Origin of the sequence: Bacillus sp. HMA207, from assembly GCF_003402455.1 — a bacterium.
Taxonomy (GTDB): Bacteria; Bacillota; Bacilli; order Bacillales; family Bacillaceae_G; genus Bacillus_A; species Bacillus_A cereus.
In genome coordinates, this window is record NZ_BEZT01000002.1 from 346,029 (window position 1) to 461,371 (window position 115,343).

Consider the following 115,343-nt stretch of genomic DNA (forward strand, 5'->3'; position numbering starts at 1 on the left):
ACGAAATTGTTGGCGCATGCTGAGGACAATAGAGGATATAAAGAATTTGATTTTATTTTTATAGATGAAGTAAAGAGGAAGAGAAGTTGGAAACGACAACTTCTCTTTTTGATGGGATTATATGTAGATTACAATGCTGTATATTGTTTTGTAAAAAGTAGAGAATAGTAAAATAGAGCGGTAATATGGTAAAGATTTATATAGAACTTTTCTAATTTTCCTTTTAAAAAGGATGCTTTATAGAAGTTTTTTAAGTTGTTCACAGAATTGAAACAACTTATGAAAGCTTTATTTTATCAAGGTTCTCACTGTATTTTTGAGGAATATGAAATACACCTTAGTTTTTCTATATAAAGATAATGCTTATAATGAAAATGAGTGTGTTAGGAATAAAAAGAATATCAACAATGGGGAGCGATAGAAGTGAAAAAGAAATTGTTGGCTATTGCGCTAGGGACATCGGTTGTTTTTGCTTTAGGAGCATGCGGAAATAAAGAAGAGAGTAAGTCTTCGAAACAGTCTGCAAGTACAGACAGCGCAGAACAAATTTTCCAAAGAAGTTGTGCGGGATGTCACGCAACAGATTTATCAGGGGCAACTGGACCTGATTTAAGAAAAGTAGGCGGTAAGTACGACGCTGCAGATATCGAAGAGATTATTAAAAAAGGCCGCGGTTCAATGTCACCAGGACTTATTCAAGGTGAAGATGCGAAAAAAGTGTCTGAATGGTTAGCTGAACATAAATAAAAAAGGTGAAATGGACGAGTTGATAATATAGTCAACTCGTTTTCCTTTTTTCTGGTATGTAACATAACTGTAACAAAAATGTATCCAAATTGGAAACCGTTTGATGTTACAATGGGGTTTGTAGAATTTTGCTGAAATATATTACATAGAGTGGTATTGCTTATGAGAAAGCATAAGTAAACTATCTTCAACAAGGATGACTAAATGAAAATGAAGGATGTCTTTTGTTTTCAGATGTACAGAAAAGTATTTCGAAAAAAATCATTAAGTATTGGGTGATAAATAATGATAAAAATGACGAATGTTTATAAGGAGTACCCGAATGGTATGAAAGCCATTGCTGGTCTTACAGTTAACATTAAACAAGGTGAATTCGTATACGTAGTTGGACCGAGTGGAGCCGGAAAATCTACATTTATTAAAATGATGTATCGTGAAGAGAAACCATCTACAGGATCTATTAATGTAAATGGACTTACTATCGAAACATTGGCAGAAAGAGACGTTCCGTATTTTCGTCGTCAATTAGGCGTGATTTTCCAAGATTTCAAATTGCTACCTAAGTTAACGGTATATGAGAATGTTTCGTTTGCTTTAGAAGTAATTGAAGAAGAACCGGATGCAATTCGTGAGCGTGTAACAGAAGTTCTAGGTCTTGTAGGCCTTGAAGATCGTGCAGACGCACTTCCAAGTGAGCTTTCGGGCGGGGAGCAACAACGTGTGGCTATTGCAAGAGCAATTGTAAATAGACCAAAGGTTGTAATTGCCGATGAGCCAACAGGTAACTTAGATATTGAAACAGCTCTTGATATTATGAATATTTTTACTCGCATTAATGAGCGCGGCACAACGATTGTTATGGCGACGCATAATGCAGATATCGTAAATACAATCCGTCATCGTGTAATCGCGATTGAAGGCGGAAAAATTGTTCGAGATGAGATTGAGGGAGGATACGGATATGAAGGCTAAGACCCTTAGTCGACATTTGCGAGAAGGTGTAAAGAATCTATCACGTAACGGATGGATGACATTTGCTTCTGTTAGTGCAGTAACAGTTACATTATTACTTGTAGGTGTCTTTTTAACAGCGATTATGAATATGAACCATTTTGCGACGAAAGTAGAGCAAGATGTAGAGATTCGTGTACACATTGATCCAGCTGCAAAAGAAGCGGATCAAAAGAAATTAGAAGAAGATATGAGTAAGATTGCAAAAGTAGATTCTATTAAATATTCTTCTAAAGAAGAAGAGTTAAAACGTTTAATTAAAAGCTTAGGTGATAGTGGAAAAACGTTTGAGTTATTTGAACAAGATAACCCACTTAAAAACGTATTCGTTGTAAAAGCAAAAGAACCAACCGATACAGCGACAATCGCGAAGAAGGTTGAAAAAATGCAGTTTGTTAGTAATGTTCAGTACGGAAAAGGACAAGTTGAACGATTATTTGATACTGTAAAAACTGGTCGTAACATTGGGATTGCGTTAATTGCTGGTCTTTTATTCACAGCGATGTTCTTAATCTCTAATACAATTAAAATTACAATTTATGCTCGTAGTACAGAAATTGAAATTATGAAACTTGTTGGTGCAACAAACTGGTTTATTCGTTGGCCATTCTTGCTAGAGGGATTATTCTTAGGAGTATTAGGATCAATTATTCCAATTGGCCTAATTCTAATTACGTATAATTCGTTGCAAGGTGTGTTTAATGAAAAACTTGGCGGAACAATTTTCGAGCTTCTACCATACAGTCCGTTCGTATTCCAATTAGCTGGTTTACTAGTGTTAATCGGTGCTTTAATCGGTATGTGGGGAAGTGTAATGTCAATTCGTCGCTTCTTAAAAGTATAAAAAGTTGCAAACATAATTCGTACAAGCTTATCATATAGTAGAAATAGGTAAAGGCATCACACACTGTGTGATGCCTTTTGCTACACCACCTGTGTGTTTTGGAAAGGGGAATTCCGCATTGAAACGTAGAGTTGCAATTATTGGAATGGTTGTTGCATTTTTAATTGGTGCTGGCGGAATGTTTGCAGGCATGTCTGTATTTGGGGTTAACCCATCAGAAGTAACGCAAACAATTTCGAGTGGGAATGCTAGCACTGCGCAAGGGAATTTGGCAAAAATTAATGAGGCGTATGCACTAATTGATTCACGTTATGTGGAAGACGTGAAAGATGAAAAGTTAGTTGAAGGTGCAATACAAGGTATGTTGTCTACGCTGAAGGACCCTTATTCCACGTATATGGATAAAGAAACAGCCCAACAGTTTAGTGAATCGCTTGATCCCGAATTAGAGGGGATTGGGGCTGAGGTGAACAAGACGGACGGTAAGCTTATTATCGTATCGCCAATTAAAGGTTCACCAGCAGAAAAGATAGGAATTAAACCGAATGACCAAATTTTATCTGTAGATGGAAACAGTGTGAAAGACTTATCACGTGAAGAAGCAGTATTAAAAATTCGTGGTAAAAAGGGAACGACTGTCGCAATTGAAATTAAACGTGCGGGAGTAACTGATCCGATTGTATTTAAAATTAAGCGTGAAAAGATTCCGATCTTTACAGTGTTTAGTTCTGTGAAGCAAGAGAGCGGAAAAGATATCGGTTATATGCAAATCACTTCTTTTGCTGAAAATACAGCGAAAGAATTTAAGGATCAGTTAAAAGAGTTAGAGAAGAAAAATATAAAAGGCTTAGTTATTGACGTGCGTGGTAATCCTGGTGGCTACTTAAATAGTGTAGAAGATATACTAGGGGAAATTATGACGAATAAAAAGCCGATGCTACAAGTAGAGCAGCGAAATGGTGAGAAGAAGAAATTCTCTACGGAACTGAAAGAGAGAAAACCATATCCAATTTCAGTATTAATTGATAATGGAAGTGCTTCTGCTTCAGAGATTTTAGCGGGTGCGCTAAAAGAAGGAGAAGGATACGATTTAATTGGTGAAAAGACATTTGGTAAAGGTACTGTCCAGCAAGCTGTTCCATTTAAAGACGGCAGCAACATTAAATTAACGATGTTTAAATGGTTAACGCCGGATGGGAACTGGATTCATAAAAAAGGAATCGCGCCAACAGTAGAAGTGAAGCAACCAAATTATTATCATGCGACACCAATTCAAATTGAAAAAACACTTTCATACAATTCAAATGATGTACAAGTAAAACATGCTCAGGAAATGCTTAAGAGCTTAGGTTATGTACCAGGTCGTGAAGATGGATACTTTAGTAAAGAGACAGAATCGGCTTTGAAAGCATTCCAAAATGCAAATGAAATGGAAGCGACAGGACAGCTTGATAAAAAGACAGCTGAAGCGATTCAAACTAAAATTATTGAAAAAATCCGTTCTGGAGAAAATGATTTACAATTACAGTCAGCATTAAAATTAATGGCAAAATAAGAAGAAATACAGGCAGTTTGCTGCCTGTATTTTTTTGTGTTAAACAAACGTTTGTTTAGTTATGATAATATAAAAAGAAAGAATGATATAAATGGTGGTGAATGAGTTCGTGGAGGCGTGGATTTTTGAAATAATGCGGGCAGTTGGACGTTTTTTCTTACACCCTGCTGTCTATATATTTGTAATAAGTAGTATCTTCGTTGGATACTTACGTATGTTAAGAGAACGAAAAGATTTTTCTTTTAAAGTTTATGATATTTGGTTTGAACTGCGAACCTCTCTATTTGCAGGGATTGGATACGGATTAGTAGTATCTATTATTACGATTGGGCTTGGACTTGTTGTTTCTAAAGCAAGCTTATGGGCCATTTTAATTTGGACGTTACTATTTGGATTAACGGCTATGTATCGATATTTATCGGCGGCTTATACATTTAGCATTGCGATTGTATGTGTTCTATTATCTTCTAAGCTACCAGTTTCCTTTTTACAGCTTCGAGAAGGTGAAGAGAGTACCATTGTATCCCTTGTTATTTTACTAGGCGTTATGCTTATTGTAGAAGGCTTATTGATTTCGAAAAACGCAGTAGGATATTCGACGCCGAGGCTTAGGCAGGGGAAGCGTGGATTAAAGATTGGTTTACACGAATCAAAGCGTTTATGGATCGTTCCTATTTTTATTCTTGTACCGGGTGATGTGGTAACGCAGTTTATTTCATGGTGGCCTGTCGTTTCAATAGGTTCAAATACATATTCTCTATTCCTCGTTCCATTTTTAATTGGATTTATGAGAAGGATTAGAAGTTATGAGCCGACGGAAGCTTTATTATTTACAGGAAGACGTGTGTACGGATTAGCAGGACTTGTGCTCGTTTTAGGAATCGCAAGTTACTGGTGGCACGTACTTGCAATTATCGCGATGGGAGTCGCTATGCTTGGGCGTTTCACAATTTCGATGCAAGAAAAAATTGCCGATGAAACAAGACCAGCGTATTTTGCTGCACGCAATGATGGGCTCGTTGTACTAGATACAATTCCAAATACAATTGGAGCAGAGCTGAAATTACTGCCTGGAGAAATTATTACGAAAGTAAATGGAGTCATCCCAAAAAGCGCCGAGGAATTTTATGATGCGCTTCAAACGAAGACGACAGGAGCATTTTGTAAATTAGAAGTATTAGATACAAATGGTGAGCTTCGTCTTGCACAAACTGCATTATATGCTGGTGGACATCACGAATTAGGTATTGTATTCGTTGAACAGGAGCATGAGTGGGATTCGGAAGCGATGTAATAGAAGGAATGGTATCACCTTGTGGTGGTACCTTTTTTGTTTTTGGGAGATGGGAGAGTAGTTAGTAAATGAAATTTATATCGGCGATTTTCCGAATATATCAGCGCAACTTGAAATATATCGGCGATTTTGCAAATATATCAGCGCAACTCGAAATATATCGGGGATTATTCGAATATATCGACTTTCCAGCAAAAAACGACAACTATCGCAAAGCTTATTTTCAGTTTCATAGACGGATAACTTGAATAATTATTTGATAATGGTTATCATTTAGGGAGTCTTTTTAATTTTGGAAAATGGAGGTAAGATATGCTGCGTAAATTTTTCTCGTACTATAAACCGTATAAAGGTTTATTTATACTCGACTTTTCTTGTGCGGTTGTCGCAGGATTATTAGAACTCGGCTTCCCGCTTATCGTAAATCAATTTATTGATAAGTTATTGCCAGGGCAAAACTGGACGCTTATTTTATGGGCTTGTTTCGGTTTACTCGCAGTTTATATGTTAAATGCAGGCTTACAATATGTCGTTACATATTGGGGACATATGCTTGGTGTTAACATTGAAACAGATATGAGGCAGAAATTATTTGATCATATTCAAAAGCTATCATTCAGATTTTTTGATAATAATAAAACAGGTCATTTAATTTCACGCCTTACAAACGATTTAATGGAAATTGGGGAAATTGCTCACCATGGACCAGAAGATTTATTTATCGCCGTAATGACTTTAGTTGGGGCATTCTCATTTATGATGATGATCAACTGGAAGTTAGCGTTATTAACGTTCTTCGTCATTCCATTCCTATTATGGTTAGCACTTTACTTTAATAAAAAAATGACAGGTACATTTAGACGTTTATTCTCAGACGTTGCTGATTTTAATGCATGCATTGAGAACAATGTTGGTGGTATTCGCGTTGTACAAGCATTCGGAAATGAAAAGTTTGAGAAAGAGCAATTTGCTGTTAACAACGCTCGTTTCCGTACAACAAAATTAATGGCGTATAAAATTATGGCGTTAAATTCGTCGATTAGTTATATGCTCATGCGTCTCGTAACGCTCTTCGTCTTAATATGCGGTACATGGTTTGTGCTGCAAGGAGAATTAACGTACGGTGGATTTATCGGATTCGTTCTATTAACGAATATTTTCTTCCGCCCAATTGAAAAAATTAACGCGGTAATCGAAAGCTATCCGAAAGGAATCGCCGGTTTTAAAAGATATGTAGAGCTTCTTGAAACAGAGCCTGACATTGTAGACTCTAAAGATGCAATGGAAGTGAAGCATGTACACGGTGATATTCAATATAACAACATTACGTTTGGATATGAAAACAAAGAACCGATTTTAAATGACATTAGTTTGAAAATACATGCAGGTGAAACAGTTGCGTTCGTTGGACCATCAGGAGCTGGGAAAACGACGTTATGTAGCCTATTACCACGTTTTTATGAACAATCATCTGGATCGATTCAAATTGATGGAATTGATACGAAAGATATGACATTATCTTCACTTCGTAAGCAAATTGGAATTGTGCAGCAAGACGTGTTCTTATTCTCAGGAACAATTCGTGAAAATATCGCTTACGGAAATTTAAAAGCATCAGAAGCTGAAATTTGGCAGGCAGTAAAACGTGCGCAATTAGAAGATTTAATTTACTCACAGCCGGACGGTTTAGATACTGTTATCGGTGAGCGCGGCGTGAAACTTTCAGGTGGACAAAAGCAGCGTCTAGCTATTGCTCGTATGTTCTTGAAAAACCCTCCAATTTTAATATTGGATGAAGCAACTTCTGCATTAGATACAGAGACAGAACTTGCGATTCAAAAATCGCTTGCGGAGCTATCTGTTGGCCGTACAACATTAGTTATCGCTCACAGACTTGCAACGATTAAAAATGCAGATCGCATCGTCGTTGTAAATAAAGATGGTATTGCAGAACAAGGTTCACATAATGAATTAATTGAGCAAGGTGGAGGATACAGTAGGTTATACGAAGCTCAGTTTAGTTCGTAAATATAATTTGTACAGAATTAGTGCACCATAAGTAGGTAAAAATCTCATATGGGAGGCTATAAAGTATGATTGTAACAACAACGTCTACAATTCAAGGAAAAGAAATTATTGAGTACATCGATATTGTCAATGGAGAAGCGATTATGGGCGCGAATATCGTTCGTGACCTTTTCGCCTCCGTCCGTGACGTTGTCGGCGGTCGTGCGGGTGCTTATGAAAGTAAATTAAAAGAAGCACGCGACATCGCAATGGAAGAGATGAAAACTTTTGCAAGACAAAAAAATGCAAATGCAATTGTTGGTATCGACGTGGATTACGAGGTAGTTCGCGAAGGAATGCTAATGGTTGCTGTGAGCGGGACTGCTGTCCGTATCTAAAATGAAAAGCCGTGCTGATGCACGGCTTTTTGTATTCTATGTCGAAGATTCAATATTTCTTGGGAAATGTGGAATGCCCCGTCGATATATAGGGAAGACATTAGAGTGCTTCTTTACATTTTTGAATTTGAGTTAATAATTTTGCGTATTCTTGTTCGAGAGATGTGATGTCATCGTGATGATTTGGAATGGAAATCCGGCCGATGACTTCTGTTAATTTTGTTTGTAATCGTAACATTTCTTGCTCAGTAACGTTTACAGAATCTCCGGTGGTTTTTTTTGTGTATTGCTCGTAATTACCGTGGAAGATTCTTGGTTCATTCTCATCTACTTGTAGAATATGGTCTGCAACAGAGCGAATAAAGGCACGGTCATGGCTAATGAAAAGTATTGTGCCAGGATATTCTTGTAACATGGTTTCTAATTCTTCTTGCGTCGCTAAGTCTAAATAGTTTGTCGGTTCATCTAGCAGAAGCATATTATAGTTTCCTAAAAATACTTTTGCGAGTGCAACCTTCATTCGTTCACCCCCGCTTAGAACGTGCACAGGTTTATGAACATCCTCACGGCGGAATAGAAGTCGTGCAAGTATTGTGCGAACGAATGCTTCTGTATAGTTTGTTTCTTCTAGAACATTTTCTAAAATGGTTTTATCTGTTTTTAAAATAGATAATGTTTGTTCGAAGTATCCAATTTTACAACTTTTCGATAGCTGCATGCCACGCTCGTTTGTGAGAAGCATGTTGAACAAAGTGGTTTTGCCGCTTCCATTTGCCCCTAAAACGGCAAGCTTTGCACCAGGGGCAATAGTTCCATTCATATTTTTAAATAGTATACGGTCGCCTATTTTCTTTGTTGCTTTATTGAATTGTACTGCCACCTTACTATGAATGGGTGTATGGTATTGCACGTCAAATTGAGCTTGAGAAAGATCCTTTGGCTTTTCCTTCTTTTCTAGTTTTTCGAGACGTGTCTCTAATGCTTTCGCTGCTTTACTAACCTGTTCTTGGCCATGAGCCCCACTTAACCTATAAAGTCTAGATTCAGATGAACTGAACCGTGTTGGGATTTTTTTCATGTTAGAAGCACGTTGCTTTCTTTGTAGAACGGACTGTTCTAAACGATTTTTTTCTTGTATATATTGCTCATATTCTGCTTGTTTTTGTATTCGTTCACGTTCTTTTTGTTTTCGATAGTTTGAATAATTACCTTTGTACTCTTGAATAATACCGTCTTCAATTTCAATAATTTTGGTACATATATTATCTAGAAATTCACGGTCATGCGATATTAAAACAAGTGCCCCTTTATAAGATGAAAGTGCCTTTTCTAATTGCTCTGTACCGACCATATCTAAGTGGCTTGTTGGTTCATCAGCGAATAAAATGCCTGCATTTTGTTCGAGAGCATGCGCAATCTTTAGTCGCATTCGTTCACCGCCGCTCATTGCGTCGGTAACGTTTGAAATACTCCATTTTCCTTTTGCGAGAGAAGAAGCGGTTTCCGGTAGTTCTTCGCTGAGCTGAGGAATGATGGCGATAGAACTATGATGAGTTACTATGCCTCTGTCAGCTTCTATTTCTTTACTTAATATTTGCAATAACGTAGATTTACCAGCTCCGTTGACTCCGACAATTCCTATGCGATCCTGTGCTTGAATTTCCAGTGATGGTAATGTAAATAGTGTGCGATCACCAAAGCTCTTTTCAATATTACGTGCGAATAAAATAGTCATAAAAAAACCTCCCTAGTTTCACTAGAGAGGATAAACGTCGCCCTTGTATGTAAAAAATCGTACATAAATAAACGATTTTTTACATGATCGTTTCGAAAGAAAGTATCGACAAATGGACAGACTAATCCCCTGCTAGTTTTCATCATTTTTGTTCACTATTTGTGATGGATGAAATAAATAAGAGAATTAGAACTTCATTGGTCAAAGTACCTTCCTTTCATAATATTACTTTTATTGTATGCGCATACAATAGGGTTTGTCAAACTTATTTCTGTTCGCTATTTTTGAATTTATTATTATACAATTGTGCTTTTGCCAGCGCCTCAGCATCGTTTTTAATTTCATCCAGTCCATTCGCATCTCCAATAACATAACCTTCAAATGAAGAACCAACAAAATCAAAGATATATTGGAATTGAGCAATAAGCGGTAATGCTTTTAGCTTTGGATTATCCCCGCCAACGATGACAACATACATTTTTTTGCCTTTCATTTTTTCTTTGAAATGAAGAGATGTATCGCGCAAGCTTTGTGACCAGCGATCAACAAAGTTTTTCATATGTCCACTCATTCCGTACCAATATAATGGTGTAGCAAAGATAATCGTGTCGTGCTCTAGCATGCGTTTGGTTAACTGCTCATAGTCATCATTTACGGATTGGAATCCTTCTGCATCATGACGTTGGTCTGTAATAGGATAGACGGTATGATCACGCAAATAAATTTGTTCTGTTTCAATGTCCTCTATCATCATATGTGTTAAAGCTTCTGTATTTCCGTTTTGTCTTGAACTGCCATGTATAACAAACATGTAATCACTCCTTTTCTTTTGCATGTTTTAGGAGTGAAACGTGTTTTTGCAAATTCGTTTGGATGTTGGAAAGTAATGTGATTTGCTTTGTTACTTCATTGAGTTTATCTTCGTAAAGTGTAAGGATACTGCTGCACGGATTGTCGTACAGGTGCGGTTCAATTTCAAGGCAGCGCAGCATCCTTGCCGTCTCTTCTAAATTTAAGCCAATTTGTAAGTACATTTGAATAAGCTCCACTTTTTCGATGGCACTTTCATCAAAATCACGGTAGCCATTTGCAAGGCGCTTAGAAGGGAGTAAGCCCTTTTCTTCGTAATGTCTTAGTGATCTTTCACTAACGCCAGTTTCTTTTGATAATTCTCCAATTCGCAATGTATTTCACTCCTTTTACATGTATTGTAAACCTTCACACTAATGTGAAGGTCAACTCTGTTTTTTCGCAAAAGAATCTACATGATTTAAGAACACTTGAATGGCTTTAGATGGAATGAAATATTTACCGCGCACGATGGAAAACGGACGGATTAGTTGTTCATTTGGAACTTCGACGTGGAATAGTTCTTTTGCTAATAGCTCTTTCCGTACAGTCCAATCAGAAAGGATAGCGATGCCAAGCCCGGCACTAACAGCTTCCTTTACGCTTTGGATACTACTGAATGTAAAGAATCGTTTCATTTTTAAATGGTGTTGATGAATAAAGCGGTCACTATAAGCGCGTGTACCAGAACCACTTTCTCTTAATACCCATACTTGATCTTGGAGTGTACTTTCATTTATTTCATTTGTGTGGAGTAATGGATGATTTGGCGGGACGACGAGCTTCATTTCATCTTGCATAAATGTTTCAACATCTACGTCGGCGTATACGACTTGTCCTTCCACTAGGCCGATATCAATTTGATTAGAGCGAAGGCTTTGCAAAACGTCTTCTGTATTTGAGATGAAAGTATGAACTTCGACGTGTGGATTTTCATTCGCATAGTTAGCCAGTATTTTTGGAAGTAAGTATTCGCCAATTGTAAAACTAGCACCAATGCGAAGTGTTCCTGTTACAACGTTATGTAGTTCATTAATTTCTTGTTTAGCATCTTCGTAAAGAGAGAGCATTTGCTTTGCATGTATATATAATATGTTTCCAGCTTCAGTAACTTGGACGTGCTTCGGGGAGCGTTGAATAAGCGTAGTGCCAAATTCGTTTTCTAAGTTGCGTATATGCATACTTACTCCAGGCTGTGAAAGGTTTAATAATTCTGCTGCACGGGAGAAGTGTTTCTGTTCAACGACAGTAACAAAAATTTTTAAAATGTCTACGTTCATATAATGGGCTCCTTTCTTTTTCTATCATCTTATCATAAGTATTTCTGATGATAGAGATTTGGTATTGGTATTAAACTTATTATAGAAACTCTCTTATAATGTAAGTAGAAAGAACATGCATGTTCCAATACGATTATTGGAGTGGTTCAAAATGGAACAAACACTTGTTATACAAAAGAAGAAGCGTTTTGGATTTTCGCAAGGAATTGGGATTACATTATTAATCGCAATTGCCGCGAAATATTTAGCAGAGCTTCCATTTTTAAATATTATGGGACAATTAGTAATTGCTATTCTAATTGGGATGGTTTGGCGCGCTGCAATTGGAGTTCCTCACGAGGCGATAGCAGGAACGAACTTTGCGAGTAAGAAGTTGCTGCGCTTTGGGATCATCTTACTTGGAATGCGATTAAATCTTGTTGATATTGCGAAGGCGGGACCGAAAGTATTGGTCATCGCGGCGGTTGTTATTACATTTACTATTTTTGTTGTATACGGACTAACGAAAGTATTTAAAGTAGAAAAGAAACTTGGGATTTTAACAGCATGCGGTACGGCAATTTGCGGCGCAGCCGCGGTCGTGGCAATTGCACCGCAAGTGAAAGCGAAGGACGATGAAACAGCAGTTGGGGCAGCAATCATCGCGATTTTAGGTACCATATTTACGCTTATTTATACGTTATTATATCCAGTGCTTGGTTTATCTCCGTACGGTTATGGTGTATTCTCAGGTGCGACGCTTCATGAAATCGCTCATGTCATCGCAGCTGCGGCGCCAGGAGGAAGTACTGCTGTAGACATCGCAGTTATTGTGAAGTTAACGCGCGTAGCAATGCTTGTGCCAGTAGCGATTTTAATTGGTCTATGGTTTGGTAAGAGTGAAGGTAGCAAAGAAAAGAAATCGTGGCGCGAACTTCCAATACCATGGTTCATTTTCGGGTTCTTAGCGATGAGTGCAGTGCATTCGCTCGGGATTATTCCAGAAGTTGTTGCGGGATACATTGTTGTTTTTGCTTACATGCTTATCGCAATGGCGATGGCAGGGCTCGGTTTAAATGTAGAGTTTAAAACGTTCCGTAAATTAGGAAGTAAAGCATTCGTAGCAGGGCTGATTGGCTCGGTTTGCTTATCGGTTCTTGGATACGTTCTTGTATATGCGTTAGGATTTATGTAGTAGAGGAGAAAGCTGTTCCCGAAGGTATTTGGGGACAGCTTTTTCTTATGATTATAGTAGCGCTACGGATGTCGATATATTTGAAAAATCGCTGATATAAATGGAGTTGCGCTGATATATTTGGGAAATCGCCGATATAATTTAAGTTGCGCTGATATATTTAAAAAATCGCTGATATAAATTGAATTACTCTTGTACTTTGTTAGAGTAGATGTTCAATGAAATATTTTTCTAAAATTTGTAAAGATATCTTTACTTGTAACTGGAAAATATTTATAATTCAAGTAAAGATATCTTTACTTTTGAAGGTGGATCCTATGGGTGTAAAAAATAAAATTAAAGAATTAAGAAAGCAACATCATATAACGCAAGTTGAAATGGCAAAGGCGATGCAAGTGACGCGGCAGACAATCGTAGCGATTGAAAACCACCATTACAACCCGAGTCTAGAGTTATCTTTAAAAATCGCCAAATATTTTGGAGTGAAGGTGGAGGAAATCTTTACGCTGGAGTAAGGGGAGAGAAAATAAATGATAAGCTTGAGAGATTTCAATTAGATTAAACGTTTAAATATATAAGGATTGGTTTTGGTTTATTAATAAGTATCGCATCAACGAGCGTGTTAGCAACAAAGAATAATAGATAGAAAAAGGGGAACTGGGATGGGATTACCGGTGTTATGTGTCGCTACAGCTATATTTTCGCTTCTTTGGGGAATGCAAAACTTTTCTCGTAATCCAGTGCCGAGCATTTGTATTATGATTGGTACTGTAGGTTTATCGTATTATTTATTATTATTAGCCCATTATCATAAAACGGCAACGAGTGTTGTTGTTGGAGCACTTATTTTATTTTGTGGGCGCGCCATACAAAAGGGGTTATTTCCATAAAAGCTGTTTATACACTTTGTATAAACAGCTTTTTGTATTTTTTTTACAAAATGCTTGAAAGTTACGTAACGTCATCTTTTATAATGAAAGGGAAGAGGTGATGGTAGTGATTTCAATACAACAATTGACGAGAGAAACAGGGGTTACAGTACGTACACTACGTTATTATGATCAAATAGATTTATTAAAGCCGAGCGGAAAAACAGAGGGTGGACATCGGTTATATAGTGAAAATGACGTTATTCGTTTGCAACAAATTTTATTTTTGAAAGAAATGGGATTTTCATTAAAAGAAGTTGCGAATATGTTAGTAAAAGGTGAGCTGGATTTAAAAAATTCGCTTAAAAAACAACTTCGCTTTGTACAGGAAGAACAAAAGAAATTTAATCGAATGGAGCGTGTTTTACAAGCGGTTGTTTATTCGGTAGATGTAGAGGGAGAACTTGATTGGAAAGTTATGTTTGAACTTATTCAGCTTTCGAAACAGTCTCCTCGTATACGTGAAATATTTCAAAATGAAGTATTTTCAAAGGAAGAACAAAAGTTGCTTCATAATTTGCCGAATATGAGTGAAGAAGATCCGAATGTTTTAGAATGGGTAGATTTATTAAAGCAATTACGTAATTTTATGAAGGAGGGTAAAGAAGCTGCAAGTGATGAGGTACAACGGGCAACGAAGAAATTAATGCAGAAGTGTTTAGAAATGGCTAATGGTGACGAAGCGTTTTTAGATAAGTTATGGGAAGTTAGAAAATCGAAGGAAGATTCACAGAAAATGAGCATGTATCCAATTGAAGAAGAACTTTTAGTATATATGGATGAGGCTTTTCGTATTTATGATGAAAGGGAGAAGGATAAATGAGTATACTCGCAGAATATCGTTGGTATTTTTTAATTGGGGCAGAAATTGTATTTTGGTTATCAGCTATCGGTTTCTTTTTACTTCGCTACGGATTCCGTTTGAAAAAGGCGAGTTTTATTATCGGGATTGTACTCCTCGTAAATGAAGTGTTTATTTTAACTTTAGGAGTAGTGGACTATTATCAAACAGGAAAGTTCTCTAACTTTCAAATCATTACTGTAATCATTTTATTATATGCAGTTTTCTACGGGAAAAAGGATTTAAAGAAGCTTGATATATTTGTACAAAAATCAGTTGCGAAATGGCGTAATGAACCGGCGCCTATTATTGAAGAACAGGTAGAATTAACAGGCATGGCCTATGCAAAGCAGGAAATAAAAAATTGGATATTACATCTTGTTTTATTCGTTGGTGTGCACATATTCTTTTTCTTCGCGTATGGATTTATTCCATTTGAACAATGGGGTAATTGGTTAGAATCGGGAATCGTTTTAAATAAAGCTGCAAGTCGCGTAAGCCAAGTGTGGGCGATTGTAATTTTAGTTGATACAGCAATTTTATTTTCATATGTGATTTTTCCGAAGAAGGAGAAAGGAAAAGAAAAGCTATTTTCATAGTTGAAAGTAGCTTTTCTGGTATACAAATAAATTTTATAGGAGAGGATGACAATAGAAAAAAGAACCAGCTGTATATGTCTATTTCTCTTTAGTTTAGTAGCATGTTCACCATCTAGCACTACAATTGATAAGAAGAATGATGTCATTGTAAAGGGAGCAGGAACTTCCAATCTAGATAAATTCGAACAGTTCGTTATGAACGTTGATCAAGGGAAAGTTGATAAAATAAGAATTGTACAGTATACCGATGAAGGTGACCCGGTTTTTCAAATGTTAGAGCATAGTGGGAAAGATATCCTTTATGTGTTAGATAGTAGACAAGACAAGTTTGCTGGTGACCATAAAGGATTACATAAAGATAGTTGTAAAAGTATTGTTAAAGAGCTGCGCGAATCAGAAAGTACTTATCGGTTAACAGATTGTATGAATGAAGCTGGGCGCAATGGATATGACTTAGTATATGTATCTAAAAAATAGAATTAGTAGAGGAAGGAAGTATTTACTCCTTCCTTTTTCTATGTGTATATTGTCGAAAACTTTACCGAATATCTGTTCGTTTTTTTAGGTTTTTTATAGGTATTCGTGGTAAAATAATAATACAGATTTTTATGAGGAGGTCGGATTTTCTTGGAACGTCAATTTGAAATTGTCTCAGCGTATTCCCCGCAAGGTGATCAGCCGGTAGCTATAGAGAAGCTTGTAGAGGGAATTAATAGTGGAAAGAAAAAGCAAGTGTTGCTTGGAGCAACAGGAACGGGTAAGACATTTACGATTTCAAATGTCATTAAAGAAGTGCAAAAGCCAACACTTGTTATGGCTCATAATAAAACGTTAGCAGGGCAGTTATATAGTGAGTTGAAAGACTTTTTCCCGAATAATGCAGTTGAATATTTTGTTAGTTACTACGATTATTATCAGCCAGAAGCGTATGTACCACAAACAGATACGTTTATTGAAAAAGATGCGCAGATTAATGATGAAATTGATAAATTGCGTCACTCGGCAACGTCTGCATTATTTGAACGGGACGATGTAATTATCGTTGCGAGTGTTTCGTGTATATATGGCTTAGGTTCTCCAGAAGAATACCGCGAGCTAGTTGTTTCGCTTCGAGTTGGTATGGAAAAAGACCGTAATCAATTGCTTCGTGAACTTGTTGATGTACAGTATGGACGTAATGATATTGATTTCAAGCGTGGTACATTCCGTGTGCGAGGAGATGTAGTTGAAATCTTCCCGGCATCACTTGATGAGCATTGTATTCGAATCGAATTTTTCGGTGATGAAATCGATCGTATTCGTGAAGTAAATGCGTTAACAGGTGAAGTATTAGCAGAACGTGATCATGTAGCAATCTTCCCAGCATCTCACTTCGTTACACGTGAAGAAAAGATGAAGGTCGCTATTGAAAATATCGAAAAAGAATTAGAAGAGCGTTTAAAGGAATTAAATGATAACGGCAAGTTGTTAGAAGCGCAGCGTATAGAACAGCGTACACGTTATGATTTAGAAATGATGCGCGAGATGGGATTTTGTTCAGGTATTGAAAATTACTCCCGTCATTTAACACTTCGTCCAGCGGGGGCAACGCCGTATACGCTATTAGACTATTTCCCGAAAGATTTCTTAATCGTTATGGATGAATCGCACGTATCAGTACCGCAAGTAAGAGCGATGTATAACGGGGACCAAGCGCGTAAGCAAGTGCTTGTGGATCATGGATTCCGTCTGCCGTCAGCTTTAGATAATAGACCGCTCACATTCGATGAGTTTGAAGAGAAAACGAATCAAGTTATTTATGTTTCAGCAACGCCAGGACCGTATGAGTTAGAGCAGTCGCCAGAAGTAATAGAACAAATTATTCGTCCAACAGGGCTTTTAGATCCACCAATTGATATACGACCAATTGAAGGGCAAATTGACGATTTATTAGGAGAGATTCAAGATCGTATTGCAAAAAATGAACGTGTATTAATTACGACTTTAACGAAGAAAATGTCAGAGGATTTAACGGATTACTTAAAAGATGTAGGAATTAAAGTTAACTATCTTCACTCTGAAATTAAAACGTTAGAACGTATTGAAATTATCCGCGATCTTCGCCTCGGTAAATTTGATGTACTTGTCGGCATTAACTTATTGCGAGAAGGATTAGATATTCCGGAAGTATCACTTGTAGCTATTTTAGATGCTGATAAGGAAGGGTTCTTGCGTTCAGAACGTTCATTAATTCAAACAATCGGTCGTGCCGCGCGTAATGAAAACGGCCGCGTTATTATGTATGCAGATCGTATAACAAAATCTATGGGAATTGCGATTGAAGAAACGAAGCGTCGTCGTAGTATACAAGAAGCTTACAATGAAGAGCATGGTATTACGCCGAAAACGATTCAAAAAGGCGTTCGTGATGTTATCCGTGCAACGACAGCTGCTGAAGAGACAGAAACATACGAAGCAACTCCTGCTAAGAAAATGACGAAAAAAGAGCGCGAAAAGACAATTGCGAAGATGGAAGCAGAGATGAAAGAAGCAGCAAAAGCGTTAGACTTCGAGCGTGCAGCTGAACTAAGAGATTTACTATTAGAATTAAAAGCGGAAGGGTGAAAAAAGTGAGTAAGAGCAAGGATTTTATCGTTGTAAAAGGTGCTAGAGCACATAACTTAAAAAATATTGATGTAACCATTCCGAGAAATCAGCTTGTCGTTGTAACGGGATTGTCTGGTTCGGGGAAATCATCATTAGCATTTGATACGATTTATGCAGAAGGGCAGCGCAGATACGTAGAATCATTATCTGCGTATGCGCGCCAGTTTTTAGGACAAATGGATAAGCCGGATGTGGACACGATTGAAGGATTGTCACCAGCAATTTCAATCGATCAAAAAACGACGAGTCGTAACCCACGTTCAACTGTTGGAACGGTAACGGAGATTTATGATTACTTACGTTTATTATTTGCACGAATTGGTACGCCAATTTGTCCGAATCATGGCATTGAAATTACGTCACAAACAGTAGAGCAGATGGTAGACCGTGTTCTTGAATATCCTGAACGTACGAAATTACAAGTGTTAGCGCCTATCGTTTCTGGGCGTAAAGGTGCGCATGTAAAAGTACTTGAAGATATTAAGAAGCAAGGATATGTTCGTGTTCGCGTTGACGGTGAAATGCTTGATGTATCTGAAGATATTGCGTTAGATAAAAACAAGAAGCATTCCATTGAAGTTGTAATTGACCGTATTGTTGTAAAAGAAGGGATCGCAAGCCGTCTTGCTGATTCACTTGAAAGTGCATTAAAGCTTGGCGGGGGACGAGTGTTAATCGATGTTATGGGAGAAGAGGAACTTCTGTTTAGTGAACATCACGCTTGTCCGCATTGTGGTTTTTCAATTGGAGAATTAGAGCCGCGTATGTTCTCATTCAATAGTCCGTTCGGAGCATGTCCTTCTTGTGATGGACTTGGTTCAAAGCTAGAGGTAGATTTAGAGCTTGTTATCCCGAACTGGGATTTATCATTAAATGAACATGCGATTGCACCTTGGGAACCGACAAGTTCACAATACTATCCACAACTTTTACAATCTGTATGTAATCACTACGGCGTTGATATGGATATGCCTGTAAAAGATATACCGAAAGATTTATTTGATAAAGTGTTGTACGGAAGCGGGGAAGAGAAAGTTTATTTCCGCTATGTAAATGAATTTGGTCAAGTAAAGGAAAATGAGATTTTATTTGAAGGTGTTATTCCAAACATTGAACGTCGTTATCGTGAAACGAGTTCTGATTACATTCGTGAGCAAATGGAAAAGTATATGGCAGAACAAGCTTGTCCAAAGTGTAAAGGTGGACGCTTAAAGCCTGAGAGTTTAGCTGTATTTGTTGGCAATAAAACGATTGCTGACGTAACGAAGTATTCAGTTCAAGAAGTACAAGAATTCTTCTCGAATGTAGAGCTAACGGAGAAGCAACAAAAAATAGCTCATTTAATTTTAAGAGAAATTCAGGAGCGCGTTGGGTTCTTAGTGAACGTTGGTTTAGATTATTTAACGTTAAGTCGTGCCGCAGGAACTTTATCAGGTGGTGAGGCGCAGCGTATTCGTTTAGCGACGCAAATTGGTTCTCGTCTAACTGGCGTACTTTATATTCTTGATGAGCCTTCAATTGGTTTACACCAGCGTGATAACGATCGTCTTATTCGTACATTGCAAGAAATGCGCGATTTAGGTAATACGTTAATCGTTGTTGAACATGATGAAGATACGATGATGGCTGCTGACTATTTACTTGATATAGGGCCTGGTGCAGGTATTCATGGTGGACAGGTCGTTTCAGCGGGGACGCCGGCTGAAGTTATGCAAGATGAGAATTCATTAACAGGGAAGTATTTAAGTGGTAAAGAGTTTATTCCAGTGCCACTTGAAAGACGTAAAGGTGACGGACGTAAAGTGGAGATTGTCGGCGCAAAAGAGAATAACTTAAAGAATGCAAAAATGTCATTCCCACTCGGTACGTTTGTAGCGGTAACAGGTGTATCTGGATCAGGTAAAAGTACGATGATTAATGAAGTACTATATAAATCGTTAGCGCAAAAGTTATATAAAGCGAAAGCGAAGCCAGGTACGCATAAAGAGATTAAAGGTCTTGAACATTTAGATAAAGTAATTGATATTGATCAATCGCCAATTGGTCGTACACCACGTTCTAATCCAGCGACGTACACAGGTGTATTCGATGATATTCGTGATGTGTTTGCACAAACGAACGAAGCGAAAGTGCGCGGATATCAAAAAGGACGTTTCAGCTTTAACGTAAAAGGTGGCCGTTGTGAAGCGTGCCGTGGCGATGGAATTATTAAAATCGAAATGCATTTCTTACCAGATGTGTATGTTCCGTGTGAAGTTTGTCACGGTAAACGATATAATCGTGAAACGTTAGAAGTGAAATATAAAGATAAGAATATTTCTGAAGTGTTAGGGATGACAATTGAAGATGGAGTAGAATTCTTTGCCAATATTCCTAAAATTAAGCGTAAACTTCAAACGCTTGTAGATGTTGGGCTTGGTTATATGAAATTAGGTCAACCAGCAACAACATTATCTGGTGGGGAAGCACAGCGTGTGAAATTAGCTTCTGAATTACACCGTCGTTCTACAGGTCGTACATTATACATTTTAGATGAGCCAACGACTGGTTTGCATGCGCATGATATTGCACGTCTTCTAGAAGTGCTGCAACGTCTTGTTGAGAGCGGTGAGACGGTACTTGTAATTGAACATAATTTAGATGTGATAAAAACAGCTGATTATATCGTTGACCTTGGACCAGAGGGCGGAGATAAAGGTGGGCAAATCGTTGCTTCCGGAACGCCAGAGCAAGTAGTGAAAGAAGAGCGCTCATACACAGGTAAGTATTTAAAAGAGATTTTAAATCGTGATAAAGCAAGAATGAAAGAGAAAATAAAAGAAGTAGAGTTATCGCAATAAGTTTATTGATGAAAACCGAGTGGAAATGACGCTCGGTTTTTATTGTATAGGGGGAGAAGATGGAGTTTTTAGAGGTGTTAAGGAAGAAACATATGAAGGTAAGAGAGTTTCAAAGTTGGGGTGTATATTTTCGCAAGCGCTGGGAGGATCACTTTGCAAATCATTTAAGTGATAAAGAAAAAGAAGATATTTTTCTTTATGGAGATAAGTATGGGTGTGGGTATCTATGGCACATATTTAGTTATGAGAAAAAGAAGTGTTTAGAGGGAGAAGAAGCGGAGAACGCGTTTCATAATGAAGTGAAAAAGGATTGCTATATATTCTATCAACATTGTGAAGATGTACTGCTAATAAAAGATGGGAGTTTATTACATATGGATGATATATTACGGGAGACGGACGATATGTATAAAGGCGATATCTATATTGTAGATAAAGATTTCACTTGGACTTTTGTAAAAACACATGAGCATAGATGGTGTGGTCCTTATTTTGCGAGGAAGTGTTAGTAGGTATACAAGCATGAAAGATAGAATAAGTTGATATAAGTGTTCGTATCATACTTGCGTTTATTATCTATTAGCGTATGATGAAATATATATGTTTAAAAGGATGTGTAAAGAAATGAGATGGATTGTATCACTTCTTGTAAATAGCGTTGTGTTAATCGCTGTATCGGGACTTTTAAAAGGGATTGCACCAGATGCATTTTACGTAGCAAATATACAAACTGCAATTATTGCTAGTATTATATTGGCGGTTTTAAATGTGTTCGTAAAGCCGTTTTTAATTTTAATTACGCTACCAATTACTGTTGTAACTTTCGGCTTCTTCTTAATTGTTATTAATGCGATTACGTTAAAAATAGCAGATTCATTATTAGGAGATGCTTTTAATATATCAGGATTTGGTGTAGCGATTGTTGCGGCAATTTGTATTTCAATTTTTAATATGATAATTGAAAAGGCAATTGTTGAACCTCTATATGAAAAAAAGAGAAAGTGACAAAAAGAAAAACATTTCATTATTCGTATGAAATGTTTTTTTCTATTTATTAGAAACCGTATTTCTTGTTTCCAGAAAAAAATGGTACAATATCCGATAGAATGGAATTTTACATCAAACGAGACTGAACCCGCAGCGGAGTGGAGGTTTATACATATGCCGAAAGTAAGGACAAAAGATTTAATTGAACAATTTCAATTGGAGTTAATCAGTGGTGAAGAAGGCATTCATCGTCCGATTGATACAAGTGATTTATCACGACCTGGAATTGAAATGGCAGGATTTTTTACATATTATCCAGCAGATCGTGTGCAGCTTCTTGGAAAGACGGAGCTTACGTTCTTTGACACGTTAACGTCAGAGCAAAAACAAGAGAGAATGAAAGCGCTTTGTACTGAGGAGACGCCATGTATTATTGTAACTCGTAATCAAGATGTACCAGATGAGTTATTACAAGCATCACGTGAATCAGGTATGCCTTTATTACGTTCTTCTCAAACGACAACTAGATTATCAAGTCGTTTAACAAACTATTTAGAAGGTAAGTTAGCACCAACAACTGCTGTTCATGGTGTGTTAGTAGATATTTACGGCGTTGGTGTTTTAATTACAGGTCAAAGTGGTGTTGGTAAAAGTGAGACAGCTCTTGAGCTTGTAAAGCGTGGTCACCGCCTTGTTGCGGATGATAGTGTAGAAATTCGTCAAGAAGATGAAGACATGTTAGTCGGAAGTTCACCAGATTTAATTGAGCATTTATTAGAAATTCGTGGTCTAGGTATTATTAACGTTATGACGTTATTCGGTGCAGGGGCAGTGCGAAATTATAAGCGTATTACACTTGTTATTAATCTTGAAATTTGGGATCAAAAGAAAAATTACGATCGCTTAGGTCTTGATGAAGAGAAGATGAAGATTATTGATACAGAACTTACGAAGATTACACTTCCAGTTCGTCCTGGTCGAAACTTGGCTGTTATTATTGAAGTAGCAGCGATGAACTTCCGTTTAAAACGTATGGGAGTCAATGCAGCACAGCAGTTCTCTGAACGATTAATGAGTGCAATTGAGTTAGGAAATCAGGAGTAAACTTTGGAGAGGGAGGTCATATACATATGCTGTTAGCTTCTGTACCACAGCTTGACCGTGTAGCTATCCAACTTGGGCCGTTTCCTGTGTATTGGTATGGGATTATTATCGGTACAGGTGTGCTATTAGGTCTTTGGCTGGCAACTCGTGAGGGAGAAAGGCTAGGTATTCCAAAAGATACATTTGTTGACCTTGTATTAATTGCAGTGCCGATCGCTATTCTTTTTGCGAGAATGTACTATGTTATTTTTGAATGGGAGTATTACGCACAAAATCCGAGTCAAATTATTAATATTCGTCAAGGTGGTTTGGCGATTCATGGTGGTTTGATCGGGGCTGTTATTACCGGTGTTCTTTTTGCGAAGCGACGCGGGGTTTCTTTCTGGAAGTTGGCAGATATTGCTGCACCAAGTATTTTACTAGGACAAGCAATTGGCCGATGGGGAAACTTTATGAACCAAGAGGCGCATGGTGATGAAGTAACGAGACAGTTTTTAGAAGGTCTTCATTTACCAGATTTCATTATTAATCAAATGTATATTGAGGGTGTGTACTATCATCCGACGTTTTTATATGAATCATTATGGAATTTTGCAGGCGTAATTTTACTACTTGCATTAAGGAAAGTGAATTTACGTCGCGGGGAGTTATTCTTCACATATTTAATTTGGTATTCAGTAGGACGCTTCTTCGTAGAAGGCTTACGTACAGATAGTTTAATGCTAGGACCACTTCGTATTGCACAAGTAATGTCAATTGGACTTGTTGTTATTTCTATTATTTTCATTATTGTGAGACGAAAAATGGGGCAAGCTGATAAAAGATATTTAGAAAATTAGAGACAAGTAGCATCTTATTATAAGATGCTGCTTCTTTCATATTCAGGAAGGTGAAAGGACTAAGGCGATGAGAATAAATACAGTGTTATTTGATTTAGATGGAACTTTAATTAATACAAACGAACTTATTATTTCTTCTTTTTTACATACTTTAAATACATATTATCCAAATCAATATAAGCGTGAAGATGTGTTGCCATTTATCGGCCCATCTTTGCATGATACTTTCAGTAAGATTGATGAAAATAAGGTTGAAGAGATGATTACAAGCTATCGCAAATTTAACCATGATCATCATGATGAATTAGTAGAAGAATATGAAACTGTATATGAAACAGTTCGAGAGTTGAAGAAGCAAGGTTATAAAGTGGGTATTGTTACAACGAAAGCGAGACAAACCGTTGAGATGGGATTACAGTTGTCAAAGCTTGATGAATTTTTTGATGTTGTCGTGACAATTGATGATGTAGAGCATGTGAAACCACATCCAGAGCCACTTCAAAAAGCGCTTGAATTATTAGATGCAAAACCAGAAGAAGCATTGATGGTTGGGGATAATCATCATGATATTGTCGGTGGTCAAAATGCGGGGACGAAAACAGCTGCGGTTTCATGGACGTTGAAAGGTAGAGCTTATTTAGAAGCTTACAAGCCAGACTTTATGCTAGATAAAATGAGTGATTTGCTACCGATTTTGTCTAATATGAACCGTTCATAAAGGTCCAAGTAAGTTAGTAGAGGAGCGAGCTAAGTGCGACGGACAACGCGCTATCCTGTTTCAGGAGAAAATTCATTATGGAATGTGTATAAAACAGTGTCTTTTTGGAAGGTAATGAAAAACTTTATTATTATCCAAATTGCACGTTACACGCCATTTTTATCTGTGAAGAATTGGTTGTACCGCACTTTTTTACGGATGAAAGTAGGAAAGAAAACATCATTTGCGCTTATGGTAATGCCGGATATTATGTTCCCAGAAAAGATAACTGTGGGAGAGAATTCGATTATTGGCTATAACACAACGCTTTTAGCACATGAATATTTAATTCGTGAATATCGACTTGGGGAAATCGTTATTGGAAATGAAGTGATGATTGGAGCGAATGTAACAATATTACCAGGTGTGAAAATTGGAGACGGTGCGACTGTCTCAGCTGGCACACTTGTTCATAGAGATGTACCGAGCGGTGCTTTCGTAGGTGGAAATCCAATGCGTATTATTTATACGAAAGAGCAAATGACCGCCAGAGAAGGTTCATGGTGAAAATGTAACATTTCTCCTCTTTTTTTATGAATAAAAAGGAAATAATTGAGTATAATATACTGTTTTGTTTTTTACGGAATCGTTTATACTTATAGATAGAAGAATGTGTGAACGAAGAAAACAAAAAACTGGAGGATATATGGGGAAAAATCAAAGGATATATAAGGAGAACGGACAAGTTATCTCTTTTAATCAATTAGCGGACTTCTTTTATAAAAAAGGGATGAGAGCTTACAAAGGACAAAAATTGCAAGATGCAATTAAATATTTTCGAAGAGCGGCACAAAGTGAGAAGGAGCCGTTTATTTTATGTCAATTAGCAACAGTATTATCTGAGGCTGGTGAATATCAAGAGTCAAATCAAACCTTCTTAAAGTTAATTAGATCTAATCCAGAACTTGAACAGTGCTATTATTTTATTGCAAATAATTATGCATATATGGGGTTATTTCAACAGGCGAAGAAATATGCGGATCGCTATTTAGAAGTTGCAAAAGAGAAGGAATTCGTAGAAGATACATTAGAACTTCTTGAGATTATGGAAGAAGAAGCAATGGGTGCGGAAGAGATTGAAGATGAAGATGATTTAATTGTTATGCAGGAAGAAGCGAATCGTTATATTCGTAATGGACAATTGGAGGAAGCAATTGCTACATTAGAAATTGTTACGAAAGATTATCCGGAATTTTGGTCAGGTCATAATAATTTAGCCATTGCACATTTTCAATCTGGTAATGTAGACAAAGCACTGAAGTTAACAGAAATGATTTTAGAGAAAAATCCTGGTAATATACATGCGCTTTGTAATACGCTTATTTTTCTATATTCAATTGGAGAGCATAAACAAGTAGAAGCGTTAGCGGGACAGCTAGTTTCGGTATATCCGATTTCATTTGAACATCGTTTGAAACTGGGAACTACACTTGCAACAATTGGTTATTTCGAGCATGCATATAAATGGTTCAAATTATTAAAGCGTCAAGGATATGAGGGAGACGTTAGTTTTTATTATTGGTTTGCATATTCTGCTTATATGGTGAAAGATCAGCAACTAGCTGAAAAAATGTGGCAATATGTCGTGGAATTGCATCCTGATAAAAAGGGAAAAGAACCGTGGAATGCGCTGAATTTAGCAGATGAAGGACAAAACGTGTTATTTGAAGAATTACGAAAATCATTTCAGCAAAGTGCGACGCTAGAAGAACAAATGCTAGCTTTATATTTAATGAATGAATTGTCAACGCCGGAGAAGGTGGGATTCTTCTTTGATATAACGCAAGCGAAGAACGGTGTTCCCATCGTATCACAACTTGCAAAGTACTTCTTTTTACTTAATAGTCATAAGAGTATTCCAGCTGATTTACAGCAATTTGAGCAGTGCGCGAGAATCGCGGATGCATTATACAATTATACGAAAAAAGATGATGAATTAATTGAAGAGTGTTTACACTTTTGGTTTTGTACGTTCATACGTTTATATACATCTGGAGACATATTTACAAATGTGTACGGCTGGTCAGCTGCGATTGAATACATTGTACGCGGCGAACAAGGAAATAAAATGACACAGTCGGAGCTTGGAGATGTATATAATGTATCTGTAGCGACTGTCCGAAAGTATGTGCAAGCTGTTAAGCGTACGCACACATAAGATAAGCAAATCATTGGGAAAAAAATGATGCTAACAGTATAATGAGGGTAACTTAATTGTGTAGGAATGGATAGGAGTGAATAGTGTGTCAGAAGAAAAAATTTATGATGTCGTTATTATTGGTGCAGGACCAGCTGGTATGACAGCTGCAGTATATACATCTCGTGCAAATTTAAGCACATTAATGCTTGAGCGTGGTATTCCAGGTGGCCAAATGGCAAACACGGAAGATGTAGAAAACTACCCAGGTTATGAGTCTATTTTAGGACCAGATTTATCAAATAAAATGTTCGAGCATGCGAAGAAATTTGGTGCTGAATATGCATACGGTGATGTGAAAGAAGTCATCGATGGTAAGGAATACAAAACAATTATTGCTGGTAAAAAAGAATATAAAGCACGTGCAATTATCGTTGCAAGCGGTGCAGAGTATAAAAAAATTGGTGTACCGGGTGAAACAGAACTTGGCGGCCGCGGTGTATCATATTGTGCAGTATGTGACGGAGCATTCTTTAAAGGAAAAGAACTTATCGTAATTGGCGGTGGAGATTCTGCTGTTGAAGAGGGTGTGTTCTTAACGCGCTTCGCATCAAAAGTAACGATCGTTCACCGTCGTGACACGCTTCGTGCACAGAAAATTTTACAAGACCGTGCTTTCCAAAACGAAAAAGTAGATTTCATTTGGAACCACACGATAAAAGAAATCAACGAAGCAAGTGGTAAAGTAGGAAGTGTAACACTTGTGGACGTAAATAGTGGAGAAGAGAAAGAAGTCAAAACTGACGGCGTATTCGTATACATCGGTATGTTACCTTTATCAAAACCATTTGTTGAACTAGGTATTACAAATGAAAATGGTTACCTTGAAACGAACGAGCGTATGGAAACGAAAATTCCTGGTATTTTCGCAGCTGGTGATGTTCGTGAAAAAATGCTTCGTCAAATTGTAACTGCAACAGGTGACGGTAGTATTGCAGCGCAAAGTGCACAACATTACGTAGAAGAATTATTAGAGGAATTAAAAACTGTATCAGAAAAATAAGGGATAATATACCTTGTGAGAAGAAAGCTACCGACAGGAGCTTTCTTCTTTTTTTGTGTGAAAATGTCAAAGTTTTGTCAAAAAATATAAGGATTATAAGCTTTCTTATTGATATACTGGACTTTACGGAAAAAATCACTATAAGAAATGAGGAATTTATTCAGTATGGAATGGCGTAATATATATCGTGGATTTTGTATGGGCGTTAGTGATTTAATTCCTGGTGTGAGCGGCGGTACAATCGCTGTTGTGTTAGGGATTTATGAACAATTGCTTGCGGCAATTAGTGGATTCTTTAGTCGTGAATGGAAAAAACATTTAGGATTTTTAATTCCACTTGCAGCTGGTGTGGCAGCGGCATTTTTAACGTTAAGTCACGTTATTAAATATTTACTTGCAAATCATTATGAACCGACTCAATTTTTCTTTCTCGGTTTAATTATTAGTATATTACCGATGTTAATGAGGGAAGCTGATGCAAAGTCGTCGTTTAAAGGTAAGCACATCGTTTTATTAATAGTTGCAGCAATTCTTGTTGCGATTACAGCTTTCTTTAAACCAGATAAGGCAGCAGATCCAATTACGACGTTAACAATTTTAAATGCAATTGGTTTATTTTTCGCAGGATGGATGGCTAGTATGGCCATGCTGCTTCCTGGAATTAGTGGATCGTTTATTTTATTAATTATTGGTGTGTATCCCACAGCAATTAACGCTTTAACTACACTTAACTTACCTTTAATCGTGGTTATCGGTGCTGGTGTTATGGTTGGATTTGTTGTAAGTAGTAAAGGCATTAGTTTTTTATTAGATCGTTATAAAAGTATGACATTTGCGGCAATTATTGGACTTGTAATCGGTTCGATTGTAATTGTATTCCCTGGGATTCCGACTGGCGGATTTTCAATTATAAGTTCAATTATTACCTTTGTTTTAGGATTTGCGATTGTTACTTATTTCGGTAAGAAATAAGTACTTTAGTCCCCTTGGCGATAAAAAGCGTTAAGGGGATTTTTCATGCTATTCATTAAAAGTCTAAGCATTTACATTGCTTGTTATAGAAAGCTTTTTTAAAATTGCTGAGTAGCATATGCTTAGCGAAAGAGGACTGGCTCCTTCGTTGTAGCAAACTGTTTTTGATAGTATAATGAAAGAAGTATGCAGTGAGGAATTTTACTGCAAGTAGCTGAGGTGAAGAAACATGCAAAGAGTGACAAACTGTGTGTTAATTAGAGATAATGAAGTACTCTTACTCCAAAAACCTCGCCGAAATTGGTGGGTTGCACCAGGCGGGAAAATGGAGCGTGGTGAGACTGTAAGAGATTCCGTTGTTCGCGAGTATCGTGAAGAAACAGGTATTTATTTGAAAAACCCAGCGTTAAAGGGGGTCTTCACCTTTGTCATCCAAGAAGGTGATAAAGTTGTTTCTGAATGGATGATGTTCTCCTTTTTAGCGACAGATTTTGCAGGAGAAAACAAACTAGAGAGCGAAGAAGGCATCATTGGTTGGCATACATTTGATAAAATTGATGATTTAGCAATGGCGCCAGGAGATTATCACATTATTGATTATTTAATTAAAGGAAATGGCATAATCTACGGTACATTTGTATATACCCCAGATTTTGAGTTGCTTTCATATCGATTAGATCCGAGTTAAACCGTCAAGGAGAGGATACAATGACAGAGAATAATGATATAAAAATGGTAATTATTACAGGGATGTCTGGAGCTGGAAAAACAGTAGCTTTACAAAGTTTTGAAGATTTAGGATATTTTTGTGTGGATAATTTACCACCGATGTTATTGCCGAAGTTTATTGAGCTTATGGCGGATTCAAAAGGGAAAATGAATAAAGTGGCACTTGGTATTGATTTACGTGGCCGCGAGTTTTTTGAACATTTATGGGGAGCACTTGATGATTTATCAGAACGTACATGGATTATTCCTCATATTTTATTTTTAGATGCGAAAGATAGTACGCTTGTAACTCGTTATAAAGAAACGAGACGTTCGCATCCACTTGCACCAACTGGTTTGCCGTTAAAGGGAATCGAAGCAGAGCGTAATTTATTAACAGATATGAAGGCACGAGCGAATATTGTGCTTGATACATCGGATTTAAAACCGAAAGAATTACGTGAAAAAATTGTTCACTTGTTCTCAACAGAAACTGAGCAAGCATTTCGTGTAAATGTTATGTCATTTGGATTTAAGTACGGTATTCCAATTGATGCAGATTTAGTATTTGATGTTCGTTTTTTACCAAATCCATATTACATTCCACACATGAAGCCATTAACAGGACTAGATGAAGAAGTTTCTTCGTATGTACTGAAATTTAATGAGACACATAAGTTTTTAGAGAAGTTGACGGATCTGATTACTTTCATGCTGCCTCATTATAAAAGAGAAGGCAAAAGTCAACTTGTAATTGCAATTGGATGTACAGGTGGACAGCATCGTTCTGTTACGCTTACAGAATACCTTGGGAAACATTTGAAACCAGAGTATAGTGTTCATGTATCTCATCGTGATGTGGAGAAGAGAAAGGGCCATTAAGGGATGAAAAAAGAGAGAAAGCCTAAAATTGTCATCATGGGAGGCGGAACTGGACTCTCTGTTTTATTAAGAGGATTAAAGCAATATCCTGTTGATATTACAGCAGTTGTTACAATTGCTGATGATGGTGGCAGTTCGGGTAGATTACGTGATGAGCTAGAAATTCCACCTCCAGGTGACATCCGTAACGTACTTGTTGCGTTATCGGATGTAGAGCCACTGGTGGAAGCTTTATTTCAGCACCGTTTCACAACAGGAGACGGACTGAAAGGTCATGCGTTAGGAAATCTATTGTTGGCAGGTATGACCTCGATTACAGGAGACTTTTTCCATGCAATTACAGAAACAAGTAAAGTATTAAATGTCAGAGGACGTGTATTACCAGCAGCGAATCAAAGTGCGGTACTTCATGCGGAACTTGAAGATGGGGAAATTGTAACAGGTGAATCAAAGATTCCTTATTACGGAAAGAAGATTAATCGTGTCTTTTTAACTCCAGAAGATGTAGAGCCATTGCATGAAACGTTGGCTGAGATTAAACGAGCTGATTTACTTGTTTTCGGTCCTGGAAGTTTGTATACGAGTATATTGCCCAATTTAGTTGTTAACAAAATTGGAGACGCTGTTCTTGCTGCAAAGGCGAAGAAGGTATATGTATGTAACGTTATGACACAAGCGGGTGAAACGATGGGATATACTGCTTTTGATCATGTGCAGGCGTTACACGATCATTTAGGGCAACCATTTATCAATACTGCAATTGTAAATAACCGTGAGATTCCTTGTGAATTACGCAAGTCATATGAGGAAGAAATGTCTACACCAGTTGTAGTGGATGAAGAACGTTTTGTTGAAAATAATATTGATGTTATTCAAGAGGGATTAGCGAAGTATGATGATCATGTTGTAAGGCATGATACGTTAAAGTTAGCGTCCATTTTATATTCATTGTTATAAATATGCGTTGCCTCGTTTGAGGTAGCGCTCCTCATTCATATAGGACAAGAATTTTGTTCCATAATAATCGTATAAGGAGGTGTTGACTGTGTCATTTGCATCAGAAACAAAGAAAGAGTTGACGAATCTTGAGATGAAGGAATGCTGTGAGAAAGCAGAATTATCAGCGTTACTTCGAATGAACGGGTCGCTTTCTTTTTCAAACCGTCGTCTATCTATCGATATTCAAACGGAAAATGCGGCAATTGCAAGAAGGATTTATACGCTTTTGAAAAAAGGATATGACGTGACGGTAGAATTGCTTGTCCGTAAAAAAATGCGCTTGAAGAAAAATAATGTATATATTGTGCGGCTTGTTGAGAAGTCTCGCGAAATATTAGCTGATCTTCATATCGTTCGAGATGACTTTTCATTTATTCGAAATATATCACAAGAATTGATTGAGAAGAAATGTTGTAAACGATCGTACTTACGTGGCGCATTTTTAGCAGGTGGTTCAGTAAATAACCCAGAAACATCATCTTATCATTTAGAAATCTTTTCGTTATATAAGGAACATAATGATGCTATATGTGAACTGATGAACGGATTTGATTTAAATAGTAAGACGTTGGAAAGAAGAAAAGGGTACATTACGTATTTGAAAGAAGCAGAAAAAATTACAGAGTTTTTAAATATTATAGGTGCTCATAATGCACTTTTAAGATTTGAAGATATTCGAATCGTACGTGATATGCGTAATTCTGTAAATCGTTTAGTGAACTGCGAAACAGCTAATTTAAATAAAACAATTGGTGCAGCACTAAGACAGATTGAAAATATTCGTTATATTGATGAGACAGTTGGTCTTGATATTTTGCCGGATAAATTACAAGAGATTGCACAATTACGAAGAGATTATCAAGATGTAACATTGAAAGAGTTAGGTGAGATGGTATCCGGGGGGAAGATTAGTAAGTCGGGTATTAATCATCGTTTGCGTAAAATCGATGAAATCGCAGAGAAATTACGCGCGGGGGAAACGTTAGTAAAAAAATAAGAGGTTAAAGGGGAAATGGAGCTGTGGTTCAAAAACGAGTTCAGGTTTCATTAAAAAACGGTTTACAAGCACGTCCGGCTGCGTTGTTTGTACAAGAGGCAAATCGCTTTCATGCAGATATCTTCATCGAGAAAGATGGAAAGACAGTAAATGCAAAGAGCATAATGGGGATTATGAGCTTAGCAATTGGAACTGGAAGCATGATAACAATTACAACAGAAGGTTCAGATGCAGAAGAGGCTTTAGAAGCATTAGCTGCATATGTACAATAAAAAGCTATCGCGTATATGCGATAGCTTTTTGTTTTTGCAGTTTACTTAAAGGGAGTTTTCGGGGTAGGGGGTATGTAGGTGGTTTGTCCTTGTCGTAGATTGTCGGTAAATCGATATGTTGTGTCGAACCGTTGATATATTAAAAAAATCGTTGATATAATTTAAGTTTTGTTCGATATAATTGAAAAATCGTTGATATATTTAGGTAAATACCAGGGTGGGTATCCAGACGGAGGTGCATGATAATAAAAAAGCGCCCTGTAATAGGGCGCTTTTTTTATGTATCTAGCTCCAGCGGCTAGAATCTCCGGTCGCTTCGCCCCTTCATTCGAGGCAAAAAGCGCCTCGGAATCAGGGACTCCATCGCCCTGCGATTCTGAACGAGCCGCTTTTGCTTTTAGTTGTATCTAGCTCCAGCGGCTAGAATCTCCGGTCGCTTCGCCCCTTCATTCGAGGCAAAAAGCGCCTCGGAATCAGGGACTCCATCGCCCTGCGATTCTGAACGAGCCGCTTTTGCTTTTAGTTGTATCCAGCTCCAGCGGCTAGAATCTCCGGTCGCTTCGCCCCTTCATTCGAGGCAAAAAGCGCCTCGGAATCAGGGACTCCATCGCCCTGCGATTCTGAACGAGCCGCTTTCGCTTTTAGTTGTATCTAGCTCCAGCGGCTAGAATCTCCGGTCGCTTCGCCCCTTCATTCGAGGCAAAAAGCGCCTCGGAATCAGGGACTCCATCGCCCTGCGATTCTGAACGAGCCGCTTTCGCTTTTAGTTGTATCCAGCTCCAGCGGCTAGAATCTCCGGTCGCTTCGCCCCTTCATTCGAGGCAAAAAGCGCCTCGGAATCAGGGACTCCATCGCCCTGCGATTCTGAACGAGCCGCTTTCGCTTTTAGTTATATCCAGCTCCAGCGGCTAGAATCTCCGGTCGCTTCGCCCCTTCATTCGAGGCAAAAAGCGCCTCGGAATCAGGTGCTCCATCGCCCTGCGATTCTAAACGAGCCGCTTCTGCTTTTAGTTATTAACGATTTGTAAAGATCTTATCGATTAAACCGTATTCTAAAGCTTTTTCTGCTGTCATGAAGTTGTCGCGGTCTGTGTCGCGTTGTAGTACTTCAAGTGGTTGACCAGTGCGGTCAGCAAGAATTTGGTTTAGTTTTTCACGTAAGAATAGGATACGTTTTGCAGCGATTTCGATTTCAGTCGCTTGACCTTGTGCTCCACCAAGTGGTTGGTGAATCATTACTTCACTGTTTGGAAGTGCATAACGTTTTCCTTTTTCACCTGCTGCAAGTAAGAATGCACCCATAGATGCAGCCATACCGATACAGATTGTTGATACTTGTGGTTTAATAAACTGCATTGTATCATAGATTGCCATACCCGCTGTGATAGAACCACCAGGGCTGTTGATGTAGATGTGAATATCTTTTTCTGGATCTTGAGATTCCAAGAATAAAAGCTGGGAAACGATTGAGTTAGCTACGTTGTCATCAATTGCACTACCAAGCATAATGATGCGGTCTTTTAATAGTCGAGAGTAAATATCGTAAGCGCGTTCTCCACGATTTGTTTGTTCAATTACTGTAGGAATTAAATTCATCTGTTATTTCCTCCTTATAAAGCTTTCTTAGTCTTATAATACAATTATGGTCAATAAAGGTCAAACGAAACCACTTTAAATCAAAAAAATATGTAGTTGTACCATGAAATATTCGCTATGTTTTCGAAATTCCCTGCTTATGTATCTTCAACATCATAACCGAATTACATAAATTTAAACGTTATGAAAACTGGAGAAAAAAGAAAAGAACGCCTTTTAACTGAAGCGTTCTTTCGATAATTAGTCTTTTAAAAGATAGGTTACTTTATTTAAAATCTTTTCGATTTGTTTCGCGTTTTTACTATACATTTCGCTTGCTGATTTCGACTTTGTTTCTAAGGAAAATAGTTCAAGATCAGCATGACATTTTTTTAAAGATGCTAATAATAAAGGTTTGTTTTGAGGAGAAGGCATCTGGAGTTTGTCATTGTAAATGTCGATAGTAAGTTGTCCGTATGAATCCACTTGACCGAGGAAGACATTTTCAATAACAACACCGAGTTTTTCTAATTCTGAATGTAGCCAAGCGCGGTTATGTCCGCTTGCTGAAAGAGGTTCATCTAGTACATTTCCATCCATAATAACAGTTTGTGGTTCTTTCTCGTTTGGTACTTTTAAACCGATGTCTTTTGCTGTAAGTGGCTGGGAATCTTTCTTTAATAATACATTTAATTCTCCGCTTGGTTCTAAGACAGCAAATTCGACTTCAGCTACGCTGAACGCACTTTTTCCACGGAGAAGTTCCAGTAATTCGTCACTCGTATATTTTTCTTTCTTCAAGTTATCTTCGAGTATCTTTCCGTCTTTTATTAATACGGTAGATTTCCCTTCAAAGAAGTCCCGAGCTGTTTTGTTCTTTAAAGAGAGGATTCCTGTTAAAAAAGGTACCACAGCGAAAATGAGTATCGCAAAGACGCCGTGAAAAAATTTTGAATCGAGCCCTGTAGATACTTGGGCAGCGATGTCACCAATCGTCATTCCGGCTATGTATTCAAAAAAGGAAAGCTGAGAGATTTGTCTTTTCCCTAACCATTTCGTAATAGCGAATAAAATAATTAATATGAATACAGAGCGAAGAATGACAAGTGTCCATTCCGGCAGGTGAGACATAGTCCGTTTCCTCCAGTCTACTTAAAACCCTTTATATTGAGGTTCTTCACGTTCTAATACTGAAATTCTATCCTTTAAATCAGCGATGACGCTGTCCATTTCTAACATACATTCATGAAATACGCGTTTTGATTCTTCGTCTTGTGAATTTAATGAAAGGGAGCTTAAACTTGCTTGGGCGCCCCTTACACTAGCAAGGCAAGTTTTTACGCTAGCGATAACAGTCATATAAATACCTCTTATCCTTTCGGTTTGAATAGTAATGCTCCAATGAAGCCGAAAATAATAGCTGCTGATACACCGGCGCTCGTTACTTTAAACATGCCGGTAATAACGCCAACGATGCCATGTTTTGCAGCTTCTTCCATTGCGCCATGAACGAGGGCATTACCAAAGCTTGTAATAGGTACAGTTGCCCCGGCTCCAGCGAAATCAATTAATGGCTCATACAAATTAAATCCATCTAATATAGCTCCAGCAACAACGAGTGTTGCCATTGTATGAGCGGGTGTTAGTTTGCCGACATCAAACATAAGTTGGCCGATTACACATATGAGTCCGCCAATGACGAAAGCCCAGAAAAAAATCATTGCGTTGCACCTCCAAATTCAATCGAAACGGCATGAGCGATACACGGAATCGTTTCTTCTTGTTGGAATGTAAGTGGAGATAGTAAAGCGCCTGTCGCAACGACAAGTATTTTTTTGAACTCTCCTCTTTTCATTCGGTTTAATAAATGACCGTACACGACTGTTGCGGAACATCCAGGCCCACTAGCACCAGCTATGACAGGTTGTCCTTCTCTATAAATGATAATTCCGCAATCTTGAAATTGTTCGCTCGTTACTTTCGTTCCGTGTTTATGTAGTAAGTCATAAGCAATTTCGCGTCCTACATGTCCGAGATCACCTGTTACGATTAAATCGTAGTAAGAGGCATCAATTTGGCGTTCACGTAAATGGGCTTCAATTGTATCAACTGCAGCTGGAGCCATTGCGCCTCCCATATTAAACGGATCCGTTAATCCCATATCAACAACTCGCCCAATCGTTGCAGATGTTACTCTTGGACCATGGCCAGTATCGCTTAAAATAGCGGCTCCTGCTCCGGTTACTGTCCACTGTGCAGTAGGCGGCTTTTGTCCACCGTATTCGGTAGGATAGCGGAATTGTTTTTCTACAGCAGTATTATGGCTTGAAGCTCCAGTTAATAAATATTTTGCACCTTTTGCATTTACGATACTTGCTCCAAGTGCTAAACCTTCCATAGAAGTAGAGCAAGCCCCGAATAATCCGAGATAAGGAGTGCCCAGTGTGCGGCAAGCAAAGCTTGTTGGAGTAATTTGATTAATTAAATCTCCTGCGAGTACGAATTGAATATCATCTTTACGAAGTTCTGCTTTTTCAGTAGCGCGACTACAAGCTTCTTCGAATAAAATCTTATGTGCTTTTTCATAGGAATCTTGTCCGAGCCATAAATCTTCATGAAGGATATCGAAGTCTTCTGGGATGTTCCCCTTTGCTTCAAATGGTCCACCGACAACCCCTGTTGAGATAATGACTGGTTTGTTTTCAAATACCCACGTTCGATGTCCTTGTAACATTTATAGCCCTCCCCATTGAACGAGAATAGTTTTAATAAGTGCGATGACGAAAGCGGAAAATACACCAAATAAAATAACAGAACCAGCTAGTTTAAACATATTGCCGCCAACGCCAAGGACAAATCCTTCCGTTCGATGCTCAATACATGCGGCAATAACAGAGTTACCAAATCCAGTAACAGGTACAGCTGTACCAGCACCGGCAAACTGTCCAAAACGATCGTATATACCAAATCCAGTTAGTAACATGGAGATGAAAATGAGAGTTGCGACTGTTGGATTGCCTGCTGAGCGTTCAGTGAAATCAAAATATGTGATGTAAAAAGTAGAAATGAGTTGTCCGATGAAGCAAATAAAACCACCGACGAAAAAGGCTTTTATACAATTTTTTAAGACAGGTCGTTTCGGTTCGCGTTCTTGTTCGAATTTTTTATACTCCTGTTGTACAGGGGTTAAGTTTTTATCTTTACTAGACATTGCAATCCTTCCTTTTCTTTTAAAAAGCGTTAAGTGTTAGACTCCATTTTTTTACCAATGAATTTTAATTGTTTATTAATTTCATCTTTAGATACTTCTTTTTCCTTAATTTTTCTTTCGAGTTTTTCGAGTAACATAAAGATTTTTTTATCTGTACTGACACGAACATCGAAAGTAGGATGCTCATCACTTAGCTGCTTTTGAAGCTTTTTACGAAGAGGTTTTAATCCAAACCTTTCGTGATGCTCCGGTGTAACTGCTATGTAGAGATCTAAATTTGAATTCACTGCTGTGCTTTTTATAATTTCATCCATAGCGAGAGCTCTTTTCTTCGCTCCTTGTGATATAGATTGATTAAAGGATTCCGTACTCGTCTTTGTTAACTTTGGACCTTTTTCTTTCTCCGTTCGTTTTGCTTCTTCTTTCACTTTTTTATCTAAAGGACTATTATCACATCCGGTAAAAGAGCTAAATAGAAGTGCAAATAATGCGGTTATGAGGCCGAGTTTTCGCATAATTATCATTCCATTTCTATTGCAATATGTAATGTGATAGAAAAAGGATGACTGCATATCATCCTTTTTCTATTTCACAGCAAATCTGATTCGTTATTGCTGTGAGTATTGTGGTTCTTCTTGTTGGACTTCTTCAACACGTGGGTTTAAAGAATCGATAATCGTTTGTGTTTGCTGCGCAGCTGTTTGGAAAAGTTGCTTAGCTTGTTGGTTATCCGTATCAAGAGCGAATCCCTCTAAGCTAGCTTGGGCACTTTTTAATCCAGAAACAGTCTGCTTTAATTTTGTAATTACAGTCATTGAATGAAGCCCCCTTTGGAATATCAATTCAAAGATTATAATTTGTGAGTTGGGGTGAATTTATGATTGGAAAATTTAGGGGTGGAATAGATTTTATATGCTTTTAGCTAAGGTGTATAAGGTATTATGGGGATATTTTTATTGATTTAGATGGATTTTATTGCTATTATTATGAGAAGAAAATGAAGTGTTTTCTATAATCATGCGCCCATAGCTCAGTCGGATAGAGCGGTGGTTTCCGGTACCACGTCTGCCGGGGGTTCGAATCCCTCTGGGCGCGTCAAAAAGTCCTAACTTACGTTTTGTAGGTTAGGACTTTTTTATTTATCTCATTATTTGAGGGTTAAACAAAACAAACTGATGGAAGTCTCATTTTATATGTGTACTTTCAAAATGCCTTGTCTCATTGCTTCTGTTAAAGCTTCGGAGCGTGATCCTACTTTTAATTTTTTGAAGATTTTTGTTAGGTTGTATTCTACAGCTCTTGAACTCATGTACAGTTCATCAGCAATTTGTTTATTGCTACTTCCTTTAGAGACGGATTCTAAGATTTCTAATTCTTTTTGTGTAAGAAGAGCGGTTTTATTTTCAAGTTGTTGAGTCGTTATATCGTCTGTACGTAGTTGACGTAATAACGAAATAGGAAGTAAAGTATATCCGTTTACAGCTGCACGAATTGCCATTAATAGCTCTTGCTGAGAAGCTGATTTACTAATAATTCCGCTGATACCAGAGTTTATTAATAAATTGAATTGGGATACGTATTCAAAACCTGTATATAAAATGATTTTTGCATCTGTTTGAATATGTAATATTTTCTGGGCGAGTTCAATACCACTACAATTGGGCATATTCATGTCCAAGAGGTATACGTCAAAAGGTGTAGCATCACTTTTTATAAGTGCTTCCTGTTCATTTAAAATATATTCTGCTTGCATATCTTCTTCTAATTCAATCATGCTCTTTGTTCCTTCGCCTACAATTTGATGATCATCTACAATTAATACTCGAATCATTATTTACCACCTCGGAACTGTAATGTTTATTTGAAGTCCTTTTTTAGCTTCGGATACTATATGTATTTCTCCACCAATTGATTGAAGCCTTCCTTTTATACCGGAAAGCCCCATATGCTGCTTAGGAGAGTGGGGAGTGTCTATATTAAAGCCTTTGCCGTTGTCTCGGTAGTCTAGGAAAATACAGTTATTCTCTTCCCATAAAAAAATCGATACGATGGTTGCCTCGGAATGTTTATCTGCGTTTGTTAGTAGTTCTTGAATGATACGATATAAAGATAAAATTTTGTCAAAATCGTAATGATGTTCTTGAATTGATTCATGATCAAATTGAATTTGAAACTGCACACGTAATTGTGTTTGGGCTAGCAATTCTCTTAATGCACCAATTAAACCAGCATCTGATAAAAGTGATGGACGCAATTCATTACATGTGTCGCGAATTTGTTGTATTACATCGTGCATACCGAAGTGGATTTTTTTTAGTTCATTTTTTAATTCTAGTGGAACGGATTTGTTTTTTAGTAAAGAGTCTAGTTTGCGGTACCATACGATTTGATCTTGTAATGCAGAGTCGTGTAAATCTGAAGCGAGTCGGCGCCTTTCTTGTTCAGAAATTTGAAAGAGTAGGCGTGATAAGCTTGCAGAATTTGTTTTGGATTCTAAACTCTCCTGCTCTAGAGAATGAATAATTTCATTAATGGTATACAAGTTTTCGTAAATAAGACGGACGTATGTCGTGACAGTGATGAACCATGATTTTTCATGCGTATTATATTTAATATTATTCACTTTTCTTCCAATCCAGATGTAGTGTTTTATATGGTTAGTAGAGTATAAGTAAATGCCGATGCATCCATCATCCTCTAATAAATCATTAATTAGTAATGCTGCCATACTCCATTTTTTCTTTTTAGAAAGTGTGAAATCTTTCGTTTGTCCATACCCGTTGCATTGTGTATATGTGTTGTCTTTCATATCATATTGAACAAATTGAACAAAAGAAGGTTTCAACATCGAAACGATTTCATTAGTGAATTTTTTCTCTAACTCTTCTGTTTTCATAATAGATGATAGCTGTGCGGTAAACTGTTCAATGTTTACGTATAAGTTTGTTTTAGTCCGAAAGAGGTGATTACGGAATGTAAAATCTAATCTTTCTTTTAATATGAGAAATAGAATGTTTAACGGGAAAATAATAATAAAACTTTGCAGCAGTCGAGAGAGAAAATTGTCTTTGTCATAAATGCTCCAGCTCGTAATGATTGCAATTAATAGAGTTGGGATTAGTGACAGAAATGCGTAATATCGTAAACGATCAAATACAAAATCTATATCAAAAATCTGCTTAGTCGCTACTAAATAAAAATAACCGATTGGAAGAGCGATTAGGAACATAGCTCCAATATCTGCTGAGAGAATCGGTGTACTGAATATTGCATCTGGAAGAGCATAGAGTGTAACGAACGGAAAGAAGGCAATGGAATGGATCGTGAGCATTAATTTTAAAAATGGTTTATGTACTGTATTGTGATATTTGATATAGGCACGGATTAAAAAGTATATGCAAAAGATAATATTTATTGAAAGGTAAATTAGTTCTAATCCATCGGTATTAACTACGGGAAATGGAATGAACATCATTAAAATAGAGAGTGATAGTAAAATGATGCCAATTGCAATGTCGATTTTTAGAAATCTCATAGAAATGACGTATAGTTGTTTTTTCTTGAATAATTCATTCAATAATAAAATGAGAGACATAGGTGTACCTTGAAATACAATACTTAAAATAATGAGGGCGATAAAATCACCTTTACCAGATTCAACTGCAATTAGAAGACTTGAGGAAGTCATGAATAGAAACGTGATCAAAAAGAATGTTTCTCGGTTCAAAGGCTTCTTGGTATAAAGAAAAATAGATAACCCTAAACAAATAAAAGCGAGTAGGAAGGGGAAGTATACAGAAATGATTTTGTCACGATAATCAATGAAATGTTCTGTTCCTTTATAAGTTTGAGTGATATCGTCTTTTTTAACTTGTATTTCAGATGCAGTTAGTGATTGGTTTTGATATCCAGGAAGTATTCCTAAATGAGGTTTCTCTTTATTAATTGAATAGATTATATCTCCTTCTTTTAAGTCTGTATGAAAAGCCCAACCGGAGGAATTAATTTTTGCTATTGTGTATGTAGCTGAGTCTGTTTTAGAAATAAGAACGCCGCTATATGGTTGGTTTATTTTATATAAGATATAGCCTTGTAAACAAAAATACAGGATAGTTACACATGAAATGAAAACGAAGTTACGTTGTATCTGCAACGGTTTGGACACCTCTCTTTGTAGGTACATCATTTAATTTCTGAATATTTTTATAATAACATTTAAGAAGTTTTCATACAATCAACTTCATCTGTTGAAATTGCGGTGAACCACATAAGAGTGGTTCGCTTTTTTTACGGTAAATACAGTACGGATTGCGGGCAATAGCATCAGAAAGAAGTCTATGATAAAGATACAACTTAACAAGTCAATGAAGGAGGAAATAGTTATGAAAAAGTTTTTGTTGATGGTAGGCGGGATTGTATTAGGAATGGCGGTTATTTATTTCGTAAAAAGCTAAAAGGAGCTGTTATGGATGGCATTTGAAATTCAAGGATTAAATAAAACATTTGGTGAATATAAAGCCGTTAATGATTTAAATATACGTGTAGAAGAAGGTGGAATTTTAGGGATGCTGGGCCGAAATGGTGCTGGTAAGACGACAACGATTCGTATGATCTTAGATTTAATCAAACCGGATAGCGGCCAAATTCTATGGAATAATCGCCCTTTTTCAAAGAAAGACCTATCTATTGGCTATTTACCAGAAGAGCGTGGATTATACCCGAAAATGAATGTAGTGGAGCAATTGGTGTATTTCGGCAAGTTAGAAGGAATGCCAGCTAATCTTGCAAAAAGGCATGCGTTACAATGGCTAGAAAAATTAGAAATGACACCACATTTAAAGAAGAAAACAGAGGAATTGTCAAAGGGAAATCAACAAAAAATCCAATTGATTTCAGCGATATTGCATAATCCGGAATTCATCATACTAGATGAACCATTTAGTGGATTGGATCCTGTAAATGCAGAGATGTTAAAAAATGTTGTGCTCGAGTTAATTGCGCAAAGAAAAACGATTATTTTTTGTAGTCATCAAATGGACAGTGTAGAAACGTTCTGTGAGGAAATTTGTATTATGAAAAACGGTCAACTTGTATTATCGGGTGCCTTGTCAGATATTAAGAAAAGTTATCAATATAAATATATGACGTTGCAAACGGAAGGGGATATTGAACCTATTCTTAAGGAGAAGAATTTCAATTTTGAAAAAGTTAATCGTACGTTCATGATTAAAGTTAATGATGGAGAGGATGCATTTTCGCTGCTTGAAGATATTAAAACTAAACAATATATCCGAGATGTTTCTATTAAAGAACCTTCTTTACATCAAATCTTTGTTGAAAAGGCGGGTGCATAAGTAATGAGGAATTTCTGGATTGTTTTAGGGCAAACGTACTGGGACCGTGTGAGAACGAAAATATTTATTGGGATGACATTGCTATTAATAGGAGGAGGGATATTCTTATTCTCTTTTCCAACTTTAGTACAAAAGTTTTCTGGAGAGAAAGAAAAAGCAAAGGTTGTATTTATTTCTGAAGTACCTAATGTTACGGTGGATCAATCTAATCTTAGTAAAGCTCTTCCAGAATGGGATTGGTCTTTGGGAGATAAAACAAAATTAAATCAATATAAGCAAGAATTGTTAGATAAGAAAGTCGAAGCGCTCTTTATATTAAAAGAGGGTGCGGGTGCTGAACCAGTATTAGATTACTTTATGAAGCTAGATAATCCTAAGTTGATTCAAAGTGCACAGGTATTTGTACAAAATCAGTATTTTCAAAGTGCGGTAGTTAAGCAGCAGTTATCAGAAGAGGCTGTGAAATCACTGACGATGAACGTGCAAGCGACAAAACAAAACTTAAATAATGAAGAAACAAGTTCATTTTTACTAGTATATTTATTAGTAGCGATTATGTACTTAGCAATCACTTCATATGGAAATGCTATCGCGACAGCAGTTGCATCAGAGAAAGCCTCACGTGTTATGGAAGTGATGGTCACAAAAGTATCTCCTGTCCATATGGTTTTCGGGAAAATTTTAGGAGTCGGTCTTGCTAGTTTGACACAGTTATTTATCTTCTTCTTTAGTATGGCGCTATATATTAAATCTGGAATTTTTAAAGTATCGGATTCGTTTTTTGGAGTGAATATTGATGTAAATATGATTACAGGTGAGCACGCTGCATATTTCTTGTTATATTTTGTTCTCGGTTACTTCGTTTATGCGGCACTTTTCGCAGTGTTTGGTTCTATGGTAAGCAGGCCAGAAGAATTATCTGGAACAACGATGCCAATTACTCTTATATTGATGGGGAGCTTAGTGGTGGAGTTATTAGTAGTACTTGATAACCCTGAAGGGCTAGTATCAAGAGTGACATCATATGTACCGTTTACAGCTCCAATTAGTATGATAGTTAGGATTATTAATGGGTCTGTGAGTGGTATGGAAATTGCAGCGTCTATATTGGTTCTGTTAAGTAGTATTAGCCTGATTTCTTTATTTGCTGCGAAAGTATATCCAAAGGGTATTTTGCGAAGCGGTAAGAGCTTGAAGTTATTTCAACTTTTGAAAAATAGTTGATTAGTGGAAGAGAAGATGGGATCTTCTCTTTTTTTTATTGCTCATTTTAATATCTTGTATTAATATTTACTATTAGTACTTAGTGTTAAAAATAAATATTATTATTTTCTTTCAATATTATTCAAATTTCGGTTGTAAGTTGTAAATCTCATTAATACATATAAATTAATAATATTTTGGAATGGGTGTCTGCGTGAGGATTCTCCTTTTACCAAACTTATTGTACAATAGAAACAAGGGGGAGATTAGTTTGAAGGCAAGTCTTTTACAAGAACAAAGCTTACGTTTGGCAATGACACAAGAGTTAAGGCAAGCGATTACAATGCTCCAGTATAATGTACAAGAATTATCGGAGTTTTTGTATGAGCAATCGTTAGAGAATCCCCTTATTGAGTTAGGTGGTTTTGAGAGGGAGAAGAAAAAGAGCTCTAACAACAGTAAAAGTACCAGCAAACAAGTCGAGAATCAGATGGAGATCTACAGTGTGGATTCTACAACGATTCAGCAACATTTATTAAATCAAATACAGTATTATAAAATAGATGAAGAAGAGCGAAAAGTAGCTTCTTTCATTATTATGAACATGGATGGAAATGGATATTTACAAGAAACGAATGAAGAGTTAGCAGAGCTCCTTTCTGCGCATATTCATGTAGTCGACCGCTCTGTAGAGCTTGTCCAATCACTGGAACCAGCAGGGGTAGGGGCGCGTAATATTCAGGAATGTTTAACCTTGCAATTGAAGCGCTTACAAAGACGGAATGGATTAGCAGAAGAGGTTGTAGAAGATCATTTCGCTTATTTTGTGAAGAAAGATTGGCGAAAGCTCGTTCAAGTGTTGAAATGTAGTAATGAGGAATTACAGAGTGCGGTAAATTGTATAACGTCATTACAACCAAAACCAGGTCTTGCGTTTTCTTCAGATAAACCACTTTATATTGTGCCTGATATGGCGGTGAAAAAAGATGGCGATCGCCTCGTTTTACAAATGAATGAGAGAAATATGCCGAGAATTGAAATTCATTCTGAATATAGTGCGCTTCTTAATAATAGTGAAAGTGAAGTAGCATCTTACGTATCAGAAAAGTATCAGCATGTGCAGTGGATTATGCGCAGTTTGAAGCAGAGAAAACAGACGCTGCTGCAAGTAATGACTATTATTATGGAAAAACAACATGATTTCTTCTGGAAAGGTCCAGAGTATTTAAGACCTCTCGCTTTAAAAGAGGTAGCGGAAGAGTTAAGTGTGCATGAATCGACAATTAGTCGTGCGACGCGAAATAAATATGTTCAAACACCACACGGTTTATTTGAGATGAAATCGTTCTTTAGCAATGCCGTTTCGACGACTGAAGATGAAGCAGTTTCTACAAAACGTGTAAAACAATTTATTCAAACGCTAATTGGGGCAGAGGATAAGAAAAAGCCACTTTCAGATCAAAAGATTTCAAAATTATTAGAAGAAGAGCATGAAATTGTTATTTCTCGAAGAACAGTGGCGAAGTATAGAGAACAAATGCATATCCCAGCTTCGTCATTACGAAAAACGATCGGATAGGTGAAGAAGATGAAAGTTGTACTGTATACTAAAAAAGATTGTGGCCTTTGCGTGAAGGCAAAACAAGTTTTACAGGAAGTACAATGTGAATATTCTTTTCAAATCGAGGAAATAGATATATATGAAGATAATGACCTTTTAGAAAAATATCACTTAATGATTCCGGTTGTAGAAATGGACGGAAAACAAGTAGAATATGGTAACATTCACAAAGGTGTCATAATAAACTATATAAAGAATGCAGTTAAGAGTTGAATAAGTTTCTATCTCCTGTTACAATAATACACGTAGCAGGGATTATTTTTTTAACCTATGTGGGACACAAAATGTCACTACGGGACGTAAAGTGACCACAAGGGAAAATGAACCGATGTAGTGAGGAGAAAAGATATGCGCTCATGGATTCAGAATACAAAAAAATTATTACCTGATCTGCTACCTGTTATGCAAACGAGAATGCAAATTCTTCAATACATTAGGCTCATGCAGCCGATTGGAAGAAGAAACTTATCAGCAAGTCTCGGTATGACAGAACGAGTATTGCGAAGTGAAGTTCAAGTTTTGAAAGAACAAAACTTAGTTCACGTCGCTTCTTCTGGAATGACTTTGACAGAAGAAGGAACAGCTTTAGTTCTTGCTTTGGAAGACTTTATGAAAGAAATTTCCGGGTTAAAGGTTTTAGAAAAGCAACTTAAGGAAACATTAGACTTGGATGAAGTTTTCGTTGTCCCTGGTGATAGTGATGAATCACCTTGGGTCAAACTGGAGATGGGCCGTGCTTGTGTGACTTGTATAAAAGACCGTCTGACAGCGAATAATATCGTTGCTGTGGCTGGAGGAACTACGCTAGCTGCTGCTGCGGACATGATGCAACTTGATTGCAAAGATTTACATATGCTATTTGTCCCAGCACGTGGTGGAATTGGAGAAGGCGTCGAGTTAGAAGCCAATACCATTTGTGCCAAGATGGCGCAAAATACGATGAGTAATTATCGCTTATTGTATGTTCCAGATCATGTTAGCAGCGAAGCATATGCGTCTATTGTGACAGAGCCTTCCGTGAAAGAAGTTCTTGAGTTGATTCGATCTTCCAATATCGTCATTCATGGAATAGGTGATGCGTTAACAATGGCACGTCGCAGAAGTACTTCAGAAGCAGATTGGTTAAAGATTCAGGCAAGCGAAGCAGTTGGCGAAGCTTTCGGTTACTACTTTAATGAAGAAGGAAATGTTGTTCATAAAGTACGAACAGTTGGTATGCAACTAGAGGATTTACAAAATGTATCTCACGTTGTTGCAGTCGCTGGAGGTTCTTCAAAGGCAAAAGCAATACAGGCTGTAATTAAACAAGGGCACACTTCAATTCTAATTACAGATGAAGGTGCAGCAAAACAGTTAACAAAGGGTTTTACCCTTTAATATAATCCCCCAAGGAGGAAATTCAAATGACTAAAATTGGTATTAATGGATTTGGACGTATCGGACGTAACGTATTCCGCGCAGCTCTTAACAACTCTGAGGTAGAAGTAGTAGCAATCAACGACTTAACAGATGCTAAAACATTAGCTCACCTTTTAAAATATGACACAGTTCACGGAACTTTAAATGCAGAAGTATCTGCTAACGAAAACAGCATCGTTGTTAACGGTAAAGAAATTAAAGTTATCGCTGAGCGTGACCCAGCTCAATTACCATGGAGCGACTACGGAGTAGAAGTAGTAGTAGAATCTACTGGCCGTTTCACTAAAAAATCAGATGCTGAGAAACACTTAGGTGGATCAGTTAAGAAAGTTATCATCTCAGCTCCAGCTTCTGACGAAGATATCACTGTAGTTATGGGTGTTAACCACGAACAATACGATGCAGCTAACCACAACGTAGTATCTAACGCTTCTTGTACTACAAACTGTCTAGCTCCATTCGCTAAAGTATTAAACGAAAAATTCGGCGTAAAACGCGGAATGATGACAACAATTCACTCTTACACTAACGACCAACAAATCTTAGACTTACCACACAAAGATTTACGTCGTGCTCGTGCAGCAGCTGAAAACATGATCCCAACATCTACTGGTGCAGCTAAAGCTGTAGCATTAGTATTACCAGAACTTAAAGGTAAATTAAACGGTGGCGCTGTACGTGTTCCAACTGCTAACGTTTCTCTAGTTGACCTAGTTGTTGAACTTGACAAAGAAGTAACAGTTGAAGAAGTAAATGCAGCATTCAAAGCAGCAGCTGAAGGCGAATTAAAAGGTATCCTTGGATACAGCGAAGAGCCATTAGTATCTATCGACTATAACGGATGTACAGCTTCTTCTACAATCGATGCATTATCTACAATGGTAATGGAAGGTAACATGGTTAAAGTACTTTCTTGGTACGATAACGAAACTGGTTACTCTAACCGCGTAGTAGACCTAGCAGCTTACATGACTTCAAAAGGTCTTTAATTCTTAATTATATAAGTTATCAATGACAAAACGAGGGAGAGGGTTTGTTCCCTCTCTCTCTTCTTTCGTTTTAAAAGCAAATGTGTTAAGCTTTTGAGTGGGTTTTGTCAATCCTAACTAGTAGTCGGAGGGAAATCCAATGAACAAAAAATCAATTCGTGACGTAGATTTAAAAGGTAAGCGTGTATTTTGCCGCGTTGATTTCAACGTACCTATGAAAGAAGGCAAAATTACAGATGAAACTCGTATCCGTGCAGCTCTTCCTACAATTCAATATTTAGTAGAGCAAGGTGCGAAAGTTATTTTAGCAAGTCACTTAGGCCGTCCAAAAGGTCAAGTAGTAGAAGAAATGCGTTTAACTCCAGTAGCAGCACGTTTAGGCGAGCTTCTTGGTAAAGACGTTAAAAAAGCGGACGAAGCATTCGGACCAGTTGCACAAGAAATGGTTGCAGCAATGAACGAAGGCGACGTATTAGTTCTTGAAAACGTACGTTTCTATGCGGGCGAAGAAAAGAACGATGCAGAACTTGCGAAAGAATTTGCAGCACTTGCTGACATCTTCGTAAACGATGCATTTGGTGCAGCTCACCGTGCTCACGCTTCTACAGCAGGTATCGCAGACTACCTACCAGCAGTATCTGGTCTATTAATGGAAAAAGAGTTAGATGTACTTGGTAAAGCACTTTCTAACCCAGAACGTCCATTTACAGCTATTATCGGTGGTGCGAAAGTAAAAGATAAAATCGGTGTAATTCGTCATCTATTAGACAAAGTAGATAACTTAATCATCGGTGGTGGACTTGCTTACACATTCGTTAAAGCTTTAGGTCATGAAATTGGTCTATCTCTATGTGAAGACGACAAGATCGAACTAGCTAAAGAATTTATGCAACTTGCAAAAGAAAAAGGCGTAAACTTCTACATGCCAGTTGATGTTGTAATCACTGAGGAATTCTCTGAAACTGCAACAACTAAAATCGTTGGTATCGACTCTATCCCTTCTAACTGGGAAGGCGTGGACATCGGTCCTAAAACACGTGAAATTTATGCAGATGTAATTAAAAATTCTAAGCTTGTTGTATGGAATGGACCAATGGGTGTATTCGAAATGACTCCATTCGCAGAAGGTACAAAAGCAGTAGGACAAGCATTAGCAGATGCAGAAGATACATACTCTGTTATCGGCGGTGGTGACTCTGCAGCAGCTGTTGAAAAATTCGGTATGGCTGATAAAATGAGCCACATTTCTACTGGCGGCGGTGCGTCATTAGAATTCATGGAAGGTAAAGAGCTTCCAGGTGTAGTTTGTCTTAACGACAAATAAGTAGCAGCCAAAGAAAAAGGACGGTGCAAAGCATGCGTAAACCAATTATCGCAGGTAACTGGAAAATGAATAAAACTCTATCAGAAGCAGTTAGCTTCGTAGAGGAAGTTAAAGGTCAAATCCCAGCAGCTTCAGCTGTTGATGCAGTAGTTTGCTCTCCAGCTCTATTCTTAGAGCGCCTTGTAGCAGCAACTGAAGGAACTGACTTACAAGTAGGTGCACAAAACATGCACTTCGAAAAAAATGGTGCATTCACTGGCGAAATTAGCCCAGTAGCACTTAGCGACTTAAAAGTTGGCTATGTAGTACTTGGCCACTCTGAGCGTCGTGAAATGTTTGCTGAAACAGATGAGTCAGTAAACAAAAAGACTATCGCAGCATTTGAACATGGTTTAACACCAATCGTATGTTGTGGTGAGACTTTAGAAGAGCGCGAAAGCGGAAAAACATTTGATCTAGTAGCAGGTCAAGTGACAAAAGCACTTGCAGGTTTAACAGAAGAGCAAGTTAAAGCAACTGTTATCGCTTATGAGCCAATCTGGGCTATCGGTACAGGTAAATCTTCTTCTTCTGCAGATGCAAACGAAGTATGTGCGCACATCCGTAAAGTTGTTGCAGAAGCTGTTTCTCCAGAAGCTGCAGAAGCTGTTCGTATCCAATACGGCGGTAGCGTAAAACCAGAAAACATTAAAGAGTATATGGCACAATCTGACATCGACGGCGCTTTAGTTGGCGGTGCTAGCTTAGAGCCAGCTTCGTTCTTAGGTCTTCTGGGGGCGGTAAAATGAGAAAGCCAACAGCTTTAATCATTCTTGACGGTTTCGGACTTCGTGAAGAAACTTACGGGAATGCTGTAGCACAAGCTAAGAAACCTAATTTTGATGGCTACTGGAACAAATTCCCTCACACAACGCTTACAGCTTGTGGCGAGGCAGTAGGTCTTCCAGAAGGTCAAATGGGTAACTCTGAGGTTGGTCACTTAAATATCGGTGCTGGCCGCATTGTATATCAAAGCTTAACACGCGTTAACGTTGCAATTCGTGAAGGTGAGTTCGATAAGAACGAAACGTTCCAAAGTGCAATTAAAAGCGTAAAAGAAAAAGGTACTGCACTTCATTTATTCGGTTTACTTTCTGACGGTGGTGTGCACAGTCACATGAATCACATGTTTGCTCTTCTTCGCTTAGCAGCTAAAGAAGGCGTTGAGAAAGTATACATTCATGCATTCTTAGATGGCCGCGATGTTGGACCAAAAACAGCACAAAGCTATATCGATGCAACAAATGAAGTAATTAAAGAAACAGGAGTAGGACAATTCGCGACTATCTCTGGTCGTTATTACTCCATGGACCGTGACAAGCGTTGGGATCGCGTAGAAAAATGTTACCGTGCTATGGTGAATGGTGAAGGCCCTACTTATAAATCAGCAGAAGAGTGTGTAGAAGACTCTTATGCGAACGGTATCTATGATGAATTCGTATTGCCGTCTGTAATTGTTAACGAAGATAACACGCCAGTTGCAACAATCAATGATGATGATGCAGTTATCTTCTATAACTTCCGTCCAGACCGTGCAATTCAAATTGCTCGTGTATTTACAAACGAAGACTTCCGTGAGTTCGATCGTGGTGAAAAAGTACCTCACATTCCAGAATTCGTATGTATGACACACTTCAGTGAAACTGTAGATGGTTACGTGGCATTCAAGCCAATGAACCTTGATAACACTTTAGGTGAAGTTGTTGCGCAAGCGGGATTAAAGCAACTTCGCATCGCGGAAACTGAAAAGTATCCGCACGTTACATTCTTCTTTAGCGGTGGTCGTGAGGCTGAATTCCCAGGAGAAGAGCGTATCTTAATTAACTCACCAAAGGTTGCAACGTATGACTTGAAACCTGAAATGAGCATTTACGAAGTAACGGACGCTTTAGTAAATGAAATCGAAAATGATAAACATGATGTTATCATTCTTAACTTTGCGAACTGTGATATGGTTGGCCATTCTGGGATGATGGAACCAACAATTAAAGCAGTAGAAGCAACTGACGAATGTTTAGGAAAAGTTGTAGAAGCGATTCTTGCAAAAGATGGTGTAGCACTTATTACTGCTGACCATGGTAATGCGGATGAAGAATTAACTTCTGAAGGAGAGCCAATGACAGCTCATACAACTAACCCGGTTCCTTTCATCGTTACTAAGAACGACGTAGAATTACGTGAAGATGGTATCTTAGGAGATATCGCTCCAACAATGCTTACACTTTTAAATGTGGAACAACCGAAAGAAATGACAGGTAAAACAATTATTAAATAATTTGCTTATATAAAAAGGAGAGAATTTATTATGTCAACAATTATTGATGTTTATGCTCGCGAAGTCCTTGACTCTCGTGGTAACCCAACTGTAGAAGTAGAAGTTTACACAGAAAGCGGCGCTTTCGGACGCGCTATCGTACCAAGTGGTGCATCTACTGGTGAGCACGAAGCAGTAGAATTACGTGACGGTGACAAATCTCGTTACCTTGGTAAAGGTGTTGTTAACGCAGTAAACAACGTTAACGAAATTATTGCTCCAGAAATCGCTGGTTTCGATGTAACTGACCAAGCTGGTATCGACCGTGCTATGATCGAATTAGATGGCACTCCAAACAAAGGTAAACTAGGCGCTAACGCTATCCTTGGTGTATCTATGGCAGTAGCTCACGCAGCAGCTGACTTCGTAGGTCTTCCATTATACCGTTACCTTGGTGGATTCAATGCAAAACAATTACCAACTCCAATGATGAACATCATCAACGGTGGTTCTCACGCTGATAACAACGTTGACTTCCAAGAGTTCATGATCTTACCAGTTGGTGCTCCAACATTCAAAGAATCAATCCGTATGGGTGCTGAAGTATTCCATGCACTTAAAGCTGTATTACATGACAAAGGTCTTAACACTGCAGTAGGTGACGAAGGTGGATTCGCTCCAAACCTTGGTTCTAACCGTGAAGCTTTAGAAGTAATCATCGAAGCTATCGAAAAAGCTGGTTACAAAGCTGGCGAGAACGTATTCTTAGGAATGGACGTTGCTTCTTCTGAGTTCTACAACAAAGAAACTGGTAAATATGACCTTGCAGGCGAAGGCCGTACTGGCTTAACTTCTGCAGAAATGGTTGATTTCTATGAAGAGCTTTGCAAAGACTTCCCAATCATCTCTATCGAAGATGGTTTAGACGAAAACGACTGGGATGGTCACAAATTATTAACTGAGCGTATCGGTGATAAAGTACAATTAGTTGGTGACGATTTATTCGTAACTAACACTCAAAAACTTGCTGAAGGTATCGAAAAAGGTATCTCTAACTCAATCTTAATTAAAGTTAACCAAATCGGTACTTTAACTGAGACTTTCGAAGCTATCGAAATGGCTAAGCGTGCTGGTTACACAGCAGTTGTATCTCACCGTTCTGGTGAAACTGAAGATGCTACAATCGCTGACATCGCAGTTGCAACTAACGCTGGCCAAATCAAAACTGGTTCTATGAGCCGTACTGACCGTATTGCTAAGTACAACCAATTATTACGCATCGAAGACGAACTAGGCGAAATCGCTGTTTACGATGGTATCAAATCTTTCTATAACATCAAACGATAATTGTAGAAAATAAACGACAGACCGTGAGAAATCACGGTCTGTTTTTTTATGCTAAAATTGTTCACCCGTCATAAGTGACATGAAATGTTTGAAGAAGCGGTTATAGTCAAAATCAATTGCAATTTGATGAACCGGCCAATCAATAAATGGCTTCTGGTTCACTAGAGAGCGAAATTCCCCTATGCTTGCTCCTTGTGCAGAGGATTCTGTCATGACAACAATAGGTGATTTATGATACGTGAACATAGAGTTATCAAATAAAGCGAGTATTGGCATTGTGTCATGGAAGGGGCTCCCCTTTAAATGTGGTAGGGCGTCTTTATAATATCCGTAGTAATAATGATCAAATAACGGTTTGACAAGTGGGGCTTTTCCTTTTGCTTCAATATACTCTGCCATTTCTGGTGTAATGACGGAATATTGGGTAACGTTTAATGGGTATATGTACATGTTAGCTGTAGATTGAAGGACTATATTAGCAGCGGTAGGATCGCCATAAAAGTTTGCTTCGGAAATAGGGGTAACATTACCAGGATGTAAAAAGGCACCGCCCATTACGTAGTAAGATTTAACTTGCTTCATTAACTGTTTACATACGATGAATAAAATTGCTAGGGAGGTAAGTCTTCCTAAACTTACAATGATTAATTCATCTTTATACTGTTCAATAAGAGGAATGACTTCAAAAAAATTCTCCATTTCTCCGTTAGTCACATTCACCTTTGGAATAATTGGACCGAGCCCCTGTTTCCCATGTACATCCGTAAAAAACGCAGGTGGGGCACCAGTAAGGGGACGTTCTGAACCACCGAATATCTTGATATTTCTATTCTTTGTTTCGTTATTAAAAAAATGAGCATTTTCTACGGCCATTTTTTTTGGAACATTGCCGTAATCAGCAACGATACCAACGATTTCTATTTCATCGATAAAGAATGCTAAGAGGAGAGCCATCGTATCATCAATCCCAGGATCACAAAAAATGAGAACTTTTTTGGGCATATGTTCACCACCTATCTTGTTTATCCCGTACAAATCCGCTTGGCGAGGGCTAATAATTAATGAAGATGAGGAAAACCTCATTGATTAAAGTTTCACTTTATATATATGTAAGTTTAAGAATAAAAAGATTATTTTATTGAAATAATAGTCTTTTAAATTCAGAAAATAAAAACTTTTTATATTAGGTCAAGGTTTTTGACATAATTTCCGTTTGGAAATGCAGTCATATCAAGGTTGTAAGCGTATAACATAGGCTGTTTTTGCTGTCAAGTTGATAAATTGCAGCTTTTTACAATTTATACTATGATAAAGATATTAACAGAAGATCGTATAAACATGAGGGATGATGAACATGAAATTTACAAAGATTCTTGTCCAAATTGCTGCTCTTTACGTGTTTTATATGGTTGGAACTTGGGTGCAAGAAATGTTAAATATTCCGATTCCAGGAAGTTTGATTGGAATGTTCCTCTTACTTGTTTTACTTAGCCTAAAAGTTCTTCCAGTGAAATGGTTCGATTTAGGAGCAGAAACACTCGTTGCTATTATGCCGTTTTTATTAATTCCGCCAACGCTTGGCCTAATGAATTACGGTGCTTTTTTTATGAGTAAAGGAATTTCTCTTTTCATTACAGTTGTAGCGAGTACATTTTTAATTATTATTGTCGCAGGACATACAGGACAATATCTTGCGAATAGGAAGGAAAGAGAGTCGCGATGAGCCAAATATTAATCGGAATCGGTTGGGTTCTTTTTACGGTGCTATTATATCAATTATCTAAAAAAATCTATAAATTATTTCCAACACCATTCACCATTCCAATGCTTGTAGCAACTGGATTAATGGCTTTTCTATTTATCGTGCTTGATATACCATATCAACATTATATGGAAAGTGGTGGTGGCTGGATTGCAAAGCTACTTGGACCCGGTGTTGTAGCATTTGCAATTCCTCTTTATAAACAACGTCATGTTCTGCAAAAATATGTTGTACCGATTGCTGGCGGGGTATTAGTAGGTACAACAGTTGCAATCGCTAGTGATTTTGCGATTGCTTCACTTATGGGAACGGATAAAAGCTTAATCTTATCGTCATTACCAAAATCGGTGACAATGCCAGTTGCGATGAGTGTTTCAGAGCAAGTCGGTGGTGTACCTTCCTTAACAGCAGCTTTCGTTGTTATCGCAGGTATTACTGGAACGATTACAGGACCCCTTTTATTAAAATGGAGCCGTGTTACAAACTCAGTTGGTAAAGGTATCGGATTTGGATGTGCTTCTCATATTATGGGCGTGATGAGAGCGATGAAAAATAACGAACATGAAGGTGTTATTGGATCGGTAACAATGACATTAACAGCAATTTTGACATGTTTACTTGGACCGTTATTTGCGATGATGTTTATGTAATAGAAGAAAAGCGAGAGCGCCTCTATAGCTCTCGCTTTTCTATAGAATTTATGCTACAGTTACAATAACTGAATCTTTGTAGGAGGTACGCCAAGTGCATACGTTATTATCAGTTTTACTTATTATTGTATCGATTTTAATGATTGTTATGGTACTTATGCAATCTAGTAATAGCTCAGGCCTTTCAGGTGCAATTTCAGGCGGTGCGGAGCAATTATTTGGTAAGCAAAAGGCACGTGGAATTGAAGCGGTATTAAACCGTATTACAATTGTTTTAGCTGTATTGTTCTTTGTATTAACAATTGGTGTTACGTACTTCAATTTATAGAATTGAAAGAAGAAGCGTTAGTGAATGGTACTAATGGTTCTTCTTTTTTTGTTTTGCTATTTGAAAGATGTTTCTAATTAGATTATAGAAATACAAATATGGTACACTAGATATAGAAAGAATACGACTAGATTACAGAAGAGAAAGAGGAGAAATACATGATGAAATTAGCATCTCCGAAACCATTTACATTTGAGGGTGGAGACCGCGCTGTTTTATTACTACATGGATTCACAGGGAACTCAGCTGATGTACGTATGTTAGGGCGTTTCTTAGAAAAGAAAGGCTATACTTGTCATGCGCCAATTTATAAAGGGCACGGTGTACCACCAGAAGAGCTTGTTCATACAGGGCCTACAGATTGGTGGCAAGATGTAACGGAGGCATATCAGCTTTTAAAAGATAAAGGTTTTGAGAAAATTGCTGTTGTTGGATTGTCACTCGGCGGCGTATTTTCTTTAAAATTAGGTTATACAGTACCGGTTTTAGGTGTAGTACCAATGTGTGCACCGATGTATATTAAGAGCGAAGAAACGATGTACCAAGGTATATTGGCATATGCCCGCGAATATAAAAAACGTGAGCAAAAATCACCTGAACAAATTGAACAAGAAATGTTGGAATTCCAAAAGACACCGATGAATACATTAAAAGCATTACAACAATTAATTGCTGACGTACGTAACAATGTGGATATGATTTATGCACCAACATTTGTTGTACAAGCACGTCATGACGAAATGATTAATACAGATAGTGCTAACATTATTTATAATGGTGTAGAATCTACGTTAAAAGACATTAAATGGTATGAAGACTCTACGCATGTCATTACACTTGATAAACAACGTGACGAGCTACATGAGGATGTATATAACTTCTTGGAGCAACTAGATTGGTAAGATCTAGTTGCCTCTTTTTTTCATAAGGAATTTTTTGTGAAAACTGTAAAAATCATAAGGGGAGTATTGAAGTTTCACTTTATACATCCCCTATCTTTCGGATACACTAAATAATATAAGGTTTTAAAGGAGGTATTTTTGCTTGGAAGAAATCATACAAGAACATATTGATAAGTTGTTATTATTTATGAGAGAAGAAGCGTATAAACCGCTAACGATACAAGAGTTAGAAGAGGCATTTGGGATTGAAGGTTCTGAGGGCTTTAAAGATTTCGTAAAGGCACTTGTAACGATGGAAGAAAAGGGACTTGTTATTCGTACTCGTAGCAACCGTTACGGTCTTCCTGAAAAGATGAATTTAATACGCGGTAAATTAATTGGACATGCACGTGGTTTTGCATTCGTTGTACCAGATGAGAAGAAAACAGGAGACGATGATCTTTTCATCCCGCCTACAGAATTAAACGGTGCACTTCATGGCGATACCGTATTAGCACGCCTTAGTTCTCAATCAAGCGGTTCACGTCAAGAAGGTTCAATTGTACGCATTTTAGAACGCGGAACGAAAGAACTAGTTGGTACATATACAGAATCGAAAAACTTTGGATTCGTTATACCTGACAATAAGCGCTGGACGAGTGACATTTTCGTATTGAAAAGTGCATCTATGGGCGCTGTAGAAGGTCATAAAGTAGTTGTGAAAATTACGAGCTATCCAGAGAATCGTTTAAGTGCAGAAGGTGAAGTTATTCAAATTCTAGGTCATAAAAATGATCCAGGAGTAGATATTTTATCTGTCATTCATAAACATCATTTACCTTTAGCATTCCCTGAGGAAGTGATGGAGCATGCAAACAGTGTACCAGAAACGATTTCAGAAGAAGATTTAAAAGATCGCCGTGATCTACGTGACCAAATGATCGTAACGATTGACGGTGCAGATGCGAAAGACTTAGATGATGCTGTTACAGTAACGAAGCTTGAAAATGGTAACTACAAGCTAGGCGTTCACATTGCGGATGTAAGTCATTACGTTCAAGAAGGTTCTCCAATTGATGTAGAAGCAGCGGAAAGAGCGACAAGTGTGTATCTTGTTGACCGTGTAATCCCGATGATTCCGCATCGTCTATCTAACGGTATTTGTTCATTAAATCCGAAAGTAGACCGTCTGACATTATCTTGTGAAATGGAAATCAACAACTTAGGTGATGTTGTTAAACACGAGATTTTCCAAAGTGTGATTAAAACGACAGAGCGTATGACGTATGCTGACGTAAGAAGCATTTTAGAAGATGAGGACGAAGAGTTAATTAAGCGTTATGAGCCGCTCGTACCGATGTTTAAAGAGATGGGTCAATTGGCACAAATTTTACGTGAAAAACGTATGCGCCGTGGTGCAATTGACTTTGACTTTAAAGAAGCGAAAGTATTAGTAGATGAAGAAGGAAAACCGACAGACGTTGTCATGCGCGATCGTTCTGTATCAGAGAAGTTAATTGAAGAATTTATGCTTGTTGCGAATGAAACAGTAGCAGAGCACTTCCACTGGATGAACGTACCGTTTATGTACCGTGTCCATGAAGATCCGAAAGAAGATAAGCTTGAGCGTTTCTTCGAGTTTGTAACGAACTTCGGATATGCGGTAAAAGGACGTGCGAATGAAGTGCACCCTCGTGCGCTGCAACAAATACTTGAAATGGTTCAAGGACAGCCAGAAGAAGTAGTTATTTCAACAGTTATGCTTCGTTCTATGAAGCAAGCTCGTTACGATGCGGATAGTTTAGGACATTTCGGTTTATCAACTGAGTTCTACACACATTTCACATCACCAATTCGTCGTTACCCAGATACAATCGTTCATAGATTAATTCGTGAATACATTATTAATGGTAAAGTCGACAACGAAACGCAAGCAAAATGGCGTGAAAAATTACCTGAGATTGCAGAGCACTCTTCTAATATGGAACGCCGTGCTGTTGAAGCAGAGCGTGAAACAGATGAGATGAAAAAAGCAGAGTATATGGTTGATAAGATCGGTGAAGAGTATGACGGTATGATTAGCTCTGTAACAAACTTCGGTTTATTCGTAGAGCTTCCAAATACAATTGAAGGTCTTGTACACGTTAGCTACTTAACGGATGATTACTACCGTTATGACGAGCAACATTTCGCTATGATCGGAGAACGTACAGGAAACGTATTCCGCATCGGTGATGAAATTACAATTCGCGTTATTAACGTAAACAAAGACGAGCGTGCAATCGACTTTGAAATCGTTGGCATGAAAGGCACACCTCGCCGTAAGTTCAAAGATCGTCCAGTCGTTATCGAGCAGCCAAGAACAGGCAGAAAGAAACGCGGTGGACGTAGCGAGCGCAGTAATGAGCGCGGCGGTGAACGTGGCACAGGTAGAAAATTTGACCGTGGTGGTAAAGGAAAAGGAAGAGGATCTGCATCCGCATCCGCTTCTGCTAGCCAGCCAGGAAAAAAAGATGGTAACGGTAAGAAGAAAAAAGCATTCTTCGAAAACGTACCAGGATTCAAGAAGAAAAAGAAAAAGCGTAAGTAAGAAAAGAGTGGCTTCGCTTTGATGAAAAGCGGGGCCTTTTCTTTTTTCTTCGTGGCTTAAGAGCGAGCCACTTTCGCTTTTAATGGAATCCAGCTACAGTGGCTAGAATCTGTTGGCCATTTCACTCCCTCGGCCGAAGCAAAAAGCGCTTCTCTGTCGGGAGTTTCAATGTCCAAAGATTCTGAGTGAGCCACTTTCGCTTTTTATTAACATTTGTTACAATAGTGAAAATAGAGGAGGGACGTTATATGCCAAAGGGTACAGGTAAGGTTATTGCACAGAATAAAAAAGCATTTCATGATTATTTCATCGAAGAAACATACGAAGCAGGGCTTGTCCTTCAAGGAACGGAAATTAAATCGATTCGCGCTGGACGCGTAAACTTGAAAGATGCGTTTGCACGTGTACATAATGGTGAAGTATGGGTTCATAATATGCACATTAATACGTACGAACAAGGGAATCGTTTCAACCATGATCCACTTCGTACGAGAAAATTACTTCTGCATAAAAAAGAAATTGATAAACTAGCGGGCGCTGCGAAAGAAACAGGTTACGCATTAGTTCCACTTAGAATTTATTTAAAAAATGGATTTGCAAAGATGGCACTTGGTTTAGCAAAAGGTAAGAAGCAATATGATAAGCGTCACGATTTAAAAGAGAAAGAAGCTAAACGTGAAATTGCACGCGCGTTCCGTGATCGCCAAAAGATGTAATACAGATATTTACATTTGTAAAATGGAGCGCGTATGTTATAATAACTTATGTAAGGTTGTTGCACATTGAAAAACAGCTCTTAGTAGCTATCACGATATTTTCTTCGTATGCTCCATTTTTATCATGGGGACGTTACGGATTCGACAGGGATAGTTCGAGCTTAGGTTGCGAGTCGAGGGGATCGGCCTCGTTAAAACGTCAAAGCCTATAATTGGCAAACAAAACAATCTTTCTTTAGCTGCTTAATTGCACTAAAGGTTCCTCCCTCCATCGTCCATGTGGTAGGGTAAGGGACTCAAACTAAGTGGACTACGCCGGAGTTCGCCGTCTGAGGACAAAGGAAGAGAATAACCAGACTAGCAACTTGGAAGCCTGTCGATAGGCCGAAGAGTTCGCGAAATGCTAATATATCGACTACACTCGTAGAAGCTTAAGTGCCGATATTTTTGGACGTGGGTTCGATTCCCACCGTCTCCACCAATACATATTTGGTGGTTTTTTATTTTGTATAATATGAACCATAATTTTGCCAGGTTGGTGAGGTTATGGTTCTTTTTGTTTGTGGTTTTATAGAATGCTGAAGTCGATGGGACGGTATCCCTGAAAGAGAGAATAAAAAATGGTTATTGATGATAAGCGGGTAGATACTATAGCAGATTGTAAACGCTCAATTGTTAAGTAATTATTATTTTTTTACTTTATTCGAATCTTCATATGTTTTGTGTTTTTATCCATACCTATTGTAAGATTATATAGAGTTCTCCTAATAAACTGTTTTAATGGATTATTTAGGGGTTTTAAATTTATAAATCTTAAATTATTTTTTCGGGATAATTTTTTTATCTAAATAATTTATATTGAAGTAGAGGTGAACCATCGGTGAAGCAGGTGTTGGTGATTAAAAATGAACGGTCTTCAGCAAAGAAAATCGTAAGCGGTTTAACGCAAGAGGGCCATTTCATTTTAAAACTTCACAATGAAAACCAAGGTTTAAATATAGCATATGAGCAAGATTGGGATATTATCATATTGGATTGGGATTCATTAAGTATATCGGGACCAGAAATTTGTAGACAAATACGACTTGTTAAAACGACACCAATCATTATTGTGACCAACAATATTTCTAGCGAGGATTGCATAGCAGGGTTACAAGCAGGAGCAGATGATTATATTAGAAAACCATTTGTGAAGGAAGAATTAGTAGCGAGAGTTCAAGCTATTTTAAGAAGAAGTGACTATAACCAGCAAAATGAGACAAACTTTTTTCAGTTTAAAGATCTCTTTGTTGATGCATCTAGCAATATTGTGAAAAAAGGTGGCAAAAATCTCTCGCTTACGAAGCGCGAGTACGATTTACTTGTATTTTTAATTAAGAATAAAAATACGATATTAAGCCGTGAAATGCTTTTGAATCAAGTTTGGGGATATGACGTAGTAGTAAATCCGAATGTAGTAGACTTATATATTGGGTATGTAAGAAAAAAGCTAAAGTGCGAGAAGAAAGATAGATATATTCAAACGATACATGGCAGAGGCTATTCAATGGTTGAATGATAAAAATAAGATAATAAAGTAGTTTCTGTGAAATATTAGCTATTACTGCGCGTATTTTGTAAGGGAAGGTCTCTGTCCCGTATTTGTTGAGAAAGTATTTAATGAAGGTTAATCAACAGTCCTGACCGCACATATTACTTTTTATGCTTGATTTTATGAATTCATACCATTCACAAGATTTTCACAGAATTAATGACTATACTAATTAACAGGATGTTCAAATGAAAATGATTATCAATAGCGATTCAATTGAATGAAAATTACTTTCTAATTCAATCTATGGATGTCATCATTTTCGAAATAAATCACACTATAAGGAGTATACATATGAAAAAATCTATGCTTTTAAAATTAGTGAGTATTCTAGCAATTTTCACTTTAATGTTAGTAGCTTGCTCAGATTCAAGTAAAGAAACTTCGAAGGCTACTAAAGATAATGGTAGTGATAAGCCAAAAACGGTTGAAATCACTGATGCTCATGGAACTGTTAAAGTCCCTGTAAACCCAAAGAATGTAGTTGCTTTGGATAACAGAACTTTTGAAACTTTATCTGATTGGGGAATTAAATTAGCGGCTGCTCCAAAGGATATCATGCCTGCTGATTCAGCATATAAAAAGGATGAAAAGGTTCAAAATATTGGGAATCACCGTGAGCCAAATCTTGAAATTATTGCAGCGGCAAATCCTGAACTTGTAATTGTTGGTCAAAGATTTGCTGACCATTACGAAGAAATCAAAAAATTAGTACCAAATGCAGCAGTTATTGATCTTAATTTTGATGTTTCTGAGAAAGCTACTAAGCCTGGCGAAAACTTAGTAAAAGGACTTAAAGATTCTACAATTACTTTAGGAAAAATCTTTAATAAAGATAAAGAAGCTAAACAATTAGTAGCTGATTTTGATAAATCTATTGAAAAAGCAAAATCTGCTTATAACGGAAAAGATAAAGTTATGAGTGTTATCGTTACTGGTGGTAATATTGGTTTTGCTGCTCCACATTCTGGTCGCGTTTGGGGACCAATGTATGAAATTTTCGGTTGGACTCCAGCGTTAGAAGTTTCAAATTCTACTGCAGGTCATAAAGGTGATGACGTTTCTGTTGAAGCTATTGCACAAACAAATCCTGATTGGATTTTCGTATTAGATCGTGATGCTGCAACATCTGATGCAGCTAAGTCAACACCTGCTAAGGATGTTATTTCTAAATCACCTGCTCTTCAAAACACAACTGCTGTTTCTAAAAAACAAGTTATTTATGCACCAGAAGATACTTACACAAATGAATCAATTCAAACTTATATAGAGTTATTTGGAAATATGGCAAAAACTTTAGCTAAGTAGTGTAAAGGGGTACGAAACAGTGTCAAAAAATATGATTTCTAGGGTTGAGAATATTTCTCAACCCCAGTTTTATAATCAAAATAAAATATGGACAAAACCTTTTATAATAGCAGTTATAGTTGTTATAATTTTAGGGATTATATCACTGTTTACTGGAGTTTATGATATACGTGGACAAGAGGACGGGACAGAGATGTTTTTCATAACTCGTGTTCCGAGAACAGCTGCATTAATGCTTACTGGAGCTGCGATGGCGATGGCAGGGCTCGTAATGCAACTCATTACACAGAATCGCTTTGTTGAACCTACTACAACGGGGACTATTGAATGGTCAGGCTTAGGCCTGCTTTTTGTGTATTTATTATTTCCTGCCCCGACTTTAGTTCAAAGAATGACTGGTGCAATCATTTTTTCTTTTATAGGAACTATGATTTTCTTTCTATTTTTAAGAAGAGTTAAGCTTCGTTCGTCTTTAATTGTTCCGATTATTGGATTGATGCTTGGAGCAGTAATTTCTGCAGTGTCTACTTTTTTAGGACTCCTTTTTCAAAAGACGCAAAGTATTGAAACTTGGTTTGTAGGTTCATTTGCTAACATTCAGGTGGGAAGATATGAATATTTATGGCTGATTGTTATCATTACTTTTCTTATTTTTATGTATGCTAATAGATTGACTTTAGCTGGACTAGGAGAAGATGTCGCAACAAGTCTTGGAGTTAATTACAATAGAATTGTTCTTTTTGGGACTGCTCTTATCTCTGTTGCAGTTGGAATTGTTGCAGCAGTTATTGGACACTTACCTTTCTTAGGATTAATTGTGCCAAATATCGTTTCAATGTTTAAAGGTGATGATCTTAGGAGTAATTTACCTTGGGTTTGTGTGATCGGAATGGGATCAATAACTGCCTGTGACATCATTTCTCGAACAATTATACAGCCTTTTGAATTACCTGTTTCTTTAATACTTGCAACAGTGGGAGCAGTCGTGTTTATTACTATTTTATTGAGACAAAGAAAACCAAGGAGGCTACGATGATCACATTAGAATATAGAAAAAAAGAAAATGTCGAAATCGATTCTAGCCTTCATAATGAAAGTAGATCAGCTAGCGCTTTTCGGTCTAAGAAGGAAGCAAGACGTTATTGGATTTTACTGATAACATTGATTGCTTTAGGTCTTCTTTCTTCATATGGACTTTTAGTGTATAACAATCCAGTTCCGATAGATTCACCTTCTTTTATCCCAGTTGTTAAGAGAAGGATAGTAGCTATTGTTGCAATGATTATTGCTGCGGTTTGCCATAGCTTGTCGACAGTTGCTTTCCAATCTATTACGAATAATAAAATTATTACTCCTTCACTTTTAGGTTTCGAATCACTTTATTCAGCAATTCAAACGAGTACAGTATTCTTCTTTGGTGCTAGTGCGTTAATAAATTTTAATGGAATTGGCTCATTTTTATTCCAAGTTGTTGTTATGGTCTTCATGAGTTTGATACTTTATGGATGGTTACTTTCCGGTAAATACGGGAATTTACAACTTATGCTTTTAGTTGGAATTATTATTGGTACCGGGCTAAATTCTGTGTCAACTTTCATGAGAAAACTACTTGCGCCTTCAGAATTTGATATTTTACAAGCAAGACTATTTGGTTCTGTTAATCATGCAGATCCTGCATATTTTCCTATTGTAATTCCTATGATCATAATTGTAGCGGTATTAATTTTTGCTCATTCTAAGAATTTGAATGTTTTATCACTAGGAAAAGATGTCGCTACTTCTTTTGGAGTTAAATACCAACCTAGTGTAATTTATACGCTTGTATTAGTAGCTATTTTAATGTCCATTTCAACAGCTCTAATTGGGCCACTTACTTTCTACGGCTTTTTAGTGGCAACTTTGAGTTATCAGGCAGCGTCAACTTATGATCATAGATATATTTTTCCGATGGCTTTTGCTATAGGATTTTTAATAATGACGAGTGCATACTTTTTAATGTATCATGTATTCCATGCTCAAGGTGTAGTTTCAGTTATTATTGAATTATTTGGTGGAATCATATTCTTAACTATAGTTTTAAGGAAGAGGGCTTTATGATAAAAATTGATAATGTTAAAAAGTTCTATACTGATAAGGTAAAAATAGGACCTTTGGATATTGAAATACCAAAAGCAGGCTTTACTTCTTTAATTGGACCAAATGGTGCTGGAAAGTCAACGACACTTTTGATGATTGGCAGACTTTTAGATATGGATGAAGGCCAAATTCAGGTAGCAAATATGGATGTTTCTGAATCCAAATCAAAAGACTTAGCAAAAGTTTTGACTATATTGCGACAAGAAAATCATTTTGTAACTAGGCTTACAGTTAGACAATTAGTTGGATTTGGGCGCTTTCCTTATTCAAAGGGAAGGTTGACTAAAGAAGATGAGGTTATCATTTCTAAATATATCGATTTCTTAGATTTAACTAGTTTAGAGAATAGATATTTAGATGAGCTTTCTGGTGGTCAAAGACAAAGGGCATATGTAGCGATGGTACTGTGCCAAGAGACGGAATATGTACTTTTGGACGAACCTTTGAACAACCTTGATGTTGCTCGTTCTGTTCAAATGATGGAGCATTTAAGACGTGCAGCTAATGAATTTGGAAGAACAATTTTGACTGTTATGCATGACATAAATTTTGCAGCTAAATACTCGGATAAAATTTGTGCTATGAAAGATGGACAAATTGCTGCTTTTGGAACAGTAGAAGAGGTTATGGACTCAACACTTTTGACAGATATTTTTGAAACAAAAATAGAAATTATTAATGGTCCTTATGGGCCAATAGCAGTTTATTAGTTATAAAATGTCTTGCGTAGATTATGCAAGACACTCTAGTTGAAGTTGCTGTCTGTATTTTATAGGCAGCAGCTTTTTTTATGTGATTACTCATAAAATGCAAAAGAATGCTTCACCTTTTCAAGTATGTACCAAACGAAAAAATATCTCTGTATAATTTTTCAAAAGAATTCAGCTTGTTTTTTTATATGTAATATTGCATATCAGAGTGTATTGATAAAAGTGTAAGGGGTCACTATAATGAGGGCATAAAGATAAATCATATTTTCGTAGCAATAAAAAGGAGGAAATAATATGGAAATCGCAATGGCAGTTTTAAAATTTGTAGGTGGCGTAATCCCGTTAATTCAAGAACTTTTAAAAGCATTTATGTAAATTTATTAGTTAGCAATCATTTATCAATCATTATCATATTTTACTAAAAAAAGAACGGGGTAATTTTTCTGAATATTAAAAAAAACACTAAAAGAAGAAAGTTCCTTGCATGTTTATTAGTTAGTCTATGCACTATTAATTATTCATCTATTTCCTTCGCAGAAACACAAGCAAGTAATGCAACTGATGTAACCAAAAATGCTAGTGGCATTGATACTGGTATAGCAAATCTTAAATATAATAATCAAGAGGTTTTAGCTGTAAATGGTGATAAAGTAGAAAGTTTTGTTCCGAAAGAAAGTATCAATTCAAATGGTAAATTTGTAGTAGTGGAACGCGAGAAAAAATCACTTACAACGTCACCAGTCGATATTTCAATTATTGATTCTGTAGTGAATCGCACGTATCCAGGAGCTGTACAACTTGCTAATAAAGCTTTTGCAGACAATCAACCGAGTTTATTAGTGGCTAAGAGAAAGCCTTTGAATATTAGTATAGACTTACCGGGCATGAGAAAAGAAAATACAATCACTGTCCAAAATCCGACATATGGTAATGTAGCTGGAGCAGTAGACGATTTAGTATCTACTTGGAATGAAAAGTATTCTACAACACATACGTTACCTGCAAGAATGCAGTATACGGAATCTATGGTTTATAGTAAATCACAAATTGCAAGTGCTCTTAATGTTAACGCTAAATATCTTGATAACAGTCTAAATATTGATTTTAATGCGGTTGCAAATGGAGAGAAAAAAGTGATGGTAGCGGCGTATAAGCAAATATTTTATACGGTAAGTGCTGAACTACCTAACAATCCATCCGACCTTTTTGATAATAGCGTTACTTTTGACGAGTTAACTCGAAAAGGAGTAAATAATTCGGCTCCACCTGTTATGGTTTCAAATGTAGCTTATGGTAGAACGATTTATGTAAAATTAGAAACAACATCTAAGAGCAAAGATGTACAAGCTGCTTTTAAAGCCTTACTTAAGAATAACAGCGTTGAAACAAGTGGACAGTATAAAGATATTTTTGAAGAAAGTACCTTTACTGCTGTAGTATTAGGCGGAGATGCGAAAGAACATAACAAGGTTGTTACTAAAGATTTCAATGAAATCCGAAATATTATTAAAGATAATGCTGAATTAAGTCTTAAAAATCCAGCATACCCAATTTCATATACAAGTACTTTCTTAAAAGATAATGCAACTGCTGCTGTTCATAACAATACAGATTATATTGAGACGACAACTACAGAATATTCAAGTGCTAAAATGACACTTGATCATTACGGTGCTTACGTTGCTCAATTTGATGTATCTTGGGATGAATTCACATTTGATCAAAAGGGTAACGAAGTACTAACACATAAAACGTGGGATGGTAGTGGAAAAGACAAAACGGCTCATTACTCTACAGTTATCCCTCTTCCACCGAATTCAAAAAATATAAAAATTGTAGCAAGAGAATGTACAGGTCTTGCATGGGAATGGTGGAGAACAATTATTAATGAACAAAACGTTCCATTAACAAATGAAATAAAAGTTTCAATTGGAGGAACAACATTATACCCAACAGCTAGTATTAGTCATTAAGTATAAAACAAGCGCCCTATAAGTAGGGCGCTTTTTACTCTTTCCAAAATTGTTCTAATAGAATGACAAGTATGGTACCCACAAGTAAGCCATTACTTAAAACATATTGTAAGGAAGAAGTAATACCGCTAAATGCACTTTCTGGAAGAAACATTATTCCTAAACTGATTAGTAATGAAATTCCTAATATAGTTAATCGGCGTTGATTTACTTCTTCGCGTAAAATGGATTGAAATGAAATTCCTATTACTTGGACAAGTGTTGCTAAAAGTGCAGCATTAGCAATAGGTCCTGGTAGCAAGGATATAAAGTTTACAATTGAGGGAATAAAAGAAATTCCTGCTAATATAAGACTTGCTATAAGGAACGACTTCACTTTTCTTTGTCCTGTTAGTTGGATAAATCCTGCTGATGCAGGTAATGGTACAATTCCAATTGTAGAGAACAACGACGAGATAATATGTGATATACCTCCGACCCAGACACCACGGTTCAGTGTTTGCCTTTCATTTTCTTTAGATAATGGGGCCACTTGTTTTACAGCCGAAATAGCAGCAATTGTATTTGCAACTAAAAGAAATGTAAATAAAGTTGCAGTTAGAGTCATTCCAATATCGAATCTAGGTGTGCCCCAAGCAAATATTTCTGGTAACTTAACTAGCGTTGTGTGCGAAGGCATATGAGATGATTTTCCTAATACTGCATACAAAAGCCAACCGCATGAAATTCCAAGTAATACAGCGTAACTTTTCATCCATCCTCTCCCTTTAATTGATAAGAAAGTAATAAGGGCAAAAATAAAGAGAGCAATAGTAGCTGTTGTATAGTCAGGATGAGTTGCAGATCCTTGTAATCCCATCATTCCTTTTAGTAACACACCACTAAGCTGAAGTGCTAAGATTAAAAGAAAAGTTCCTGTAACTAAAGGGGTAAATAAACGTAAGATTCGATGAACAAGCCCTGTTATACCAAGAACGAAGAGTAATATGCCTGAAATAATTAATCCACCTTCTAAAAGTTGCAAAACGTCTTTTGCACTTTGTCCCTGATGCATAGCGACTTGTCCCAATATGACAAATATACTTACCCATGAACCGGCTGGCCCATCCGCAATGGGATAGCGATGCCCAAACCATGATTGTATAAATGAACTTACTCCTACAACTAAAAAAGTTCGCTCCATTAATGTTGAGACATCTTCTATTGGTAAATGAAATATGCCACCAATAATTATAGGTAATGCAATTGCATTTGCTAATAGAAACACAAACCATTGTAGAATATTAAAGCTCGTATTAAAGTATTTTTTATTCATATTATTCTCCTTTGCCGAAAAAGAATTTCATAGTAAAAATCCATCCTTTCTACACAGTTAGATTAAAAAGGATGGATTTTGTAAATCTATAAAATTAATTTAATTATATAGATAGATTTTAAATTAATTACCATGCACGGAATGGTAAGAATTTACCGTTAAGTGTAATCACGATACGAGGATCGCCACCTTTTGGATCTTCTTGTGTATCTACACCCAAGTTGAAGTTAATTGCACTCATTACACCTTCGCCAGCTTTTTCTAAGATTAATTCTCTAATAGTTGGTGCATATTGTAACATCATTTCATATAAACGATATGCAATCGGGTCCGTAGGAGGCATCTCCATTATTTGGCCACGAAGTGGAACTACTGTTAATGCTTGAACTACTTCTTCATCTAATTCTAATAGTTTACCGATTTTTTCTGCTTCTGGACGTGTCATTGTAGCTTGTCCTAATAATGCTGTTACAACCCAAGTCTCAGAGTTTTCACTTACTTTTGCAATTTCTTCCCAAGTTAACCCTTTTTTAATTTTTGCCGCTAGAATTTTTTGCGTAGCTTCTTGTCTATTCATATCTAATACTTGTTTTTTCATATCTCATAACTTCCTTTCATATACGTGATAATTATTATTTTGTTTCACTATTTAACGCTTTATAGCCATCAACCACTACATCTAATTTACCTGTGTGAGGGTCAATAACTAAACCATGTACAGGAACATCTTTTGGGATAAGTGGATGATTTCTTACTAAATCAACATTAGCTTGCGTTGAGTCGCAAACATCATCAAATCCGAATAACCATTTTTCAAGATCAATACCAGCATATTCAATCGCTGATAAAATTTCTGGTGAAACTACTCCGCGATCTAATATTTTTTGAAGTGTTCCTTTTGGATTCGTTTGGCTCGCGCCACATCTATGGTGTCCAATAAGGAAAATCTCATCTGCATTTAAATCGTATACTGACGCTACAACACCTTGCATAACACTATCAAAAGCAGAAGCAATTTTACCACCTGCATTTCTGATAACTTTTGCATCACCATCGTGTATATCTAAAGCTTTTGGAAGTAGCTCAATTAAACGAGCATCCATGCAAGAAACAACAACCATACGTTTTTTAGGCATCTTTGTCGCTTCACGATGAGCGTATTCCTTATTTTCTACAAAGTGTTCATTGAACGCTAGAATTTCTTGTAATAACATATTTGTAACCTCCTTTAAATCTAGATGTATTTTTTTGTTGTGTCCTCTGTGTTATAAGTAAATATAGCTGATAAATAATGTGATGTAAGAGGATAAACTAAGTATAGTGAATTGTATCGATAAGCAGAATAAGTTGGCGAAATACTTTCGGGCTTTCTACTTTCACGGTGAAAGGATTGGTTTATATCATTGATCAAACAGATTTTGAGATACTGAAATTATTAGGAGAAAACTCAAGAATACAATGGAAAGAACTTGGCCAAAAAATACATATGACGGGGCAAGCTGTGGGAAATCGAATTCGAAGATTAGAGGATCTAGGGATTATTGAACAGTATACAATTGCAATAAACCGAATTAAATTAGGGCAAGTAGTGACTGCATTTGTTACTTTGTTCGTAACAACAGCCAATCACCAAGAGTTTATGAATTTCTTTCAAGGAGAAGAAGGGGTTTCTGAAGTACACCGTATAAGTGGTGAGGGGTGTTATTTATTAAAAACACATTTTGCTTCCAATGAAGACTTAGATAACTTTCTAGGACGACTATTAAAATACGGGAATTATCGTGTTAACTTATCAATAGGAAAGTTGAAATAAGGTTTCTTTTCCTTGGAGGGGATGATAATATCAGTTGTTAAACTTTATTTGTATAGATGGAATGAAGTCTTTTAATTTTTATCTTAAATAGTCAGAGCCTTACTACAATTTATGTGTAGTAAGGCTTTTTAAAGTTTTCATATTCAACAATCAAGCTGAAGTGTTGAGGGTGGATATGAGATGATTTTTTAAAGAGAATCAAACGTTTTTAAAAGCTAAATTGTGGTTTCATATCACCTTTATAAGGTTCATGTTCAACGAATATAGTTATATCGTTACCAGCTTGGTCTTTACCAGTTCTTTTATACGTAAATTTATTTTTATTTAGTTCAGTAAGTTCAAGAGCAGCACCGTATTTGTTATTTCCAATTGAAACATGGGCTCTTATTTTATTTTCGTGTACAACATCGAAGTAGCCATAATCACCGCGGCTTTGACCTGTTTCGCTATTGAAGAACTCATATTTATTAGATTTGTCATCAAATTTTGCTAGACTTATAAAATTCGAATTAAACTGTGTTACATCGTTACCAGTTTCGTCTAATACCTTTGTTCCGTGCCAAAGGGTACCGCCTAAAATTTTATCTCCATCAACGTTTTTAACAATATCTCCTGTAGTCGTGTTCAGCTGCTTGTCCGGATCAGTGAAAGAAAGTTCTTTTTCTTTATATGGAACATGTTCAACGAAAACTTCTACATCTTTACCGTTAGCGTCTTTCCCCATTCGTTTATAAGTAAATAGATTTTTATTTAGTTTTGTCATGTCAACGACAGCTTGATACTTCATTGATTCTGAAATTAATATTCTCTTTTTCCCATCATTTGTGATAAAGAAAGTTCCTTTATCGCCACGACTTGCACCTGTTTTAGCATCAAAAAATTCATATCTGCCTGACTTCGCATCATATTTTGCAAGACCGATGAAGTTTGCATTCTCTTTTGTTAAGTCATTCTTATCTTTGTCATACACTCGTGTACCTTGCCAATTTGTCTCGCTAAGAATATTAGCCATTTTTTGCCCTTTAGTTAATTTATTTTCCTTTTTTGTTTCTTTAGCAACTTGTTCTTGCTTTTGTTTCCCATGATTTTCTTCAGCTTTAGTACCAGCACACCCTGTTAATGCTAATGTGAATCCGAGCAGTATGGATGATAGTGTTTTTGTTTTTTTGTTCATGTTTTATCGTCTCCTTATTTTATGATTTTAGGTAGTACGGTTAGCGATTATAGTAGCAGTGCGTCATATACGAGCTTAGTTGCTACGTTTCTTATGTTAATACTCGACTATAAACTGCCTCTAAATAAAACATTAAAAAAAGATAAACTAATTCCTAAATTTTTTTCATACTTATAAAAAGGTTTTTTACATGGGGTGAATGTGAATTTCTTATTTTGAAACTGGCGTAATCACATTGGGGTATACACATTATGCTTACATTGCGATTTTAGATGTGATGTTATACTGTGTATAAGATTTTATGTGTGTATGTTGTGTCGTTTTTTGTCGATAAGTCGATATATTTCGAAAATCGCTGATATATTTGGAGTTGCGCCGATATATTTCGAAAATCGCCGATATATTTGGAGTTGCGCTGATATATTTGAAAAATCGCTGATATATTTTGGAGGGGGATAAAAATGATTGTGAAAGAGCGGAAAATGCCCGTATATTTGCTGCAATTAGAAGCTTTACTTAGAAGATTGCCTGCTCATCATCCAAAAAGGAATGTGGTGGTTGAAAGTCTAGCGAAATTTATGGCCGGCTATAAAGGAGAGCAGGCGATTGAGTATCCACTTAGTTTTTTACCCGAAACAGAATACAGTATTTTACATGATATTAGGTTATTTGATCAAAAACATTATTTCCAAATTGATACCCTCATAGTTTCATCTTATTTTCTTCTTTTTCTTGAAATAAAAAATATTATTGGTACATTAATTTTTGATACAAAGTTCAATCAACTTATTCGAATAGTAGATGGTAATACGGAAGAAGGATTCCCAGATCCGCTTTTACAACTGAAACGGCAAGAGATGCAACTGAGAAAATGGCTGAATCTACATGATTTACATAATATTCCGATTGAAGCCCTCGTTGTAATTAGTTCCCCTCGTACAATTATTAAAACTTCAGATGAAATACTGTCTAGTAAAATTATCCACAGTGCAAATTTACCTAATAGAATAAAACAGATTAAAAATCAATATAAAGAAAAAGTGATTGATAATATAAATGGACTTATAGGCCAGATTATGAATGAGCACATTCCGCAACGTCAAAATGTTCTTGCGCAATATAAAATTAAAAAAGAGGAATTGCTAAAGGGTGTACAGTGTGAGGAATGTTTTACAATGGCAATGTTAAAAGAAAGACAGGGATGGCGTTGTTCAAATTGCAATAGTATGTCTAAACATGCTCATTTACGTGCTGTACAAGATTACACACTTCTGTTTAGTATGATAACTACTAATAGCGAATTGAGGGAATTTCTTAATATGGAATCTAGTTCTGCGGTTAAAAGACTCCTCCAAACAATGAATATCCCCTACACTGGAAACAACAAAGGACGAATATATGATTTAACTTCTTTCCAATCGTAATTTTGCTATAATAAATAAGTACTTATACGAAGGGGAGTCTAAAGAGAAAATGAAGTCATTTAATATCGATCATGTTATAGCTAGCGTTTTGCAATGGATATTAAATATAGCTTTAATTATATTATCCATTGTGTTATCGATTTTCTTAGTGAATGAGACAATTACGTTTGTGCAGTATATTTTTTCGGCAAAAGAGTATACGTCTTATAAATTGGTTGAAAGTATCATCGTCTATTTCTTATACTTCGAGTTCATTGCATTAATTATTAAGTATTTTAAATCGAACTATCATTTCCCGTTACGTTATTTTATTTATATCGGAATTACGGCCTTAATTCGATTGATTATTGTGTCTCATGAGGAACCGATGGAGACGTTATTATACGCAGGAGCAATTCTTGTTTTAGTTATTGCTTTATACATATCGAATATGAGAGATTTGAGAAAAGAGTAGTAGTGCAGACATAAGTTTGCACTACTTTTTTACATCTTGACCTTCAAGTTGCTTGAAAGTTTACAATGAAATTAGGGCGTTTGAAATCGAAAAAAATTGAGAAATTAAGTGAAGAGGTTTCTTTTACTTGGAGGTTATAGAAATGAATCAGGAATTGAAGTTACGTCCATTAGAACGAGAAGATTTAAAGTTTGTACACGAACTGAATAATAATGCGCATATTATGTCGTATTGGTTTGAAGAGCCGTATGAGGCATTTGTGGAGCTGCAAGACTTATATGATAAACATATACATGATCAAAGCGAACGCCGATTTATCGTTGAGAAAGACAATGAAATGGTTGGATTAGTTGAGTTAGTAGAAATCGATTATATTCACCGTAGAACAGAATTCCAAATCATTATTGATCCGAATTATCAAGGATATGGTTATGCAGTGGATGCGACGCGTTTAGCGATGGATTACGCTTTTTCCGTACTAAATATGCATAAGATTTATTTAGTTGTGGATAAGGAAAATGAAAAGGCAGTACATGTTTATAAAAAAGTTGGGTTTATGGTAGAAGGTGAGCTTATCGATGAGTTTTTCGTTGATGGTAACTATCATAATGCGATAAGAATGTGTATGTTTCAGAAGCAATATTTTGAAAACAAGTAGTTGAAAGATTCGGAAGTAATGTTGACGCTTCGTAAAACCGTATGCTAAAATCCTTTTTAAGTATTAAGGAAGGTGCATAATATGCTTTATATAAAATTTGTAAAACTCATTAGAAAACTTTGCTCCGCACAAATGTATACGGTGAAGCGTTGTACGGAGCTTAATCAAGGGGGATAAATCCCCTATATTCATCGGCTGAATAACTTTTCTAAAAAAGTATAGTTTATCTATGCTTATTTCGTTATGGTTTTTCAGCTGGTGTATAAAATAGATTAAGGGGCCATAGACAATGCTTTGTCTATGGCCCTTTGTGTATATTATTCCGATGAGTCTTTACTATAAATTGGAGTAGTATAGGAAAAACCACGAAGCAGAGGGCTAGTGTCGAATGACGCTATCTCTCTGCTTTTTTTAATTTCAGGAAAAGAGGAATAAAAATGAGTTTACTTAAAGTGGAAAGTTTATCACATAGTTTTATAGATAAAGTATTATACGAAAATGCTTCTTTTGATTTGCATAAAGGGGAGCATATGGGAATTGTTGGACAGAATGGTGCAGGAAAAAGCAAATTAATGAAAATATTGGTGGGGGAAATTATTCCTGATAAGGGAGACATAAAGTGGCAACCTAATATTCAAATTGGACATCTTGATCAATACGCAGAAATTGATGAGGGTTACACCATTTCACAATATTTAAAGAGAGCCTTTTATGATTTGTATGAAATGGAAAAGAGAATGAACAAGTTATATGAAGAAAGTGCGATGACTGGAGATGAAAATCAACTATTGAAAGCGGCAGAAATTCAAGGACTGCTCGAGGCTCGTGATTTTTATTCAGTAGATAGTATTACGAATAAGGTGGCAGCCGGTTTAGGTATTGATGTGATTGGGATGAATCGTGTGATTGGTGAATTAAGCGGAGGGCAGCGTGCAAAGGTAATTTTAGCGAAGCTCTTATTAGAAGAGCCTAATATTTTATTGCTAGATGAACCGACGAATTTTCTCGATAAGGAGCATGTGGAGTGGCTTGCTAATTATTTAATGAATTTTGAAGGAGCGTTTATTGTCGTATCACATGATTTTGATTTTCTGGAAAAGGTAACTTCTTGCATATGTGATGTAGAATTTGGAACAGTAAAGAAGTATTACGGCAAATACTCAGATTTTGTAAGACAAAAGGAGCATTTGCGAAAAGATTATATTCGCCAATATTATGCACAGCAAAAGAAAATTGAAAAAACGGAAGAGTATATTCGTAGAAATATTGCTGGGGTGAATTCAAAAATAGCGCAAGGTCGTAGAAAACAATTACAGCGTATGGAAAGAATTGCGCCACCAAGTTTTACTCATAAACCGTCTATTCATTTTCAGGAACTTCCCATTTCAGTTCAGACAGTTCTTGAAGTAAATAACCTTGAAGTTGGTTACGACTTCGCTCTCTTACCAAAGTTGAATTTTTCAGTAATGGGTGGGCAAAAACTTGTTATTACAGGTTTCAATGGAGTAGGGAAATCTACTTTATTAAAAACAATCGTTGGAAATATTGCTAGTATTTCTGGAGAGTTTCACTTTTCAGAGCAAATAAAGATTGGATATTATGAGCAAGATTTAAATTGGAGCAATGATTCTTTAACGCCGCTTCAAATTATTTCAGAACAGTTTCCTAAACTGAATATGAAGGAAATACGTCATCATTTAGCTGCGTGTGGAGTGAAGGATACGCACGTTTCGCAAGAAATTCGTACGTTAAGTGGTGGTGAACAATCGAAGGTGAAACTGTGTGGATTATTACTATCACCTTGTAACTTCTTAATTTTAGATGAGCCGACAAATCATTTGGATGCAGAAGCGAAGGAAGCTTTGCAAAAGGCGTTAATTAAGTTTAAGGGCAGTATTATACTCGTATCTCACGAAGCAAGTTTTTATCTTGATTGGGCAGATAGCATCTTTCATATAGAGAAGGGATTAGTTAAGGGGGTGTGAAACATATGAGTGAAGACAATTGGAAAACGAAAATTATATTATTTTTGACCGCTCAAACTATTTCGTTGTTCGGTTCCTCTCTCGTGCAATACGCGATTATATGGTATATCACCCTTACAACATCATCAGGAGTGATGTTGACTATTTCAACTGTTTGCGGTTTTCTACCACAAATTGCGATATCTTTGTTTGCAGGTGTTTGGATTGATCGTTATGACCGTAAAAAGATGATTATGTTATCGGATGGAATTATAGCGATTGCGACGTTAGTCTTAGCAATTTTATTTTTAACAGGATATAAAAGTATTTGGTTACTTTTTATTGTGTTACTCATTCGTTCAGCTGGAACAGGAGTACAAACGCCAGCTGTGAATGCATTAATTCCGCAAATCGTTCCGAAAGAGTATCTTATGAAAGTAAATGGAATAAATAGCAGTATTACATCTTTAATTATGTTTCTTTCTCCAGCAGCAAGTGCGACGATTCTTTCTATTTCCAGCATTGAAACAACATTTTTTATTGATGTTATTACGGCTATGATGGGAATTAGTATTATGTTTATCATTCAGGTGGAAGGATATGTGAATGTAGAGAGTAAGCAAAAATCTAATCTACAAGGAATTAAAGAAGGGTTCTCTTATTTAAAAGAAAATGTATTTATTAAAAGGCTAATTGTTTTATTAATTATCGTCATGATTTTAATAAGTCCAGCTGCTTTTTTAACACCTTTAATGGTAACTCGTTCTTTCGGGGCCGAAATGTGGAGACTTACTGCTAGTGAGATGACCTTTAGTGCGGGTGCGGCAGCTGGTGGCGTATTGATTGCAGCGTGGGGTGGTTTTCGTAATCGTATGCATACAACAGCGCTAGCTTGTGCATTATATGGACTGCTTATGATTGGACTCGGAATAGCACCGATATTTATTATGTATTTAGTCTTTAATTTTTTAATTGGTATAACAATGCCGTGCTTCAATACACCAGTTACTGTGTTATTGCAGGAGAAAGTAGAACCATCAATGCACGGACGGATGTTTAGCCTTGTACAAATTGCGAATTCATGCGCGCTTCCTTTAGGAATGATAATATTTGGTCCGTTGTCGGATATGTTTAGTGTAGAGATTTTGTTAATTTATGCTGGGATATTCGTGCTATTTTGCGCAATGTATATTGTATTAAGCAAGAGGTTTGAAGTGTAAATATTTATAATTTAGAAGGTTTGCGAAGTGATTTAAGATGCTTTGCAAACCTTTTTGTTGTTTGTTTAGTCAATAATTATTTATTGTTTAACAATAAATAATTATTGACTGTTAATTCTTTTTTAGATAATATGATGGTAAGAATCTAAGGGGAATTACATAAGTAGAGGAGAATGTGAAATGAAAAATAAATACGTAGTAGCTATTTCTTTCATGATTTTAGCGATTATTTCTTTAACGATACATGCTTCAAACAGTAAAGTAGGAGCGGATGGATTTCTTGAAGAACCTTTCTTTTTCCTAGTACCGATAAGTTATATATTGTTCCTTAGTGGTATTGGTATATTGCTATTTGGATTTATTACTTCAAAGCTGAAAAAGGGCAATAGATAGGGACAAAACACTCACTATGAAATAGAAACATACCATATGGAAGAAAAAGAATAAGTGAGATGAATCATGATGAATCATTATTTTTATAATGGTAGACAAGTAGGAGCTGCTATTACGCTGGCTGGGGCACAAGGGACAATTCATGCTGTGAATCAAGCTATTCAAATGCAGCAACAAGCATATTTTGCACAAATGATGCAAAGTCAGTATATGCCGTATTCACAACTTCCGATGCAAATTGTACATTACGATGTACATCCAGCTGGTTTATTTTCCATTCCATATGGCGGGACATATTTCTTATGAAAGAAAGCGACTCAATAGAGTCGCTTTTTTTATATTCCGCCTAGCTTCATTCCAAGGAAGGCGAAGAGGATACCAATTATGTAAGTAGCACTTAAATATAAAAGGAAGATGTACGGTTTTTTAAGATTGAGAAGCTGAACAGATTCTAATTTAAGCGTAGAAAATGTAGTGAATGCGCCCATAAATCCAGTACCTAATAATAGTTGCCAGCCTGTAGTAACTCCGTTGCCGATTATATATCCAAGTAAAAATGCTCCTGTTATATTAATAAGGAATGTAGCAATTGGAAATTGTGTTTTATTTCTTTTCTTAAACCAATTGCTAATTGCAAATCGTGTAATCGCACCGAAAAATCCTCCTGTTGCGACTAATAAAGCTTCTATCATGAGTAATCACCTTCTGTAAGAGATTTCTTAATTAAGAAATCTCCAAGTGTATAGCCAAGGCCAGACATAATGAGGCCACCAAGTATGCTGCATGATACATATAAGAAGGCTATGCTCCACTCAGAATGATTGATCAATTGCACAGTTTCTACACTAAATGTTGAAAAAGTCGTAAAGGAACCGATGAATCCAGTTCCGATGCCTGTGATAACCTCTGAAGGTAAGATGTTTAGCCGAGCGATATAAGTAGTTAGCCACGCTAAGAAAAAGCAACCGATTAAGTTAATGAGTAATGTTGCCAATGGAAATGAATGATGCCAAAATGTGTTGATATTAAGACCTAAATAATAACGAGAAAGAGCTCCTAATATACCAGCAATGCCAACGATAATATAAATCAATTTTCTCACCTCTTTAAATAGCTTGCTCAAAAAAATAGACTCCTACCAGTATCCATACTGGTAGGAGTCATTAGCTAAGCAGCGTTTATGGCGAACTCCATCGCCTATGATTATTACATATAGTGTACTAAATATACCGTTTAATTTCCAGTGAGGAGGAGGGTGTAACTTTTCTTTTTTTGATGTCTGAAGGCTTTTTAAGTAATTAAAATGGGATCGATTACTTATCAACTAAATATAGTGATATACGGTTTTAATTATGATAAAATGTTTCTTATGTGTGTCGTTTTGTTTTATTTGACTGAAAATAAAGAAAAATAAATTTGCGTGAAAAGGAGTCATTTATTTGAAGAAATTTTTAAAAATCGTATTTACATGTGTTTTAGTAGTAGCGGGCATTGTAGGAGGATTTCTAGCTTATATGACACTTACTAAAGAACAGCCTGCTGATGTTATAAGCTTGAAGGTAGAGAATAATAAGGAGCGCGTATTAGCGACTGGAAATGAGTTTAAAGTTACAACATTTAATATTGGATATGCTGGGTTAGATAAGGATCAAGATTTCTTTATGGATGGTGGAAAGGGATCTGGTTCAAGTAGTAAAGAGCAAACGGAAACTAATTTAAAGAATATGCTTTCGTTTTTACAAAATGAGAATAGTGATTTTGCGCTATTACAAGAAGTTGATATAAAGTCACTTCGTTCATTTGATGTAAATGAACATGAATTTTTGAAAAAAGGATTACCTGATTATGTTTCGTCATTTGGCAAGAACTACGATACGAAATGGGTTCCAGTGCCAATAACAAATCCAATGGGATATGCGGAGGCTGGATTAAGTACGTTTTCTAAATACACTGTTCAAGAAGCGAAGAGGTTCCAGCTGCCTGGAATGGAGCCTTGGCCAAAGCGTTTGTTTGATTTAGATCGAGCAATTGTGGAATATAAAATTCCTGTTAATAATGGGAAACATGTTAGACTCGTAAATTTACATTTGTCTGCTTATGATGAAGGCGGGAAAATTAGAAAACAGCAAGTAGAGTACTTAAAAGAATATATGAACAAACATTATGAAAATGGTGATTACGTAATAATGGGCGGAGATTGGAATCAATTAGTTTCAAACGCTCAATTAAGTGATCCGAAGTTCGTGAAAGAGCGTCCTGAGTGGTTAGTAGAGTTACCGAAGGACTTTACAGACGGTGGCTTTAAGTGGGCTGTAGATCCGTCTGTTATGACTGTGAGAGATGATGTAAAGAAATATGTAGAAGGTGAAAATTTCGTCACTATTATTGATGGCTTTATCGTTTCACCGAATGTAGAGATTGTAAATGTACAAGGGAAAGATTTAAAGTTTGAAAATAGCGATCATAACCCAGTAAGTGCGGTATTTAAACTGAAGTAATTGATATGTATAAGTAGAAGGTGGGGCTTCATATGGATTGGTTAAAGAGGACTTGTTTTTCTAACCTTGAGAAAGAATCACAGAAAAATCATTTATTACTGTTTATAACGATTTGTAGTTTCTTTCTTGGGATAATCGCAATTGGGTATTATGGATATATTTTTACAGAGAGAGCCATAGCGTTTTGGATTTGTGGTATTTCTGTCGTTGCATTTGGAACGCTGTTTACTTTTATAAAAAGTATGGAATCAGCGTATAAATATATCATGACATTTATGTTGCTTACAATGTCTTACATTATGGTACAAGCTTTTAATGAAAGCCCGGCTGTATTTCAAATGGTCTATTTTACATTAGCTGTTTCACTTATTTACTTAAGTGAGCGCCTCATTTTAATTCTTGGCGGGGTAGCTGTTGTGATCACATTTATCCTTTGTAGCTATTGGCCGGAGCAATTTTTTGCTTATACAGCCTCGTCTGAAGCTGCTAATTTCGCAAGTTTGTTAGCGATTGTAACAATCGCTATGTGGGGCGTCACGAAAATCGGTTCTAATCTGCTCCTTCGTTTAAGTGATGAGAAGCAAGAAGTAATGAGAAAAGCTCAGGAGTTAGAAGAGACGCAAAGACTTATTGAAGAAACAGTTGTGAAACTAGATAGTAATTTCAATCATTTAAGACAAAATATGAACACGTCGATGGAATCGATGAGTGAAATTAATTTTGCCTTTGAAGAGGTGGCAGTTGGTACGCAATCACAATCAGAGATGATGTATCGTTCGGTAGAAGTATTGAATGATATGGAGGGAAATATTGAACAAATCATCTCTCAAGTAAGAACTGCATCGGCTCGTGTGGATGAAAGCTTAGAAATTTCAAAAGGTAGTGTACATACTCTAAGAAATTTTGAAACTAACATGAGAAGTTTAAATGATGTTGTTTCACAGTCTGGAATTATATTTAGAGATTTAATGATGCAATCGAAACAAATTAATGAAATTGTAGATGTAATAACGAATATTTCAAGTCAGACGAGTTTGCTAGCTTTAAATGCAAATATTGAAGCTGCGAGGGCAGGCGAGCATGGAAAAGGTTTTGCTATTGTAGCGAGTGAAGTGTTAAAGCTTGCTGAAGAATCAAATCGTTCTGCGGGAAGAATTCAAGGGATTTTGAAGGAGTTTAGTAATCAAGCAAGTAAGGTAGAAGTGCAAGTAGAGAAGTCAGAAAGAGTACAAGAAGAATGTAACGAGATGTTAGCAAGCGTTTTAACAAATGTAACTGATTTAGGGAAGTTTATTGATGCGATTAATGGAGTAATGCGAGAGGTTGTTGTTCATCAAGAAAGTTTCCAAGTTAAAACAACGAATATCGTAAAGGATGTTACGCATGCTTCTAACGTAATTCAGCAAACTTCTACAGCTACAGAAGAAGTGCTAGCGAGTGTGGAAGAAGAAAAACATCGAAATGATACGTCAGTGAAGACGTTACAAACTGTTAGCGAGCAAGTGAAGTTGTTAGAAGATATTTTAGAAAAGTAATATTACTTGGAAAGAGCACGAATGATGTGCTCTTTTTTCATTGAAACGAATACTTGATAGGAATTTAATTGCTTTTCTGCGCGTTTTCTGCCAAGCTTAAGGAGATAAAATTCAGCTAATAGCGGAATTAAAATACTTCAAAGAAAGAATTAAATAGGTGACGCATATGATCGAAGTTAAGACTTCTGAACTTAGTGATGGAGAATTTAATAGAGGTGTATTTGCAACTCGTGATATTAAAAAAGGTGAGTTGATACACGCAGCACCAGTTATCTCTTATCCGAATGAACAGCATGAACACATTGAGAAAACATTACTTGCTGACTACGCATTTGAGTATGGAATCAATCATACGGCAATCCTTTTAGGATACGGTATGTTATTCAATCATTCATATACACCGAATGCAACGTATGATATTGTCTTCGAGAACCATACGTTTAACTTCTATGCTTATAAGGATATAAAAGCAGGAGAAGAAATTTTAATCAATTATAATGGTGAAGTTGATAACGATGAGCTGTTATGGTTTGATAAAGAAAAAGAAGAGAACGAAAAGTAATATAAAGAGTATAGAAAGAGCGCATTCTGTGGGATGTGCTCTTTTTTTATTGATGTAAATAAAGTAAAAAGTACAAAAAAATACCACTTTCTTTTTGTGTGGTATAGTAAGATACTGAGGGATAGTGTTTTGAAAAAGTCACATATTTTACAAATTGTTGTCTTTCTGATGACATGTCAAGTTTAGTAGTCCATTTGGGTTGCTTTATTATGCAATATATATTTTAATATGAGTGGCACCTCTTATAAATTAAGAGGTTTATAGGTGTCTCGAATTGATTTTGGGTACACTGTATCCACCACTTTAGGTTCTTTCATGTACGTGGGGATATTATGGGCCCGTATAACGGGATAAAATGAATATAGAAATAGAGGAATCGTAAAATGAATATGCAAGAGGTTTATAAATATTTAAGTACGGTATTGCCTGAAGGACATGTTAAACAAGATGAAATGTTAAAGAATCATACGCATATTAAAGTTGGCGGAAAAGCAGATGTTTTTGTTGCGCCTACAAATTATGATGAAATTCAAGAAGTTATCAAATATGCGAACGAATATAATATTCCAGTTACGTTTTTAGGAAATGGATCGAATGTCATTATTAAAGATGGTGGAATTCGCGGGATTACAGTAAGTTTAATTCATATTACAGGTGTTACTGTAACAGGAACGACGATTGTAGCACAGTGTGGTGCAGCAATTATTGACGTATCACGTATTGCCTTAGACCATAACTTAACGGGTCTTGAGTTTGCTTGTGGTATTCCAGGTTCAGTTGGCGGAGCATTATATATGAATGCTGGTGCATACGGCGGTGAAATTTCGTTTGTATTAACAGAAGCTGTCGTAATGACAGGTGATGGAGAGCTACGTACTTTGACGAAAGAAGCATTTGAATTTGGATATCGTAAGAGTGTATTTGCGAACAACCATTACATTATTCTTGAAGCGAGATTTGAACTTGAAGAAGGTGTACATGAAGAAATTAAAGCAAAAATGGATGATTTAACGTTTAAACGTGAGTCAAAACAGCCTCTAGAATATCCTTCATGTGGTAGCGTATTTAAGCGCCCACCAAATAACTTTGCTGGTAAGTTAATTCAAGACTCAGGACTACAAGGTAAGCGAATTGGTGGAGTAGAAGTTTCTTTAAAACACGCTGGGTTTATGGTGAATGTTGATAACGGAACAGCACAAGATTACATCGATTTAATTCACTTCGTACAAAAGACAGTTGAAGAGAAATTTGGCGTGAAGTTGGAGCGAGAAGTAAGGATTATTGGAGAAGATAAGGAATAACAAAATACGTATGAAGATATGAATTATTTCAAAATAATATTTGGGTATTGTTGACAATTTGTTTTCAATTCAATATAATGGCTAATAATTTAACAAATAACATACGTTGAAAGAGCCCAGTAGCAGTTTGTCACTGTTAACGAGAGAGCTAGGGGTTGCTGGAACCTAGCACAAACAAACTTGCGAATTACACTCTGGAGTATCTTAGGTAATGCTAAGCGGACTAGCAATCGATATTATTGCTAAGAGTGGTATGAGTAGCTATGCTATTTATGCAAACTGGGTGGTAACACGGTGAATAATCGTCCCTATGTCTATCGTAGACATAGGGGCTTTTTGTTTTTAAAAAATAAAGGGGATGACAAAAGATGAATATTATTGATGAATTAGAATGGCGCGGCGCCGTTAATCAGCAGACTGACGAAGAAGGTTTACGTAAGCTAGTAGAAGAGAAAAAGATTTCGCTATACTGCGGAGTTGATCCGACTGGTGATAGTATGCATATTGGACATTTGATTCCGTTTATGATGATGAAGAGATTCCAATTAGCTGGTCATCATCCTGTTATTTTAATTGGCGGGGCAACAGGAACAATTGGTGATCCGAGTGGACGACAATCAGAGCGTCAACTTCAAACGTTAGAAGTGGTTCAGCATAATGTAGATGCGTTAACAGCACAAATGAAAAAGCTATTTGATTTTGGTGGAAATAGCGAAGTGAAGATGGTAAATAACTATGATTGGACACATGAAATAAATATTATTGAGTTTTTACGTGATTACGGGAAAAACTTTAGCATCAATAGCATGTTAGCGAAGGATATTGTAGCAAGCCGTTTAGATACAGGTATTTCTTTCACGGAATTCACGTACCAAATTTTGCAAGCGATGGACTTCCATCATTTATACACGAAAGAGGATGTTCAACTTCAAATTGGTGGTAGTGACCAATGGGGAAATATTACGAGTGGTTTAGATTTAATTCGTAAGTTAGAAGGTCATGAGGCGAAAGTATTCGGATTAACGATTCCGTTATTATTAAAATCGGACGGTACGAAGTTTGGTAAATCAGCAGGTGGTGCGGTTTGGCTTGATCCTGAAAAAACGACACCGTTTGAATTTTACCAGTTCTGGGTAAATACAGATGACCGTGACGTAATTAAATACTTGAAATACTTTACGTTCTTAACGAAAGAGCGTATTGATGAATTAGCAACGAAGGTAGAAGCGGAACCTCATAAACGTGAAGCGCAAAAAGTGTTAGCAGAAGAAATGACGAAATTTGTTCATGGAGAAGAGGCGTTCCTGCAAGCTGAGAAAATTACAGCAGCGTTATTTAGCGGAGATATTAAATCGTTAACAGCTGATGAAATTGAACAAGGCTTTAAAGAAATGCCAACATTCCAGTCTTCAAAAGAGAAGAAAAACATCGTAGAGTGGCTAGTCGATTTAGGAATTGAACCATCTAGACGACAAGCACGTGAAGACATTAATAATGGTGCGATTTCTATGAATGGTGAGAAAGTAACAGATGTGGGTACGGATGTTACTGTAGAAAATTCATTTGATGGAAGATTTATTATTATTCGTAAAGGGAAGAAGAACTACAGCCTTGTGAAGTTAGGCGAATAGTTTGTGTGAAAGGATGGGAGTAGGAAGAATACTTCCATCTTTTCGTATACACAATTTGGACATAAAATAATCAGTAAATTTAGATAATTAAAAGGGTTATATTATTCTTCTGACGAATAAATAAGTTAGAGAAAATTACGGATAAAAATAGCCCGAACCATGCAGGGCATGATTCGGGCTTATATTCAGATTAGTAAGCTAAGCTGAATAGACCTTTAATGTGTGATAAGTAACGAACGTTACTTGCTTCTTTCATTAATGATGCTGGTAAGCCTTTAAGTGGAGTATTGCTTGCTCCGATTGTAGCAACCGCATCTTTACGTCCTAGACTAGCAAGTGTTCCAGAGTTTACAGGTGCGAACTCTTCTAATGCTTTGCCTTCTAGTGCTGCGTATAAGTTGTATCCAATTAACTCACCCATTTGCCAAGCAATTTGTGCAGTTGGTGGGTATGGACGTCCGTCTGGAGCGAAGACAACAGCGCTGTCTCCAGCAACGAATACGTCTTTGTGAGAAGTAGATTGTAGGTATGCATCAACTGTTGCACGTCCACGGTTAACTTCAAGACCTGATTCACCGATTAATGGGTTACCTTGTACGCCGCCCGTCCAAACGAATGTGTTAGCAACAAGTTTTTGACCGTCTTTTAAGTCGATTTCGTTGCCAGCAACGTTTGTTACAGGAAGACCAGTTAAGAATGTAACGCCGCGCGCTTCTAGGCTAGTAGTTGCACGTTCGATTAAGTGGTCTGGTAATACTGGAAGGATTTTTGGACCTGCTTCAACAAGAAGAAGTTTCACTTCTTTTGGATTTACGCCGTGGCTTTTTGCAAGTTTAGGCATAATGTCAGCAAGCTCACCAACTAGCTCAACGCCAGTTAATCCGCCACCACCGATTACGATTGTAGCATCAGCTTCGTTTTTCGTTTTCGCGTATTCACGAATACGGTCTTCAACATGTTTGTAGATTTTGTTTGCATCAGCAGCAGATTTTAATACCATGCTGTTTTCTTCTAGTCCTGGAATACCGAAGTAAGCAGTTTTACTTCCTAAAGCAACTACAAGTGCATCGTAAGATAAAGTAGTGCCACCAGCTAGTTTGATTTCTTTGCTATCAACTGAGAATGACTCAACTGTTGCGATTTTAAGATCGATGTCTTTACCTTTGAAAAGCTTTGTAAGTGGCATTGCAACTGCTTGCTCAGACACGTTACCAGCTGCAAGGCGGTGTAGTTCAGTGATGATTTGGTGTGTTGGGTATTGGTTAATCACTGTAACTTGTGCTTCTGATTTGCTGTAATATTTACGTACGTTTAAAGCGGCAAGAAGACCGCCATAACCAGCGCCTAAGATGACAATTTGTTTTGACATAGTATGATATCCCCCGTCTTTACTAATTGTTGTTATAAGTTAAATTATTTATTGTTACGTTCTGCACTAATTTGAAGATATGCGTTCACAAAGCGGAACATTTTTTGTGCTTGTGGATCTTTTAGTAATTTTAACAGACCGAATAGGCCGATAACTTCGTTGCTTTCTTCAGCACGATCTTTCGCTTCGATTGCAGTTGCAGCCATGCTTTTCACTGTATCTTTTACAGGTTCTACAAGCTCTGTAATTGCACCAACAGTGTCGCTTTTTAATACTTCATCAGTAGCAACAGTTTGAGCGAAGTCATAAGACTTAGTTAAAATGTTAACAAGCTCAGTTAATTTTGGAAGCTGTTCTACTAGTGTTGTTAATGATTCTTGTACCTCAGGTTTTAACAACTGATCAAGTACATCAAGTTGTCCTTGGCTAGCAGAAATTTGTACAGTTTCTTGTTCTGGCTTTGTTTGAGTCATAGTTTCTGGCATCTCCAATTCTCCTTTACGATAGCAATACTCTTATTTTTTATAAGTAAGATAGTAAACGTTTACGAAACTTTATACAAAGTTTCACAAAACACAATAAAATGCCTTTAAATTTATGACAGCAAGTAAGCTGCAAACATAAATCTAAAACCATAACGTCTTACTTATTATTTATGAACTGTCCGATACATGGCTTGTCCGCATAATGGAAAAGCTCCGTTACCGGAAAGTGTATATAATATATATCCTATATTATATACTATATACACCTATGTTAACATAAAAATGATTCCTAATTATTTGATATTGAGTGTATAACGTAGTGCTGACAAGGTATGAAAGCGTATAAAATATTTTGTTCCAGTTAGAAATGTATATACATATAAAGAAAAAAAGGAAAAAATGAACAAATTCATGTTCGTTTTTTCCTTTTTCCTATTATTCACCTTCTACAATTAGCATCGATGTGTTACCGCTTTTTTCAAGATGGCATTCGCCCCAAGTACAAAGAGAATCAAGAATGGACTCTAAAGACCAACCGTATTCTGTAAGTGAATATTCTACTTTTGGTGGTACTTGATTGTATACCTTTCTTTGAATAACCCCATCGTCTTCTAATTCACGTAATTGCTGAGTTAACATTTTTTGTGTAATCCCAGGCATTAAACGTTTTAGTTCACTCGTTCTTTTTGTGCCTTTCGTTAGATGACAAAGGATAACAACCTTCCATTTTCCACCGATAACCTCTAAAGTCGCTTCAACGGGAATATTGTATTTCTTCATATAAAAATCTCCTTTGATGAATGTAGATTTAAGTTCTCCAACAAAAGAAGCTAAATAATTAAATGTTACTAAAAAGTGCCTATAGCACTTTAAAGTACGTACTTTTTATCATGTTGAATATGTTCCATAATAGCATACGTAAGAGGGAAATGAGTAGTACGGTACTAAAAAGTGCCTATGTTACTTTTAGGTACCTATCGTACTTTTAAGTGCGTTCTTCAAAAAAAGAGTAAAGCCATTCATAATAGCGTATATCAACAGTAAAGTTATTTTTGTAGAAGATAAAAAGGCCTTTTTATCATACTATTATGATTGGATTTCTCGCATTAAGGAGGAGTTCAATTGAATTCATATACAGTATCTTCTTCGGTTATGCAGACGAATCGGAGAAGTATGTTTGCTTTATTAGCACTAGCAATTAGTGCGTTTGGAATTGGTACAACTGAATTTATTAGTGTCGGCTTATTACCATCTATCTCAGAGGATTTACATGTTTCTGTTACAACAGCGGGGTTAACTGTTTCTTTATATGCATTAGGAGTAGCGTTTGGTGCTCCAGTATTAACGTCATTAACAGCTAGTATGTCGCGAAAGACGTTATTAATGTGGATTATGATTATTTTCATTATTGGTAATGGAATTGCGGCGGTAGCAACAAGTTTTACTGTGTTACTTATTGCGAGGGTTGTATCTGCATTTGCGCATGGTGTTTTTATGTCAATTGGATCTACAATTGCGGCTGCGCTTGTACCTGAGAATAAACGTGCAAGTGCAATAGCATTTATGTTTACTGGTTTAACTGTTGCGACTATTACAGGTGTACCAATTGGAACATTTATCGGTCAACAATTTGGCTGGAGGGCCTCGTTTATTGTTATTGTGGCCATTGGAATCGTTGCTTTAATCGCCAATAGTATGCTAATTCCTTCTAATTTAAAAAAAGGTACGTCTGTATCATTTCGCGATCAATTTAAGCTGATTACGAATGGAAGACTGTTACTTGTATTTATTATTACTGCATTAGGATACGGGGGAACGTTCGTAACATTTACGTATTTATCTCCGTTATTACAAGAAGTAACAGGATTTAAAGCAAGTACCGTTACAATTATTTTGTTAGTATACGGAATTGCAATTGCGATTGGGAATATGGTCGGGGGAAAATTATCAAATCATAATCCGATTCGAGCGTTATTTTACATGTTCTTTATTCAAGCGATTGTATTATTTGTTTTAACATTTACAGCGCCATTTAAAGTCGCTGGATTCATCACAATTATTTTCATGGGACTATTCGCATTTATGAATGTTCCAGGGCTACAAGTGTATGTTGTTATATTAGCTGAGAGGTTTGTACCTAGCGCTGTTGATGTAGCATCGGCGATTAACATTGCAGCATTTAACGCAGGAATTGCTCTTGGTGCTTACTTGGGCGGTATTGTAACGAACTCGTTAGGATTAATTCATACGGCTTGGGTAGGTGGAATTATGGTAGTAGGTGCTGTTGTTTTAACTGCGTGGAGTATGACATTAGAAAAAAGAGATCAAGTAAAATAAAAGGAGAGAAAATAAAATGAAAAACTTACAAAGTAAAACAGTATTAAATAATGGTGTAGAAATGCCTTGGTTCGGTTTAGGTGTATTTAAAGTAGAGGATGGACCAGAACTTGTAGAAGCAGTGAAATCGGCGATTAAAGCAGGATACCGCAGCATTGATACAGCTGCAATTTACGGAAATGAAAAAGCTGTAGGTGAAGGAATTCGCGCGGGTATAAAAGAAGCAGGCATTTCTCGTGAAGATTTATTCATTACTTCAAAAGTGTGGAATTCGGATCAAGGATATGAAACGACACTTGCTGCATATGAAGAAAGCTTAAAAAAATTAGAGCTGGATTATTTAGATTTATACCTTGTTCATTGGCCTGTAGAAGGGAAATATAAAGATACGTGGAGAGCGTTAGAAACACTTTATAAAGAAAAACGCGTACGTGCAATTGGGGTAAGTAATTTCCAAATTCATCACTTACAAGATGTAATGAAAGATGCAGAAATTAAACCAATGATTAACCAAGTAGAATACCACCCTCGTTTAACACAAAAAGAATTACAAGCTTTCTGTAAAGAACAAGGTATTCAAATGGAAGCATGGTCACCATTAATGCAAGGTCAATTATTAGATAATGAAAAATTACAAGAAATTGCTGAGAAACACGGTAAAACAACAGCGCAAGTTATTTTACGTTGGGATCTTCAAAATGGAGTAATCACTATTCCAAAATCAACGAAAGAACACCGCATTATTGCAAATGCCGATATATTTAATTTCGAATTAACGAAAGAAGATATGGAAAAAATCGATGCGTTAAATCAAAATCACCGTGTTGGTCCAGATCCTGATAACTTCGATTTCTAAGATTAAAGTAAGAAAGAAGAGTGCGTAAAAGCACTCTTTTTTTGTGCATAAAAATAGTTTCTAAATAAATACTACTTAGTATTAAGTTTGTGATAAGGGGCTGTAAACATGAATATAAAGCAATCGTTCAAGATTTTAGCTATGTTTTTAAGTGTTTTATTTGTGTTATTCCCGCTTCAAAAAGCATTTGCAGAAGTTATGGACCATACAAAGTATGAAATGAATTGGAGTTATAGTAAGTCAAAGAAGAAACCAATTCGAACAGAGCTTATTAAAACCGCAGATGGCAAAATTGCTTTTTGCTTAAATGTAGATTTGAAATCTCCAAGCGGTCAAGATTTACCGGAAATGGGGAAAGTGGATATTAACGTATACCGTGTACTATTGAATGGATATCCACAAAAGAGTCCACAAGAATTAGGTGTTTCTGATTGGAGAGAAGCACATTACGCAACGCAGCTTGCAGTGTGGAATGCGTTAAAACAAATCGATATTAATGATTTAGATTTCCGCAATAAAAATGTAGAGAAAGTAACGAAAGACATCGTTGCAAAAGCAAGCGCTAGTGAAGAGTTACAAGAAATTACGATGAGTGTAACTCCTACAGAAGAACAAGAAGCAGTATTAAAAAATGATTTCTTTGAAACAGGTTTATATACAGTAGAAACAAATGCAAAAAGCGGAACGTATAAAGTGCAAGCAACAGGTGCACCAGCGGGCGTGAAATTTGCAAATGAAAAAGGCGAAACAAAAACAGAATTTAATGTAGGAGAAAAGTTCCGCATTTTAATTCCGAAACAAACACCAGCTGGTGGATTTAGCTTTAAAGTATCAGGAAATTTAACGAAATTACAAGGGATTGCGCATAAAGGTACACCGACTATTCAAAATGCAGTAGTATTACTTGAGCGTAGTGAAGAAAAAACAAGTCCAGAGTTAGCGGTAAGTTGGAAAAAGGCTGAGGCTCCAAATAAACCAAATAAGCCATATACTCCAAATGAACCGCATAAACCGAATCAAAAGAGATAATGAAAAAGCATTGGCGTATGCCAATGCTTTTTCATATGAATTCTTTAAAGGTATATCAAGATAATAATTAATCGAGTGAAACACTATTTTAACGTTTTAAAAAGTATTTAAAAATAATAAAATGTGACAAAATCTAAACGTTACAATAAATAGATTTTATTCACGAAATTGTAACATTATTCTAATTAGAGAGGCTATCAAACAAAGTGTAAAGCGTGTAAAATTCATTTGGAAAAACTACCTATAGATGGTCATATATGAAGAAAATGTAAGTTTTTATTGTTATTTTTATTTTTAGATGTATAGATGACAATACTGAAAAATATCTTTTACTATTCTCTTTTTTATGTAGCAAGAGAACTCATCACAAATAGAGAGAAGTGAGGAGGGCATATTACATAAAAATTTTACAATGTAAGAAAGCGAATGCATGGAGAGAAATGCGGTAGTAATAGATACAGGTGCGCGAGGTGTTAGTCCATTCATCAAATGTTTTTATAGAAATAATAGGATTACTTATTAGATGAATATATAGGGTAGTTTATCTAAATAAAGGAACAGGGGACACAGATTATGTCGAAGAAAAAGACGAGTAGGGTATTAGTAGCTGGAATATGTATATCTACATTATTATCGCCAGTAGCTTTCGAAGCATCGAAAGGATATGCAGCACCTTTGGAAGAAAATAAAGGTGGGAAATTAGAAGAGGTAAAAGAGAATAAGTTTGAGCAGAGAGTATTTCAGTTGCCGGGGAAAGGTAGCGTAGAAGAAGAAAATAATCGTTTAAGAGTTACTTGGAAACTTTCCGCTAATGAACCGACTGGAATTTATGCAGAGCCAAATGAAGAGATTACAATTGACATAAAAGGAACGCAGTCTATCCAAGCTTTTATTGGAACGAGATCTTATGATGAAAAGGACCCAGAGGAGTTTGATTTAAAACCAGGGAAAAATGTTATTTCATCTTCAAGAGGCGGTATTTTATATTTTTATAATATGAATAACAAAGGAGAAGTAACAGCTTCCGTTACAAATGGTGGTAGTCACTTTCCTTTATTTATTTTAGGTAAGCATACAAAAAAAGATTGGGATGAAATGTTAAAAAAATATAAGGATCCTTATGCAGTTGAATTAAAAGGTGAGAGAAGCTTAATTACTACTACTTACGATTCTGTGCAGAAATATATGAAGAATACGGATCCAACAGATTTAATGAAATTGCATGATAAGATTATCCGTTTAGAAAACGCAGTGGCAGGATTATCTGAGGACAGTGTTGGGGTTGCAAAATCTCCAACTCATTATGTTCAGTTTGTTGAAAAACGGAAGCCTGCTAAAGGGGACTTTATGTTTGCAAAACATTATCATACAGGATATATTCCAACTGCAATGAATAGAGTTTTAGATATAGAGGTACTTGAGAAGGATGGATGGGGACCGTGGCATGAAGTTGGTCATTTACATCAGCAAGAACCGTGGAAGTGGTCTAAAGTAAGGGAAGTAACAGTAAATATTTACTCATTAGCTGTTCAAAAGGCGTTAGGGAATCAATTAGAAATGGATGAGCACTATAAAAACTCATTTGAGTATTTAGAGAAGCCTAAAGCAGAAAGATTCATTGATGACATTAATCCTCTTACAATGTTTTGGCAATTAAATGTAGTGTATGGAGAACATTTTTATCCTAGGTTACATCAAGCTTATCGTTTGTTACCTCAGAGTGAAATGCCTCATTCTGATGAAGAGAAAAAGCAGCTATTTATTTATATGACATCGCAAGTGGCAGGGCAAAATTTAATTCCTTTCTTTGAGGAATGGGGATTAACACCAAATGATGATATTAGAGAGAAAATAGAAAAATCAAAATTACCTAAATTAGAAAAGGAAATCTGGAAAGCTACAGATAGTAATGATATTCGTGAGAAGCAAGTTGAACCGTATAAGGTTCCATATGGTGAACCTGCTAATGAAGTACAAAATCTTTTAGTTGGTACAGATTCTGACGAGAATGAAGCAAGTAAACTTGTTCGAAATTTAGGTGAGAATGTAAAAGTAACAGGAAAGATTGTATGGCCTAAACTAGAGAATGGTAAACAGGAAGTGTTAGTAGAAATTGGGGATGAGAAAGGAAATAAAAATTCAATTCCTGTCCAAGTTAACGGATTTTATGATGACAGTATAGTTTTTCAAGGACTTTCAGATGATGTAATGTCGACAGTGACACTTCACCACAATAAGAAGAAATTAAATGTAAACTTTACTAATAATGAAATACATTACCGTTTTGAAAAAGAAGAATATATGGGCTTAACGCTATATGATCGAAATGGGATTGAAAAGAAACGCGTATCTGCAGAAGGACAAGAAACGGGAAAAAGATTTGCGATGGAACTAAATGAATTGGATTTTGAATATGGTGATGTAGTAAAAGTATTCCATGCAGAACCGGATCGTCTGAAGTGGTACCAAAATAATACACTTGTAGATCAAGGGAAGGCTAAAAATAAAAAAGAGAAATTATTCCAAATCACTGAGCAAGGGTTCGAATTAAAAGATAGTTTACAAGAAGTGACGGCGAAACCGCAAAAAGTAGTAGTCGGAATGGATGTAGACAAACTAGATCCGAAAGAATTTGTACAAGTAAAAAATGGAGAAGTGGTTGGTTTTGCAGAAAAACCAAATACATCAAAAATCGGAGAACAAAAAGTAAAAGTAGAAACGAAAGATCGATTTGGAAATAAGAAAGTGACAGAAGTTCCTCTAACAGTAACATATGGAGATAGCCTACTTGTATATGGGCTAAGCTATAGAGATGGTGACTTAAAATCAATTGTAACTTTGCATCATGATACGAAAAAACTGAGTGCGACAGATACAAAGAACCTAATTCATGATTACTTTAAAGATGAAAAGTATTTTGAATTCACATTGTACGATAAAGAAGGAAGAGTGAAGAAAAATATAGCAGTAAAAGGTTTAGAGAATACGCAAGAATTTGCTAAGGAAGTAAATGGAATTGCATTTGAGTATGGAGATGTAGTGAAAGTATATCATGCGGAATCTTCTCGTTTACATTGGTATCAAAAAGATGTATATGTGGGCGAAGGAAAAAGTAAAGAGATAAAGGAATTAGTCTTCAAAATAACTGAAAATGGATTTGAAAGATTAGACGGTGAGCAAACAGTAAAAGCAAATCCGCAGCAAGTAGTAATCGGAACAAATAGCGAAACGCTAGACGTGAAGAACTTTGTTGAAGTACAGGGTGGAGAAGTAGTAGATTTTGTAGGGAAAATAGATATGACAAAAATTGGTCAGCAAACAGTGAAAGTAGAAACGAAAGATCGTTTTGGAAATAAGAAAGTGACGGAAGTTCCTGTAGAAGTGACATATGGGGATAGTCTAGTCTATCAAGGTGTGTCCGATGTTACACGTTCAATTATTACGTTAAACCACGCTGAAAAGAAATTACATGCAACATTTACAAATGATGAGATTCATTATCGCTTTGTAAATGAACAGTATATAGGCCTTACGATTTATGATCAAAATGGAACTGAGAAAAAGCATGTAACCGCAGAAGGACAAGAAACTTCGCAGAATTTTGCAGAACAAGTAAATGGTATGGCGTTCGAGTATGGTGACGTATTGAAAGTGTATCATGCCGAGTCAGATCGTTTAAGTTGGTATAAAAAGAGTGAGTTAGTTGGAAAAGGAGATAAGAAAAAGTTTAAAGAAATTTCCTTTAAGATTACTCCAAATGGTTTAGAGCAAGTGCAATAATAAGAAAAAGCTCGTAAAACATTATGTTTTACGAGCTTTTTCTTATTATTCAGCTTCAGAAACTACTGTGAAGCGTTCGTTTACATGTTTTGGATTTTCGATTTCATCAAGTGCTGCAACTGCGAAATCTTCGTAACTTACGTAGCTATCACCTTTTGCGTTAACAAGAAGGTTGTCTTTACCAGCTTTGTAAGAACCAGTGCGTTTTCCTAATGCGAATAGTGCAGAAGGGCTGATGAATGTCCAAGTGATATCATTTGTTTGTTGTAAGATTTCTAAGTTTTTGCCTTGGTTTTGAGCTGTTGCAAGGTATTCTTTCGGGAAACCTGGTGTCTCAAATACACGTGTTGTTTTCTCTTCGTCTACAAATAAGCTTCCAGCGCCTCCAACTACAAGTAATTTTGTATTTGGTGCACCTTTCATCGCTTCAATAAGTACGTTTCCTGCATCTACGTGAAGGTGTTCTTCGCCTGCTGGAGCACCGAATGCATTTACAACTACGTCAAATGCCTGCAAGTCGTTAGATGTAAGAGAAAATACGTCTTTTTCTAAAACTTTTACGTTTTCTTCTGTAATTTTTGCAGCGTTTCTTACGATTGCAGTTACTTCATGTCCGCGATTCAATGCTTCTTTTAAAATACGACTTCCTGCTTTGCCAGTTGCTCCGATAATTCCGATTTTCATAATAAATCCCTCCAAAGTGTTTTGTTAAAGTGTATATCTGAAAGTAAATGAATTTGTTGTAATTAGGTTTGTTACAACCTGTTGTAATCATTATAGTTACAGGTTGGTATTTTTGTCAATAGGGTTGTTTGTGAATTTATTTTTTGTTTTAGTATGCACAGTTAGAGGGAGGGTAGTCAGTCATAAAGATATTGTTACTGTGAACCTGGCTAATATTTGGAAATTGCAAATTGTCGAAAAATGTTGATTTTTGAATGTTTTTTAAATATAATTCGTTTTATGGAGAAAAGGAGGGGTTAATTGTATGAATATTTTAGAGCAATTTATTTCATCAACAAATACAATTCTTTGGTCATATATTCTTATTGCAATGTTAATTGGTTTAGGTCTTTATTTTTCTATTAAATTGAAATTCGTACAAATTACTCATTTAGGGGAAATGGTTCGACTAATGAGTGATGGATTAACTGGAAAGACGCGTAAAAAAGGTAGTGTATCTTCTTTCCAAGCGTTTTGTATGAGTTCAGCAGCTCGTATTGGTATCGGTAACTTAGCTGGTGTAGCATTAGCTATATCTATGGGAGGACCTGGAGCTGTATTTTGGATGTGGGTTATTGCGATTATCGGGGCTTCTTCAAGTTTCGTAGAAAGTACGCTTGCCCAAATTTATAAAGTAAAAGATGGCAGTGGCTTCCGTGGTGGTCCTGCTTATTATATGGAAAAAGGTTTAAATAAACGTTGGATGGGAATTTGGTTTTCTATCCTTATTACAGTTAGTTACGGTTTAATTTTTAACTCAGTACAAGCGAATACAGTAACATTAGCGTTTGAAAATGCATTTGGTTTAGAGCGTTATATTGTTGGTATTGTATTAGCTGCATTAGTTGCGGTTATTATTTTTGGTGGTGTAAAAAGTATTGCACGTATGTCGGAAATGATTGTTCCGCCAATGGCGCTTGTTTATATTGCGGTAGCTATTTTTGTTGTCATTAAAAACTTCTATTTAATACCAGATGTGTTTACGGAAATCTTTAAAGGTGCATTCGGTTTAGATTCAGCTGTAGGCGGTGGTATCGGTGCTGCGATGAAATATGGTATTCAGCGCGGATTATTTGCGAACGAAGCAGGTATGGGTAGTGCGCCGAACGCGGCAGCAACAGCTGATGTAACGCATCCAGCCAAACAAGGTTTTATTCAAACGATCGGCGTTTTAGTAGATACATTCTTAGTATGTACATCAACAGCATTTATCGTACTATGTTCTGGTGCATATAAAGCAACAAATTTAGAAGGTATTGAATTAACGCAAAATGCATTAAGCTCACAAATCGGCCCATGGGCAAGTAGCTTCTTAGCGATTATTATTTTCTTATTTGCATTTAGTTCTCTTTTAGGAAACTACTATTATGGTGAAACAAATATTGAATTTATTAAGCAAAGCAAAACGTGGTTAACAATTTACCGTATTGCAGTAGTTGGAATGGTATTATTCGGTTCTGTTGCGACGCTTCAAGTTGTATGGAATATGGCAGACTTATTTATGGGTCTAATGGTAATCACGAACTTAATTGCGATTACACTTCTTGGCCGATTTGCGTACGCGGCATTAACAGACTATGTAAGGCAAAAGAAACAAGGGAAAGATCCAGTCTTCAGTGCAGATTCTATTCCTGGTTTAACGAATACAGAGTGCTGGGATAAGCCAGTGGTAACAGATAAAGAAAAAGCAGTGTAATTGAAAAGGCGAGCATCGAGGTAAATTCGATGCTCGTCTTTTTTGTTGTAGTAAATGATGAAAAGGGTGAGAGGTAGTTATTAATATAACTTTTTTTATTTGTTCCTCTCGTTATTTTTGGGGAACGTGCTGTTTTAAAAGTATGACTGGTTGAAGAGGATAAGTGATTGAGTATTGGATAAATGCATGTAATAGCTATATTTTTATGAAAAAAAACACGTATGTTAAGATAGTTAACATACTGATGTCATAAAACCTTACATAAAGTTCTTGATTACTTAAAGTTTTTAGAATATAATTTTCTTATTGTTAGGAAGAGGGGGCAATACAAATATGGATTTTTTAGCTAGGGTAATTGGGGATGTAAATAATATCCTTTGGTCATATGTCATTATTGCGATGTTAATTGGGTTAGGGCTCTATTTTTCATTTCGTGTGAAATTTGTCCAAGTTCGTTACTTCGGTGAAATGATTCGTTTGCTTGGGGATGGAGCAAGCTCGAAAACGAGGAAAGCGCAAAAAGAGAAGAGCGGCGTATCATCATTCCAAGCGTTTTGTATGAGTACAGCTTCTCGTGTAGGTACTGGTAACTTAGCTGGTGTAGCTATTGCGATTTCAGCAGGTGGTCCAGGAGCAGTATTTTGGATGTGGTTAATTGCGGTAATTGGGGGTGCTTCTGCATTTGTAGAGAGCACATTAGCGCAAATTTATAAAGTAAAAGATGGGAATGCATTCCGTGGGGGCCCAGCGTATTATATGGAAAAGGGTTTAAATAAACGCTGGTTAGGTGTTGTGTTCTCTGTTCTAATAACAGTAAGTTTCGGATTGATTTTTAACGCTGTACAGTCTAATACTGTAGCAGCTGCCTTTGATGGTGCATTTAAAACAGATAGCAGATTAGTAGGTCTTGTTATGGCTGGTTTACTTGCGGTTATTATTTTCGGCGGAGTAAAACGAATTGCTCGCGCGGTTGAAATGATAGTTCCAGTAATGGCAATTATTTATGTAGCAGTGGCATTATTCGTTGTTGTAACAAACATTACGGCAATTCCATATGTATTTAAAGAAATTTTCTTACATGCTTTCGGAATTAAAGAAGTAGTAGGCGGAGGATTAGGAGCTGCGATTTTATTAGGGGTAAAACGTGGGTTATTCTCAAATGAAGCAGGTATGGGTAGTGCGCCGAACGCAGCAGCGACTGCAAACGTAACGCACCCAGTTAAACAAGGTTTCATTCAAACTTTAGGGGTATTTACTGATACATTATTAATTTGTAGTTGTACAGCATTTATTATTCTTTTATCAGATGTGCATAATGCAGCTGATTTAAATGGAATTCAATTAACGCAGCAGGCGTTAAGTCAACATATCGGTCCATGGGCTTCTATATTTGTAGCAGTTGCGATCTTCTTGTTTGCGTTCAGTTCATTAGTAGGTAACTACTACTATGGTGAAACAAATATTGAATTCTTAAATGGAAGTAAAGTGCTATTAAATGCATACCGCATTGCTGTACTTGGTATGGTTATGCTAGGGTCTGTAGCGACAATTCAAATCGTTTGGGATTTAGCAGATTTATTTATGGGAATTATGGCTGTTATTAACTTAGTAGCAATTGTATTCCTTTCTAAGTACGCTTTCGCAGCGTTATCAGATTATATTAAGCAAAAGAAACAAGGGAAAGATCCAGTCTTTTATGCGGAGTCTATTCCAGGTTTGAACAATACAGAGTGTTGGGATAAGCCAGCGGTAGCTGATAAAGAAAAAGCAGTATAATGAGGTGAGCATCAAGTGAAACTTGATGCTCATTTTTTGTTGGTTCAGCTATTTGTGTGAAGTGAAACTCCTGCTCATTAAAGTTTCGCTTTATAATGAAAAAGACGAACATTCATGAATGGTTCATAATAAAATGTATTTTTTTAAGAAAAGTGCGGATATGAGTTGTGATTTATGTTAGAATGGAAAATGCCTTTGAAATAAGAGGTTTTATGATCTTTTCTATCCGATTGAAGATTTTGGAGGAGAAATGGAAAGTTCGGATTATTTCTTGTTTTGAATGGTCAGACGTTCAACGTTAATGAAGAGTTAAATGGAGGATTTTATTAATGAAGTTTGTTATGTTCCTTGTAGGATTACTCGTTGTATTTGTACTCGGTTTTCTTATAAGTGCCGATCGAAAGAAGATTAAGTATAAACCAATCGCAATTATGCTTATTATTCAGCTAGCATTATCTTATTTCTTATTAAATACGCAAGTTGGTTATATTTTAGTAAAAGGAATTTCAGATGGATTTGGCGCACTTCTTGGATATGCGGAAGCTGGAATCGTTTTCGTATTTGGTGGTCTTGTTAATAAAGGAGAGGTTTCATTCTTCTTAACAGCGTTATTACCAATCGTATTCTTTGCGGTTTTAATCGGAATTCTGCAACACTTTAAAATTTTACCGATATTTATTCGTGCTATTGGTACGTTGTTAAGTAAAGTGAATGGTCTAGGAAAACTAGAATCATATAACGCAGTAGCAGCTGCCATTGTTGGACAAGCAGAAGTATTTATTACAGTAAAAGATCAATTAAGTAAAATCCCAAAACATCGTTTATATACATTATGTGCATCTTCTATGTCGACAGTGTCGATGTCAATCGTTGGTTCTTATATGAAAATGATCGAACCGAAATATGTAGTAACAGCACTTGTATTAAATTTATTTAGTGGTTTCATTATTATTCATATTATTAACCCGTACGATATTACAGAAGAAGAAGATACACTGAAATTAGAAAATAAGAAAAAACAATCATTCTTTGAAATGCTGAGCGAGTACATTATGCTTGGTTTCACGATTGCGATTACAGTAGCAGCTATGTTACTCGGTTTCGTAGCATTAATTACAGCAATCAATAGCTTGTTTGATTCCATGTTCGGTATTACATTCCAAGCTATTTTAGGATATATTTTCTCACCATTAGCATTCGTAATGGGAATCCCACAAGCTGAGATGGTCACAGCGGGACAAATTATGGCAACAAAATTAGTATCAAACGAGTTTGTTGCGATGCTTGATCTTGGAAAAGTAGCTGGTGATTTATCGGCTCGTACAGTTGGTATTCTTTCTGTATTCCTTGTATCATTTGCGAACTTCTCATCTATCGGAATTATTGCAGGTGCAACAAAAGGTATCGATGAAAATCAATCAAATGTTGTATCATCATTCGGTCTACGCCTTGTGTACGGTGCGACATTAGTAAGTATTCTATCAGCGATTATCGTTGGTGTTATGTTATAAAGTGAAACTTTAATCAGTGGGGGCTTTATTCCCGCTCATTATTAGTCCTCACCAATCGGGGTAAAAAGGATGGTCCTAGCTCATAGCTAGGGCTATTTTTATGGTAAATTTACATGAAAAAACCAATTGATTAGGAATATATTAACATATGAAAATCTTTTAAAATTTATATTGCATTTCATCTAGATAACGCTTACAATTTGATTTGTAGGTGGTATCAATTTCAGACTTTCAAGTATGGTAGGAGAGAAGAAGCTACCTTTTATAAATTGCAATTTATGTAAACGCTTACTGATTTTAGATGACAGTTGAATAGTTTTAGGGGTTTTAAATTTTTTTAACAACAATGGTCAGACGTCATTCGTTATACGTTATACGACCAATAACTCGTGGGAGAAGTGGAGGATTCACATATGAAGTTCGTAATGTTTCTAGTCGGTTTACTTGTAGTGTTTGTACTAGGTTTCCTTATTAGTTCAGATCGTAAGAAAATTAAATATAAACCAATTGCACTTATGCTTGTCATTCAATTGGTACTTGCGTATTTCTTACTAAATACAAAGGTCGGATTCGTATTAGTAAAAGGGATCGCAGATGGATTTGGCGCTATTTTAAAATTTGCGGAAGCTGGGGTTAATTTCGTATTTGGTGGTCTAGCAAACGATGGACAAGCACCATTCTTCTTAACAGTATTATTACCGATTATTTTCTTAGCAGTATTAATCGGGATCCTGCAACATATTAAAGTTTTACCGATTATCATTCGTGCAGTCGGTTTCCTATTAAGTAAAGTTAACGGTTTAGGAAAACTAGAATCATATAATGCGGTAGCAGCTGCAATCGTTGGTCAAGGGGAAGTATTCATTACAGTAAAAGATCAACTAAGCAAATTACCGAAAAATCGTTTATACACACTTTGTGCATCTTCAATGTCTACAGTATCGATGTCAATCGTCGGTTCTTATATGAAAATGATTGATCCAAAATATGTAGTAACAGCACTTGTATTAAACTTATTCAGTGGATTCATTATCGTTCATATCATTAATCCATATGAAGTAAAAGAAGAAGACGATATTTTAGAATTACAAGAAGACAAGAAACAAACATTCTTTGAAATGTTAGGCGAATATATTATGCTTGGTTTTTCAATCGCTGTAACAGTAGCGGCGATGTTAATCGGTTTCGTAGCATTAATTACAGCAATTAACGGTGTATTTGATTCAATTTTCGGAATCACATTCCAAAGCATTTTAGGATACATCTTCTCACCATTAGCATTTGTAATGGGTATTCCAACATCAGAGATGCTACAAGCAGGACAAATTATGGCAACAAAATTAGTAACGAACGAATTCGTTGCAATGCTTGATCTTGGTAAAGTAGCTGGTGATTTATCAGCTCGTACAGTAGGTATTTTATCTATCTTCCTTGTATCATTTGCGAACTTCTCATCTATCGGAATTATCGCAGGTGCAACGAAGAGTATCGATGGCAAACAAGCAAACGTTGTATCATCATTCGGTTTAAAACTTGTATACGGTGCAACGTTAGTAAGTATATTATCAGCGATTATCGTTGGGGTTATGCTTTAATAAATAATAAAGAAGTCGTTTATCTCTCGCTTAGAGGGATGAACGACTTTTTTGTTTTTGTATGATAAATAATATAGAGAGGAGGAATTAGGTTGAAAGAACAGGGTATTTTAAAGGAACTTGATGAGGTTATAGATAACATTAATCATTTAACTGGAGAAGATGCTAGAGCATTTTTGAAATTTACACATGGGTACTTAAACATAGTAGAAGAGGGAGAGGGTACTTTTACTCATAGTGATTTTGTTGAAAAGGTTGCAGGGCTTTATAAGAAGGATATGGCTAAGGTTATTGAGCTTAGAAAAGAACAAATTAAAAAATCACCTTAATCCATTCATTAAGGTGATTAAAAGTATTATTCAGCTGGAGGCGTAAATGTACGTTTCTCTAATTCAGCATCTAGCATAAACAGTGCGTTTGAATCGCTTGTAATACGTTTTAATTTTTGAATGATGCTATCGAATGAAGCTTCTTCTTCAACTTGTTCGTCAACGAACCATTTTAAGAATGTAATTGTTGCATGTTCACGCTCGTCCCAAGCGATATCAGATAAGTTATAAATACGTTTCGTTACTTCACGCTCGTGCTCAAGTGCGACTTCAAAAGCGTTTAATACAGATTCGTATTCGTTATTCGGATTATCAAATCCAGTAATAATAGCGCGCTCTCCGCGGTCATTAATATAGTTGTAAAGCTTCATTGCGTGGAAACGTTCTTCTTCAGCTTGTACAAGGAAAAAGTTAGCGAATCCATCATAGCTCTCAGCTGTACAGTAAGCAGCCATTGCCATATAAGCATGGGCAGAATAAAATTCAAAGTTCATTTGTTCATTTAATGCGTCGTGCAATTTTTTTGATAACATAAAATCCCCCTTGGTATTGTGACAAGAATATTATACCATAATTGATAATGTTCTCATTTAGATACTTCGAACCTTTTCGAAAGCTTTGTGACGTGTGCGTCCATAATGTCTTGTAAGTCTAAATCATATTTTTGCGAAAGAATAATAAGGTTAGATAGTACATCGCCAAGTTCTTCTTTTAGTTCTTGTTTTAGCTCTTCTTCTGTTTTCGCCTCTTCATCAGGGCGATCGCGGCCAATTTCAATAGCACGAACGACTCGTGAAACTTCCCCAACTTCCTCGGTTAAGAAATTTAAGCGAATAAAGGCATTATACTGTGACCAGCTTCGTTTTTCGTAAAATTCCTCAACCCATCTTTGAAATGCAACGATATCCATTTCTTCCTCATCTCCTCAATATGTTGTACAATGTTCATTGTATCATAACAATATATAGTTTCGGGGTGTAGGAATGAGAAAGATTTGTGTGTTTGCAGGTTCTAATTTAGGGGAGAGACCAGAATTCAAAGAGCAGGCAATTCAGTTAGGTAAAATGTTTGTTGAGAACGACTATGAGCTCGTATACGGTGGTTCATGTGTCGGATTAATGGGAGAAGTAGCAAACGAAGTTCTTCGTTTAGGTGGACGTGTAACAGGTGTTATGCCGCGCGGTCTATTTCGAGGAGAAATTGTACATACAGGATTAACAGAATTAATTGAAGTAGAAACAATGCACGAACGTAAAGCGAAAATGGCAGAGCTTGCGGATGCTTTTATCGCGCTTCCAGGCGGATACGGAACGTTTGAAGAACTATTTGAAGTTGTATGTTGGTCACAAATTGGTATACATAATAAGCCGGTTGGTTTATTAAACATAAAAGGTTTTTACGGACCAATTTTGCAAATGGTTGAACGTGCAGCGGAAGAAGGATTTATGAATTCATCGAATAAAGAATTGATCGTTTCAGCTGAGACAGCAGATAAACTAATTCATGCAATCCAAAATTATGAGCGTCCTGTTTTGGGAACGAAGTGGAAGCAACTATCATAGCAAATACGGAAACACATGTCGTTTTAATGTAAGACGGCATGTGTTTTTAATTTGGTTAAATATGTTAATGTTTAGATGTAATGTTTTTGGGAAAGGAGAAATAGATGGAGGAATTCGTATATTTACGACCGGTTTTTAAAAGTATTTTAGCAGCATCTATTCTTGTTATGCTAATTGTTTTGAGACAGAAGAAAGAGTTGATTAATGAATTTTCGCTTTGGTTTATCTCGGTATTGTGTATCGGTGTTTCCGCGATAACGTTGTTTATGTCCGGATTTATCGTTGATGATTATAATCTAGGTGGAGATCCACAATCGTTTTGTATGTTTATTGCGATTTGTTGTATTAGCGGTCTGAATTTCATTATTTATTACAGAAGGCAATAAAAGAGGCATTCCATATTACTTTGGAATGCCTTTATCATTTTGATTGCTTTGTTTTTTATACAGGTACCAGCCACCCCAGCCGCCACCAATTGCTACGACAACGAGGAAAGCATAGTCCTTAACCTCGACACGTATATTGAAAATATTAGCTATAAGTAAGAGAATCCCAACTGTTATTAACGCAAAAAATGCTCTAATTAAGTAGTCTTTCAACTGAACCACTCCCGTCATTTAAGTAGTAAATGATGAATTTGGAAAAGCTAAAGGGTGTTTCCTATATTTTAACATAGATGAGATTGTAATATATTGATAAAAGTAGGGGAGAGGGGCGCTGATATTGTCGTGATTTGTCGGCAAATCGATATAATGAAAAAATCGTTAATATATTGCGGGTAATGATCGATATAATGAAAAAATCGTTGATATATTGCGAGTTATGATCGATATATTTGAAAAATCGTTGATATAATTTCGTGTACCGTTAAGTGCGACCATTACATAAAAAAGCGACTCTAAACGAGCCGCTTCTGCTTTTAATTATTATTGATTCAAGAACGCACGTAGCATCCAAGCGTGTTTTTCTAGTTCTGTGTAGATGCCTAGTAGTAGGTCAGATGTCATTTCATCGTCAGAGTCTTGAGCGATTTCCATGCCTTTTTTCAGTTCGACTAGCATCATTTCGTAGTCTTTCATGATTGCTTCGACCATCCCTTCTGCAGTTTCTCCGTATGCTGCTTCTTGAATAGAAGATAGTTCTAAGTATTCTTTCATTGTTGCTACTGGTTTGCCGCCAATTGCTAAAATACGTTCTGCAATTTCATCGATGTGAGTAGCTGATTCTGTGTAAAGTTCTTCGAATTTCTCGTGTAATGTGAAGAATTGAGGTCCTTTTACGTACCAATGGAAGTTGTGAAGTTTTGTGAATAAAACGCTCCAGTCTGCTACTTGTTTGTTTAATACTTCGATTACTTGTTTGTTCATTATGATCAATCTCCTTTTGAGTTGTTATGTGATATCAATTACTAATTTATAATAATTATAATCTAGTAATCTCTATAAATCAACCCTTTTGCTGGAATTAATTTGAACAAATTATGAACTCTTGTAAATAAAAGGCCCTATTACGGTGAAGTAATAGGGCCTTTGTTTGAGATATGGCTCTTGTTCTAAACGAGCCGCTTGTGCTTTTAGTGATATCCAGCTCCGGTGACTAGACCAGTCGGTCATTTCGCGCCTTCCTGTGAGGCAAAGAACGCCTCTTCGTCAGGAGCTCCAATGCCCTCCTGTTCTGAACGAGCCACTTCCGCTTTTATTTGTTAAACGGCTTTTTGTTTTTCTTCTACATCTTGCCCATCCCAGCACTCTGTATTCTTTAAGCCAGGGATAGAGTTTGCAACGAAGACAGGATCTTTTCCTTGTTTCTTTTGCTTCAAATAGTCTACTAATGCAGCGTAAGCAAATTTGCTAAGGAATGAGATGGCAATTAAGTTTGTGAATACCATTAGTCCCATGAATAAATCAGCTAAACTCCAAACTGTTTTAAGAGCAGCGATTGATCCGAAGAATACCATTCCGACAACTGCAACGCGATAAATCATTAGCCATGTTTTGCTTTCTTTAATGAATGCGATATTTGTTTCACCATAATAGTAGTTTCCTAGAAGTGAACTGAAAGCGAATAGGAAAATAATAATCGCTAAGAAAGTGCTTGCCCACGGTCCAATTTGTGAACTTAATGCGTTTTGTGTTAATTCGATACCTTCTAAATTTGATCCTTTGTAAAGCCCAGAACATAATACGATAAATGCTGTTGATGTACATACTAAGAATGTATCTACGAAAACGCCTAACGCTTGAACAAGCCCTTGTTTTACAGGGTGAGATACATCAGATGTTGCGGCTGCATTAGGAGAACTACCCATTCCCGCTTCTGTAGCGAATAAACCGCGCTGAATTCCGAACTTGATTGCTGCTCCAATACCACCAGCTATAGCTTGGTCTAAACCGAATGCACCGTTAAAGATTTCCATGAAAATGCTTGGTAACATACTGAAGTTGTTAATAACGACAAAAATAGCCACGCCGATATAAACGATTGCCATTGGCGGAACAATCATTTCTGTAATACGTGAAATGCTCTTAATGCCACCAAAAATAATAACTGCAACTAATAAGGCTAATAGAGCTCCTACGATTGTTCGCTCTAGTCCAAAAGCATTTTCAAACGCTATTGTTACTGTATTTGCTTGCACTGAATTGAAAATTAATCCGTACGCAACTGTAATAAGAAGTGAAAACCAGACGCCCATCCAGCGTTTGTTTAACCCTTTTTCCATGTAATATGCTGGTCCACCACGGAACCTACTTCCATCTTTTACTTTATAAATTTGCGCAAGTGTACATTCTACAAAACTAGTAGCTGCTCCGATAATTGCGATAAACCACATCCAAAATATTGCGCCAGGTCCACCCATTGAAATTGCTAATGCTACACCAGCTAAGTTTCCGATACCGATACGTGCTGCTGCACTTAAGCAAAATGCTTGGAATGGTGAGATGCTATCTTTCTTTTTTTCTTTTCGATTAAACCCTTTACTAATTAAGCTGACCATCTCACTGAAATGAGTAATTTGGACAAATTTTAATTTAAAAGAGAAGTAAAGACCGAAGCCGATTAGCATTGCAATAAGAATATATGACCATAAAATATTATTCGTTACCTCAAGGAATCTGCTAAAGATATCAACCATATAATACACTTCCTTTTTTTCGTAATAAGAAAATTATATGCAAAAAATATACGAGAATCAATTTTTCTAAAAAATTATGTTACTTAAGTCATTTTTGTGTTATGATTATGTTACATCGTAATATTTTTAGAATTATTTACATTTTAAAAAACTAAATTTAAAGCGAGAAGGTGGGGATAATTTGAAAGAAGATTCTTTATGGAAAGTAAGCCTTGAGAGTTTGAAAATGAGAAGTAATATATTTTTTATCATTACATCTTTAAGTATCTTTTTAGGGTCCACTTATTATTACAATAAAAGATTTCCAAATCACAAATATCCTGAGTGGTTAGAATTTCTAAAGTTGATTGGATGAATAAAAGGCAGAAAAACAGAAAATTAAAATAAATAAGTTATGGAGGAGCTAAAAATGAATATTAGAGAAAGTGAACTTCCAGGTATTGGTTATAAGTTTCAAATCGTTACGAAAGGTAACGAAAAGATGGTAATTGTCATTCATGATGATGGTCGTAGAGAAATGTATCATTTTGATTCAGATCATGAAGAAAGCATCTCAAGTATTTCACTACGTGACTCAGAGGCGAGACAAATCGCTGCAATATTAGGTGGAATGGTATATAAGCCTAGGGCGTTAGAAAATGTTGAGATGGTTTTTGAAGGTTTAGCGATTGAGTGGTTCAAAGTGGAGAATACAGCTCCAGCAATCGGAAAAACAATTGGCGATCTTGAAATAAGAAAAACATATAGCGTAACAATAATCGCGGTTATGAAGAAGAACATGAAGAAGCTATTTAATCCAGGACCAGAAACGGTAATTGAAGAAGGAGATATGCTTGTAGTTTCAGGTGAGAGAGAAGAAATTAAAAAAATCATTAATGAATTACTTTCAAATAGGGGGGACTGATTAGATGGATACGTTAATTTTTGAAGTTGGTACAGCTTTAGTTTTAGTGGCAATTGCAGCAGTAATTGCTGGAAAATTTAAATTCTCAGTAATTCCTTTTCTAATCGTTCTTGGAATGTTAGTAGGACCGCATGCACCGACAATAGGTGTTATCGATCTCAAATTTATTGAAAGTGCAAGTGTAATTTCCTTCCTTGGACGGATTGGGGTTCTATTCCTTCTATTCTATCTAGGATTAGAATTTTCAATGAAAAAACTAATTAAATCTGGACGCTCTATTGCGATTGGCGGAACGATTTATATTTTAATTAACTTTTCACTTGGTTTGTTATACGGATTTATAATGGGATTCCCATTACTAGAAATCTTAATTATTGCGGGTATTATTACGATTTCTTCTAGCGCTATCGTTGCTAAAGTGTTAGTGGACTTAAGAAGAACTGGTAATAATGAAACCGAATTAATTTTAGGAATTATTATGTTTGAAGATATATTCCTTGCTGTATATTTATCAGTTGTTTCTGGTTTAGTACTTGGAGATCACGCTTCCTTCTTAGGTGCCCTTACTTCAATTGGAATTGCTTTAGGATATATGCTTCTATTCTTTATAGTAGCTAGAAAGGCTACGCCGTTATTAAATAAATTGCTCAATATTAGCTCAGATGAAATCTTTATTATTGTAGTATTTGCTTCATTATTCTTCATTGCTGGTTTTTCAGAAACAATTCACGTTGCAGAAGCAATTGGAGCACTTCTTCTAGGATTAGTTTTCTCTGAGACAGAGCATAGTGACCGAATTGAACATCTTGTTGTTCCATTTAGAGACTTTTTCGGAGCTATTTTCTTCTTCAGCTTCGGGTTAAGTATTGATCCGTTCTCATTAGGCGGAGCGATATGGTTAACGTTAGGTGCTGTCCTTCTTACGATAATCGGTAACTTTGTAGCAGGAATGATTGCAGGAAGACAAGCTGGATTATCTCATAAAGCATCAACAAATATCGGATTAACAATCGTTTCAAGAGGAGAGTTCTCCATCATTATGGCTAATATCGGTATCGCCGGTGGTTTAATGTCAGTACTGAAACCATTCTCAGCACTATACGTGCTTATACTATCCATTTTAGGCCCACTTCTGACAAAAGAGTCGAAGAATGTATATAAATTCTTAAATAAAATCTTTAAGTGGGATACGAAGACTAACTAAATTGAAAAAAATAAAAGTACAAGATATTTCCTGCTTGTACTTTTATTTTTGTAATGAAAACAGTAAAGAGAGGTACATGATGTTAGGAGAGTTGATTCATTCGGTTTTAGTTTTTTTAGAAGGACTTGGTTATTGGGGAATTATGCTTGGATTAATGCTAGAGGTTATTCCAAGTGAAATCGTATTGTCTTATGCAGGTTATTTAGTATCAACAGGAAGCATTACATTTTGGGGCGCTGTCGCGTTTGGTACAATTGGTGGTGTAATTGCACAACTATTCATTTATTGGATTGGTCGATATGGAGGAAGACCTGTTCTTGAGCGATATGGAAAATATATTTTAATTCAGAAGAAACATATTGATTATGCTGAAGATTGGTTTAATCGTTATGGAACTGGCGTTATCTTTACCGCACGTTTTATTCCGGTTGTGCGTCATGCTATTTCGATACCAGCGGGTATTGCGAAAATGTCACATGCTAAGTTTATTACGCTAACTACATTAGCTGTTATTCCGTGGTCAATTGTGTTTGTATATTTAGGTTTTAAATTAGGAACAGAGTGGGAAAGTATTAATAAAGTTGCGGGGCCATATGTGAAATACTTTGCACTTGCTGCTATTGTTTGTGCACTTGGTTATTTTGTATTAAAAAAAATGATGAAAAAAAAGTGATTACAGAAAAGGAATCTATGTCGACGTAGATTCCTTTTTTATTGGCATTTTTTCAAGGATGAAAGAATACGTTTAATATTTACCATATTGTGGCATACATATAGAAAAAGGGAGTTTGGAAAGGGGAATAAAGAAAAATGGAACTCCAGTTTCAAAATGTATATCAACAGGTAGAAAATTGGTATGTGTTGGATTCGGAGCTTCCTTGGGATGTCAAAAAGCTGAGAGAGGATTTGTGTTCTCTTATTGAAGTATGTAAAACGCCCGTTATTTTTTGTGATACGTGTGATGCAAATGATGTGCTTCTATCATTAGGGGAAGAGGAAGAAGAGTTCCTATTCCCGGTAGGTGGTTTTTATCATAAAGAAAAGCAATTAATTTTCGTTTGTATGTGGGAAGAGTATGAGCAAGTTCTCAAAACGCTACTGCATGAATTCCGCCATGCGATGCAGCATAAGAGAGATATATTGTATGTGGGAAGTGAACGGTACGAAGAGCGGTGGATTGAAAAAGATGCGAGGAAGTTCGCGGAGAGGAAATTAGATGAATATAAGAGTAGAAAGTTAATGTAAAGCATAGTGGAGAAATAGCGCTGTGCTTTTTATGCTTATTAAAAATAAGTATTTGACTTTTATTAAGTTTAGTTCTAAACTAATGATATGAAACGAGCGAGGTGATGAAATGAAAACAGAAGATAGACTAGGGCTACTATTATGGTTTCGTTTGTCACGCTTTTATAATAAGAGTATTCGTGAGACGAATCAGCATTTGAAAAAATGGAATATATCTGCCGCCCAGTTTGATGTGTTAGCTCAAGTTGGAGGACATAATCGTTTAACGCAGCAAGAACTTGGGAATAAGCTATTTGTTACGAAAGGAAATGTGACGCAGCTTTTAAATAAAATGGAGCAGCTTGAGTGGATTCATCGTGAGCAAGAGGGTACTACGAAATATATTTCGTTAACAGAAAAGGGCAGAGCTTTATATGAGGAAATTGTTCCACCTCAAGAAACGTTCCAAGCAGAGAAGTTTCATAATTTAAATATAGAAGAACAAAATCAATTATTAACACTACTAAAAAAGTTACAGTAAGAAAAAAATTTTAAAATAAATCTCGAATTCGAGATAGTATGAGGTGAAGGATATGTTTAGAAAAGTTGATCATAAAAATATGGGCAGAGCAAATCATGGTTGGTTAAATACACATTTTCATTTTTCTTTTGCCAATTACTACAATCCAAATAACATGAGCTTCGGATCGTTACGTGTTATTAATGATGATCTAGTAGCGGCACAAACTGGTTTTGATATGCATCCGCACCGTGATATGGAGATTATTTCTTACGTTGTAGATGGTGCTTTAACACATGAAGACAGCATGGGAAATCGCGGAACGATTGAGCGTGGACATGTTCAATATATGAGTGCTGGCACGGGTGTATTTCATAGCGAGCATAATTTAGGCGATGAAACGCTGCGTTTATTACAAATTTGGATTTTACCAGACCGCGCAGATCATAAACCAAACTATGGTGAGTTTAAATTTGATTGGAGCAAGCGTAAAAATGAATGGTTCCATATGGTATCTTCAGTAGAAGGAAATGCACCAATTCAAATTCACCAAGATGCGAATTTATATTCTTTATCATTAGAGGCTGGAAAAGAAATTCATTTTCCAGTGAAAGAAGGCCGTCAATTGTACCTTGTACAAATTGAAGGAAGCAGTGTAATAAATGGTGAAACGTTTGTTATGCGGGATGCAGCAGAAGCGGTAGAAGAAGATATTCACATTCAAGCGAAAGAGCAATCACACTATTTAGCAATTGAATTGAAAAAACAATAAAAGGTTTATAGAAAAGAGGACATCCGATAGATGTCTTCTTTTTTTGATTGGAATTGTCTGAAAAATGTTTCTCAAATTTTTGGTAGAGGTATCGGCTGGGAAAATAAGAATTGTATAAAAGTGTCAAAAATCTTTATGGGAATGGGGAATGTTATAGTGAAAAAGCAAGTCATTTCATCAGCATTAGCGTTAACTGTTATCGCCGGGGGATTTGGAGCGTTTGGGGCAACGACAACGAAAGCGGAAGAACAAAAAATTCAATATCATCAAGAATTTAAAACACCTGCATACATAGGTGAAGAATGGAAAGCACCGGAAGGACTAGATAAAAAAGAGACAGTCTTTCAATACTTAGAGAGTAAGAAAGATATGTTTAAATTAGCAGGAAATATTGAAAAGCATTTTAATATCGTTGGGGAAGAAAAAGACGCTGAATCTGATACGACACACGTGAAGCTAGTTGAGAAACATAATAACATTCCTGTGTACGGTTCTGATCAAACTGTTACACTTGATAAAGAGAATAATGTAAAAGCATTCTTCGGACAAGTTATTCCGAATTTAGATGATAAAAATATTCCTGCAGCTGCAAGCATTACTGCGGAACAAGCAGAAACAATTGCAAAGGCAGATATTGAGAAAGAAATTGGTAAAGTAAAGAGTTATGACGGTGTGAAAAAAGATTTATTTGTATATGAAAAGGACGGTAATTACTACCTTGCATACTTAGTTAAGGCATCGATTTCAAAACCAGCTCCAGGATATTGGCATTATTTTGTTGATGCAACGAATGGAAATGTTATTGAGAAATATAACGCTGTAGATAACATTACTGGATTTGGTTACGGAGTATTAGGTGCTAGACAATCATTTGAAATTGCTCAAGATACGAAAACAGGACAATTCAACTTGTTTGATGGTAAACGAGGACAAGGTGTTCATACATTTGATGCAGAAAATATGGACGAGAACTGGTTTAATTTATTCTCACAATGGCTTGGATATACAGGAGAAGAAGTTGAAAGTAAATCTAAGTTCTTCGAAGATAAAGCTGCAGTTGATGCGCATGTAAATGCAGGAAAAGTATATGATTACTACAAAAAGACATTTAATCGTAACTCTTTCGATGATAAAGGTGCGAAGCTTATTTCAACTGTTCACGTAGGGGAGAGCTGGAATAACGCAGCTTGGAATGGTGTGCAAATGATGTACGGTGATGGCGATGGAAAAACGTTCATTCCATTATCTGCTGGACTTGATGTTATCGGTCACGAATTAACGCATGCTGTAACTGAACATACAGCAAACCTTGTTTACAAAAATGAGTCAGGGGCGTTAAATGAATCGTTATCTGATATTATGGGTGTTATGGTTGAGAAGAAGAGCTGGGATTTAGGTGCTGATATTTATACACCTGATAAACCTGGTGATGCACTTCGCTCTCTTAAAGACCCAGCGTCTATTCCAAATCCATTAAAACCAAGTGAAGGTTACCCAGATCACTATAGTAAACGTTATACTGGAACAGCTGATAATGGCGGTGTTCATATTAACAGCAGTATTAATAATAAAGCTGCTTATTTAGTATCTGAAGGCGGAGATCATTACGGCGTGAAAGTAACTGGAGTGGGCCGTGAAGCGACAGAAAAAATTTACTACCGTGCTCTTACGAAATATTTAACTGCAAACTCTGACTTCAAAATGATGCGTCAAGCTGCTCTTCAGTCAGCTGAAGATTTATATGGTAAAAACTCTAAAGCTGTACAAGCTGTAACGAAAGCTTATGATGCAGTAGGTGTAAAATAATAAGAGAAAAGACCTGACATCCTAGTCAGGTCTTTTCTTTATCCCGCTATCCGCAAATGATGAAATTTCCACTTTATTTAGTCGCGAATACCTAATGCGATTTTCGCCATACGTGACATACGTTCTTTCGACCACGGTGGATTCCAAACGACATTTACTTCTATTTCATTAACTTCAGGTACGTTTGTTGATAATACTTTTTTAACGTCTGATACGATTTGCCCAGCCATTGGACAACCGATAGAAGTCATAGTCATCGTAATGACAGCATTATTATTTTCATCTGCTGTAACATCATAAACTAATCCAAGATTAACGATATCAACACCTAGTTCAGGGTCAATAACAGCCTCTAAATTGGCAAGTAATTTATTTTCAAATGCTTCTTGTGACATAAGCAGCCCCTCCTACACTTTAATGATATCGATTCTCATTATAACGGAAATGAGCATAATGTGCAGGAAATGAGCTCAAAAAAATATCCCTCTTTCAAAGAAGGGATATTTTTTGAACATCTATTCTGTTTTAAAATGAGATACGAGTTGATCTAACTCTTCAACTGTTTGTTTCATTTTTCCAGCAGTTACTGCCATTTCATTCATAACGATAACTTTTTTTTCAGCAGATTGTGCCGTTGCGGCAGTTTCGCTCGATACTTCAGTAGAGATAGAAGCGATGTTATTAAGTGAAGCGTTCATTTCTTCAGCACTTGCAGCCATTTCTTCAGCAGTTGCTGATATATCTTGCATTTGAGTAGATACTTTATTTACTTGTTCTACAATTGTTGAGAAAGAAGTACCAGCTTCACGAATAACATTAATGCCTTCAAATGCTTCAGAACGGCCTTGAGACATCATAGAGCTAGCAGTTTCTGTATCATTTTGAATTTGATGTAGTAATTGATTAATGTCTGTTGCAGCTGTTTTAGATTGTTCAGCAAGTTTTCGAACTTCGTCAGCTACGACAGCAAATCCTTTTCCTTGCTCACCAGCACGAGCTGCCTCAATAGAAGCATTTAAAGCAAGTAAGTTTGTTTGCTCAGCAATATTAGAAATAGATTGTACAGCAGTATCAATATATTTCGTATGAGTGATTAGACGTTCAACCACTTCTGACGTAGCATTTACAGCTTCGTGTATTGTTGTCATTTGTGAAACAGATTTTTGGATAACGGTACTGCCATCGCTAGCATGTTCAGATGTGGCAACAGCAAGTTCCGCTACAGATGAAGCAGATTCAGCAATGCGCTGAACACTTACTGCCATATCATCCATTGCAGTTGAACTTTCTTCCATACTAGAAGTTTGTGATTGAATACTTGCATTTAAGTTGGACATCGA

Annotated in this window: 114 protein-coding genes, 1 tRNA gene, 1 other RNA gene, 1 riboswitch and 1 other annotated feature (1 of these 118 only partly in view); of the genes, 84 read left to right on the plus strand and 32 right to left on the minus strand. The window is 36.5% G+C overall.

The genetic code is table 11. The features are described from left to right. The first annotated feature begins 423 nt into the window (after positions 1–423). From cccB to HMAS_RS22250, 7 genes are all read left to right on the plus strand, one after another. A complete protein-coding gene (gene cccB / locus HMAS_RS22215; protein ID WP_000727971.1) occupies positions 424–747 on the plus strand; it encodes a cytochrome c551 in 324 nt (107 codons plus the stop codon). A gap of 285 nt (positions 748–1,032) precedes the next feature. After that, positions 1,033–1,719: a cell division ATP-binding protein FtsE gene (gene ftsE, locus HMAS_RS22225; protein WP_000594321.1), complete on the plus strand. Its 687-nt coding sequence runs from the start codon at positions 1,033–1,035 to the stop codon at positions 1,717–1,719. Then, the gene (ftsX, locus tag HMAS_RS22230; RefSeq protein ID WP_000645027.1) at positions 1,709–2,602 is read left to right on the plus strand and encodes a permease-like cell division protein FtsX; all 894 of its coding nucleotides are present in this window, start codon (positions 1,709–1,711) and stop codon (positions 2,600–2,602) included. The genes ftsE and ftsX overlap by 11 nt, the downstream gene beginning before the upstream one ends. Positions 2,603–2,672: 70 nt before the next feature. Further along, complete coding sequence (locus HMAS_RS22235; protein WP_116345035.1) at positions 2,673–4,157, plus strand: S41 family peptidase; 1,485 nt, start codon at positions 2,673–2,675, stop codon at positions 4,155–4,157. Between the two features lie 91 nt (positions 4,158–4,248). Then, complete coding sequence (locus HMAS_RS22240) at positions 4,249–5,451, plus strand: PDZ domain-containing protein (protein WP_116345036.1); 1,203 nt, start codon at positions 4,249–4,251, stop codon at positions 5,449–5,451. Between the two features lie 312 nt (positions 5,452–5,763). Next, on the plus strand, positions 5,764–7,479 hold the full coding sequence (locus HMAS_RS22245) for an ABC transporter ATP-binding protein (RefSeq protein WP_000944620.1): 1,716 nt from the start codon (positions 5,764–5,766) through the stop codon (positions 7,477–7,479). Positions 7,480–7,544: 65 nt separating this feature from the next. Then, positions 7,545–7,856: a heavy metal-binding domain-containing protein gene (locus HMAS_RS22250; protein ID WP_000637523.1), complete on the plus strand. Its 312-nt coding sequence runs from the start codon at positions 7,545–7,547 to the stop codon at positions 7,854–7,856. Between the two features lie 100 nt (positions 7,857–7,956). Here the strand turns inward: HMAS_RS22250 and abc-f are convergent, their stop codons facing one another. The 4 genes from abc-f to HMAS_RS22270 all read right to left on the minus strand — a co-directional run bounded on the left by abc-f (position 7,957) and on the right by HMAS_RS22270 (position 11,720). Next, complete coding sequence (gene abc-f, locus HMAS_RS22255; RefSeq protein ID WP_116345037.1) at positions 7,957–9,591, minus strand: ribosomal protection-like ABC-F family protein; 1,635 nt, start codon at positions 9,589–9,591, stop codon at positions 7,957–7,959. Positions 9,592–9,856: 265 nt separating this feature from the next. Then, the gene (locus HMAS_RS22260) at positions 9,857–10,402 is read right to left on the minus strand and encodes a flavodoxin family protein (protein WP_000497611.1); all 546 of its coding nucleotides are present in this window, start codon (positions 10,400–10,402) and stop codon (positions 9,857–9,859) included. A gap of 4 nt (positions 10,403–10,406) precedes the next feature. After that, complete coding sequence (locus HMAS_RS22265) at positions 10,407–10,775, minus strand: MerR family transcriptional regulator (RefSeq protein ID WP_001219205.1); 369 nt, start codon at positions 10,773–10,775, stop codon at positions 10,407–10,409. 51 nt (positions 10,776–10,826) lie between these two features. After that, positions 10,827–11,720, minus strand: a complete 894-nt coding sequence (locus HMAS_RS22270) for a LysR family transcriptional regulator (RefSeq protein ID WP_116345038.1) — start codon at positions 11,718–11,720, stop codon at positions 10,827–10,829. Positions 11,721–11,871: 151 nt separating this feature from the next. Here HMAS_RS22270 and HMAS_RS22275 point away from each other — a divergent pair, with 151 nt between their 5' ends. From HMAS_RS22275 to HMAS_RS22385, 22 genes are all read left to right on the plus strand, one after another. Next, positions 11,872–12,894 carry a YeiH family protein gene (locus HMAS_RS22275; RefSeq protein WP_116345039.1) on the plus strand — a complete coding sequence of 341 codons (1,023 nt, stop codon included), beginning with the start codon at positions 11,872–11,874 and terminating at the stop codon, positions 12,892–12,894. 317 nt (positions 12,895–13,211) lie between these two features. Then, positions 13,212–13,409, plus strand: coding sequence for a helix-turn-helix transcriptional regulator (locus tag HMAS_RS22280; RefSeq protein WP_000538359.1), 198 nt, complete (start codon positions 13,212–13,214; stop codon positions 13,407–13,409). Between the two features lie 147 nt (positions 13,410–13,556). Next, positions 13,557–13,784 carry a hypothetical protein gene (locus HMAS_RS22290; protein WP_000524139.1) on the plus strand — a complete coding sequence of 76 codons (228 nt, stop codon included), beginning with the start codon at positions 13,557–13,559 and terminating at the stop codon, positions 13,782–13,784. A gap of 100 nt (positions 13,785–13,884) precedes the next feature. Next, a complete protein-coding gene (locus tag HMAS_RS22295) occupies positions 13,885–14,646 on the plus strand; it encodes a MerR family transcriptional regulator (RefSeq protein WP_033695245.1) in 762 nt (253 codons plus the stop codon). After that, positions 14,643–15,263 (plus strand): hypothetical protein, encoded by a 621-nt coding sequence (locus HMAS_RS22300; protein ID WP_116345040.1) that lies wholly within the window; start codon positions 14,643–14,645, stop codon positions 15,261–15,263. The genes HMAS_RS22295 and HMAS_RS22300 overlap by 4 nt, the downstream gene beginning before the upstream one ends. Before the next feature lie 45 nt (positions 15,264–15,308). Further along, the gene (locus tag HMAS_RS22305; protein WP_049108171.1) at positions 15,309–15,740 is read left to right on the plus strand and encodes a DUF4362 domain-containing protein; all 432 of its coding nucleotides are present in this window, start codon (positions 15,309–15,311) and stop codon (positions 15,738–15,740) included. A gap of 150 nt (positions 15,741–15,890) precedes the next feature. Further along, complete coding sequence (uvrB, locus tag HMAS_RS22310) at positions 15,891–17,867, plus strand: excinuclease ABC subunit B (RefSeq protein WP_000441059.1); 1,977 nt, start codon at positions 15,891–15,893, stop codon at positions 17,865–17,867. Positions 17,868–17,872: 5 nt separating this feature from the next. Continuing rightward, on the plus strand, positions 17,873–20,749 hold the full coding sequence (gene uvrA / locus HMAS_RS22315) for an excinuclease ABC subunit UvrA (RefSeq protein WP_000045561.1): 2,877 nt from the start codon (positions 17,873–17,875) through the stop codon (positions 20,747–20,749). Positions 20,750–20,808: 59 nt separating this feature from the next. Beyond that, entirely contained in the window at positions 20,809–21,258 is a 450-nt protein-coding gene (locus tag HMAS_RS22320; protein WP_049108170.1) for a DUF4275 family protein, read from the plus strand. Positions 21,259–21,373: 115 nt separating this feature from the next. Beyond that, on the plus strand, positions 21,374–21,754 hold the full coding sequence (locus HMAS_RS22325; RefSeq protein ID WP_001267308.1) for a phage holin family protein: 381 nt from the start codon (positions 21,374–21,376) through the stop codon (positions 21,752–21,754). A gap of 156 nt (positions 21,755–21,910) precedes the next feature. Further along, a complete protein-coding gene (hprK, locus tag HMAS_RS22330; RefSeq protein ID WP_001127250.1) occupies positions 21,911–22,840 on the plus strand; it encodes an HPr(Ser) kinase/phosphatase in 930 nt (309 codons plus the stop codon). 26 nt (positions 22,841–22,866) lie between these two features. Further along, positions 22,867–23,679 (plus strand): prolipoprotein diacylglyceryl transferase, encoded by an 813-nt coding sequence (lgt, locus tag HMAS_RS22335; protein WP_000922850.1) that lies wholly within the window; start codon positions 22,867–22,869, stop codon positions 23,677–23,679. A gap of 67 nt (positions 23,680–23,746) precedes the next feature. Next, complete coding sequence (ppaX, locus tag HMAS_RS22340) at positions 23,747–24,397, plus strand: pyrophosphatase PpaX (RefSeq protein WP_001222402.1); 651 nt, start codon at positions 23,747–23,749, stop codon at positions 24,395–24,397. A 33-nt stretch (positions 24,398–24,430) separates the two neighbouring features. Next, positions 24,431–24,943: an acyltransferase gene (locus HMAS_RS22345; RefSeq protein ID WP_001255070.1), complete on the plus strand. Its 513-nt coding sequence runs from the start codon at positions 24,431–24,433 to the stop codon at positions 24,941–24,943. 139 nt (positions 24,944–25,082) lie between these two features. Next, on the plus strand, positions 25,083–26,594 hold the full coding sequence (locus HMAS_RS22350; protein WP_044306528.1) for a tetratricopeptide repeat protein: 1,512 nt from the start codon (positions 25,083–25,085) through the stop codon (positions 26,592–26,594). Between the two features lie 85 nt (positions 26,595–26,679). Beyond that, positions 26,680–27,636: a thioredoxin-disulfide reductase gene (gene trxB / locus HMAS_RS22355; RefSeq protein ID WP_001288078.1), complete on the plus strand. Its 957-nt coding sequence runs from the start codon at positions 26,680–26,682 to the stop codon at positions 27,634–27,636. A gap of 165 nt (positions 27,637–27,801) precedes the next feature. Next, complete coding sequence (locus tag HMAS_RS22360; protein ID WP_000455197.1) at positions 27,802–28,608, plus strand: DUF368 domain-containing protein; 807 nt, start codon at positions 27,802–27,804, stop codon at positions 28,606–28,608. Between the two features lie 229 nt (positions 28,609–28,837). Further along, positions 28,838–29,296 (plus strand): NUDIX hydrolase, encoded by a 459-nt coding sequence (locus tag HMAS_RS22365; protein ID WP_001190080.1) that lies wholly within the window; start codon positions 28,838–28,840, stop codon positions 29,294–29,296. Between the two features lie 20 nt (positions 29,297–29,316). Then, positions 29,317–30,198: an RNase adapter RapZ gene (gene rapZ / locus HMAS_RS22370; RefSeq protein ID WP_000138459.1), complete on the plus strand. Its 882-nt coding sequence runs from the start codon at positions 29,317–29,319 to the stop codon at positions 30,196–30,198. 3 nt (positions 30,199–30,201) lie between these two features. Beyond that, a complete protein-coding gene (locus HMAS_RS22375) occupies positions 30,202–31,155 on the plus strand; it encodes a gluconeogenesis factor YvcK family protein (protein WP_000712188.1) in 954 nt (317 codons plus the stop codon). An 88-nt stretch (positions 31,156–31,243) separates the two neighbouring features. Then, positions 31,244–32,194 (plus strand): DNA-binding protein WhiA, encoded by a 951-nt coding sequence (gene whiA / locus HMAS_RS22380; RefSeq protein ID WP_000006558.1) that lies wholly within the window; start codon positions 31,244–31,246, stop codon positions 32,192–32,194. A 23-nt stretch (positions 32,195–32,217) separates the two neighbouring features. Further along, entirely contained in the window at positions 32,218–32,466 is a 249-nt protein-coding gene (locus tag HMAS_RS22385) for an HPr family phosphocarrier protein (protein WP_000250307.1), read from the plus strand. A 1,014-nt stretch (positions 32,467–33,480) separates the two neighbouring features. Here HMAS_RS22385 and clpP read toward each other — a convergent pair. From clpP to HMAS_RS22440, 8 genes are all read right to left on the minus strand, one after another. Continuing rightward, positions 33,481–34,062, minus strand: a complete 582-nt coding sequence (gene clpP / locus HMAS_RS22405) for an ATP-dependent Clp endopeptidase proteolytic subunit ClpP (RefSeq protein WP_001049162.1) — start codon at positions 34,060–34,062, stop codon at positions 33,481–33,483. A 240-nt stretch (positions 34,063–34,302) separates the two neighbouring features. Then, complete coding sequence (locus HMAS_RS22410; protein WP_000018924.1) at positions 34,303–35,172, minus strand: DUF421 domain-containing protein; 870 nt, start codon at positions 35,170–35,172, stop codon at positions 34,303–34,305. A 21-nt stretch (positions 35,173–35,193) separates the two neighbouring features. After that, positions 35,194–35,400, minus strand: coding sequence for a DUF1657 domain-containing protein (locus HMAS_RS22415; protein WP_000215909.1), 207 nt, complete (start codon positions 35,398–35,400; stop codon positions 35,194–35,196). Between the two features lie 11 nt (positions 35,401–35,411). Beyond that, positions 35,412–35,762, minus strand: a complete 351-nt coding sequence (gene spoVAE, locus HMAS_RS22420; protein WP_000575919.1) for a stage V sporulation protein AE — start codon at positions 35,760–35,762, stop codon at positions 35,412–35,414. Beyond that, positions 35,759–36,775, minus strand: a complete 1,017-nt coding sequence (gene spoVAD, locus HMAS_RS22425; RefSeq protein WP_000938972.1) for a stage V sporulation protein AD — start codon at positions 36,773–36,775, stop codon at positions 35,759–35,761. The genes spoVAE and spoVAD overlap by 4 nt, the downstream gene beginning before the upstream one ends. Further along, the gene (gene spoVAC, locus HMAS_RS22430; RefSeq protein WP_000095399.1) at positions 36,776–37,252 is read right to left on the minus strand and encodes a stage V sporulation protein AC; all 477 of its coding nucleotides are present in this window, start codon (positions 37,250–37,252) and stop codon (positions 36,776–36,778) included. 29 nt (positions 37,253–37,281) lie between these two features. Further along, complete coding sequence (locus tag HMAS_RS22435) at positions 37,282–37,767, minus strand: YhcN/YlaJ family sporulation lipoprotein (protein WP_001228545.1); 486 nt, start codon at positions 37,765–37,767, stop codon at positions 37,282–37,284. 93 nt (positions 37,768–37,860) lie between these two features. Further along, positions 37,861–38,067 (minus strand): DUF1657 domain-containing protein, encoded by a 207-nt coding sequence (locus HMAS_RS22440; RefSeq protein ID WP_000216166.1) that lies wholly within the window; start codon positions 38,065–38,067, stop codon positions 37,861–37,863. 204 nt (positions 38,068–38,271) lie between these two features. Between HMAS_RS22440 and HMAS_RS22445 the strand changes: the two genes are divergently transcribed. Beyond that, positions 38,272–38,347, plus strand: a tRNA-Arg gene (locus tag HMAS_RS22445). 94 nt (positions 38,348–38,441) lie between these two features. Here HMAS_RS22445 and HMAS_RS22450 read toward each other — a convergent pair. Next, positions 38,442–39,083, minus strand: a complete 642-nt coding sequence (locus HMAS_RS22450) for a response regulator (protein ID WP_000621765.1) — start codon at positions 39,081–39,083, stop codon at positions 38,442–38,444. A 3-nt stretch (positions 39,084–39,086) separates the two neighbouring features. Next, positions 39,087–41,438, minus strand: coding sequence for a sensor histidine kinase (locus HMAS_RS22455; protein ID WP_414635043.1), 2,352 nt, complete (start codon positions 41,436–41,438; stop codon positions 39,087–39,089). 283 nt (positions 41,439–41,721) lie between these two features. Here HMAS_RS22455 and HMAS_RS22460 point away from each other — a divergent pair, with 283 nt between their 5' ends. From HMAS_RS22460 to eno, 10 genes are all read left to right on the plus strand, one after another. Beyond that, positions 41,722–42,606 carry an ABC transporter ATP-binding protein gene (locus tag HMAS_RS22460; protein WP_000863491.1) on the plus strand — a complete coding sequence of 295 codons (885 nt, stop codon included), beginning with the start codon at positions 41,722–41,724 and terminating at the stop codon, positions 42,604–42,606. Between the two features lie 3 nt (positions 42,607–42,609). Then, on the plus strand, positions 42,610–43,830 hold the full coding sequence (locus HMAS_RS22465) for an ABC transporter permease (RefSeq protein ID WP_001243610.1): 1,221 nt from the start codon (positions 42,610–42,612) through the stop codon (positions 43,828–43,830). Between the two features lie 250 nt (positions 43,831–44,080). Next, positions 44,081–45,388, plus strand: coding sequence for an RNA polymerase factor sigma-54 (gene rpoN / locus HMAS_RS22470; RefSeq protein WP_114555877.1), 1,308 nt, complete (start codon positions 44,081–44,083; stop codon positions 45,386–45,388). A 9-nt stretch (positions 45,389–45,397) separates the two neighbouring features. Continuing rightward, the gene (locus HMAS_RS22475; protein WP_000869730.1) at positions 45,398–45,643 is read left to right on the plus strand and encodes a glutaredoxin family protein; all 246 of its coding nucleotides are present in this window, start codon (positions 45,398–45,400) and stop codon (positions 45,641–45,643) included. Between the two features lie 135 nt (positions 45,644–45,778). Beyond that, positions 45,779–46,807, plus strand: coding sequence for a gapA transcriptional regulator CggR (gene cggR, locus HMAS_RS22480; RefSeq protein WP_001258185.1), 1,029 nt, complete (start codon positions 45,779–45,781; stop codon positions 46,805–46,807). Between the two features lie 26 nt (positions 46,808–46,833). Beyond that, positions 46,834–47,838, plus strand: coding sequence for a type I glyceraldehyde-3-phosphate dehydrogenase (gene gap / locus HMAS_RS22485; protein ID WP_000161236.1), 1,005 nt, complete (start codon positions 46,834–46,836; stop codon positions 47,836–47,838). Positions 47,839–47,977: 139 nt separating this feature from the next. Continuing rightward, the gene (locus HMAS_RS22490) at positions 47,978–49,162 is read left to right on the plus strand and encodes a phosphoglycerate kinase (RefSeq protein WP_001036350.1); all 1,185 of its coding nucleotides are present in this window, start codon (positions 47,978–47,980) and stop codon (positions 49,160–49,162) included. A 32-nt stretch (positions 49,163–49,194) separates the two neighbouring features. Continuing rightward, positions 49,195–49,950: a triose-phosphate isomerase gene (gene tpiA, locus HMAS_RS22495; protein WP_001231038.1), complete on the plus strand. Its 756-nt coding sequence runs from the start codon at positions 49,195–49,197 to the stop codon at positions 49,948–49,950. Further along, positions 49,947–51,476 (plus strand): 2,3-bisphosphoglycerate-independent phosphoglycerate mutase, encoded by a 1,530-nt coding sequence (gene gpmI / locus HMAS_RS22500; RefSeq protein WP_063219974.1) that lies wholly within the window; start codon positions 49,947–49,949, stop codon positions 51,474–51,476. The genes tpiA and gpmI overlap by 4 nt, the downstream gene beginning before the upstream one ends. A 30-nt stretch (positions 51,477–51,506) precedes the next feature. Continuing rightward, complete coding sequence (gene eno / locus HMAS_RS22505; RefSeq protein ID WP_000103951.1) at positions 51,507–52,802, plus strand: phosphopyruvate hydratase; 1,296 nt, start codon at positions 51,507–51,509, stop codon at positions 52,800–52,802. A 51-nt stretch (positions 52,803–52,853) separates the two neighbouring features. On the opposite strand, the gene HMAS_RS22510 is transcribed toward eno, so the two are convergent. Further along, the gene (locus tag HMAS_RS22510; RefSeq protein WP_001125055.1) at positions 52,854–53,804 is read right to left on the minus strand and encodes a nucleoside hydrolase; all 951 of its coding nucleotides are present in this window, start codon (positions 53,802–53,804) and stop codon (positions 52,854–52,856) included. 352 nt (positions 53,805–54,156) lie between these two features. Between HMAS_RS22510 and HMAS_RS22515 the strand changes: the two genes are divergently transcribed. The 13 genes from HMAS_RS22515 to alo all read left to right on the plus strand — a co-directional run bounded on the left by HMAS_RS22515 (position 54,157) and on the right by alo (position 67,447). Continuing rightward, on the plus strand, positions 54,157–54,525 hold the full coding sequence (locus HMAS_RS22515) for a CidA/LrgA family holin-like protein (RefSeq protein WP_000673222.1): 369 nt from the start codon (positions 54,157–54,159) through the stop codon (positions 54,523–54,525). Beyond that, complete coding sequence (locus tag HMAS_RS22520) at positions 54,522–55,214, plus strand: LrgB family protein (protein WP_000078304.1); 693 nt, start codon at positions 54,522–54,524, stop codon at positions 55,212–55,214. Before HMAS_RS22515 ends, HMAS_RS22520 begins: the two co-directional genes overlap by 4 nt. Positions 55,215–55,308: 94 nt before the next feature. Beyond that, on the plus strand, positions 55,309–55,542 hold the full coding sequence (secG, locus tag HMAS_RS22525; RefSeq protein ID WP_000557264.1) for a preprotein translocase subunit SecG: 234 nt from the start codon (positions 55,309–55,311) through the stop codon (positions 55,540–55,542). 161 nt (positions 55,543–55,703) lie between these two features. Then, positions 55,704–56,444 (plus strand): carboxylesterase, encoded by a 741-nt coding sequence (gene estA / locus HMAS_RS22530; protein ID WP_000761986.1) that lies wholly within the window; start codon positions 55,704–55,706, stop codon positions 56,442–56,444. Between the two features lie 142 nt (positions 56,445–56,586). Further along, entirely contained in the window at positions 56,587–59,013 is a 2,427-nt protein-coding gene (gene rnr, locus HMAS_RS22535; protein WP_000391087.1) for a ribonuclease R, read from the plus strand. A gap of 248 nt (positions 59,014–59,261) precedes the next feature. After that, a complete protein-coding gene (gene smpB / locus HMAS_RS22540) occupies positions 59,262–59,729 on the plus strand; it encodes an SsrA-binding protein (protein ID WP_001123919.1) in 468 nt (155 codons plus the stop codon). A gap of 126 nt (positions 59,730–59,855) precedes the next feature. After that, positions 59,856–60,210: a transfer-messenger RNA gene (ssrA, locus tag HMAS_RS22545) on the plus strand. Positions 60,211–60,609: 399 nt separating this feature from the next. After that, positions 60,610–61,287, plus strand: a complete 678-nt coding sequence (locus HMAS_RS22550; protein WP_000815809.1) for a response regulator transcription factor — start codon at positions 60,610–60,612, stop codon at positions 61,285–61,287. Positions 61,288–61,614: 327 nt separating this feature from the next. Continuing rightward, a complete protein-coding gene (locus HMAS_RS22555; protein WP_070180666.1) occupies positions 61,615–62,628 on the plus strand; it encodes a siderophore ABC transporter substrate-binding protein in 1,014 nt (337 codons plus the stop codon). 19 nt (positions 62,629–62,647) lie between these two features. Further along, a complete protein-coding gene (locus HMAS_RS22560; RefSeq protein ID WP_000042075.1) occupies positions 62,648–63,664 on the plus strand; it encodes an ABC transporter permease in 1,017 nt (338 codons plus the stop codon). After that, positions 63,661–64,725 carry an iron chelate uptake ABC transporter family permease subunit gene (locus HMAS_RS22565; RefSeq protein WP_000631245.1) on the plus strand — a complete coding sequence of 355 codons (1,065 nt, stop codon included), beginning with the start codon at positions 63,661–63,663 and terminating at the stop codon, positions 64,723–64,725. Before HMAS_RS22560 ends, HMAS_RS22565 begins: the two co-directional genes overlap by 4 nt. Next, entirely contained in the window at positions 64,722–65,474 is a 753-nt protein-coding gene (locus HMAS_RS22570; protein ID WP_000590071.1) for an ABC transporter ATP-binding protein, read from the plus strand. Before HMAS_RS22565 ends, HMAS_RS22570 begins: the two co-directional genes overlap by 4 nt. Before the next feature lie 443 nt (positions 65,475–65,917). Further along, positions 65,918–67,447, plus strand: coding sequence for an anthrolysin O/cereolysin O family cholesterol-dependent cytolysin Alo (gene alo / locus HMAS_RS22575; protein ID WP_116345043.1), 1,530 nt, complete (start codon positions 65,918–65,920; stop codon positions 67,445–67,447). Positions 67,448–67,481: 34 nt separating this feature from the next. Here alo and HMAS_RS22580 read toward each other — a convergent pair whose 3' ends face one another. The 3 genes from HMAS_RS22580 to HMAS_RS22590 form a co-directional block, all read right to left on the minus strand. After that, the gene (locus tag HMAS_RS22580) at positions 67,482–68,762 is read right to left on the minus strand and encodes a purine/pyrimidine permease (RefSeq protein WP_116345044.1); all 1,281 of its coding nucleotides are present in this window, start codon (positions 68,760–68,762) and stop codon (positions 67,482–67,484) included. Between the two features lie 127 nt (positions 68,763–68,889). Next, positions 68,890–69,339, minus strand: coding sequence for a cyanase (gene cynS, locus HMAS_RS22585; protein ID WP_025709810.1), 450 nt, complete (start codon positions 69,337–69,339; stop codon positions 68,890–68,892). A 55-nt stretch (positions 69,340–69,394) separates the two neighbouring features. Continuing rightward, positions 69,395–69,976, minus strand: a complete 582-nt coding sequence (locus tag HMAS_RS22590; RefSeq protein WP_025709811.1) for a beta-class carbonic anhydrase — start codon at positions 69,974–69,976, stop codon at positions 69,395–69,397. A 167-nt stretch (positions 69,977–70,143) separates the two neighbouring features. On the opposite strand from HMAS_RS22590, the gene HMAS_RS22595 reads away from it, so the two are divergent. Then, positions 70,144–70,575, plus strand: a complete 432-nt coding sequence (locus HMAS_RS22595) for an Lrp/AsnC family transcriptional regulator (protein ID WP_025709812.1) — start codon at positions 70,144–70,146, stop codon at positions 70,573–70,575. 208 nt (positions 70,576–70,783) lie between these two features. On the opposite strand, the gene HMAS_RS22600 is transcribed toward HMAS_RS22595, so the two are convergent. Continuing rightward, positions 70,784–71,749, minus strand: a complete 966-nt coding sequence (locus HMAS_RS22600; RefSeq protein WP_025709813.1) for a DUF4822 domain-containing protein — start codon at positions 71,747–71,749, stop codon at positions 70,784–70,786. A gap of 461 nt (positions 71,750–72,210) precedes the next feature. Between HMAS_RS22600 and HMAS_RS22605 the strand changes: the two genes are divergently transcribed. From HMAS_RS22605 to HMAS_RS22635, 7 genes are all read left to right on the plus strand, one after another. Further along, positions 72,211–73,173, plus strand: a complete 963-nt coding sequence (locus tag HMAS_RS22605; protein ID WP_044584973.1) for a nuclease-related domain-containing protein — start codon at positions 72,211–72,213, stop codon at positions 73,171–73,173. A gap of 49 nt (positions 73,174–73,222) precedes the next feature. Then, entirely contained in the window at positions 73,223–73,627 is a 405-nt protein-coding gene (gene psiE / locus HMAS_RS22610) for a phosphate-starvation-inducible protein PsiE (protein WP_000834708.1), read from the plus strand. 142 nt (positions 73,628–73,769) lie between these two features. After that, positions 73,770–74,285 carry a spermidine N1-acetyltransferase gene (gene speG / locus HMAS_RS22615; RefSeq protein WP_001071092.1) on the plus strand — a complete coding sequence of 172 codons (516 nt, stop codon included), beginning with the start codon at positions 73,770–73,772 and terminating at the stop codon, positions 74,283–74,285. Positions 74,286–74,722: 437 nt separating this feature from the next. Beyond that, positions 74,723–76,270 (plus strand): ABC-F family ATP-binding cassette domain-containing protein, encoded by a 1,548-nt coding sequence (locus HMAS_RS22620; protein ID WP_116345045.1) that lies wholly within the window; start codon positions 74,723–74,725, stop codon positions 76,268–76,270. Between the two features lie 5 nt (positions 76,271–76,275). Further along, the gene (locus HMAS_RS22625; RefSeq protein ID WP_116345046.1) at positions 76,276–77,469 is read left to right on the plus strand and encodes an MFS transporter; all 1,194 of its coding nucleotides are present in this window, start codon (positions 76,276–76,278) and stop codon (positions 77,467–77,469) included. Positions 77,470–77,649: 180 nt separating this feature from the next. Next, positions 77,650–77,862: a DUF3955 domain-containing protein gene (locus tag HMAS_RS22630; RefSeq protein ID WP_000792610.1), complete on the plus strand. Its 213-nt coding sequence runs from the start codon at positions 77,650–77,652 to the stop codon at positions 77,860–77,862. A gap of 66 nt (positions 77,863–77,928) precedes the next feature. Further along, a complete protein-coding gene (locus tag HMAS_RS22635) occupies positions 77,929–78,168 on the plus strand; it encodes a DUF3947 family protein (RefSeq protein WP_000980956.1) in 240 nt (79 codons plus the stop codon). Positions 78,169–78,197: 29 nt separating this feature from the next. On the opposite strand, the gene crcB (HMAS_RS22640) is transcribed toward HMAS_RS22635, so the two are convergent. Next, on the minus strand, positions 78,198–78,554 hold the full coding sequence (gene crcB, locus HMAS_RS22640) for a fluoride efflux transporter CrcB (RefSeq protein ID WP_000568583.1): 357 nt from the start codon (positions 78,552–78,554) through the stop codon (positions 78,198–78,200). Continuing rightward, entirely contained in the window at positions 78,551–78,955 is a 405-nt protein-coding gene (crcB, locus tag HMAS_RS22645; protein WP_000639312.1) for a fluoride efflux transporter CrcB, read from the minus strand. Before crcB (HMAS_RS22645) ends, crcB (HMAS_RS22640) begins: the two co-directional genes overlap by 4 nt. Before the next feature lie 54 nt (positions 78,956–79,009). Continuing rightward, a riboswitch (Fluoride riboswitch) is annotated at positions 79,010–79,069 on the minus strand. Positions 79,070–79,301: 232 nt separating this feature from the next. Here crcB (HMAS_RS22645) and HMAS_RS22650 point away from each other — a divergent pair. From HMAS_RS22650 to tyrS, 5 genes are all read left to right on the plus strand, one after another. Further along, positions 79,302–80,360, plus strand: a complete 1,059-nt coding sequence (locus HMAS_RS22650; protein WP_000714051.1) for an endonuclease/exonuclease/phosphatase family protein — start codon at positions 79,302–79,304, stop codon at positions 80,358–80,360. 32 nt (positions 80,361–80,392) lie between these two features. Then, entirely contained in the window at positions 80,393–81,895 is a 1,503-nt protein-coding gene (locus HMAS_RS22655; protein ID WP_000383891.1) for a DUF4077 domain-containing protein, read from the plus strand. A gap of 166 nt (positions 81,896–82,061) precedes the next feature. Beyond that, positions 82,062–82,457, plus strand: coding sequence for an SET domain-containing protein (locus HMAS_RS22660; RefSeq protein ID WP_000573649.1), 396 nt, complete (start codon positions 82,062–82,064; stop codon positions 82,455–82,457). Positions 82,458–82,840: 383 nt separating this feature from the next. Then, complete coding sequence (gene murB, locus HMAS_RS22665; protein WP_001057102.1) at positions 82,841–83,758, plus strand: UDP-N-acetylmuramate dehydrogenase; 918 nt, start codon at positions 82,841–82,843, stop codon at positions 83,756–83,758. A gap of 97 nt (positions 83,759–83,855) precedes the next feature. Then, positions 83,856–84,071: a binding site (T-box leader), on the plus strand. 55 nt (positions 84,072–84,126) lie between these two features. Beyond that, positions 84,127–85,389, plus strand: coding sequence for a tyrosine--tRNA ligase (gene tyrS / locus HMAS_RS22670; RefSeq protein WP_025709822.1), 1,263 nt, complete (start codon positions 84,127–84,129; stop codon positions 85,387–85,389). A 190-nt stretch (positions 85,390–85,579) separates the two neighbouring features. On the opposite strand, the gene HMAS_RS22675 is transcribed toward tyrS, so the two are convergent. The 3 genes from HMAS_RS22675 to HMAS_RS22685 all read right to left on the minus strand — a co-directional run bounded on the left by HMAS_RS22675 (position 85,580) and on the right by HMAS_RS22685 (position 88,023). After that, a complete protein-coding gene (locus tag HMAS_RS22675; RefSeq protein ID WP_000043203.1) occupies positions 85,580–86,758 on the minus strand; it encodes an NAD(P)/FAD-dependent oxidoreductase in 1,179 nt (392 codons plus the stop codon). A gap of 44 nt (positions 86,759–86,802) precedes the next feature. Continuing rightward, complete coding sequence (locus tag HMAS_RS22680; RefSeq protein ID WP_001115311.1) at positions 86,803–87,243, minus strand: DUF1641 domain-containing protein; 441 nt, start codon at positions 87,241–87,243, stop codon at positions 86,803–86,805. Between the two features lie 435 nt (positions 87,244–87,678). Beyond that, the gene (locus tag HMAS_RS22685) at positions 87,679–88,023 is read right to left on the minus strand and encodes a winged helix-turn-helix transcriptional regulator (protein WP_000760475.1); all 345 of its coding nucleotides are present in this window, start codon (positions 88,021–88,023) and stop codon (positions 87,679–87,681) included. A 372-nt stretch (positions 88,024–88,395) separates the two neighbouring features. On the opposite strand from HMAS_RS22685, the gene HMAS_RS22690 reads away from it, so the two are divergent. The 4 genes from HMAS_RS22690 to HMAS_RS22705 all read left to right on the plus strand — a co-directional run bounded on the left by HMAS_RS22690 (position 88,396) and on the right by HMAS_RS22705 (position 95,245). Beyond that, positions 88,396–89,580, plus strand: a complete 1,185-nt coding sequence (locus tag HMAS_RS22690) for an MFS transporter (protein ID WP_162840098.1) — start codon at positions 88,396–88,398, stop codon at positions 89,578–89,580. Positions 89,581–89,596: 16 nt separating this feature from the next. Next, positions 89,597–90,436, plus strand: a complete 840-nt coding sequence (locus HMAS_RS22695) for an aldo/keto reductase (protein WP_000793548.1) — start codon at positions 89,597–89,599, stop codon at positions 90,434–90,436. 108 nt (positions 90,437–90,544) lie between these two features. Continuing rightward, positions 90,545–91,465 (plus strand): thioester domain-containing protein, encoded by a 921-nt coding sequence (locus HMAS_RS22700; protein WP_001022514.1) that lies wholly within the window; start codon positions 90,545–90,547, stop codon positions 91,463–91,465. A gap of 573 nt (positions 91,466–92,038) precedes the next feature. Next, positions 92,039–95,245, plus strand: a complete 3,207-nt coding sequence (locus tag HMAS_RS22705; RefSeq protein ID WP_061113530.1) for a putative mucin/carbohydrate-binding domain-containing protein — start codon at positions 92,039–92,041, stop codon at positions 95,243–95,245. A gap of 45 nt (positions 95,246–95,290) precedes the next feature. On the opposite strand, the gene HMAS_RS22710 is transcribed toward HMAS_RS22705, so the two are convergent. Then, on the minus strand, positions 95,291–95,929 hold the full coding sequence (locus HMAS_RS22710) for an NAD(P)-dependent oxidoreductase (protein WP_116345047.1): 639 nt from the start codon (positions 95,927–95,929) through the stop codon (positions 95,291–95,293). 304 nt (positions 95,930–96,233) lie between these two features. Between HMAS_RS22710 and HMAS_RS22715 the strand changes: the two genes are divergently transcribed. The 5 genes from HMAS_RS22715 to HMAS_RS22735 all read left to right on the plus strand — a co-directional run bounded on the left by HMAS_RS22715 (position 96,234) and on the right by HMAS_RS22735 (position 102,875). Further along, positions 96,234–97,664 (plus strand): alanine/glycine:cation symporter family protein, encoded by a 1,431-nt coding sequence (locus HMAS_RS22715; protein ID WP_001022930.1) that lies wholly within the window; start codon positions 96,234–96,236, stop codon positions 97,662–97,664. Positions 97,665–97,997: 333 nt separating this feature from the next. Further along, positions 97,998–99,440, plus strand: a complete 1,443-nt coding sequence (locus HMAS_RS22720) for an alanine/glycine:cation symporter family protein (protein WP_000346413.1) — start codon at positions 97,998–98,000, stop codon at positions 99,438–99,440. A 329-nt stretch (positions 99,441–99,769) separates the two neighbouring features. Further along, positions 99,770–100,951, plus strand: a complete 1,182-nt coding sequence (locus HMAS_RS22725) for a NupC/NupG family nucleoside CNT transporter (protein ID WP_000673839.1) — start codon at positions 99,770–99,772, stop codon at positions 100,949–100,951. A 413-nt stretch (positions 100,952–101,364) separates the two neighbouring features. After that, entirely contained in the window at positions 101,365–102,546 is a 1,182-nt protein-coding gene (locus HMAS_RS22730; RefSeq protein WP_000673874.1) for a NupC/NupG family nucleoside CNT transporter, read from the plus strand. Between the two features lie 92 nt (positions 102,547–102,638). After that, complete coding sequence (locus HMAS_RS22735) at positions 102,639–102,875, plus strand: hypothetical protein (protein ID WP_000662911.1); 237 nt, start codon at positions 102,639–102,641, stop codon at positions 102,873–102,875. A 26-nt stretch (positions 102,876–102,901) separates the two neighbouring features. On the opposite strand, the gene HMAS_RS22740 is transcribed toward HMAS_RS22735, so the two are convergent. Continuing rightward, entirely contained in the window at positions 102,902–103,408 is a 507-nt protein-coding gene (locus tag HMAS_RS22740; RefSeq protein WP_000949403.1) for a ferritin, read from the minus strand. A gap of 53 nt (positions 103,409–103,461) precedes the next feature. Further along, the gene (locus HMAS_RS22745) at positions 103,462–103,785 is read right to left on the minus strand and encodes a MazG nucleotide pyrophosphohydrolase domain-containing protein (protein ID WP_000355758.1); all 324 of its coding nucleotides are present in this window, start codon (positions 103,783–103,785) and stop codon (positions 103,462–103,464) included. An 88-nt stretch (positions 103,786–103,873) separates the two neighbouring features. Between HMAS_RS22745 and HMAS_RS22750 the strand changes: the two genes are divergently transcribed. Continuing rightward, positions 103,874–104,437 (plus strand): TIGR00730 family Rossman fold protein, encoded by a 564-nt coding sequence (locus HMAS_RS22750; RefSeq protein ID WP_025709826.1) that lies wholly within the window; start codon positions 103,874–103,876, stop codon positions 104,435–104,437. 104 nt (positions 104,438–104,541) lie between these two features. Then, complete coding sequence (locus tag HMAS_RS22760) at positions 104,542–104,823, plus strand: hypothetical protein (protein ID WP_000390908.1); 282 nt, start codon at positions 104,542–104,544, stop codon at positions 104,821–104,823. Positions 104,824–104,838: 15 nt separating this feature from the next. Here HMAS_RS22760 and HMAS_RS22765 read toward each other — a convergent pair whose 3' ends face one another. The 3 genes from HMAS_RS22765 to HMAS_RS22775 all read right to left on the minus strand — a co-directional run bounded on the left by HMAS_RS22765 (position 104,839) and on the right by HMAS_RS22775 (position 107,573). After that, positions 104,839–105,036 carry a hypothetical protein gene (locus HMAS_RS22765; RefSeq protein WP_000656312.1) on the minus strand — a complete coding sequence of 66 codons (198 nt, stop codon included), beginning with the start codon at positions 105,034–105,036 and terminating at the stop codon, positions 104,839–104,841. A gap of 327 nt (positions 105,037–105,363) precedes the next feature. Continuing rightward, positions 105,364–105,804, minus strand: coding sequence for a Dps family protein (locus HMAS_RS22770; RefSeq protein WP_001041895.1), 441 nt, complete (start codon positions 105,802–105,804; stop codon positions 105,364–105,366). A 335-nt stretch (positions 105,805–106,139) separates the two neighbouring features. Further along, on the minus strand, positions 106,140–107,573 hold the full coding sequence (locus tag HMAS_RS22775) for an alanine/glycine:cation symporter family protein (RefSeq protein ID WP_000227591.1): 1,434 nt from the start codon (positions 107,571–107,573) through the stop codon (positions 106,140–106,142). Positions 107,574–107,982: 409 nt separating this feature from the next. Here HMAS_RS22775 and HMAS_RS22780 point away from each other — a divergent pair, with 409 nt between their 5' ends. The 7 genes from HMAS_RS22780 (at position 107,983) to nprB (ending at position 114,003) form a co-directional block, all read left to right on the plus strand. Continuing rightward, a complete protein-coding gene (locus HMAS_RS22780) occupies positions 107,983–108,477 on the plus strand; it encodes a cation:proton antiporter regulatory subunit (protein WP_001026075.1) in 495 nt (164 codons plus the stop codon). Between the two features lie 4 nt (positions 108,478–108,481). Continuing rightward, positions 108,482–109,681: a cation:proton antiporter gene (locus HMAS_RS22785; RefSeq protein WP_000380223.1), complete on the plus strand. Its 1,200-nt coding sequence runs from the start codon at positions 108,482–108,484 to the stop codon at positions 109,679–109,681. Positions 109,682–109,760: 79 nt separating this feature from the next. Next, positions 109,761–110,354, plus strand: coding sequence for a DedA family protein (locus HMAS_RS22790; protein WP_000900219.1), 594 nt, complete (start codon positions 109,761–109,763; stop codon positions 110,352–110,354). A gap of 137 nt (positions 110,355–110,491) precedes the next feature. Then, entirely contained in the window at positions 110,492–110,926 is a 435-nt protein-coding gene (locus HMAS_RS22795) for a DUF3920 family protein (RefSeq protein WP_000422797.1), read from the plus strand. Between the two features lie 109 nt (positions 110,927–111,035). Continuing rightward, positions 111,036–111,446: a MarR family winged helix-turn-helix transcriptional regulator gene (locus tag HMAS_RS22800; protein WP_000845466.1), complete on the plus strand. Its 411-nt coding sequence runs from the start codon at positions 111,036–111,038 to the stop codon at positions 111,444–111,446. Positions 111,447–111,498: 52 nt separating this feature from the next. Beyond that, positions 111,499–112,197 (plus strand): pirin family protein, encoded by a 699-nt coding sequence (locus tag HMAS_RS22805; protein WP_000488964.1) that lies wholly within the window; start codon positions 111,499–111,501, stop codon positions 112,195–112,197. A 156-nt stretch (positions 112,198–112,353) separates the two neighbouring features. After that, the gene (gene nprB / locus HMAS_RS22810) at positions 112,354–114,003 is read left to right on the plus strand and encodes a neutral protease NprB (RefSeq protein WP_000745123.1); all 1,650 of its coding nucleotides are present in this window, start codon (positions 112,354–112,356) and stop codon (positions 114,001–114,003) included. A 77-nt stretch (positions 114,004–114,080) separates the two neighbouring features. Here nprB and HMAS_RS22815 read toward each other — a convergent pair whose 3' ends face one another. Then, entirely contained in the window at positions 114,081–114,398 is a 318-nt protein-coding gene (locus HMAS_RS22815) for a metal-sulfur cluster assembly factor (protein ID WP_000076422.1), read from the minus strand. Positions 114,399–114,518: 120 nt separating this feature from the next. Then, positions 114,519–115,343, minus strand: the end of a protein-coding gene (locus tag HMAS_RS22820) for a methyl-accepting chemotaxis protein (protein ID WP_001012208.1). The gene runs 867 nt beyond the window's last position; 825 of the gene's 1,692 nt are visible here — the last part of the coding sequence; the start codon falls outside the window, past its right edge; it ends in the stop codon at positions 114,519–114,521.

Coding starts and splice junctions, on each gene's coding strand:
- ftsE (WP_000594321.1), top strand. CDS start 1,033: ATGATAAAAATGACGAATGTTTATAAGGAGTACCCGAATGGTATGAAA.
- ftsX (WP_000645027.1), top strand. CDS start 1,709: ATGAAGGCTAAGACCCTTAGTCGACATTTGCGAGAAGGTGTAAAGAAT.
- HMAS_RS22235 (WP_116345035.1), top strand. CDS start 2,673: ATGCCTTTTGCTACACCACCTGTGTGTTTTGGAAAGGGGAATTCCGCA.
- HMAS_RS22240 (WP_116345036.1), top strand. CDS start 4,249: ATGGTGGTGAATGAGTTCGTGGAGGCGTGGATTTTTGAAATAATGCGG.
- HMAS_RS22245 (WP_000944620.1), top strand. CDS start 5,764: ATGCTGCGTAAATTTTTCTCGTACTATAAACCGTATAAAGGTTTATTT.
- HMAS_RS22250 (WP_000637523.1), top strand. CDS start 7,545: ATGATTGTAACAACAACGTCTACAATTCAAGGAAAAGAAATTATTGAG.
- abc-f (WP_116345037.1), bottom strand. CDS start 9,591: ATGACTATTTTATTCGCACGTAATATTGAAAAGAGCTTTGGTGATCGC.
- HMAS_RS22260 (WP_000497611.1), bottom strand. CDS start 10,402: ATGTTTGTTATACATGGCAGTTCAAGACAAAACGGAAATACAGAAGCT.
- HMAS_RS22270 (WP_116345038.1), bottom strand. CDS start 11,720: ATGAACGTAGACATTTTAAAAATTTTTGTTACTGTCGTTGAACAGAAA.
- HMAS_RS22275 (WP_116345039.1), top strand. CDS start 11,872: ATGGAACAAACACTTGTTATACAAAAGAAGAAGCGTTTTGGATTTTCG.
- HMAS_RS22280 (WP_000538359.1), top strand. CDS start 13,212: ATGGGTGTAAAAAATAAAATTAAAGAATTAAGAAAGCAACATCATATA.
- HMAS_RS22290 (WP_000524139.1), top strand. CDS start 13,557: ATGGGATTACCGGTGTTATGTGTCGCTACAGCTATATTTTCGCTTCTT.
- HMAS_RS22295 (WP_033695245.1), top strand. CDS start 13,885: ATGGTAGTGATTTCAATACAACAATTGACGAGAGAAACAGGGGTTACA.
- HMAS_RS22300 (WP_116345040.1), top strand. CDS start 14,643: ATGAGTATACTCGCAGAATATCGTTGGTATTTTTTAATTGGGGCAGAA.
- HMAS_RS22305 (WP_049108171.1), top strand. CDS start 15,309: ATGACAATAGAAAAAAGAACCAGCTGTATATGTCTATTTCTCTTTAGT.
- HMAS_RS22320 (WP_049108170.1), top strand. CDS start 20,809: ATGGAGTTTTTAGAGGTGTTAAGGAAGAAACATATGAAGGTAAGAGAG.
- HMAS_RS22325 (WP_001267308.1), top strand. CDS start 21,374: ATGAGATGGATTGTATCACTTCTTGTAAATAGCGTTGTGTTAATCGCT.
- hprK (WP_001127250.1), top strand. CDS start 21,911: ATGCCGAAAGTAAGGACAAAAGATTTAATTGAACAATTTCAATTGGAG.
- lgt (WP_000922850.1), top strand. CDS start 22,867: ATGCTGTTAGCTTCTGTACCACAGCTTGACCGTGTAGCTATCCAACTT.
- ppaX (WP_001222402.1), top strand. CDS start 23,747: ATGAGAATAAATACAGTGTTATTTGATTTAGATGGAACTTTAATTAAT.
- HMAS_RS22350 (WP_044306528.1), top strand. CDS start 25,083: ATGGGGAAAAATCAAAGGATATATAAGGAGAACGGACAAGTTATCTCT.
- HMAS_RS22360 (WP_000455197.1), top strand. CDS start 27,802: ATGGAATGGCGTAATATATATCGTGGATTTTGTATGGGCGTTAGTGAT.
- HMAS_RS22365 (WP_001190080.1), top strand. CDS start 28,838: ATGCAAAGAGTGACAAACTGTGTGTTAATTAGAGATAATGAAGTACTC.
- rapZ (WP_000138459.1), top strand. CDS start 29,317: ATGACAGAGAATAATGATATAAAAATGGTAATTATTACAGGGATGTCT.
- HMAS_RS22375 (WP_000712188.1), top strand. CDS start 30,202: ATGAAAAAAGAGAGAAAGCCTAAAATTGTCATCATGGGAGGCGGAACT.
- clpP (WP_001049162.1), bottom strand. CDS start 34,062: ATGAATTTAATTCCTACAGTAATTGAACAAACAAATCGTGGAGAACGC.
- HMAS_RS22410 (WP_000018924.1), bottom strand. CDS start 35,172: ATGTCTCACCTGCCGGAATGGACACTTGTCATTCTTCGCTCTGTATTC.
- HMAS_RS22415 (WP_000215909.1), bottom strand. CDS start 35,400: ATGACTGTTATCGCTAGCGTAAAAACTTGCCTTGCTAGTGTAAGGGGC.
- spoVAE (WP_000575919.1), bottom strand. CDS start 35,762: ATGATTTTTTTCTGGGCTTTCGTCATTGGCGGACTCATATGTGTAATC.
- spoVAD (WP_000938972.1), bottom strand. CDS start 36,775: ATGTTACAAGGACATCGAACGTGGGTATTTGAAAACAAACCAGTCATT.
- spoVAC (WP_000095399.1), bottom strand. CDS start 37,252: ATGTCTAGTAAAGATAAAAACTTAACCCCTGTACAACAGGAGTATAAA.
- HMAS_RS22435 (WP_001228545.1), bottom strand. CDS start 37,767: ATGCGAAAACTCGGCCTCATAACCGCATTATTTGCACTTCTATTTAGC.
- HMAS_RS22440 (WP_000216166.1), bottom strand. CDS start 38,067: ATGACTGTAATTACAAAATTAAAGCAGACTGTTTCTGGATTAAAAAGT.
- HMAS_RS22450 (WP_000621765.1), bottom strand. CDS start 39,083: ATGATTCGAGTATTAATTGTAGATGATCATCAAATTGTAGGCGAAGGA.
- HMAS_RS22455 (WP_414635043.1), bottom strand. CDS start 41,438: ATGATGTACCTACAAAGAGAGGTGTCCAAACCGTTGCAGATACAACGT.
- HMAS_RS22460 (WP_000863491.1), top strand. CDS start 41,722: ATGGCATTTGAAATTCAAGGATTAAATAAAACATTTGGTGAATATAAA.
- HMAS_RS22465 (WP_001243610.1), top strand. CDS start 42,610: ATGAGGAATTTCTGGATTGTTTTAGGGCAAACGTACTGGGACCGTGTG.
- HMAS_RS22475 (WP_000869730.1), top strand. CDS start 45,398: ATGAAAGTTGTACTGTATACTAAAAAAGATTGTGGCCTTTGCGTGAAG.
- cggR (WP_001258185.1), top strand. CDS start 45,779: ATGCGCTCATGGATTCAGAATACAAAAAAATTATTACCTGATCTGCTA.
- gap (WP_000161236.1), top strand. CDS start 46,834: ATGACTAAAATTGGTATTAATGGATTTGGACGTATCGGACGTAACGTA.
- HMAS_RS22490 (WP_001036350.1), top strand. CDS start 47,978: ATGAACAAAAAATCAATTCGTGACGTAGATTTAAAAGGTAAGCGTGTA.
- tpiA (WP_001231038.1), top strand. CDS start 49,195: ATGCGTAAACCAATTATCGCAGGTAACTGGAAAATGAATAAAACTCTA.
- gpmI (WP_063219974.1), top strand. CDS start 49,947: ATGAGAAAGCCAACAGCTTTAATCATTCTTGACGGTTTCGGACTTCGT.
- eno (WP_000103951.1), top strand. CDS start 51,507: ATGTCAACAATTATTGATGTTTATGCTCGCGAAGTCCTTGACTCTCGT.
- HMAS_RS22510 (WP_001125055.1), bottom strand. CDS start 53,804: ATGCCCAAAAAAGTTCTCATTTTTTGTGATCCTGGGATTGATGATACG.
- HMAS_RS22515 (WP_000673222.1), top strand. CDS start 54,157: ATGAAATTTACAAAGATTCTTGTCCAAATTGCTGCTCTTTACGTGTTT.
- HMAS_RS22520 (WP_000078304.1), top strand. CDS start 54,522: ATGAGCCAAATATTAATCGGAATCGGTTGGGTTCTTTTTACGGTGCTA.
- estA (WP_000761986.1), top strand. CDS start 55,704: ATGAAATTAGCATCTCCGAAACCATTTACATTTGAGGGTGGAGACCGC.
- smpB (WP_001123919.1), top strand. CDS start 59,262: ATGCCAAAGGGTACAGGTAAGGTTATTGCACAGAATAAAAAAGCATTT.
- HMAS_RS22555 (WP_070180666.1), top strand. CDS start 61,615: ATGAAAAAATCTATGCTTTTAAAATTAGTGAGTATTCTAGCAATTTTC.
- HMAS_RS22565 (WP_000631245.1), top strand. CDS start 63,661: ATGATCACATTAGAATATAGAAAAAAAGAAAATGTCGAAATCGATTCT.
- HMAS_RS22570 (WP_000590071.1), top strand. CDS start 64,722: ATGATAAAAATTGATAATGTTAAAAAGTTCTATACTGATAAGGTAAAA.
- HMAS_RS22580 (WP_116345044.1), bottom strand. CDS start 68,762: ATGAATAAAAAATACTTTAATACGAGCTTTAATATTCTACAATGGTTT.
- cynS (WP_025709810.1), bottom strand. CDS start 69,339: ATGAATAGACAAGAAGCTACGCAAAAAATTCTAGCGGCAAAAATTAAA.
- HMAS_RS22590 (WP_025709811.1), bottom strand. CDS start 69,976: ATGTTATTACAAGAAATTCTAGCGTTCAATGAACACTTTGTAGAAAAT.
- HMAS_RS22600 (WP_025709813.1), bottom strand. CDS start 71,749: ATGAACAAAAAAACAAAAACACTATCATCCATACTGCTCGGATTCACA.
- HMAS_RS22605 (WP_044584973.1), top strand. CDS start 72,211: ATGATTGTGAAAGAGCGGAAAATGCCCGTATATTTGCTGCAATTAGAA.
- psiE (WP_000834708.1), top strand. CDS start 73,223: ATGAAGTCATTTAATATCGATCATGTTATAGCTAGCGTTTTGCAATGG.
- speG (WP_001071092.1), top strand. CDS start 73,770: ATGAATCAGGAATTGAAGTTACGTCCATTAGAACGAGAAGATTTAAAG.
- HMAS_RS22620 (WP_116345045.1), top strand. CDS start 74,723: ATGAGTTTACTTAAAGTGGAAAGTTTATCACATAGTTTTATAGATAAA.
- HMAS_RS22625 (WP_116345046.1), top strand. CDS start 76,276: ATGAGTGAAGACAATTGGAAAACGAAAATTATATTATTTTTGACCGCT.
- HMAS_RS22630 (WP_000792610.1), top strand. CDS start 77,650: ATGAAAAATAAATACGTAGTAGCTATTTCTTTCATGATTTTAGCGATT.
- HMAS_RS22635 (WP_000980956.1), top strand. CDS start 77,929: ATGATGAATCATTATTTTTATAATGGTAGACAAGTAGGAGCTGCTATT.
- crcB (WP_000568583.1), bottom strand. CDS start 78,554: ATGATAGAAGCTTTATTAGTCGCAACAGGAGGATTTTTCGGTGCGATT.
- HMAS_RS22655 (WP_000383891.1), top strand. CDS start 80,393: ATGGATTGGTTAAAGAGGACTTGTTTTTCTAACCTTGAGAAAGAATCA.
- HMAS_RS22660 (WP_000573649.1), top strand. CDS start 82,062: ATGATCGAAGTTAAGACTTCTGAACTTAGTGATGGAGAATTTAATAGA.
- murB (WP_001057102.1), top strand. CDS start 82,841: ATGAATATGCAAGAGGTTTATAAATATTTAAGTACGGTATTGCCTGAA.
- tyrS (WP_025709822.1), top strand. CDS start 84,127: ATGAATATTATTGATGAATTAGAATGGCGCGGCGCCGTTAATCAGCAG.
- HMAS_RS22675 (WP_000043203.1), bottom strand. CDS start 86,758: ATGTCAAAACAAATTGTCATCTTAGGCGCTGGTTATGGCGGTCTTCTT.
- HMAS_RS22680 (WP_001115311.1), bottom strand. CDS start 87,243: ATGCCAGAAACTATGACTCAAACAAAGCCAGAACAAGAAACTGTACAA.
- HMAS_RS22685 (WP_000760475.1), bottom strand. CDS start 88,023: ATGAAGAAATACAATATTCCCGTTGAAGCGACTTTAGAGGTTATCGGT.
- HMAS_RS22690 (WP_162840098.1), top strand. CDS start 88,396: ATGCAGACGAATCGGAGAAGTATGTTTGCTTTATTAGCACTAGCAATT.
- HMAS_RS22695 (WP_000793548.1), top strand. CDS start 89,597: ATGAAAAACTTACAAAGTAAAACAGTATTAAATAATGGTGTAGAAATG.
- HMAS_RS22700 (WP_001022514.1), top strand. CDS start 90,545: ATGAATATAAAGCAATCGTTCAAGATTTTAGCTATGTTTTTAAGTGTT.
- HMAS_RS22705 (WP_061113530.1), top strand. CDS start 92,039: ATGTCGAAGAAAAAGACGAGTAGGGTATTAGTAGCTGGAATATGTATA.
- HMAS_RS22710 (WP_116345047.1), bottom strand. CDS start 95,929: ATGAAAATCGGAATTATCGGAGCAACTGGCAAAGCAGGAAGTCGTATT.
- HMAS_RS22715 (WP_001022930.1), top strand. CDS start 96,234: ATGAATATTTTAGAGCAATTTATTTCATCAACAAATACAATTCTTTGG.
- HMAS_RS22720 (WP_000346413.1), top strand. CDS start 97,998: ATGGATTTTTTAGCTAGGGTAATTGGGGATGTAAATAATATCCTTTGG.
- HMAS_RS22725 (WP_000673839.1), top strand. CDS start 99,770: ATGAAGTTTGTTATGTTCCTTGTAGGATTACTCGTTGTATTTGTACTC.
- HMAS_RS22730 (WP_000673874.1), top strand. CDS start 101,365: ATGAAGTTCGTAATGTTTCTAGTCGGTTTACTTGTAGTGTTTGTACTA.
- HMAS_RS22740 (WP_000949403.1), bottom strand. CDS start 103,408: ATGTTATCAAAAAAATTGCACGACGCATTAAATGAACAAATGAACTTT.
- HMAS_RS22745 (WP_000355758.1), bottom strand. CDS start 103,785: ATGGATATCGTTGCATTTCAAAGATGGGTTGAGGAATTTTACGAAAAA.
- HMAS_RS22760 (WP_000390908.1), top strand. CDS start 104,542: ATGGAGGAATTCGTATATTTACGACCGGTTTTTAAAAGTATTTTAGCA.
- HMAS_RS22770 (WP_001041895.1), bottom strand. CDS start 105,804: ATGAACAAACAAGTAATCGAAGTATTAAACAAACAAGTAGCAGACTGG.
- HMAS_RS22775 (WP_000227591.1), bottom strand. CDS start 107,573: ATGGTTGATATCTTTAGCAGATTCCTTGAGGTAACGAATAATATTTTA.
- HMAS_RS22780 (WP_001026075.1), top strand. CDS start 107,983: ATGAATATTAGAGAAAGTGAACTTCCAGGTATTGGTTATAAGTTTCAA.
- HMAS_RS22785 (WP_000380223.1), top strand. CDS start 108,482: ATGGATACGTTAATTTTTGAAGTTGGTACAGCTTTAGTTTTAGTGGCA.
- HMAS_RS22790 (WP_000900219.1), top strand. CDS start 109,761: ATGTTAGGAGAGTTGATTCATTCGGTTTTAGTTTTTTTAGAAGGACTT.
- HMAS_RS22795 (WP_000422797.1), top strand. CDS start 110,492: ATGGAACTCCAGTTTCAAAATGTATATCAACAGGTAGAAAATTGGTAT.
- HMAS_RS22800 (WP_000845466.1), top strand. CDS start 111,036: ATGAAAACAGAAGATAGACTAGGGCTACTATTATGGTTTCGTTTGTCA.
- HMAS_RS22805 (WP_000488964.1), top strand. CDS start 111,499: ATGTTTAGAAAAGTTGATCATAAAAATATGGGCAGAGCAAATCATGGT.
- HMAS_RS22815 (WP_000076422.1), bottom strand. CDS start 114,398: ATGTCACAAGAAGCATTTGAAAATAAATTACTTGCCAATTTAGAGGCT.